This window comes from Terriglobia bacterium (genome assembly GCA_020072645.1).
Lineage (GTDB): Bacteria > Acidobacteriota > Terriglobia > Terriglobales > Acidobacteriaceae > Angelobacter.
The window spans coordinates 1-115,343 of sequence record JAIQGK010000009.1 but is presented as its reverse complement, the minus strand read 5'-3'; the positions used below and the strand labels follow the sequence as shown (position 1 = coordinate 115,343).

Here is a 115,343-nt window from a genome sequence, read left to right as displayed (position 1 = left end):
ATTCAACATCCCCAAATTCAACGAAGCCACCAAAAAAGTTTACAAGTGCACGCTCTGCTCTGACCGTGTTGGCGCTGGCCTGGAACCTGCATGCATTAAGTCATGTCCTACGGGCTGCCTGCATTTTGGCAGCAAAGAAGACATGAAGTTTGAAGCCGAAAAACGCGTCACGCAACTGAAACGCAACGGCCACGCGGATGCCGGCGTCTATGATCCTTCTGGCGTCCGCGGCACCCACGTAATTTACGTGCTGAACGATGCCAAACATCCGGAGAACTATGGCGGTTTGCCCGCCGATCCAAGAGTCCCTGTCTTTGTGAAATTGTGGAAGGGCCCGCTGAAATGGCTTGGCGGCATCGGCTTGGTGGCGGGTGTGTTCGGCGTGTTCATGCACTACATCCGTTTCGGCCCAAAAGAAGTTGACAAGATTGAGGAGGTGAAGCGATGAGCGGCGGAATTATTGCGCGTCCAACCACGGCAATACCGGAAGATGAGGTCCAGCGCTATACCTTTGCTGAGCGCGCTTATCACTGGATCAACGCCATTGCTTACACCTATCTCATGCTTACAGGCCTGGCCATTTTTACGCCGCTGGCTTACTGGCTTGCTTACGTGCTGGGCGGCCCGGCAACCATCCGCTACTGGCACCCATGGATCGGCCTGATCTATCTGGCTACCATTTTCTGGATGCATCGCATGTGGAAGCGCGACATGCAGAAGATCCCCGAGGACGAGCGTTGGAACAAAAATATCTGCGCCTATGCTGAGAACCGCGATGAGCTAATGCCTCCGCAGGGCCGCTTCAACGCCGGACAGAAACAGTTCTGGTGGGTGATGCTGTACTGCACCTTCATCCTTCTCATCACGGGAATCATTATGTGGATTCCGGAGAAAATGCCGCGCGAACTCCACTGGGTGCTTCCGATCACCGTCTTTATTCACTCAGCCACGGCGCTGATCACCATTGCTGCTTTCATCATCCACGTTTACATGAGCGTCTGGGTGACTCCGGGCAGCGTGAAGGCCATGGTTGAAGGGCACGTCTCCACCGGTTGGGCGCGAACGCATCATCGCCTCTGGTATGAGAAGATCACCGGCCGCAGGAATTAAAGGGATTTGATGTCTGGGTTTTCCTGGGACCGTCGTATTGCGCGGACGAGCGAGCTGTTACAAAGCCAGTCTTCAGTGACTGAGCTGCTTAAGTTTTATCAGCGCCTCGTCCGCTTTCAAAAAACCGTCTATGAATCGGTGGCTGCCTCCGCCAATCATGACGTCTCCCTGCTCGTCCCCCATTTTGCCGCATTGCTCGCGCTGGTGAAAGAAGCCGGCTCGGCGGACCTGAAGGCCGCCGCCGCGACGCTTGAACAAGCGTCTCCCCAAGATCGTTTGGAACTATTGCGTGCCGTCTGGCAGCATGAGGTGGAAAGCCATGAACTCTCCGCCGAGTCCATCTTCTTCGCTAATGCGCTGCTTCAGCCATTCGCTGAGCATTTGGCAGAGAAGAACACTTCCTCCACTGAGGCATCGCCGCCGCTGTGTCCTTTTTGCGGATCAAAGCCGCAATTAGCGGTGCTCCGTCCTGAAGGCGACGGCGCAAAGCGCTTTTTGTTGTGCTCTCTCTGTGGAACGGAATGGTTCTTCCGCCGTGTACTATGTCCCAACTGCGCCGAGGAAAATAAGGAGCACCTGCCGGTGTTCATCGCGCAGGAATTTGACTACGTGCGCGTGGACGCCTGTGATACCTGCCACACCTACATCAAGTCGATCGATCTTTCCAAAAACGGCAATGCGGTTCCTGTGGTGGATGAACTCGCGACAGTCTCGCTGAATCTTTGGGCTCAGGAGCACAATTACAAGAAGGCCCAGCCCAACCTGTTTGGTGTATAAATTCTTAGATCACTCTGGATTGACTAACGGCACGAGCCTCTGGTTTAGACCCGGCCAATGCATGAATTGAATTTCGCAAGCTTCGCAGACGCAATGCCAAGCCGATGATAGCCACGCCGGTGGCTAGCGCATAGATAGAGATCCACGTCAATGCTGCCTGCACCGTCCCAACGTTGGCCAACAACAGGCATGGCGCGAATGCAATCGAGATTACGCCGCCACTCACCAGCAGCCATTCATCGGTAACATGACGGCGCAGGTGGATTCCGGCGGTAAATTCCAGTACTCCAACCACCAAAGCGATAAGGGCGATTAACTGGATCACCCGCATCAGCGTGGAGCCTGGGGCGAGCAGAATAATGAGGCCGCCCGCTGTCACGGCAATGCCATCTGCCAGCATCAGCCATGACGAGCCGCCCTGACCTGCTCCGCGCACTGCGGCTGCAATGGTAAGAACGCCGGTGGCGAAAGCAAACAGCGCGAAAATCGCGGCCAGACCAGCAAATGCGAACTGGCGCAAAAAAGGTGCTGGCACAAATGGCAGAAAAGCAAAAATGAAAATGGCGAAAGCAATCGCCAGGACGCCGCGCAGAAATAGCAACCACCAATTCTGGATCATTAAGCGGATCATATTCCGCCTCCCTCGCTGTTATAAGTGTGCGCTGCGGATCAATTCATGGATGTGATTGTCCTCACACGTACCATTGGCCAGTCCCGCGAATCATCGCCAGAAATATAGCTTTGGCGCGGTTTTTGGGGCTATTTTAACTGCAATTCCGCCGTGGCCACTCCGTCTTCAGGAGGGGCGAAGCGGAAACCGGCCTTGATGAACATGTCTTTCATGTTGAAATTGTCGGAAAGCGTAGCTCCCTCCAGCGTTGCAATACCTTCCTTGCGCGCAATCTGGATCGTGGTATCCAGCATGTGCGTGCCCAGCCCGCGGTTCTGGAATTTGTCCGCGATCAGGAACGCCACCTCGGCGCTGTTGTCAGAGTGCTTGCGGATCAGCCGCGCGATACCGGCAATACGCCGCGCGCCTTCTTCGTCGGCGTATTCCGCCACCAACCCGATCTCGCGCTCGTAATCAATAAAGCACTTGGTGAAGAGCCGCTCATGGGAAACGCGGAAGTCGAGTTTCAACGGCAGGAAAAATCGCATGTAAACACTGTTCTCTGAAAGTTGGTGATGGAAATCCACCATCAGCGGTTCATCATCGGGGCGAATCGGCCGCAGCGTAAAGCTGGTGCCATCCTGCGATTCCCAGTTGGAAATGTACTGGCTGGGATAAGGACGGATCGCCGGGCGCGGCAGTTCCGCATCCCGCATTGTCGCCGGATGCAGGATCACTCTGGCATCCAGCGCTATGAATCCTTCGTCGCTGGCCAGTAGCGGATTGATTTCAATGTCAGCAATGCGGGGGTTCTCCACCACTAGTTCACTAAAGCGGACCAGCAGTTCCTCCAGCTTTTCCAGGTCAACGGGCTTGCGTCCGCGAACGCCTTTTAGCGCTTGCAGGATGCGGGTATTCTCCATCATGCGGCGCGCCAGAGTGGTGGTGAGTGGCGGCAGGGCGTGCGCATTGTCGCGCAATACTTCTACCAGTTGGCCGCCCAGGCCAAACACCAGCACCGGCCCAAACTGCGGATCAGTGGAGCTACCCAGAATCAATTCGTAGCCCGCTGTGCTGACCATCGGCTGGACCGTCACTCCCTGGAAGCTGCCCTCGCCAAAAGTGGCCTGAATCTGCGCGAAAGCCGACTGTACTGCGCTTGCGTCTTTCAAGTTCAAATGCACTCCGCCGCGATCGGATTTGTGTGTAACGATCTCAGAATTAAGCTTGAGCACCACGGGATAGCCGATCTTTTCCGCTGCTGCAACCGCTTCGTCTACCGAAAATGCCAGCCTGGAAGGCGTAACCGGCAACTCATAAGCCGCAAGCACCTGCTTGGATTCATGCTCGGTCAGTATCGTGCGATTCTTCGCCACCGCGCTGGCGATAATTTCCGCCACGCGTCGCGGACCATCTTCGGGAAGGTCACCGGCGAATACCGGCGTTTCATAGAGCGCCTGAAGGTACGAAGTGTAGCGCCACATGTAGGCAAAGCTTCGAGCGGCCGCGTCAGGATATTCAAACGTGGGAATTCTGGCCTCATTCAACACGTTGGCTGCAAGCTGCATGCGGCTGCCGCCCATCCAGCTTGCAATCAGCGGCTTCTTGATCGTTTCTGCGGCCTTGCGCACTAGACCCGCCGCCTGCTCCGGTTCGGTCATCCCCTGCGGAGCAAGAATTGAGAGCACAGCATCGCAGTTGGGATCATCTGCTACCGCTTGTAGTGCTTTGGCATACATTTCCGGAAGGCAGTCGCCCAGCGTGTCCACCGGATTGGAATGGCTCCACGCCGCCGGCAATAATTTATTGAGTGTTTCCTGCGTGTCTTGTGAAAGCGTTGCCAATTGTCCGCCGCTTGCCAGCAGCGCGTCCACTGCCAGCACACCAGCACCGCCCGCATTGGTAACTACTGCCAGCCGTGGGCCGTGGGGTCTTGGTTGCTTGCTTAGGACCTCGGCCATATCAAACAGCTCACCGATACTGGCCACCCGTAGAATCCCGGCGCGACGAAACGCAGCCTCAAATACTTCATCCGATCCAGTCATCGATCCCGTATGCGACGCCGCGGCTTTTCGTGCCGCTTCTGTGCGCCCGGGCTTGATCACGATAATTGGCTTGCGCAGTGAAACTTCGCGCGCCGCGGAGAGAAAGCTGCGCGCGTCGCGAATGGATTCCATGTAAATCAGAATGCTCGAGGTATAAGCGTCATCGCCGTAGTGATAGATCAGGTCGCCCCAACTCACGTCCAGCATCGACCCCACTGAAACCACGCCGCTAAATCCAACGTTCTCTCTGCGGCTCCAGTCCAGCACGGCGGTGCAAAGCGCGCCGCTCTGGCTCAAAAAAGCGATATTGCCGGGCAGGGCATTGGACTGCGCAAACGTCGCGTTCAGTCCCGTGCGCGGATTCATTACGCCAACGCAGTTCGGTCCAATCAGCCGCAGATGTCCTGACGCCAGCACCTGGCGAATCTTGCTCTCCAGCGCTCTACCGTCGGCACCCAGTTCGGCAAAGCCGGCTGAAATGACGATGGCGCTGCGCACTCCGGCAGCCACGCATTCCTGCAACACGTCAGGGACAGTTGCTGCCGGGGTAACCACAATGGCCAGGTCAACCTGCTCCCCGATTGATGCGATATTGGGATAGCAGCGAATTCCCAGCACGTTTGGGCGATGCGGGTTGATGGGAAAAATAGTCGCGCCGGAAGGTTGCTCCATCAGGTTGCGCAGTACAGTGCGGCCCACGCTGGCAGGCTTTTCCGTGGCGCCGATGACGGCTACGGTCCTGGGATGGAAGATTGGCGCCAGTGGGCTCGGCGGCCACGAAGGTATCGTGGATTCGTGCCCCCGCTGGTCTGTTCCCGGCAATGTTGGCATTAGGTCTACTAGATTACTACTCATTGGTCCCCAACTTCTGTTGAAGACCAGCCTACCAGCCGCAAAAAATAAAGGATGTGAGAAATCTCACATCCTGGAAAGGATAGCCTTCTACCGATGCCGGCGTTACGGATTGAATTTTTCAACCCTCAGAAATTTTATGCCCATGAATTTGCCTGCGTCATTAAAGTCAAAGCCAAAGATGGCTTGCGCCAGCGGAGCGCACCCAGCACAAGGATCCTGGAGTGAGTAGGGAACTGCGAACCTTTCTCCTTCGCTGGGCAGCCGTTCAATTTGGGGCGCTGTGGCCTCTTTGCGCTGTTCATCATTTATCGCCAATTGCATCTGGGGATGGCTCCTGAGCAGAGCGGCGTATTGAGCGTCTTTTTCCATTGCTGCTTTCGGCAGCGCGGTAACATCATCCAGATTGATCAGCGCGGGCATTCCGTTCAACAGCATCCATCCCTGGTGCAATTTCTGGGTTCCGGGATATACCACGTATCCAAGGTCCACGAGTCCGTATTCGCGCGAGCCGGTTAGATATCCCAGACGCGAGGACTTTTGTGATGCCAGCATCTGCGTGAACGCTACAGCGTTAGACGATGCGTACTCGCCCATCTGGTCAATAAAGCAATCGCCATATCGCGAGGCATCGGTCATTTTACAGGCTTGGCTGATCGCGCTCAGGTCTTCAGGGCTGGCTTTCCATATTGCTTCTTCGCCAATCTGGTCGTCGGTTTCGTGATTGGCTTCAACCTGGAGAAATGTAATCAGTGAAGCTACGCTGATTACCGCCAGTGCTCCCGCTATTCTTCGTTTCAACAGGGTCATGTCGAAACTCCAGTGATGTCCTTACGCCGGCCACGCGTTTCTGGTGCTGAAAACAGGAACACTGCTACCGTGGAAATGTTGCGGTAGGTAGCGGGTCCCGAATTGCCATTTCCCGTCGAAATGGCACATCTCACGCCAACGAGATCATCTTACGTCTGAACTGGTGTTGTGGTGCAACCTTTACGTTTCTTAGCCCAAAAAGAGTTAACGCGCCCGGGTTGCGAGCTCGGAGATCGGCACGTCCGGATCAGACCAAAGGTCATTGCCCTCTCAAATACGGTTTACAGTTTTTTACAATTTATATGTTTAAACTCCGCTGTGATCAGTTAAAAGTGCTTACCGGAATGAATTTTTACTCTATACAGGTATTCATTTCGGGCGCATGCGCTTTTCGACGGGAGCAAGACTTTCCATGCAAGCGATGATCGATTCGCAACAGGTAAGATAGGAGGGATGGCAGTATTTCTCCGGTGAAAGAACTCGCGTCCCAGCAGGATGAATCAGCAATCAATGTTCCTGCGGCTCAGCAGTTAACTCTGCGGCGGCATTATGAAATCGTGCTGCTCATTTTGGCCGCTGTTGTCTTTTTTGGTTGCATCATTTCTCCGCCCGCCTTAATGGACGATGTTGACGCCGTTCACGGCCAGATGGCGCGCAATATGGTCCAGTCAGGCGACTGGGTCATCGCTCATTTGGACGGCGTACCATACATGGAAAAAGCGCCGTTACCTTATTGGCTCATTGCCATTTGTTATCTCGTAATGGGCGTTCATGATTGGGTGGCGCGTATTCCCACCGCTCTGGCTGCGGTCCTTCTCTGCTTTGCCACGGCACGCTACGGAGCGTGGGCCTTCAGTCGCCGCGCCGGTTTCTATGCCGGACTGGCTTTGGCAACGTCGATCGGTCTCTTCCTTTTTACTCGTATTCTGATTCCCGATGTAATGCTCACGCTTGCGATCACCGTTTGTTTCATGGCATTCCAGCGCGCCATGAATGAAGACGGAATAGAACTCCATTCGCGCCGATGGACTGCTTTGATCGGCGTTGCACTGGGCGTGGGTGTTCTGTTGAAAGGGTTGCTCGCGCTGGTTGTTCCTGTAGGGGGAGTATTGGTCTACCTGGCGATTACGCGCCAGCTTTTTCGGCGCGAGACCTGGCGTCGCCTGCACCCGCTCACCACAATCCTGATTTTGCTGCTCATCGCCGCGCCGTGGCATGTCCTGGCCACATTGCGCATGCCGCCTTATTTCAACTTCAGCATGCACAGCGGTCCCGGCGAATATCACGGCTTCTTCTGGTTCTATTTTTTCAATGAACATCTATTACGGTTCTTAAACCTGCGCTATCCGCGCGACTACAACACCGTGCCCCGGCTGGCATTCTGGCTGCTGAATCTGCTCTGGCTCTTTCCCTGGAGCGCCTATTTGCCCGCGGCGGTCAGACTGAACTACAGGCCGCTAGATCGCGCCGGCCGCACGCGCCTGCTCGCGCTCTGCTGGGCCGGATTTCTGATGCTGTTTTTCACCTTCTCCACCACGCAGGAATACTATTCCATGCCGATCTATCCCGCGCTTGCGCTCCTGCTCGGTTGTGCAATGGATAGCGAAGTAAAACTCATCACGGCAGGCAGCAGGACAATAGCGTTGATTTCAACCGCGGCTGCGGCGGTGATTGGGGCAATCTTATTCGCCGTTCGCCATGTTCCCGTCACAGGCGACATCTCCAGCGCCCTGCAGCAGCATCCTGAGTCTTACACGCTTTCGCTTGGACACATGGGCGACCTGACGCTCCAGTCATTCGCTTATCTGCGGGCTCCACTCATACTCGCGGGCATGGCGTTTCTAGTCGGTGCTGCAGGCGGCTGGCTCCGTGGACGCCGCGCATTCATAGCGCTGGCCGCGATGATGGTTTTGTTCTTACACGCGAGCCGGATGGCGCTTGTAGTCTTCGATCCTTATCTCTCTTCCCGACCAATAGCCGAGGCGCTGCTCCATTCCCCCTCAGGACAATTGATTGTGGATGGCGCATATTATCCTTTTTCTTCAGTTATGTTTTATTCGAATAAGAGCGCTTTGCTGCTGAATGGGCGTGTCAATAACCTTGAATATGGCTCTTACGCGCCGGGTTCCCCCCCTGTTTTTATCGATGACGCTGCCTTTAAGAGGCTCTGGTCAGGTACAATTCGCTATTATCTGGTCACTGACAGCAGCGGGCTCGCTCATCTGAGCGCCCTGGCCGGCCCCGCGCAGTTCCACCAGATTGCTGAAAGTGGCGGCAAATTTCTTTTTACCAATGGCCTTTCCGGCGAAACTGCGGATGGCTCCCACATGGAGAACAAACCCGCGTTATGGTAATCCTTGCAACGGCATTGGCGGTTCTGCTTACCGGCTCACTCGTTTACTGCGTCCTAATTCTTGTTGCCACGCGGCGGTTTTTGTCGACTACTCTGCCTTCCCCCGGAAACAACCCGCCTATCAGTGTTCTTAAGCCCCTCTGCGGTCATGACGATGGCTTGGAAGAAAATCTGCGCAGCTTCATGGTGCAGGATTATCCCGAATACGAAGTTTTGTTTGGCGTCCATCGCCAGGACGACCCGGCCGTGGCCGTGGCGGAAAACATCATCGCCGAATTTAGCGGACGAATCAGCGCGCGGCTCATCATTACGGGAGAGTCTCCCATCCCCAATGCCAAGGCATTCAGTTTGAATCGCATGGTTCGTGAAGCGAATTACGACGTACTGGTAATGAGTGACAGTGATGTCCGCGTGACACCCAGCCTGCTCTCTCATCTAGCCCAGGAGCTTCAGGACAATCACATCGGACTGATCAGCTGCCCTTACCGCGCGGTTCCGGGAAAGAGTTTGTGGTCGCGTTTGGAAGCGATTGGAATGAATACGGAACTTCTGGGTGGAGTGTTGGTCGCGCGCATGATTGAGGGTATGCGTTTCGCGCTGGGCTGCACCGTAGCTGTCCGCCGCCGCGTGCTTGACGATATGGGTGGTTTTGGCTATCTGCAGGAGTTTCTGGCAGAAGATTTTGTGATTGGCCAGCGCGCTGCCCAACTGGGGCATGGTGTTTTATTCTCGTCATACGTGATTGAACACCGCATTGGAAGCCAGAGCATGATGGCTAACCTGGGACACCGTATGCGCTGGGCACGCAGCACGCGCCGCTCGCGTCCGCTGGGCTATTGGGGACAGATATTCACTTATCCGCTGCCTCTGGCGCTTTTGCTGTGCGCTGCCTACCCGCCCGCCTGGCCAGTGTTGTTTCTAACTATGATTCTGCGCGGGTCCGCGGCTTGGGCCACTGCCCGCAACATTGTTCACGATCCGGTCACGCAAAAACAATGGTGGTTGCTGCCGGTGCAAGATGTCATCGGTTTCTTTGTATGGATCAGCGGCTTTGTGGGTGACAAGATTGTCTGGCGTAACAGAAAATGCACTGTCTTACGCGATGGCCGTCTGCACGTGAATCCCTAGTTTGTATCCTCGACAAAAAGAAAACCCCCGCGCCTTGGCGCAGGGGCTGCTCGTTTCTTGCGATTCCCTAGTTACTTGCTGGTGGTCGAGCACGTGCTCGAAATCATTTTTACTTTCTGTACCGTAAACGTTGGTTGAGATCCGGAAGAGGAGCCTGCTCCGGTTGCACTGGAGCCGCTGCTGGAATTGGTTGAGCTGCCCATGCTGCCGCTGCTGGAGCTGGGCGAACTGCTGCCGCTGCTGGAAGCTGAACTGCTATTGTCCGTTCCCATAATGCGAATCTGATGACCAACGTGGTCGCTCAGTTTTGAAGTGTCGCCGGCAAGTTGCCATGTTTTACCAGTCTGATCTGTCAACGTCCAGTTGCCAGCCGAGCCACTCAGACAGCCCTCAATGGAATTGCTATTGTTTGAGGTCTGGGTGGTTTGCGTCGTGGTGGTCTGGGTCGTGGTTGAGCTGGTATCTGGAGTCGCCGGTTGTTGGCTGGGTGAGGTGGACGATGGAGACGTTTGCGAGCTTGTGTCTGGTGTTGTTGATGGAGACGAGCTGCTTGGCGAGGTTTGCGCCACAGCCCAAACCGCCGACAACAACAGAATTGCTGTAATCAAAGATATTTTTTTCATGTACGTTCCTCCTGGTTTTTGGCCTTTATCTCCAGGCCTTAAGAAGAGTTAAAGCAGCGCTAAAGACTTAGATCACCTGCGTTGCCACGGGTTTGCCTCGTTGGTATTAAGCAGTGCAAGAAACGAGAGCTGCGGAATTGAGATTTATTCCGTGTCTCTGATGAAAGAGATGACCTAATCCAGAAGAATTAAGTGGCGCCGCAAATGGTTCGCACGTCTCAGCGATGCAGTGCTTGAGGAACGTAGTTGCAGCAGGGATCTTCAGCAAACATATTTCCGGTCACCGCATAAGCACGGGCGCGCGAACCGCCGCAGATTTCCTTGAATTCGCAGACGCCGCACTTGCCCTGCAAATTGGAGGTGTCGCGCAATGCAGTCAGCACCGGAGAATTGCGATAGATTTCCGTCAGGCTGTCCACGCGCACGTTGCCCGCAGAGACTGGCAAGAAGCCGCTGGGACACACTTCACCGGTATGTGAGACAAAGACAAATCCCTTGCCATCATTGATCGGCAAGAGTCCCGGTACGGTCTTCTCCCATCCATTCTCTCCGGCTGCAAATGGATTTTGTCCCTTGCTTTTGAGCCGTTGCTGGATAATGTAACGGCGATAATGCTGCGCTTCAGTTGTCTTTACCTTAAAAGGCAATTCCTTAGAGAAACGATACAGCGTTGCGAATGTCTGCTCTACTTCGTCGGCAGAAAGCATGTCGGCCATCTGAGCGCGCCCGGTCGGAACCAGAAAGAAGGCGCTCCAGAGCACCAGCTTGAACTGTTTCAGCAGGTTCGCCATGTTCTCCAGGTCACCTATGTTCCGTTTGGAAATACTGGTGTTCACCTGGATGGGAAGACCGAACTCATTGGCCCAGTGGATTGCTTCCAGTGTCCGCGCAAATGAGCCGGAAACGCCGCGAAAGGCGTCGTGCAATTCCGGACTTGCGCCGTCAAGACTCACTGCCATTCTGGAGAGATGGGCGCGCTTCAAGTCGGCAATGGCTTCGCGCGTCAGCAGCGGTGTGGCGCTGGGCGTCATTGCCGGCTTCAGACCATGGGCGACGGCCCTGCGGACCAGATAAAAGATGTCAGAGCGTTTCAAAGGATCGCCGCCGGTCAGAATGAAGATTGGAGGCTTCAGGTCTGCGACATCGCGAATCAGCTTCTCCGCTTCCATGGTTGTCAATTCCAGAGGGTGACGTTTTGACTGCGCACAGGCACGGCAGTGACAACAAGCAAGATCGCAGGCCTGCGTGGTTTCCCAGATCACAATTAAAGGGCACCGGTTCAGATCAAAACTTGTATTCATTGCCACCCATCCTTAAAAAGGCTTTGACGCAAAAATGTATGAAAGCAATCTTAAGGGGTCGTTTCCACCGGTGATGTGATGGAAGTCACAGGTCCGATTAGGCGTTCTAATGGTCAATGTCTTGTGACATTTATCACATTCGCAAACTTGCAGACTTATATATACTGCTTTCGCAATCATCCGATGAAACATCGCAGCAGCGCAGCAGTTTTGGCGCAGAGGAGTTCCAGGCGGAATGAGAACATTTCGTGAATGGCTTTCACCCGTTGTTTTCTTCTCAAACAACTTGATCAGTCTGGCGGGCGTTGTGGTGGTCACCGCCGCTGGCGTCACCTGGCTGGTCTTTCTGCCCATTACGTTGCGCAGTGGCAGCGTGCATCCTTACGTGGGCATTGTTGTTTACCTTCTGTTGCCGGGAATTTTTGTTGGCGGTCTTCTTCTCATCCCTCTTGGTATCTATCTGCGCAGGCGCGGGATGCGCAAAAGAGGCGAGTTGCCGGCACACTTTGAGCCCATTGATCCCCGCAATCCAGAGCTGCGCAAGCTGTTTGGCTTTATCGCAGTAACTACCTTTCTTAATATCATTATCGCCAGCCAGCTTTCCTACAGCAGCGTGCGCTATATGGAAACGCCCAATTTTTGCGGCGCGACCTGCCACGTGATGAAGCCGGAATTCGCCGCCTATGAAGTGTCAGCGCATTCCAAAGTTGAATGTGTTGGCTGCCACGTTGGGCCGGGAGCCAGCGGATTCATGCGCGCCAAGGTGAATGGCATAAGGCAAGTGGTCCATATAGCTTTAAACACTTACCCGCGGCCAATCCCGGAGCCGCTGGAACGGCTTCGTCCGGCCACGGAGACGTGTGAATCCTGCCACGCTCGCCGCCGTTTTTTTGGCGACCGCATGCGCGATCTGGCCAGTTACGGCGCCGACGAGCAGAACACGCTCACGCACACTGTTCTAATGATGCATCTTGGAACTGGCGGGCCGCACAGTTCCGGCGTTCACGGCGCGCATCTGGGCGAAGGCGTTACCCTGCGCTACTACGCATCGGATGACGTCCGCCAAAACATTCCTTATGTCGAATACACTTCCGGCGGCAAGATGACGGTCTTTGCTGCGCCCGGAGCCAAGCCTGACCCGACGAAACTGCGGGCCATGCAGTGCATTGACTGCCACAATCGGCCAGCGCACACCTTCCAGCTTCCAGAGCGCGCGATTGATCGCGCCATGTCCTTTGGTGACATTTCTCCCACTCTGCCCTTTGCCAAGAAAGAAGGTTTGGAAATTGTGAAACAAACCTACGCAACCGGACAGGATGCGGCCGCCAAGATTCCTGTGGCTTTTGAGGACTATTACCGCAAAACATATCCTGAGATCTATGCGCAACGCCGGGCTGAGGTGGCCAGCAGCGCAAAGGCGTTGCTCAGTGTCTATCAGCACAACGTTTTTCCTGAAATGAAGATTACGTGGGGCACCTACCCCAACAATCTGGGACACACGGACTTTAACGGGTGCTTCCGCTGCCATGATGAGCAACATGCCAGCTCGGATGGAAAGACAATTACGCAGGACTGCAGTGTTTGCCACAACGTGGTTGCGTCCGATGAGAAAAATCCCAAAGCTCTGGTTGATCTGGGACTGTCGCCGGGTGCCGGGAAGTAGCTATTTTTTGCCTGGAGAATTGGCTATGCCGCCATTGTTCTCCGCAGAGACGGTGGAGTCACCCTTTTCCAACAACTGATAAGCCTCAGAGATGGTCATGCCGTCGCTGATCCGATGAAATCCAGTCATACGCTGAAGTTGCTTAACATTGATGGTCTTAAAAATCACCGCGTGGCCGGACATCTTCACATCAAGAGCAACGATTTCCCAGTGATCGTCCCCTACACGGCTTTGGGTTACGGAAAATGTTCCTCCCTTATTGAGTCGGCCCAACAGTCCCCAGCCAAAGGTCACATCTTCAAACAGGGAGCCGTCCAGCCGCGACATGCGAAGTGCAGCCCGGTCAATCCACATCGTCCCGCTCAGTGAACGGAACACCTGCAATTCCCGTGTTGGGGCATTGTAATGAGGATTGGGAAAGAATGAGAGCCTGACCTGGCCATTTTCGGCGCCCTCATACTTGAAAATAAACGCGTCAGGGATTGCCTTAAACATCTGCACTCCCTTGTCTTCATCGTCTTTGGCGCGTTTGTCGCGCTTTGCCCGCTCGGTAGGATCATCCACCAGTTTTTTCATGCGGGCTTCATCGGCGGCTCTCTGCTCAGCCGTTAATGGCTGTCCATTGATCAAGAGAGTGCGCGCGAGTTGTCCATCTTTAGTATCGATTACGTCGCGGTCCTGCGAACCTTTTTCGTCTTCTTTATGGATGTGATAGCGCCAGTGAGTGTGGTCGGCGGCATCCGCCTCCATCTGGTGCTTGATAGCTTCCCTGACAAGCTGGTTTGCGTCCTTCGGCAGAGGCGGCAGAGTGTCCGCTGTGGTCTGTCCGTGCAATGCCATGCCCAGACATGCACAAAGCAGGAGCATCGCAACGCGCCGCAGGGGAATGATGTAACTCATAGTATTCAAAAAGCGGGTACTTATTTAGAGCCGAAAAAGCAGCAGCTAGTTGCATTTTACCTTTTGGCGGCGACTGCTGGCGATTTTAGGAGTAAAGTAAAAAAAAGAGGCAGCTTTGCAGCCGCCCCTTTTATTGATCGACCCTCTCGGAAAGGCAGTCCCATTGGCTCAATAGCCGCGACTTGCGTTCAGAACCGCTGTTCCCCTGGTTTCGGTTCCGCCCGTGCGCCGCGACATTCCGTCCGGTCGACACATAACTTAAAAGCAAACAGACAGCCAAACTGGCCAGAGTTTCACCGGTTTCTTGGAAATATCTAAGAGACTGAAAAATATGGACTTGAACGAAATCTCCCGGGAGGTAGTGAAATAGTTACTGTTTACTTTATTGTAAACACGTAAAGTTGGGCAGCAGAATGCCGTGAATGAGCGCCAGATTGCCTTTCCGGCGCACACCTACGGTAACTATTTGATTTTGAAATACAGCAGTAAACTAGCGGTCAAACTCCTGATTGAAATCTGCGACAGGCGTTCCAAGACAAGAGAATAGGTCTCTCTGAAGAGAGCGATAACGAAAGAAAAGGTGCCAAAATGTGGAAACCGCGTCCTGAAGACAACAAGCCCATGAACATGAATCCGACCCAGCCTGCGCAGCCTGTACCCCCGCCAGCTGCTGTCGCTGCACCCAGTATTCCCACACCACATAAAGAAACGCCGAAGGCCAGCGATCCGCAACGCGCGGATGTTGGGCACATCGGCAAGTCAGTCCAGATCAAAGGCGAACTCACCGGCAGTGAGGACCTTTATCTGGACGGTTCAATCGAAGGGACGATTGATCTACGCGACCATAGCCTGATCATTGGCCCGAACGGAAAAATCAAGGCGGGCATTACCGCGCGCGATCTGGTCGTCCATGGCCGGGTTGAAGGAAACATCAACGCTACCGGACGTGTGGAGCTGCGCAAGTCCTGCACGCTGATCGGCGATGTGAGCACGCAACGGATCGTGATTGAAGATGGGGCATTCTTTAAGGGCGCCATCGATATCAAGGAAAAGAGCCAGCCAGTGGAAGCACGTAAGCCGCTGGCGGTCGCAGCCAGCGCAGGCATGAACGCCGGCAGCGGATCGTCATCGGGTTCGAGCGCGTCCAGCTACAGCGCCAGCTCGGATTCGCAGGGTTCCTTTTTAGATAGCAAATAAGGTAGAGTTAAAGGAGCGTGAGCTCCTCCGGTAACAATTTAATGCGATGGTTCCGTGGAGCAGGCAGCTCTCAGTCCAAGCCTCAAGAGGGTGGCAAATCTGCGCCACGGACCAGGCGCACCTGCATTGGACTGGGCGAATTCATGCGCAGCCTGAGCAGCAGCGGCGAACAGAAACCCTGTGTCCTTGATCTGGGACCAACCTCACCTACAAACATTGCCTTGCTTACAGAGATGGGTGTGCGCCTCTTTAATGAGGATATTTTGCGAGAATCGCAGGACGAAAGTTACTGCGTGAAGCAGGAAGACGGTACGCTTCAGTTTGATCCGACAAAATTCTTTGCGGAAAACCTTGATTATGGCGCTGACCAGTTTGACGCAATCCTGTTCTGGGACGTGGCTGACTACCTGCCTGAAAGCCTGGTAAAGCCCTTGGTTGAGCGCCTACAGGCCATCCTGAAGCCCAAGGGATACCTGCTCGCCTTTTTTCACACCAAGGACGCAGGTGTGGAATCTCTCTATTCCCGTCACCATATCGTCCAGAAAGATACGCTTGAGCTTGAGCCAGTTCAGGGCTTTAAGCTGCAACGGATCTTCAACAACCGGCACATTGAAAATCTCTTTAAGGACTTTGCCTCCCGTAAGTTCTTCCTTGGCCGGGACAATATCCGTGAAGTCCTGATGGTTCGCTGACCGGTTCAATCACGCCTGTTATTCGGTAAAATTTACCTTCCGGCATTCACTGCATTTGAACCCTCAATATCCAAAAGTGGTATCAAAATACCTATAAACTATATCCAGCTTGGATTGGGCCTTAATCCTCTAATCTGTGGAATTCTTCTACTCACCTGAGAAACGAGCTGTTCCGCATTAAGAATCAACAACTTAAATTACATTGCAAAACTTCACTGGCGTCTGCGTTCTTTGGGCATCTCGATTGCAGTAGTAACAGTGCCGAGAGAATGACGGTAATCAAAAAAGGGACCCTGCAGCGGGCCGAAGAAGAGGTAGGTTAAATGTCTAGCAGCGTAAGCATTATTAGTAATCTTGGAATTCTTGCCGCAAGAGAAAATCGCACAGCTAATTATGATGCGATCTATGGCGAGCACTGCCACCGAATTTACTCCCTGGCTTTTTGGATGACCGACAATGAGCTAACCGCTGAACAGCTCTCCGCCAACACATTCCTTCGCGCTTTTGCGTCATCGGCAGAGCCGAAGACGGAACAGATTGACCAAGCCTTCCTGGCTGAGATCCGCGAACTCACCACGATCGGCACCCTCACATTGAACGGCAGCATCTCCGCGGAAACCAAGAGCGTTTGCGGCAACGTGAAGCGGGTGCATCTTGAGCGCGCGGTTGTGGAACTGCCTGCGACAGAAAAAATGATCTTTCTCCTTCACGATGTTGAAGGCTACAGCCATGAAAAAATTGCTCGCCTGCTTGGCTTGGATGTAAAAGAATCGCAGTTTGGACTGCATCAGGCCCGTTTGCAGATGCGAGAACTGATTTCGCGCATGTCGTAAAAAGCCGTCGATTGTATCTCCTCTCTCTCCTTACTCTCCAACCCTTCGCCTAAAGCGAAGGGTTTTTTTCGCAATCAACATCGCAAGTCTCAGCTTTCTATTAACTTTGGGATATTTAGTTATGTTAATTTCAATTAAAGCTGAAACTTTTTTCCCGATCCTACGTCTATCTTAATAACAACATACGCAGTACCCCCACGTGGGCGTCGCCCCTATACCGGCGCCCACTTTCTTTTTTTGCCGCGCCGACTTTCAGTCTGAATTTTTCTTGAACAACCTGAGCTTTGAAGGTCACTGTTGGAATCCTTCTGGTTCTCCTTAATTTGTTGCGCCTCTTCATCGATCATTTCATGATTCGAGCCGCAACACTGGAAATCCCCAGCGTGGTATTTCAGAAAGGGCAACGGAATGACGAAATTGCGGTTCTAATGAACCGGGTAGATGAAGCGTGGTGGCTTCCATGAGCGACAAAAATAGATTAAAGTTTCAGCCAGAACACATAATTACGGAGGGCGGAGCAATGGATTGGAAGAAAACGCTGATGATCGGGTCTTTTGCGGCGGGGGCAATTCTGTTCCTGACGGGACGGAGGCCAGCGGGCCTGGCCGTTGCCGGAATCGGCGTAGCAACTTTTGCCGCCGAGCATCCGGAAAAGTTCGAAGAATTGTGGCACCGCATGCCTGAGTACATTGAAAAGGGCAGCAAGTTTGTCGATATGGCATCCACGTTCCTGGAGCGCATGGGCCAGGAAAAAGGCGGCTATCGCAATATGCCGGTCGCGGGAGGCAATCGCTACTAAGCGGCGCGTGCTTGCGAAAGATTGGCCGGGTTAATGCCCGGCCTTTTACTTTTTAGAGACAGTCGGAGCGGCAGCATCTTTCCGGCTTTCCAGTGAAATACGTTGACGTTCCGCTTCATCGATGCGCATTGCGAAGTTTGCGAACGCGCCATACTTGTCCGGCGCGATGACCTGCACCGGAATGCGGAAGTCGCGATGGATATCCACCTGGTGTGGCATCCGCACAAAGCTCAGCGCGTACTCGCCAAATTCGGTTTTCTCCGTGAAGTCGGCAGGCAGCGAATGTACTCCCATGGCATCCGGCAAATGCAGATGAAATATGGTGCTTTCAAAGAATAATGAGTCAATCAGGAGCGGGAACTTGCGCGTTGGGGTCTTGGCGTACAGAGTTGCCAGGCCCAGCGCAGGAGCCAGCTGATTGATTTCCGCTGTGCCGCTCTGCCGATTAACAAATTGCGGAACCGTACAGCGGACCGAAAGTTTCAGGGGCTGCTCGGGATCACTTTCATGCGCCGCGGTTCCAGTGATCGACGCGGCGCCCGGAAAGATACGCATTGCCAGTTGCTCGAAGAATGCCTGCTTCTCTGGTTCTCCCGCGCTACGGAGCAGGTTGCGTACCTCCTGTGCACGCATTGAGCCCAATCGCACACGGATGCTGGCTAAGAGGTCGCTATTAGAAAATGAAAGGTCGGCTTCCGCCATACTCTTCTCATCTGCGAGCCGCGGATTCAAAGCCACGATCTCTGGCTTTTTCTCTTCTCCTGCCAACAAAGGGATAAGGTGAGCTTCCCGCGCATCCAGTGATGGCGGAATTGCGCCGAAAGGCAAATCATCGGATTCAGCATCAACATCCACAGGTTCGCGGCTCTGCAGCCAGAACCGAACCAGCGGTTCGGTGTAGCAGGATAGTTCTTTGCCGCAGTCCTGCTCAATTTTCCGCACCAGCAGCAGTTCTGCGTTTAATCCAACGGCGCGCGCCAGGGCCAGCAGAGCCATGGTCCGGCTGCCCTGACCATTGTCCAGCGTGTCTTCGGCCGGGCTTGCGGCCCAGTCTGGACCGGTCGAATCGATCTTGCTGGTCACAAATCGATACAGACGCTTCGCTTTCTCAAAATCTCCACCGGCTTGCGAAAGATTAAATTCCGCCGCCGCTTCATTTACGTGAAGGCCGGCTCGCGATACGTCGATCAACTGATCGCGCAGTCCATCGCGGGTTTTTGCCGCTGAGGTAACCATGACGGTGGGGAGTAGGTTGATCGCAGGTAGAAACGATTCTGCGATCGTCTGGGCAATGTTATCGCGCTCCCATATCCGGATCACCGTTCCATTATTTTCTCCCACCAGCGGCAGCGGGGGACCGGCTTGTTCTCTCACACTGACCGTGCTTTCCGCAGGGCTCAGCAGCACCATGCGAGCATGAAGCAATGGCGCGGCGAAGGACCCGAAAGTATGGGTGCCGGCACTTTCCGGCATCTGGTCTAACTCCGCATAATGCAGCACGTACTCTTCCTCGATTGCGTCGCCCGCCTCCAGCGCTGGCATGGAGATAGTTGGTTTTTGCTGCGCCAGTTCAGGTTCAGTGATCTCTCCATCGGCTTTGATTGTGCGCAACTCCAGCAGATCAGCTCCGCGCGGCAGCGTTACTTCTCCGTACCGGCTGATGCCTTCTTTATTCAATGGGCGTGTAATGCGATGCACATACACGGAAACAGGACCGTTACGGCGAATGCGGACGACTTTGTCAGAGAGCAGGATTACCGCGTCGCCACCAGAAAAACTTCTTTGCGCCGATTTGCGGACCATCTCTATGCCATCGCGACGGTAGGGAACATAGAATTCTGCACCGTTGGCGAATGCCTCAGCGCGTTCACTCCTGCTATCCGGCGCCACTCCCGTGTCTCTGACCGCTGGCACATAGTCCCGGGCGTTTGCAGCCAGTTCACGCAGTTGTTTGGCTTGAAGTTTGGCCGCGCTGATTTGGTTATCCAGAAGCAGTTGCTCTACCAGCATTCGCCGGGCAGCGCGATGAAGAGGGTTTCTGGTAACTAACTGCTGAAGGTAGGCTGCCGCGGCGCTGTGGCGGCCTGATTCAGCCAGCAGCCGCGCATATTGCAAAGACTCTGGCGCGCACGAGGCCATTTGCTGTTCAACGGCGAGGGATTTGTCCTGCTGTGCGGCGGCGTTATAGAACTTAACGGCTTCCGCGAGCCGGGCACAGGAAGGATGTGACTCCAGCAAACGCGCGAGCAGCGCCGGCCCATCCACCTGATTGCGCCGTGAAAGATTAAAAGCCAATTGCAGCGCCATTTCTGATTGAGGACGCTCCGCCAAAATGCTCATTACATCTGTGCGTACGGATTCAGCCTGGCCTCGATCAGCAGCGTTTTGGTCCGATTTCAATCGTGCCAGCAAGGCCCCTGGTTGGGCCGTGGCAACCGCCTTCCATGCAGCGTCCGCGCGGGGTGAATGCTCTTCGGCCGCGGAATAGAGCAGCGCATGGAGATACTTGCCATAGCCGGTGTCACGAAGCGCGTCCGCGCGGAGCAGGGTTGCCATCTCGGCAAAATCGCCCCGGAAATATGCTGCCAGCGCTTGCGTGTATGGTGCCAGGGGCGTCGGCAGGGCAATCTTTTTCTGTGGCGACACTTCAAATTGTGGATGCAGAGCTACGCTCAACGGTGCCGCATCCGGTGAAAACTTGAGCAGGATGCGGTGGTGACCTGCCGCCATTGACAATGAAGTTGAATCCCGGGTTGGGGCGGCTGCATGACGTGCGTCGTGAAGCAATAGCGATTTACCGTCGATGAAAACTTCATAGGTGCCAGAACTCAATACGTCGAGCCGAGATGTGGTGGTCGCGACTGGCAGATCGACATCACTGGCTGCATAAAAAATGCCGGTAGAGGGGAAGTATTCTGGGAGAGCAATCATGCCGTCGCGGAACCAGAACCGTTCCGGCATAATTGTGCGCGAAGAGTCTTGCTTGGCAGTGGCACGCCCTCGACGTTCACTTTTTAAGATCTCGAAGTCCCGTTGGGACGAGTATCGGTCGCGGAAAGGCCGCTCGCTTTCCGGCGGCCACCGGCGCTCAAAGTCAACGTTGTTATATCTTCCAAACGGGCCGGCAACACTCCACCGCGTGAGCAGTCTGCTTGAATGAGCTGCGGTGTCCAGATCAATGTTTGCGCCGTCGGAAGCGGCTGCTACCAGCGCCAGCCGCAGGTTGAAAGCGCAGCCATTGTGGATTGTTGCTGTTGATTTTATCCGGCGAAGGACCACGTTGAAGGCCCAGCTATTGGCCGCGTGCTGCAGGACCCGGTTCGATGCCAGATCGTGGAGTTCTGGCGCGGCAGGCAGGGCGCAAAGCCGTAGAGCCGAGTCCAATGCAATCTCAGGACGTTCCTGCAGTTCGGCTGTTTCCATGCGAATGAAGAGCGCCACAGTGTCTTTTGGGGCTTGACGCAAACGCGCGCCGGATGTCTCGGCTGCCGAGGACAAATTGAAATCAGAAAAAAAACTCTGGAGCAGGGAATCGTCCGTTTTGCCCGAATGCGTGGTCTGGCCCCTCTGTGAGAATCCCACACTCGCGCTTAAGCAGAACAGCAGGATGGGAAGAGCGCGGGTGGCCAATCTCATTGCGGCAGACTCAATGTGATTTCATTGCGGAAGCTGTGTTCCGCCTGGACACAGAACTGGCGGAAGGCCGGATAATCCTGCGCGCTTACACGCGCTTTTTCAAACTGTATATGGCTCTGTACCATCACTTCACCCGCAGATTTCTTGTAATGCAGTCGAAGCGAGCCAAAAGTCCCGGTAATGTTCTGGTCGCGTGGCAGGGAAGTGACTTCTGCACCTTCCGGCAATGCGATGTGAATTTCCTCGTCCGTGGTCCATGGCGAAGGCAGGACCAGATCCTGTGTGCGTGTGCTGGCTCCAGCCAGGGCAGCTACGTACGAGCGCGGCATCCATGACGAACGGAGGGAAACCACACGCTTGTATTGCGGCGAATTTAGCGCGCCCTGGAACTCCACGCTCACGCTGCTGGAAAGTACTTCAGCGCCGTGGACCGCAACGCTATCTACCTGCACGCTGGGGAAGACTTCGGCAAGTTCGCGCCGAAACATATCCAACTGTTGTTCGCGCACGGCCAGGTCATGGCGCAATCCGGGCGCATCTTCACCCCTGGTTGTGGTCGAGCCGCTGAACTGGATCACGCCCTGCGCGGAGAGCTCGCCCCGGATGACGTGCCGTGTGTAGTTGTCCGCCGCGCGACTCATGGGGATGTGCCGTATCTCCGCCGCGCCGCTCAGGCTCACCGTCAGCGACAAGGCTCCCTGGTCTTCCAGAGGAAGCTCGCGGCCGGCGTATTCCGCTGTTCCATCGAGCCATAATTCATATTTCGGCACGTAGACAATGGCGTGATTGAAAACGGCGATGGAAGCCGGTTCCGTCGCCACGTCGCCCAGGGAGCGAGTGCGCACCAACGCGATCTCGGCTTCAATGCCTGCGGCCCGCAGCAGCGCGATCATCAAGCTGGCTTTGTCTTTGCAGTCACCAAAGCGTCGGGCATAAATCTGCGTGACTGGATAAGGCTTATAACTGTAAATGCCGAACTCCAGCGCCACGTAGTGCGTGCTGCGCAGGACAAATTCCTGGATGGCAGAAATCTTCTCCTTGTCCGTGTGAAGTCCGTTCGTCACTCGCGCCAGTTCATCCTGGAGCGATTGGTCCAGCGCAAATTGAGGACGAACAAGCTCCGCATACCAGGAGCCAAGTTGTTTCCAGTCGCCCATGGTGGAGACGTGCACGTAAGGAGAAACTTCCGTCACGCCGGGACTGCGCGGCTCGCGCGGCAATGCGGGAATTGAGCGTGATTCCCAAAGAAAAACCTGGGAGCCATCCCGGGCAGAAACGCTTGCGGGAGCGATCTTTTCCGCGTGAACAAAAATTTTCTCCGCTGCGGGAGCAATCAGCACGTATCTCTTCAACTGCTCCGGACCGCGGCCGGCAAACAAGACCAGCTCGCCAAAATATCCGCTGTAAGGTGCGGACCGGCGCTTGGGCACGAGCGAATACTCCAGCTCAACCACATCCCCTTTTTCCAGTCCGGCAAAGCGAAGCTGGTGCAGGCGCATGTCGTAATACATTGAAACCGGAGTGTCGGCATATTCATGATCGCCCAATTCCTGCGCGTCCAGTACCAAACCATTGGGCTTCCACGCGCGCGCGTGAATCACGAGCAATTCTTCAGTGGAAGGCGAATAGCGAATTGTGCTGACGCGATGGGAATCGAGTGCAGCATCCGATCCTACAAAATAAAGCTGCTGAACGTGCACGCGATCCAGGCCACTGGCGAGAAGCTCCTGCACGCGAATATCAGCCAGGGCTGTATCGGCTGGCGCCGGCGGCTTGGCAAATGCGTCCTTGACCACCATTGCCGGGTTGACCAGATATTGTGCGTCCTTCGCCAGCGTGTCCGGACGCGCGGCGGAGGACGCTTTTGCCAACTCCTGTTGCGCTTCGCGATCAAGATGCAGGTTTTCGTCCACCTGCGCCAGTCGGCGGTGGGCGTCAGCGTTTTCATCATCCAGTGCAACTAGCCGCAGCAGGGATTTCCTGCCGCCTTCAGCATCGCCGCAATCGATCTGCACTTGCGCCAGCCGCGACCATATATCTGGCTGGTTCGGCTCCAGTCGCGAAAGAGAGATGTAATCCGCCTGCAAGTCATATTTCATGTGCCGGCGTTCATGGAAGCGGGCCAGCAGCTCGAGTTGTTCGCGGTTGTCGGAAGTTTCTGCCACTACGGACGCAGCGAGCCGCGCGGCGTCGTCCAGAAGTCCCATCTGTTCGTAGTCCAGTGCAAGTCGAGAGCGCAGCCACAGCGGGGAAGGCCACTGCTTTTCCAGACGACGCAGTTCCGGCAGCGCCTGCGAACGAAGACCCAGATTCAAGAACAAGCTGGCGCGGCGTTCACGGATGACAAAATCATTCGGTGCAGCTTCCGCCGCCGAGTTGAGCACGTCACGAGCTTTTTCCAATTGCTGGCGGCCGATGTAATAGGTCGCCAATTCCACGTGCAGTCGCGCATTGGAAGGCTCCAGCGATAGGCCATTACGTAACGCGGCAAACTTGCGGAGAGGTTCATCCAGAAATTGAGCGGCCCGGAGCCAGCGCGTTGCTGTGGGATCCAGAGCGGCTGCCTGCAACATATGGTCAGCGGCTTCAGCGGAACCGGATAAATGCTCCAACTCAGCCAGAGTTTCGCAAGACGCGCCGGTTGTGGCGGCGTTGCGGGCTTCCGCCAGAATGCGCTGGCGGGATTCGGGAGCCGCATACCAGTGCTGCGCCTGATGTTGTGCCGGCACCTTGAAAGTGCGGAGATCGTCGATATAGGCAGCTGCTTCATTCCTGACGAGATCATTTTCCCCAGCCGATTGCCCGACATTCTCAAAGAAAAGCTGGACTTGACGCCGATCATCGGCAAAGTCACGCAAACGGCGGACATGGTCCAGGAGCGCCAGCTTTTCCAGCTTTCCGGCTGAAGGCCACTGCGAGCGCAGATTTTCCAGCTCTAGATCGTAAGGGTTGCGAGATTGCGCGCAAAGCGCCAGGGACGACACCAGCAGACAAACCAGCGGCATGTGACGCAGCAGGTTTCGCATAACATCTTCCGGGGAAAGAACCTTAAGCCTTTGTGGGGAGAATACGAGTGCCCCAGGCGGCTGTTTCACCGCCCGGGGAAAATCGCAAATCAGTTAAGTCGCCTTCCTCTTTCGGCTCCGTTTCCCCCAGGTTTTTAATCTGCCGTAGCCGGAGAGTCAGCTCAACTCTTCATGATTGGTTAAGGTGAGATAAGTATCCAGCTACATACGATTTCCAGCCATTCATCGAAAAACCTAGGGAGTAGGTAAATAGACCTTAGGGACGCCAGGGAAGCTGACATCCCGCGGTTACTTAGGTTCATCTGACTGAACGGAACCGGAGGTTTTTGGGCCCAATGGCGCGTCTGCTGCTAATACTGTTTCTTGCCGCAGGTGTTGCCGTTACCGCAAGGTCGCAGGATCTCCATTTGAGCGAGTCCGGTTCAGCCGTGGTGCTTTCGCACTCAGCGTTTGCTCACGGATACCGCCACGGTTATGAAGAGGGCTACCACATTGGCAATACAGATGCCAGCCTGGGTAGTTCACAACGCCACAAACTCAAGGATTTCCACGGACTGAAATCAGGCTATTCCGCACAATTTGGCCCACGCAATTTGTTTGAACACGGCTTTGCGTCCGGTTTGAAGGCCGGCTACGGCGATGGCTATTCCGGACGGCTCTTCCGGGCTGTCGATACGCTTCGGTCTGTCTCAGCCTCCCTGGAAGATACGAATTCGGCCGGCGGGTTCACCCACTTTGATGAAGGCTTTCTCTCTGGTTACAACGAAGGGTTCGATCGGGGAGGCTCAGACCAATCTTCCACCGCTCAGGTCGACTTTCATTTTGTCGGGTGTGCCAATTATCCGAAGCAGCACAATCTCTCCGGCGAAAATGGTTACTGTGAAGGATACCGTCGCGGCTTTGCCCTGGGCCATGCGGACGGGTTTTTGCTGCGTCCTGAGGGTGGTCGACTGGAAGCCAGCAAGTAACCCGAAGCAGCACTCCCCAATCCTTGCGCTTCAACTTCAGTACATGTACCCTGCTAAGTAATGGGCTTGGGCTGAGGTTCATGATACTTTCAGGTCGCGCGCTCTATTTTTTGCTTACAATACCCACATTCACGCCACGGTCTTGGAAGGAGTTTTGATGAAAGCAGGCGCATCGAAGAGAACGATTCGCATAGCTGTGGTAGAGAGTGATCCCCTTCGGTTTATTGGACTGAAGTCTCTGTTCGATACCGAGACGGACCTCGAACTGGTCTCCTGCAGTTTGGCGGAATTGGGTCCGCGCAAAGATATCGACCTCGTCCTTCTGGGAACAAGGGCGGGACAAAACCTGTTTGACGTAATGGCGGGCCTCAAAGCCGCGCGTCCTGATCTCCGCATCATTGTTACGGGAAGCGGCGCTGACGATGAAACGATTTTGAAAGCGCTGGCCGCCGGAGCTAAAGGCTACGTGGACGAAGCCGCATCCCCAGCGGAGTTCATACAGGCAATGCGGATCGTGCATGCTGGTTCGGTCTGGGCGCCGCGTCGCGTGCTTTCGATTTTTATCGAACGAGTAACGTCTTCCCCGGGACGAATTTTTCCCGCGGGCAGGGTTACATTTACCGATCGTGAAAAAGAAGTTCTTGAACTGCTGGTGGTAGGACGCTCAAACAAGGAAATTGGATCGGTGCTGGGGATCGAAGAGCGCACCGTAAAAGCGCATGTGGCCAAGTTGATGCGCAAAGTCGGCGTGCAAAACCGCATCGCACTCTCAGTGCACGCAATTACGCATTCGCTGGTGACCTCCTCCAAATAAATCGCCAGAAAAATCTTGAGGTCCGGCGGAACAGTCTGCTGGGCCTTTTGTTTTGGGCGAGAGACAAAGTTTTGGTGTTTACTAACTTGATATCTCCGTGAGTACATGTCCAAAGCGGCAGTGGGGAAGGAACCCCGGTTACTTGCCGCGAAAATGGTGTGGATGGATACTCTACTCACCTACCACAGAACCTGGGAGACGGGGTTGGACACGGTCACGAGGGTCACCGTATCCAACCCTTTATTATTTTTCCGCATCTTCTTACCTGCTCCCAGCGACTAAAATCATTTTTGAGGAGATTATGAAAACACTGCTTCGTGTTGTGTTGTGCGCAGTCACGCTTGCAAGCGGGGCCTTTGCTTCAGAAGCCGCGGCCAGCCGGCTGGAAACGGCAGCCACCGTATTAGACGAAATTATGGCAACTCCCGATAAGGGCATTCCTTCAGACATTCTTGGATCGGCAAAGTGCGTGGCAGTGGTGCCCAATCTGCTCAAGGGCGGATTTATAGTTGGCGGCGCGCATGGCCGCGGCATGGCAACCTGTCGCACAGCGACTGGCTGGAGCGCTCCAGCGCCATTGACCACAACAGGCGGAAGTGTGGGCTTGCAGATTGGCGGACAAGCCGTTGACCTGGTGATGGTGGTGATGAATGATCGCGGTATGCAAGCGCTGCTTACGAACAAGTTCAAGCTTGGCGCCGATGCATCCGTGGCCGCCGGTCCGGTTGGACGGCACACTGAAGGCTCCACCGACTGGAAGCTTCGAGCCGAAGTCCTAACCTACTCGCGGGCGCGCGGTCTTTTTGCCGGAATAAGTTTTAACGGCGCTGTGATCAAACAGGATGAAGACGCGACCGGCGAACTTTATGGCCGCCAGGTTGATTTCAAGACCATTCTGACGGGATCGGTTCAACCCCCGCAGTCGGCTGAAAAATTTCTTGCCGCGGTGAAACGGGCCGCAGGGACAGATGTGGCTCCTTCGAGCAGCCCGATGCCGTCGACTCCGCCTCCCAGTTCGCGACCATCGTCACCGGTAAATCCGCCAGCAGCCACGCCGACACCGATGCCAGAGCCGGCTCCGGCAGCTGAAACCGCTCCGGCCACGGAAACAACGCCGAGTCCCACTCCAACGCCAACACCGCCCGTGCGAATATAAATCCGGAAAGTCTTCAAAAAACAAAAGGGAGCCAAACCAAGGCTCCTTTTTTGCGTAATCACTTTGCAATTCAGCTGCTCAGTGCTTGTGCGTATGTGGCTTGGCGTTGTGATCGTCGTGAGCGGCCTCGCCTTTCATGTGCTCGTGTTCTTCCTCTTCTTCCTTAAAAATGGGAGGTGCGCCCAGGCTGCCCTTTGCGGGAAGATGGCGGATATAGTGGACAATGTTCCACATCTCTTCATCTTCCAGAATTCCTTTCCATCCCGGCATACCGGAAGGCTTGATGCCGTTTTCAATGATCCATTTCAGTTGGCCGTCGGTGTAATCCTGCACGTCTTTGACTGAGAGATCAGCCACTGGCGGATCCATCTTGCTGGCAAAAGGAACCCCCGTATTCTGTCCGTCCAGTCCATGGCAGATTTGGCAATGATGCTGGAAGTGTTCGCCGCCTTCCTTCGCAGCGTCTGGTGTATAGGCAATTGGATTCTTTACGTCTTTGCCGCCGATCGTCACTTCATGCTTGACTTCATTCGTTACGGCGCTTTCGGTCTTGCTGGGCGTACCGGCCTTGCAGCCACACATCGCAACAATGGCAAGAGCGGCTAGTGCGTGGGAAAACTTCATTGTCTTCTCCTTTTGGTGCGCAACCATCTTAATGGCTTGGGTGTTCTTCGGGAAATGTAAGTCCTGAGGTGGGGAACACACCTCCTAACATTGAGTCTGTATTGGCTCAGGGGGTTACGCGGGGTTTGAAATATTTTTCTCGCGATGTTACCGTCGCCAGTTGCCCACATTCCGCCACAAGCTTGAATATTTTCCCGTCTGGCTGCTGGCCGCAGCCATCGGCGTGCTGCCGCGGCCAATGGCGCGAGGTCTTTGCCAGGGCATTGGAATTTTTATTTATGCGGTTCACCGGCGGCTGCGCAAGGTCGGCTTGCGCAACCTGGACCTGGCATTCCCTGAGAACACGCGAAAAGAAAAACTTCAGATCCTGCGCACACTCTTTAGGGGCCTGGGCCGTCAGTTGGCTGAATTTGCGTTGTTCCCCCGGTACCGCAAAGAAACCGTTTCAGAGATCGCTGTTTACGATGGCTTCCAGAACTTTGCCGAGGCCCGCGCGCGTGGCAAAGGCGTATTGTTCCTGACCGCGCATTTCGGTGGATGGGAAATTGGCTCATTCGTACATTCCCTCAATGGCAATCCCATGAATATTGTGGTGCGCCCGCTCGACAATCCTTACGTGGACGCGTTTGTGGACCGTTATCGCACGCTGCATGGCAATCGCACATTCGGCAAGCAGGATTTCGCCCGCGGTCTGCTCACCTCAATGAAACGCGGCGAAGTGGTGGGCATCCTGATGGACACGAATATGACGCCCCCGCAAGGGGCTTTTGTGGATTTCTTTGGCGTTCCCGCATGCACGGCTACGGGGGTTGCGCGCGTGGCATTGCATACCGGTGCTGCCGTGTTGCCGGCTTTTACCATCTGGGACAAAGAGCTGGGCAAATATAAAATTCGCTTCGATCCGGCTCTGCAGCTCACGAAGACCGGTGATGATGACGCCGACGCAATCGCCAATACGGCCCTTTTTACCAAGGTGATCGAGGGATATGCGCGCAAATATCCCGAGCAGTGGTTGTGGGTCCACAGGCGGTGGAAGACGCGCCCGCCCGGCGAGCCCTCCATCTATTAGCAAGTCCCAATGTAAAAAAGCGCACAGCCGAAGCCGTGCGCCCAGGGAAGAGAAGAAGTTGCCGCGTCCTCTTCAGTCTCCAATTGCCTGTGTTGCAGCTCCTTCAGGCTTGTCTTTTTCGAAGAAATCACTAAAGTCGCCAACAAAAGCCATGATTGCCACTACCATTGACCCGGCGAGACCAATAAAGAATACTGCCTCCAGAAAAACTATAAGAAAGTGCATCATGATTGCCTCCCGCTAATTCCACGGTAATCGGCAATCGCATTAAGAACTTATAAAGAGTGCGGAAAGAAATCGTGGTGAGAATGAAATTGCGGAGTTTTTTCTTGCTGCTTCTGGGCGGGTTTTGATAGGAGTGTTGAGCGCACCGTTAGTCCTTCTGTCACTCCCCGCCACGATGGATTCGGTTCCTAGTTTTCACTCCGGGTCAAACCGGTAGCCTATCCATGGCTCGGTCTTGATGTATCTGGGAGAGCGCGGATCCAGCTCCAGCTTTTTACGGATGTTGGCAATGAAAACGCGCAGATATTCCGGCTGCTCCGTGCTGTTGCTGCCCCAGATCGCCGTAAGAATGGCGCGATGGGTGAGGACTTTTCCGCGATTCGCGAGAAAGTATCGAATCATGTCGTACTCTTTGGGCGTAAGGTGCACAGCCTTGCCATTGACTTCAATCAAACGTTGCTGCGGATCGATCTTGAAATCCCCGGCTTCATAGGCGGCATCGGATTGTGGGGGAGCCGTCGAGCGGCGAAGTAAAGCTCGCACACGCGCTGTAAGTTCCGCCATGCCAAACGGCTTGGAAACATAGTCGTCCGCGCCAAGGTCAAACGCTTTTACTTTAGTTGGCTCATCTTCCTTGACTGAGAGCACCAGCACAGGCACTTCTGACAACTGGCGTATGCGTTCACATAGCTCCAACCCCGTGTACCCGGGCATAGAGAGATCTGTGATCACCAGGTCAGGGAGCCATGTACGGAAACTTTCCAGGCCGGCACGACCATCATTCGCGACGCGGACCTGATATCCGGCTGATTCCAGGCCGCGCAATAATACGCGGGTGATCTGGGCTTCGTCATCCACGACTAGAATTTTCTTGGGATCATCCGTCATGAGCGTTCACCGGACGTTTCTATGCGTGAAGATCCTGGAGCCACGGCGACATCGCCATTGTCTGGACCGTTGTTTTCCGATGTCGGGCCGGGCGGCACATCATGCAATGGAATCATGAACTGCACGCTCGTTCCCTTTCTTTCTGGACCATCTTCAATCCATATTTTGCCGCCGTGCGCCTGCACAATTCCTCTTGCGATGGCCAATCCCATGCCTAACCCAGGCTGCACTCCAGCACGGAAGAATTTATCAAATACCTTCCCGCGCAGTTCTGACGGTATGCCTGGACCTTCATCATCAACAGCGAAGCAGATGTTGTTTTCTTTCTGCCGCACAGAGACGGTGATCTTGGCGGAAGGGCCAGAATATTTAGCCGCATTTTCCAGCAGAGTGAAAATTACCTGTGAAATCAAGCGTGGATCGACCTTCGGCGAAGGCAAGCCGCTGGCAATGGCGACTTCCACTGGGTGACCTTCGAGCAATCCCGCGGCGCGGAGAAACGCATCTTCCACCATTTCTTCCGGCGCAACGTTTCTGCTGGCCAGCGTGACCTCGCCCGCCTGCAGTTTGGCCAGGTCCATCATGCCTTGAATGAAATGGTTCAGGCGGTCAGATTCCTCTTCAATCACTTCAAAAAGTTCGCGCTGCACTTCCGGCGATACCGACTCCGCGCGGATAGTGGAAATGGCCGCCTTGATTGAGGTCAACGGCGTGCGCAGGTCGTGCGTCACGGCATCGAGCAGCGCGGTCTTGAGCTGTTCGCTCTTGCGCAGAGCATCGGCTTCAGCAGCCTGAGCGGCGGCGCGCTCAAATTTGCCGCGTACATGCACCAGTTCTTTGCTCTGCTTCTCTGTCAGCAGCACACGCTTTTCCAGGCGCGACGAAAGTTGGCCCACCAGAACAGCGGTGGTGACAAAAACAATAAAACCCACCACGTCTTCCGGGCGCGTAATCAGGAACGAATAGTAGGGGCCAATAAAGAAAAAATTGAATGACAAACCGACTAGGATGGAGGCGTAGAGCGCGGGGCCACGGCCCTGCGTTACCGCCACCAGAATCACCGGAAGGACCAGGATCAGGGCAATGCTGGTTTGGCTCAGTTCCGGACGCAGCTTTTCCAGCACGGCGATGGGCAGCGCCACGGTAATGGTCGCAATAAGGTAACGGACGGGCCAGCGCCCGCTCCAGGAAATCACAACTTAATTGTAGGCCATTGCGGCAAAAAGCCGTTTCTAGCCTATGCAAGCCATTTTGGGTGTTCTTAAACCGCATAAAACCTGCGAAAATAGCTGTATGGCAATCGTGGTAATTGGCGGGCATTCTCGGAGCGTGGGAAAGACCAGTGTGGTTGCCGGTTTGATTGCCGCGCTTCCGGAGTTCAACTGGACCGCCTTAAAGATCACGCAGTTCGGTCATGGCATCTGCTCGGCCGATGGCAAACCCTGCGACTGCGATACGGGCGACGACCATTTCCGCGCCTTGAGTGACGAGAAAGACCTGAGCGGTGAAAGCGATACGTCGCGTTTTCTTGTGGCCGGCGCGAAGCGATCACTTTGGGTCCGCACGCGGCAAGGCCGTTTGGGCGAGGCCATGCCGGATATCAAGCGCAAAATTGCCGGCGCGGAGAACGTGATCATGGAATCCAACAGCGTGATGCGCTTTCTGCGTCCTGACTTGTACCTCACTGTACTCGACGCTGACACGGAAGACTTCAAGGATTCAGCGCGCGAGTTTCTTGAGAGCGCTGATGGCGTGATCCTGCACCAATCTGAATCCAGGGCGAATTGGAAGACGGTATCGGTGGACGCGCTGGCAGGGAAGCCAATCTTCAAAATTCAGCCGCCGCCGTATGTTACGGAAGAGATTGCGGCGTTTGTGCGCGAAAAATTGGTGGCAGGAAATACCGCCAAGAGCCACGCTGCCGAAGGAATCGCCGAACGGCTTTAGGCCGCAGCACCATTCGGTTCAATCAAAAGTAGCTATTTGGGCCCCGTAACGGGCGGCATGGGCTGTTCGCGACGCGGAGCCTCGGTTCTTTTTTGCGAACTGCCGTCGCCATCGGGCTCGCGGATGAAGCTGCTGGTTGCTGGTGGCGCGCCGCGTACACCCTTCTTGAGGTTTTTGAGGACATCGTCTTTATCAACAGTGTAGTCGCGCGAGAGACGGGTCAAGGCCAGCGTCACAATGTCAGAGTGGTGAATGTCTTCAGTTCCTGGAAGTCTTTTGATATCCAGCCAGATCTTGTGGACCAGATGGACGTCTTCCGTCTTCATGGTGGGCGTGTGCGGGCCAATACGGTAGCTTTCCACCGTGGAGTCGGCGCGCACCACCTGGAACACGAACTGCCGCTTGGGCTCCGGCATGGCTTCCCATGCCTGGCCCAGACGGAAAGCCTGTTCTTCTCCGGTCATCTTGCTGGAAACCCCGGACACTACGGCGGAAGATTCCAGCGCGTTGGCCGTCTGAACAATGGCAGACCAGACATCGCGGGCGGGAACGACCAGCAGAGATATGGTCTTGCCGTAGCTTTCGGCAATTGAGACGGCTTTTGTGAAGAGCGTCTGTTCATAGTCGCTGAAGATCTGCTCCATGGCCAGATCGCGATCAGCGCTGCCATAGCCTGTGAGGCGTGCCTCCATGACCAGGATGTCAGTCTCGCCGGTGTCGGTGTTTTCCAGCGTCCAGCGCAGATGATTCAGTGTGTTGTAGTCGCGCACCGTGACCAGCACGTTTCCAGGACTTACCTGCACCGCTTCCCGATCAATAGTTTCCTGGTGGAGCAGATGGAAATGCTCCTTCATCTGCTGTTCCACGTGAGCGAACTTGCGCTTATTGATCTTCTCAGAGACGGTAAAGATAAAGAAAAAAGCGAATGAAAACGCAAGACCCGCGACGGTGGCGACCTGCTTGGTGAACAGATTCACAATCGCGGTGGAGAGCAGGACCAGGTGAACGGACGCGAGCCCAATAGGAATTTCAACCTTCCCGCCACGCCACGGTATCTTGATATTTGGCGGCACACGCCATCCGCGTTCGCCCTTGTACTTGAACCGCAGCACCAGCATGGCCAGGCTGTTGAAGGTAAAGCTCCAGATCACGCCGAAAGCGTAAGCTTCACCCAGGACGTAAACGTTACCGCGACTGAGAAGAATCGTGAATAACTGCAGCCCAACAATCAGATTGATGATGCGATAACTGGTGCCAAACCTCCGGTGCGGACGCCGGAACCAGTCTGTAAGCACGCCGTCTTCAGAAACCCGGTTTAACACGCCATTGGAGCCGATGATAGAGGTGTTAATGGCGCCGGAAAGAATCAGAAAACCGACCACTACCACGAATACCCGAAATACTAGCTTCAAAATATGTGGCCCGACCATGTACATGGCCATGCCGGAAATCAGGTTGTCTTTGTAAAGGGGTACCCGGACTTCATCGGGAATAATCATCACGGCCAGCAGGGAACCGATGCCGGTAAAGACAAAGCTGAAGATCGCGATGATCAATGCTGCCCGCTTCAGGTTGCGCAGCTTGGGGCTGGCAATTTCGCGGTTCACCTGGGCCAGCGATTCCTCACCGCTCATAGCTAGTACAGAGTGGCCGAACGCTATCAGGATCCCAAAAAGGCCGACAGATTTTCCCAAATCAGTATTTTTTAAGAAGCCTAGCGCTTCAGCGCTGAAGTGAAGATTCTGCGGTATGGGCAGCGGAGGCAGAGATGCGCCATTATGGAAAACGGTATAAAAGGCCCAGACCATCAGGATGACGACCATCACCGTGGTGATCTGCATCACCCGGAGCGCTTTGTCGCTGGATTCTTCTATGCCCTTGATGTTTTCCCACCAGTAGTAACAGGTCACCAGCAGAGCGAATGCTGCAGCCGCATGGTTCACGTCGATCTGCGGCGTGCCATGGAACATCACGTGCATGGCTTTTGGCACCCAGCCATGCTGATCCGCGGTAGCAAACAGCTCATTGATAAGGCTGGCGATATATTGCCCGGCGGCGACGCCGGAAATTGGGCCGGTGAGTATGTAGTCAAACATCAGCGCGGAAACGCTGAATTTGGCGAAGGCCCCGCCCAGAGCTTCTTTCACCACACGATAGACGCCGCCGCGGGTGAACATGGAACAGCTTTCCACGTAGACCGAGCGCACCGCGAAGGCGAAGAGCATAACGCCCAGAATGAACCATGGAGCTGACTTGCCGACAGCCTGCTCCGCGATGCCACCGGCATAAAAAGCGGACGAGCCCAGGTCATTCAATACGATGGCAGCGGCCCGCCAGTAAGAAATGAACGTGAGCATGACCGAGGTCGCAACGACGATGCGGACCCGGTTCGAAAGTGGTGGGACAGCTCCTGAGCCTGCTGACATTTTGAAAAATAAACAATCGCCACAACGAATCAAAGCGCCTGCCGGCGCTTATTCGCTGGGCCGATCCAAGTTCCTTAAGTCACCCGATTCGACGCCTAATCTTTAATCTTCTTCCAGCATGCTCTGGGCCGTTTTTATAGCCGTGACAATGATTACCGGCACAGCGCCGATCAGTCCCGCAAAAAACAGGTACTTGAAGACCGGCAAAATGTAGTGCACCAGGAAGCTCACTCTAGGCATTGTAGTCCTGTGGGTTCGAGGAATCAAAGTACGTCCCTCAGTTTGCTAAAATCTGCTCAGTGCGGAACATTCCTTCCAGAGCCTGGATACTCGCGTTGGTTTCAAGCGCGCTGCAGATCCTCGTTTTTCCCAACATAAATCTTTATTTCCTATGCTGGATTGCCATGGCGCCGCTGCTTTATGCGCTGCTGCGAGGCCGCGGCGGCGAGGGCGAGCTGTTCGATTCTGAAGGAAGGTCTCTGCGTCCGTTCACCGTGTGGCAGGGTTTTTTGATCGGCTGGGCCAGCGGCATTGTCTGGTACGCGGGAACGTGTTACTGGATATATCCCGTAATGCACGTTTATGGGCGGCTGCCCGGCGTTGCAGCCACGCTGATCACCATTGCGTTCTGTATTTACATGGGGCTGCACCACGGAGCTTTTGCTGCGCTGGTAGTGATGATGGCGAGGAGATCGACGACAGGGAACCGCCGTCCCTTGCTGCTTGCGCCCGTCTTCTGGACAGCGATCGAGCTTTTTCGCGATCGAGTGATTGGCGATCCATGGAACCCGCTGGGCGGTGCGCAAATTGACAATATCCCTTTTGCGCGGATGTCGCAGGTGGCCGGCGTTTACGGCCTGTCATTTGCGGTGATGCTGGTGAATTGCGCCCTGGTGGCTGCAATACTGCTTCGCGGGCAGCGCCGCAAGAACCTGCTGGTTGCGACAGTGGCGGCAGCAATCGCACTGCAAATAGGAATTTTTGCCAAGCCGGATCCTTTTAGGGCAACGCATCAAGCCGTACTGATGCAGGAAAATGTTCCGTTGCTGGACCAGAAAGATTGGACTCCGAGATACTTTGACCAGACGATTTCCGAGCTGGTGAAGCAAAGCGTGGAGGCGGCGCCCAAGGACAATAGTCCCGGGCTGATTGTCTGGCCGGAATCGCCTGCTCCGTTCTTCATCGACGATCCGCGTGTGCAACAATGGCTGGTCGCAATGGCGCAGGACAAAAATTCATACCTGGTGATCGGTACTGTGGGTGAAACTCATGAATCCGGCGGCAGGCAGCAGCTTTTAAACTCCGCGCTGGTGATGGATCCCCATGGGAACATGGTGGGCCAATATGACAAGATCCATCTGGTGCCGTTTGGTGAATACGTGCCGTTTCAAAGTCTGCTCTTCTTTGCCAACAAGCTCACGCGTGAGGTGGGCGACTTTGCCCGCGGCAGCCAGCGCAAGGTATTCGATCTAGGCGGCGTTCATGCGGGAGTTTTCATCTGTTATGAATCGGTTTTTCCCGATGAAGTCCGCGAGTTTACCGCGAACGGCGCGCAGGTACTCATCAATATTTCCGACGACCTCTGGTACGGAGAAACCGGCGCACCGGCGCAGCATCTGCAAATGGCAAGAATGCGCGCGGTGGAGAACCATCGCTGGATGCTGGTGGCTACCAACAACGGCACCACGGCCTCTATTGATCCGCTGGGCCGGGTGGTGAAGCACTCACCGCGCAACGTGCGCACCGCGCTGGTCGCGCCTTTTTCTCCGGAAACGGAAGTTACTTTTTACAGCCGCTATGGCGACGTGTTTGCCTGGGCTTGTGTGGTAATCTCATTATTAGCGGTGTTTGTGCGCTGGCGCTACCGCGCTGCCACCATGATTGAAGCCCGCCCCGCATAAAAGTTATGGTCGAAGAATTAGAACGCGAATACACCGCCGTGCGCGATAAAGTGCGCGATCTGCGGAGCTATCTTTGACGCCCCTTCACTCCGCCAACAATTAGCTGAGATCGAAAAGAAAGTCGGCGATCCCAATGTGTGGGCCGATCAGGAAAAGTCGCAGGTGCTGATGCGCCAGCGCCGGCGTCTGGAAGAATCGCTGGCCATGGATGCCGATCTGGGCCGCCGCGTAGAGGACATTCAAGCTTACTTTGACCTGGCCCGCGAAGGCGAAGCCGTGGTGGAAGAGCTGCGCAAGGAAATCGACCAGCTGCGCGAAGTGGCCGACAAGCTTGAAACACAAACGCTGATGTCCGGCGAGCATGACATGCGCAACGCCATTGTCACGATCCATCCCGGGGCCGGAGGGACGGAATCACAGGACTGGGCGGAAATGCTTTTGCGGCTTTATCTGCGCTGGGCAGAGCGCCAGGGCTTTAGCACCGAAGTAAACGAATATCAGCCCGCGGAAGAAGCCGGCATCAAGTCAGCGACGTTTACCGTGACCGGCGACTATGCCTATGGGCAGTTGCTGAGCGAAATCGGTGTGCACCGGCTGGTGCGCATTTCGCCATTTGATCAGGCCAAGCGCCGGCATACATCTTTTGCCAGCGTATTTGTCTCGCCGGAAATCGATGACTCCATCCAGGTGGACATCAAGCCGGAAGACCTGCGGATTGATACTTATCGATCAGGCGGCAAGGGCGGCCAGCACGTGAACACCACGGATTCCGCGGTGCGCATTACGCACATCCCGACAAACATTGTGGTGGCGTGCCAGAACGAGCGATCGCAGCATAAGAACCGCGAGCGTGCCATGAAGATGTTGCGGTCCAAGCTCTATGAATATGAGCTGGAGAAAAAGCGCGCCATCAGCAAGAAGCTGGAAGATTCCAAGCTGGACATTGATTTTGGCTCTCAGATACGCTCATATGTATTGCATCCGTACAGATTGATCAAGGACCATCGCACCAAGATGGAAGTAGGCGATGTGGACCGCGTGCTGGATGGCGACTTGAAACCGTTTATCCGGGCATTTCTTGTGGCGAGGAGAGATGGAACCAGCAGTACTTAGTATTTGGTAGTCAGCCGCAAGCTCGCTATTGTGTTGCCATTCAGGATCGGCATGGATCAGTCAGGCAAAGCTAAATACCAAGTACTAACTACTAGATACTGCCTATGGCCCCTATTCTTGAACTGATAAAAAAGAATGCAGTGCCTGTGAACGTGATGCGCTCTGCCGCCCGGGGCGCTCTGCCGCTGTCCGCCGATGAGACACTGGAAGTGCTCGTCTACATGGCGCAACATCCGCTGTTTGGGCAAGACGCCCGTATGACGCTGGCCGGATGGGACGCGCAGTCGGCGCTGGAAGTACTGAACAAAGATACGGCCACGCCGGAAGTCCTTCTGTATTACTGGCAGCCGGAAAACCGCCGCCCGGTGCTGATGCCGACGCTCATCGAAAATCCAGCGATCCCAGAAAATCTGTTGATGGAACTTGCCGACACCGCTTCCCGCGAGACGGTAAAGATGCTGCTGGCCAGCGCCCGTGCGCGAAGCATGCCCGGCGTGGTTGAGGCGCTACTGGGAAATGCGAATGTGACCCCGGAGGAAGCGCAGGAATTGCAGGGGGGTAGCCCTGAACCAGAGGCCGTTCCGCAGCAGACGGAACAAACACTGGAAGAATTTGAAGTTGTTCCGGACCCGGAATCCGCAGCTGCATTAGAGGCATTTCAGCGGGAACATGCCGCCGCAATTGCCTCGGAAGAAGACAAGCCTTTTGAACTGGTGAAGGATGAAGACCCTGCGGCAGAGGTCGTAACGACAGAGGCGGCGAGTGTTGGGGAGGAGGTAGGAGAGTCGGCAACCGCTGTCGCTTCAACAGGTGCTCAGGCGGGCGCGGTGCAAGGCGCTGTCGCGCGAGGCATTGCTCCAGAAAATATTGACGATTTTGATGCTGCTGAGCAGAAAAAACTCACAGTGTTGCAGCGGATTTCAAAGTTAAACGTAGGCCAGCGGATCAAGATGGGATTTATTGGCGGAAAAGAAGAGCGGGCGCTGCTGATTCGGGACACGGCGCGGCTTGTACAGAATGCGGTGCTGTCATCGCCCAAGCTGACGGACGCTGAAGCGGAGTCATTTGCGGGATCGAAAAACCTGCAGGAGAACGTTTTTCGCGAGATTGCGCGCCAGCGGCGCTTCCTGAAGCTTTATCCCGTAGTGCGCAATTTGGCCAATAATCCACGATGCCCATTGGATATTTCACTCACTCTGGTCAAGACACTTCACGTTTATGACCTGAAGAGCCTGCGCCATAACAAGAATGTTCCGGACACCATTCGCAAAGTGGCGGCTAAACTGTACACGGAGAAGGCGTCGCGAGGCGGAGCGAAAAAAGAGTAGCCGCCGCGCTATTGCGTATGTGATGGCCGTCAATGACAAACCTTTAGGCCGATGGCACGCTTCTGAATAGAATGCTGCTTTCCCGGAGAACGTACCTGTGGACACCATGAAAACAACCGCGACCGACGAGATTGGCGAACTACTCAAACGCACCAAGACGATTGCCGTGGTGGGACTTTCAGATAGCCCACTACGCCCGAGCTATGGCGTGAGTGCCTATATGCAGAGCCATGGCTACAAAATTATTCCGGTCAATCCATCCATCAAGGGCTCTCTGGGTGAAAAGGCGGTTGGCTCTCTCGCCGAGATCGAAGAGAAGATCGATATGGTGGACGTGTTTCGGCGGTCTGAGTACGTGCCCGATCTGGTGGATGAGGCGATCCGGCTGAAGGTTCCGGCGATCTGGCTGCAGGAGGACGTTATCCATGAAGAGGCGGCTGAGAAAGCGCGCAAGGCGGGAATTTTCGTGGTGATGGATAAGTGCATTTTGAAGGAGCACAAGAGAAGGTTTAGTTAGATCGATCGAGAACGAACCTCGCCAAAAAAGGCATCGGGATTGCACCGATGCCTTTGTTTATCTGCTGAAGTAATTTCGGTTTGTGCCGTCATAGCGACTGGAAGTCAGACAGCATTTCTTGAAATTTTCGTCCTGAGCCGCATGGGCAAAGGTCGTTTCTTCCAAGCTTTTCTCGTAGCTCTTTCATGCCGCCACGGAGCGCTCTGAAAGCCGCGTTTTACGTTGGTTTCAGAAGCGAAAGCCACGGCGGCGCTTGCTGCTACGGACGAACATTGGCTGATCTTCAAATTGGGATTTCACGGTAACTCTCCTTTGCTTGTGAATTGGCGCCCGCCACATCACGCAAAGGACTGGACAAGTATAACCCGGGAATTTTCACAGCCGAGAATGGCTGTGCCGCACAATTTTGCTTTCTGGAAGCTATTTAAAATTGTCCTCTTCCTCTTTTCTTCTGAGTTTTGAGGGTTTTGGTTTTGTCTCATCCGCCCGATGCAGTTCTTCTTTTCTCTGCTTGATCTCTTCCATCCGTTGCGCCAACAGTTTTTCCCGGCCTTCTGAGGTCGGGTGATAGTATTCGCGGCCGCGAAGGTTATCCGGCATGCACTCCATGTCGGCGACTTTTTCGTCGAGATCGTGCGCGTACTGGTAGCCCTTGCCGTAGCCGACCTGCTTCATGAGTTTTGTAACGGCGTTGCGGATGTGCAGCGGAACGGGCTCAGCGGCTGTCTTTTCTACGTCTTCCATGACCGCGCCATAGGCGGTGTAAAGCGCATTCGATTTCGGCGCCAGCGCAAGATAGACCACAGCTTGCGCCAGGGCCAAACCACCTTCCGGCATGCCAAGGAAATCGATAGCGTCTTTGGCTGAGAGGCATAGGTTCAGCGCTTCCGGGGCGGCCAGGCCGATATCTTCAGAAGCCATGCGCACTACGCGGCGCGCGATGTACAGAGGGTCCTCGCCGGACTCAAGCATGCGGACGAGCCAGTAGAGAGATGCGTCGGCGTCGCTGTTGCGGACAGACTTGTGCAGCGCGGATATCAGGTTGTAATGCTCTTCGCCTGATTTGTCATAAAGCAGGACGCGCTTCTGGAGCGTGTCTTTGATGATCTGTTCTGTGATCTCGCCGGTATCTCCGGCGGTGGAAGCGGCAACTTCAAGCACGTTATAAGCGGAGCGGGCATCACCGCTGGTGTAAGCCGCAATTTGTTGCAGGACTTCGTCGGCTGCGCGCAAATTCATTTTTCCCAGGCCACGTTCCTGGTCTTCCAAAGCGCGGCGGAGTAAGACGACAATCTGCTCTTCAGTGAGCTGGTTCAGGATGTAAACGCGGCAGCGCGAGAGTAGAGCGCCGTTGATCTCGAATGACGGATTTTCCGTGGTTGCGCCGATCAGCCGAATGTTGCCGCGTTCAACATGAGGCAGAAAAGCGTCTTGTTGGGCGCGATTAAAGCGATGGATTTCGTCGATGAAGAGGATGGTTCGCGTGCCGTAAGCGCGAGCCTTTTCCGCGTCGGCCATCACCTGCTTGATTTCCTTGATCCCGGAGAGCACGGCGGAAAACTCGATGAACTCCGCTTTGGTTACATGCGCGATGATCTGTGCCAGTGTGGTCTTGCCCGTTCCGGGCGGCCCCCAGAAGATGATGGAGCCGGGATCGTCACGTTCAATCTGGAGGCGCAACGGCTTGCCGGGGCCAACGATGTGCTCCTGGCCGACAAACTCATCCAGCGTTCGCGGGCGCATGCGGTCAGCAAGAGGACGCGCGCCCTTGCCTTGCTGGTCGGGAAGTGACTGGAACAAAGACATCAGAAAAACCTTACCACTGATGACACTGATTGCACTGATTTACACGGATCGAACACCAAAATAAGTGGTTACCGCAGATTCGCGCGGATCAACGCGGATCATCTAGATGATTTCAAATTGGCTAATTCCTTGTCTAACAGAGCTTTTGTCGATTCGTTGAGTTCTGTGGCTTGCTCAAGCGTCTCCACAGTGCCGATTTCAAGCTGTATGTACCGGCAGGTGTATCGATCGGGATTGTTCGCGGCTTCCGCGGGCCGAAAGCAAAGAATGTACTCGGTTTTAGTTCTGTTCAAGAACATCTCAGCCAAGAAACAAGCATGTTGTTTTCTTGCGTACTGATCGATCAGCTCAAAGGATCGTTTCGGTGTCATCTAAATCCGCGTTCATCTGCGGTAAGTTTCTGCCTTTGCCGAGCCGCTTCGTACAACAAGATAGATGCAGCGATTCCTGCATTCAGCGACTCAACGCGCGGCGAATGTGGGATCGTTACTAACTCGTCGGCCAACGACAAAATCTCTTGCGGCACGCCTGCGCCTTCATTCCCAACTACGATCATTGCTGCGCCGGTGAAGTCAGCTTCATGCAGAGGCTTGCCTTTATGCGACGAAGTAGCCAGAACGCGCACGCCGCGCTGCTTCAGGGCAGTGATGCTTTCGCCCAGTTTCACACGCAAGAGCGGTTCTCTGAATAACGACCCAGCGGAGCCGCGCACGACTTTGGAGTTGAATAGGCTGACGGTTTTTTCTCCCAGCAGAACTGCGCGCGCGCCAAACGCCTCGGCGGAGCGAATGATTGTCCCAAGATTTCCCGGATCTTGAATGCCGGCAACGCCGACGAGCAAGGAATCGGACGCTGACTCCAGCAGATCTTCAAACTTATGCGGCCGGAGTTTGACCAGAGCGGCCACGCCTTGCGGCGATTCAGTACTAACGGCGTTCACAAAGACTTCGTCGGGCAGCAGCAGGACTTCAACTTGGCTGCCGATTTGCGGCAGCAGGCGCGTGGCATGGCCCGAGCCGGCCTCGCTGAAGAACACAGCCTGAAAGCGCAGACCACTGCGGATGGCTTCTTCAAGCATGCGCAGGCCTTCAACGGCCAGATAGCCTTCTGCAGTGGGCTCGCCCTGGCTAAGCGCTTTGCGCAGGTCTTTGACCAGAGCGTTCTGGCGGCTGGAAACGCGGCGAAGGCGGGAATCGGCTTCATGTATCATCATCCCCGATCATAATCCACCTGACTGTATGTAACGTAAGATGCCACGAAAAGACAGCCTGCGCGCTCATGTAATCAAGGCAACGCTGATTGCGTTTGCATGCTTTGCCGCTTTCATCTTGAGCGAATTTGCTCAGTCTCCTGTTACATTCCTGTATGCCTTGCTCCTCCCGGTTTACTGGCTCGTGTTGTGTGGGATTGCGATTTATCGCTTCCGCTGGCGTGGCTTGTGGGCACTTTTGGGTACGCCGCTGGCGCTGGCGTTGCCTTATGAAATTTTGCACCATCTGATTGCCTGCCACCGCGGTCCATGTATGTAGCCAGAGAGGTCTAGGTTTTTCCCTGTAGCTGGTTTATTCTTAGTCGTTTGTCAGGGCGACGGGCGGCAATTTAACGGACGCAACCGTCACACAATTGTTCGAGCATACTCAGTTGGGGGATTCAGTATTGTCTGCGGAAATTCTAAAAATCAATCCTGATACGCCGGACGCGCGTCTGGTTTCTTATGTGGCTGACCGCATCAAGCAAGGCCAGGTCGTTGGAATGCCCACGGACACATTTTATGGGCTGGCCGCTGATCCATTTAACCTCCGCGCGGTTGACTTGATCTATGACGTAAAGACCCGCAGCCGTCACAAGCCGCTTTCACTGCTGATTGAAAGCGTGGAGCAGGCGGAATACCTGGCGCGTCCGCTGCCGGACGTGTTCTATGAAATCACGCGCAAATACTGGCCCGGCCCGCTGACGATCATCGTGAAAGCGTCATCGCGGCTGCCGCTGAAGGTTACGGCGAATACAGGCAACGTCGCGCTGCGCGTGCCCGCTTCGCGCATTGCGGTGGAAGTAATTCGCACGGCCGGCGTGCCTATTACGGCGACCTCCGCCAACATCAGTGGAGCCAGCGAATGCACCACCGCGGAAGGAGTGCGTCAGCAGCTGGGCAAAAGCATTAGCTTGATTGTGGACGGCGGCACGAGCCCGCGCGAGGTGGCTTCTACCATCATCAACATGAGCGATCCCGGGCACATTACCGTCCTGCGGCAAGGTGCGATTCCTGAAAGCGATCTGGCTGAGTTCCTCCGGTTTGGCTGAGGCTAATCCGCATGGCGACCAAGCGTTGGAAGAAATGGCTGTTGTGGCTTCTGGTGCTGCCGGTCTGCTATGCAGCGGTGATCTACTGGCGGATTGTGGACCAATCTGGCCACGACGAATCGCGCACGGCTGACGCTATCGTTGTTTTTGGCGCTGCTGAATATGACGGCCGCCCTTCACCGGTGTATAAAGCGCGCCTTGACCGCGCCGCACAGCTTTTCCATCATGGGCTGGCGCCAATCGTGATCACGACCGGCGGCTCCGGCGGCGATCCCCGCTACAGTGAGGGCGTGGTAGGACGCGAGTATCTGAAGACCCTGGGCATTCCCGATAGCCAGCTCATCGCGGAAACCCAGAGCGACGATACCGCTGAATCGGCTCGGCGCGTCAGCACCATTATGTATGTCAACAGCATGCATTCATGCCTGGCCGTGAGCGATGGCTATCACATTTTCCGCATCAAGCAGATGCTGGCGCGGGAAGGCGTGACTGCTTATGGCGCGCCGCGGCCCAATTCCAGACCGCTTAACTTTTGGAAACGGCAGGAATCGGCATGGCATGAGATTGGGAGTTATACGCTTTGGCTGTTTCATTTGACGTAGACGTCAAAGGCGGTGAAAAGATTGCTTGCGAGCGTAGAACTCGATGAAAACAAAAGTTATACTTGACTGAATGAATGTTCATTCAGTAAACTTAAAGGTGCTTGCAATTGACGAGATACGGCCTGCGTCTCCCTAGTACTGCTGGTCTGCCACTATCACTGGTTGGTGCTGGAAAACTGTTATGATTCTGAACGTCTCACGACTCGTCTTCTCGCCCGCGCCACCCAACTTCCAGGAGATGCCCAGATGAGTAATGTTGCAGTTCCCGCGGCACCGCAGTCCCGCAGCTCAAACGGAGCGCAAACCAGCCAGAATCCTCAAGGCCAAAAGACCGGGCACCAGCGGATCAATAAAGTTGCCGTGCTCGGCGCCGGGACCATGGGTGCGCGCATTGCGGCGCACTTTGCCAATGCCGGCGTGCCCTGCGTGCTGCTGGATATTGTGACGCCGGACGCAGCACAGAGCACGGACAAAGCTGCGCGCCGAAAGCTGGTTGCAGGCGGACTGGAAGCGGCGGTCAAATCCAAGCCCGCGGCATTCTTTGAAAAAGGGCTGGAGCGGCTCATCACTATCGGCACGTTTGACGACGACATAAAGCTGCTGGCCGATGCGGACTGGATCATTGAAGCGGTGGCCGAGAACCTGGAGATCAAGCGCGGGTTGCTTCGCAAGGTTGAAGGCATTCGCAAACCCGGAAGCATTGTTACTACCAACACCAGCGGGCTCCCAGTGGCCAGCATTGCGGAAGGATTCGTCCCGGATTTCCGCCGCCACTGGTTTGGCACGCACTTCTTCAATCCGCCGCGCTATATGCGCCTGCTGGAAATTATTCCCACGCCGGAAACCGACCCGGCGGCGATTGAGACCGTGGCGCATTTCTGTGACGTGCGCATGGGCAAGGGAATTGTCACGGCCAAGGACACGCCCAACTTTATCGCCAACCGCATCGGCACATTTGCCGGGTTGAATGTCTTCCGCATTATGCAGGAGATGGACCTGACCATTGAAGAGGTGGACGCGCTGACTTCAAGCGGCGGCTGGAGCAAAGCGCCTACGTTCCGCACTATCGATCTTGTCGGCCTTGACGTGCTGGGCAGCGTGGTCACCAACTTCAGCAAAAATGTTCAGGACGAGCGCTCTGACCTGAAGCTGCCGGATTTCTTTAAGCAGATGCTGGAGAAGAAGCTGCTGGGCGACAAGGTGAAGTCCGGTTTCTATAAGAAGATCAAAGGCCCACAGGGAGAAGAACGCCAGGCCATTGACTGGAAGACGCTTGAGTACCATCCCGTGCAGAAGGCGAAATTTCCCGCGCTGGAGCTGGCAAAAAACATTGAAGACATGGGCGAGCGGCTGCGCACGATTCTTGCCGGCGATCCTCGTGACAAAGCTACCCAGTTTATCTGGACCACGCTGAGCGATCTGTGGACATACTCGGCCAATCGCATTCCTGAAATTGCTGACACCGTGGTCGAGATCGACCAGGCGATGCGCATGGGGTTTAACTGGGAAGTCGGACCGTTTGAGGTCTGGGACCTGGCCGGCGTGGAGCCGACTGTCGCGCGCATGAAGAAGGAAGGCAAGCCGAGTGCGGCCAATGCGGAGAAACTTTTAGCCGCGGGCGCGAAGACCTGGTACAAAGACGATCCCTCATCGCCCAGCGGCCGCGCTTACTTTGATCTGCGCACAGGCACGTATCAGCCAGTGAAAGTGGCTGAAGGCGTATGGTCTGTCTCGACCGCAAAGAAATCGAACGGTGTGGTCAAGAAGAATGCCGGCGCATCGCTCATTGATTTAGGCGACGGTGTGGGCTGCATTGAATTTCATTCCAAGATGAACGCTTTGGGCGGCGATATTGTCCAGATGGTCACCCAGTCACTCAAGACCGGCGGCATTGGCGACCAGTTTGAAGAGTTTGTGATCACCGGCGACTCGGCGAACTTTTCCGTGGGCGCCAACCTGATGATGCTGATGCTGGCCGTGCAGGAAGAAGAGTGGGACGAAGTTGACATGGCCATCAAGCAGTTCCAGGGCATGACGCAGGCCATCAAGTTCTGCTCGCGCCCCGTGGTCACGGCGTCTTTTGGCATGACGCTCGGCGGCGGCTGCGAGATCAACCTGCATTCCGCAGCGCGCCAGCCACATTCTGAACTTTATATGGGACTGGTGGAAGTTGGCGTAGGTCTGCTGCCCGGAGGCGGCGGCTGCAAAGAGATGCTGCTGCGCGCGCTGGACAATGCGAAGGCCGTTCGGCCCGATGGTCGCGGTGAGTCAGTGGAAGTAATGGAAGGCATGAAGCGAATATTTGAGACCATTGCCATGGCGAAGGTCTCAACTTCCGCGTATGAAGCACGCGGTCTTGGCTTCCTTTCTGATGGCGATGTAATTTCGATGAACCGTGAGCGCATCCTGGCGGACGCAAAAGATCGCGCGCTGGAGCTGGCCCGCGCCGGATATCGACCACCGGTGCCGCGCATGGACATCCCTGCGCCGGGAGAAAACGCGCTTGCGACGTTGCGCCTGGGAATCCATCTAATGAAGCAGGCGGAATACATCAGTGATCACGATGTAAAGGTGGCGACCAAAGTGGCCGAGGTAATCTGCGGCGGCAACGTGACGCCGGGAACGCCGGTGAGCGAGCAGTACATTCTCGATCTGGAGCGCGAAGGGTTCAAGTCGCTCTGTGGCGAGAAGAAGACACAGGAACGCATACAGTTCACGCTGAAGACCGGCAAGCCGCTGAGGAACTAGTGAAAAAACGCGGACTCGTCATCCTAGGCGTAATCGTGTTGCTGGGAGCATGGCTGATGGTGGTGGGCTATGAGTTCCTGCAAAAAGAAAATGCGCGTTTTCAAAAGAACGTGAAGGTGGCCAAGGAAGAGCAGCAACGTTGTGTGGCGCGGAACTCGAAGTACAGGAACTACGACCAGTTTCGCACCAGCATCCGGTTGCCCTATGCGAGCGATTTACCTGCTGAGCGATGGATGCATCAATACGATACGCTGCGTGCGGGCATGAGCGAATCAGAAGTTGAGATCATTCTGGGCGCGCCGGATTACGCGCGGTGTGATGTAAGCAAGCAGGGCGATAAGTTTGTGGGATCAACGTGGGTGTATGCAGTGTCAGTGCCGAAGGATGTGGCGAGCGATAGCGAAAACAGCGTGTTGCAGATTGTCTTTGGCCCAGATGCCAGGCTAACTGACAAGAACGCGATGAACATGCAGGCCAAAGCGAGTCCGACGCCGAGTTCGGTAACAACGCCGGCTCCATCGGTGCCGGCATCGGCTGCGACTCCGCCGCAGGATGCAACTTCATCTCCGACTGCGACGCCGCAGCCGACGCCGAACGTGAATGCAACACCGGTGGCGGCTCCGAGCGCGACGCCAGCAGCCACGCCGCAACAGGTACCATCTCCGACAGAGACGCCGAGTCAGACGCCGCAATGAGGATCGTGCGCAGGCGAGGGCGCCTGCGGTCCACAGTTGTTTTGAAAAGAAATTGTTTGGAAAGGTATAAAGGATTGCCGAACGGATTCTACGGAAGACCGGATGAATGGGACGCGCTAGAAGCTCCGTTGCTGCGAATTGATCCGTTGTTTGTCAGTTTCTCTGAAGAGTGGCATATGAAGTTGTCCAAGAATTATCACAATTGGCCGGAGAGATCGATGGAGTGGTATCAAGGTTCAATTCGGAAATTGATTCAGATTTTCTTGGAGAGCGAGAAATACCCTACTTACACGCTGTGGGTTTGTGCCTCAGAGGATCGAGACGGCAGAAGGTACTGGAAGCACAAGACCCTCAAGAAGGCAGTCGAGTTCAAAGAAATTGAAGCGAATTTAAGTCATCTTCTGAATGAAGCCAAGTCGCATTTGAACGGTTGGTCCTCTGACGAACTTGGCTTTGCAACCACGTTAGGAGTTCATAATGCGTGAAGTCGTAATAGCAAGTTCGGTTCGTACCCCTGTAGGAAAATCAGGAAAAGGCACCTTGCGCGCCACGCGCCCGGACGATCTGGCCGCTGTCGCAATCAAGGGAGCGCTGGATCGTATCCCGCAGCTCGACAAAAAAGAAATCGAAGACGTGATCATTGGCTGCGCTACGCCGGAAGCGGAGCAGGGCATGAACGTGGCGCGCATCGCGTCACTCCGCGCGGGCTTGCCGGTGGAAGTCTCCGCCATGACCATCAATCGCTTCTGCTCGTCGGGATTGCAGGCGATTTCGCTGGCGGTGGATTCTGTGGCGTCGGGCCGCGCAGAAGTCGCCATCGGAGGCGGGACGGAATCAATGAGCATGATTCCCATGGGCGGGAACAAAGTCTCGATCAATCCGTGGCTGATGGACAACTATCCTGACAGCTATCTTTCCATGGGACTCACGGCGGAGCGGCTGGCCAAGAGATATGGCATTACGCGCCAGCAGGCCGACGAGTTCTCCCTGAACAGCCACAAGAAGGCCATCGCAGCGATTCAGGGCGGCAGGTTCGAAGATGAGATTGTGCCGGTGCCGGTGAGCTTTACCACGCCCAACGGTTCCAAGCCAAAGCGGATGGAGATTGTCTTTAAGGTCGATGAAGGCCCGAGAGCTGATTCGACCATAGAAGCTTTGGCGGCTTTGAAGCCGGCTTTCCATGCCCGGGGAAGCGTGACGGCAGGGAATTCATCGCAAACTTCTGACGGCGCGGCGGCAACTGTGGTAATGAGCAGTGACAAAGCCCGGCAACTCGGCATCAAACCTATGGCGCGATTTGTGGCGTTTGCCACGGCAGGCTATCTGCCGGAAGAAATGGGACTCGGGCCGGTGTATGCGATTCCCAAAGTCCTGAAGATGGCAGGGCTGAAGCTGGAAGATATCGACGTATTTGAGTTGAACGAAGCATTTGCCGCGCAGGCGCTCTCTGTGATCAAGGAAGCGGGGCTTGATATAAACAAGATCAATCCCAATGGCGGGGCGGTGGCGTTGGGACATCCCTTGGGATGCACCGGAGCCAAGCTCACGGCGACGATCTTGCGCGAACTGAAGCGACGCAATGGCAAGTACGGAATCGTGACCATGTGCATCGGCGGCGGCATGGGAGCGGCAGGGATATTCGAGAACATTGCATGAGTTCTTCACCACAGAGGGCACAGGGTCCTGAAGATCGGGTGATCGCCGTGATCGGGAGATCGGGTGATCTGAAAGCGGAAGTATTGAGTTCTAACCTAAGAGCCAAAGGCCAAGAGCTAATGGCTGGAAGCTAGCAGCTAGGAGCTATCTAAGGAGATTTATGGCTACAGTAGCAGTCCCAAACAAAATCAAACTGGCGGGCGGAAGTTTTCTTATCGACGAGCACGCAACTGACCAGGTTTTTACCCCTGAAGACCTGAGCGAAGAGCACCAGCAGATTGCGCAGACCACGCAGGACTTTGCCCGCAATGAGATCCTGCCCAACGCGGACAAGATTGAGCACAAGGAGTTCGCGGTCACGCGCGGGTTGATCCAGAAGGCGTGTGAAATCGGCATCGCCAACGTGGATATTCCAGAGCAGTACGGCGGATCGGACATGGACAAGATCGCGTCCGCGATCATCAATGAGCATATTTCCGTTTCCGGCAGCTTCAGCGTAGCGTTTGGCGGACACACCGGAATCGGCACGTTGCCGATTGTCTATTTCGGTACGCCGGAGCAGAAGGCGAAGTATCTGCCTAAGCTCGCGACGGGCGAATTGATTGCCGCGTATGCGCTGTCTGAATCCACGTCAGCTTCTGACGCGATGAACGCGCGCACGAAAGCCGTGCTATCGCCGGACGGAAAAGAATGGATCCTGAACGGCGAAAAGATGTGGATCACCAATGGCGGTTTTGCCGACGTGGTGATTATTTTTGCCAAGGTGGATGGCGAGAAGTTCTCGGCTTTCATTGTGGAGCGTGGCTTCCCGGGCTTCCAGTCGGGCGCGGAAGAAAAGAAGATGGGCATCCGCGGATCGTCGACAACGCCTATCATCCTGAACGATTGCCGCGTGCCCAAAGAAAACCTGCTGGGAGAGATTGGCAAGGGACATGTAATCGCTTTCAACACTCTTAATATCGGGCGCTACAAGCTGGGCGCGGGCGTGGTGGGCGGCGCGCGCAATGCGCTCAATAATTCCATTGGGTATGCCAAGCAGCGCAAGGCGTTCGGCAAGACGCTGGCGGATTTTGGGATCATCCAGGAAAAGCTGGCGAATATGGCCGCAGGAATTTACACGGGCGAATGCATGTCCTATCGCACGGTGGGGATGATTGATGCGGCGATGTCTGAGATCGACAAGAACTCGCCCGACGTTTACAAAGAAACGGCCAAGGGCATTGAAGAATATGCAGTCGAGTGCTCGATCCTGAAAGTGTTTGGCTCGGAGATGCTGGATTACGTTGTGGATGAGACTGTCCAGATTTATGGCGGCTATGGTTTTGTGGAAGAGTATCCGGCGGAGCGGGCGTATCGCGACTCGCGCGTGAACCGCATCTTTGAAGGCACCAACGAAATTAATCGCATGATCATCACCGGCTGGCTGCTAAAACGCGCCATGAAAGGCCAGTTGCCGCTCATGCCGGCAATCAAGAAGTTAACGGACGAAATCATGTCAGGCCCAAGTTCAGCGGAGCCGCTGGAAGGCCCGCTGGCTGCCGAGCGCACGCTGGTCAGCAACGCCAAGAAAGCCGCGCTGATGCTGGCCGGAGCGGCGGTGCAGAAATACATGGCGGCCATCGAACAGCAGCAGGAAATTCTTTCCGCGATTGCAGACATGGTGATTGAAGTCTTTGCCATGGATTCAGTGGTGCTGCGCACGCAGAAGCTGGTTGAGCGTCAGGGTGAAGCGAAGTGTGCTTTGGCTATCGCCATGGCCCAGGTCAGCCTGACACACTCCATGGATAAGCTTGAAGCAGCGGCGAAAAAAGTTGTCGCTGCGGTTTCAGAAGGCGACATGCTGCGCACACAGATGGTCATCCTGCGGCGGCTGTTCAAGCATGAGCCGTTCAATGTGATTGCCCTCACCCAGCAGATTGCAGCGCGGATGATTGAGGCAGGGAAGTACGTGCGGGCTTAAACAAAGAGCTTTAACCACAAAGGACACAAAGAAACACGAAGGTTTGTCACGCTGTGCAAAAAATCTTCGTGTTCCTTTGTGTCCTTTGTGGTTATCGGTTTCTGGTTTGTCCTTTGTGGTTTATTGTTTTTGTTATGAATACTGAATGCAATCGCATCGCTTATCAACTTGCCTCCACCATCAACGGGGAAGCGTGGTATGGAGACTCCGTACGCGAAATCCTGAACGGCGTTACCGCTGAGAAGGCTAAAGCCCGTCCCATTCCGAATGCACATTCAATCTGGGAGATCGTTGTCCATGTGAATGCATGGATCAAATTCTTTTCCGGCGCGATTCAGGGAACTCCGATCCCGGCCTGGTCGACAATGCCCAAAGAAATGGACTGGCCTCCGGTGAAGGACACGAACGAGCAAGCATGGAAGCAGGCCGTTACTACCTTTTTCGATGAGCATCTGGGGCTGATGGAAACCATCAAGAGTTTCGGTGATGAGCGTCTGGAAGCAACTGTCCCGGGCAGGACTTACAACTTCTACCGGCTTTTCCAGAGCGCGACGCAGCACGCGGTGTATCACTCGGGCCAGATCGTGCTGCTGAAGAAGATGGCCAAGTAATTCAGCCGCGAATTCACGCGAATGAACACGAATCAAAAAATTTGGCAATTGGTAAATGGGCAATTAAGTTCATTCGTGGCTTAACCGTTCTTGCTGAACACGGGGGCAGTCATTTCCTGCGGGGGATCACCTCCGGCAATCTGCTGGGCGACAATCATCTCTCGCGCGGCAGGACGCAGCGTCGGCAACTTTGATCCAAAGAAACCTGCTCCCACAATCGCTACAACACCGCCAAGTCCTACGGTCATCGGGGCACCTAGCGTGTGCGCAAGGCTGCCGGCGAGAAGAGAGCCCAAGGGAGCCATACCCATAAAAGTCATGGCGTAGACGGACATCACGCGTCCGCGCAGGCGATCGGGCACCATGCTCTGAATGAGCGTATTGGAGGAGGCCATCTGGATCATCATGCAGAAGCCGGCCGGGACCAGCAGAACCGCGGAAAGCCAAAGCGTCCGCGAAAAGGAAAACACCAGGAGGGCAAGGCCAAATCCGGCGCATGAAACTGCTACCCAGAGGCTCAGCCCCTTGAGACTCTTTCTCATGGCCAAGGTGAGTGCGCCGCAGAGCGCGCCGACTCCCGAGCAGCCCATGAGCAAACCCAGGGCCTGTGCGCCGCCATGGAGAATCTTATCGGCAAAGAGCGGCATGAGCACCGCGTAAGGCATGGCCGTAAAACTTACCAGTCCCAGCAGCATCATAAGAGCGCGAACCGGGCCGCTTTGCCCGACGAACTTGAAGCCTTCAATAATGTTTTCCAGCGGCGATCCTTCAATTGCCATCCGCGGACGGTCGATTGTCATCATCGCCAGGCCGGCGATGACGGCCAGAAAACTAACGCCATTGGCGAAGAAGCACCAGCCTTCACCGATGGCGGCAACTACGATTCCTGCGAGAGCTGGTCCGACTACGCGCGCGCCATTAAACATGGATGAATTAAGGGCTATGGCATTCACCAGATCGGCGCGCGAGACCATGTCTACTACAAAAGCCTGGCGGGCCGGCAGATCGACGGCATTGACCACGCCGGTAAGAGCTGCAAGGGTGACGACCTGCCAGATATGCACGCGATGGGAAAGCGTAAGCCAAGCCAGCATGAAGGTGAGCAGCATCATGGAGGATTGGGTACAGACCAGGATCTTGCGGCGGTCAACGCGGTCGGCCAGTGCGCCGCCTATAGGGGCCAGAAGGAAGACCGGGATCTGCGAGGCGAAGGCAACGGTACCCAGCAGCAGGGCCGAGCCGGTCAGGCGATAGACCAGCCATGCCTCGGCGACCTGGTCCATCCATGTGCCTATTAAGGATATGAGCTGGCCGGCAAAAAATAATTGATAGTTGCGATGGCGGAGGGCCCGCAGGGATTCAGGCCATTTGGAATTAAGGCTGCTGGCAGCGGTTTGAGAAGGATCGTCCGGCATCTCCCCATTAGATGCATTGCGACGGAAAAGCTATAACTTATTTGGAAATGCCTGATTAGCTCATCTTCAGCCCCATCATGCGTTGCCGAAATCAAGTTGATGGCTGAAGGCGAGAGTGACGAGTAAAGGAGTGTTAAGCAATGGACGGTTAAGCGAGCAGTCGAGAAAAGCCAATAAAAATCGTATGTTTGGCGGATTTGGCTATTTACAGGGGAATGCCTTACAGGATATCTTGAGTACACCCTCGCGAGTTGCTCGTATGTCTCCCACTTCCGGAATGAAGCGATCAACGCGCGGAATAAGCTGTCAACGTTTGTTTTTGCTTTTGCCCAACCCTCACTTCAGGAGATACACAAGATATGGTCAGGAAATCGATTTGTCTGAGCGCGCTGCTCGCGCTCGGCATGGTAGGAAGCTCGTTTGCCCAAAACCTTACAGATGCAGCCCAAGCCCAGGTAGGCACCAATCCGGATTCATCCGCTAGCGGAGCAGCCCAGGCAATCACACCGCAGTTGATTCACAGCGTGCCATCGGAACTGGTGGCCGACGATTCCACGAATGGTCCCAACGCAATTGCCGGCAATCCTGGCGGCGTCGCCAACGTTATCTCAGTACCGAACTTTACCCGGTCATTCACCGTCAACGGCGTGACATTCCCTTACACCATGGTTGGCAATGATCCGTCCCTTGGGCATATCACCACCATTCCCACCAAGATTGTGTCTGTGTCCCTGCAGTTGCTGAATGCGGACGGCACGGTTTTCGATACCGTGGATGCGACTCGATTTGTGCAGCCTGCGCTGAATTCTCCCAACTTCCAGAAATTCAAATATGAGCACGACGGCACCGCGGGAATCCCGGGCGAACCGACGCAGTTTTCCGATGCAGTTCAGCGCGCCGAGTTTGCCAGCTCCATGGACCCCAACTGGCACACCGAGCTGGCCCCGACAGTCGTTGACAACATTACCATTACGGTGCCGAAATTCGTGACCGTTCGCTTCCGTGGACAGAATGTCCAGGCGATCAATTACGTTTCCGGCATCGCCGCTGATGGCAACCGCTTTGTGCTGATGCTGAACCTGTTCTTCAACCAGCAGCTTGGCATCATCATGAACAATGAGATTGACGCCGGTAACTTTACCACTGACGCATTCAATCTTCCGCTGTTGCCCAACACTTTCCTGTACTCGTTTAATCCCAACAATCCCCAGCAGCGCGGAAGCTGCTGTGTGCTGGGTTTCCACACTTATTTCACTGATGGTGCAGTACCGGAACACCGCTGGACCACGCAGTTCGCAAGCTGGATTTCTCCCGGAATTTTCGGCGGCGGATTTAACGATGTGACCGCCATCAGCCACGAGATTGCTGAAACCTTTGATGATCCTTTCGTCAACAACATCACACCCCGTTGGCAGTTCCCGGGCGAGCCTGGCGCTTGCCAAGGTAACCTGGAAACCGGCGACCCAGTAGAAGTACTGGCGAATGCTACCTTCCCAGTAACCTTGAAAAACAAGGGCGTGGAAACCACCTACCATCCGCAGACTGAGGCTTTATTGCAATGGTTTGCAGAGACTGTACCTTCCGATGCTCTTCACGGTGCTTATAGCTACCCTGACCTCACAGCATTGACTGCACCTGCAACTCTTTGCCACTAGAAACCATTCTTCTTCTTCAATGGCACCGGGAAACCGGTGCCATTTTTTTATTGGGATACGAAAAGCGAACCGGCAAGGAAGCTTACTATCGCAACCTATTAGCTTAGTGATGTGGGACGAAATGCATGAAGTAATTTCTCTGTAAAAATTTGATTATTTCAGAAGCTTGGGATTGCAGAGCTGGCCAGAGTAGGCGTATTGTTTCAAGCGCTTCTGCAACTCTGAATTCCCCCTCTAGGAGAAGTGAAAAAATGAGACCCTCTCACCGCATTAGCATCCTTTTTCTGTTTTTAGCCTTCATGATCGCCTTCACTGCGGCTGGTTATGCGCAGTCAGCTGATAACGCAATCGCGCGCGCTGCCATTGCCAATGGCCAGGCGGGGCTTAGCAGCGATATTGGACCGGTCGACGTAAGTGCAGGTTACCCAGGGATGCTGAGCATCGGATCCAACGTAGTTCTAGACGCCAATACAGGCGCAGTCGTCAGCGGTTTGAGTGGAAACGCCGGCCTGAGCAACAAATCAGTGCCGATCGGCGGCGGCAATGACGATCACTTCGCCGCACCTGATAGACGCCCTAACCTGCCAACCATTGACGGTCTGAACACGATCGCCACCTTTGACGGTGCGTTTGTTGCCCAGGCAGGTCCCACCGCAGGCCGCGACTTCCGGTTCACCATGGTGGGCAACGATCCCAAACTCGGCGGCACGACTGTGTATCCGGCCAACATCGCCGAGACCGACCTGCAACTGCTTAATGCCGACGGCTCCGTTTTCAAGGTGGTCCCGTTCGCCCCGTTTGAAAAGGTGACGCTGGAATCTCCCAACTTCGAACCGCTCGACTATCGGTCAGGACGCAACATCGAGTTTGGTGACGCCGTTCATCGCGCCCAGTTTTTTAACGTGATGAAAAACAACTGGCACACGCTGCTCATCCCAAAGGTCTTGGATCGGGTGACCATTACGGTTCCATTCTTCGTGAATGTTCAACTAAGCGACGGCACGATTATTCAGGCTCGCTCGTATTTCACCGGTACCGCCGCCGACGGCAGCACCTTTGTGCTCATGCTGAGCCCACTCTTCAATTTTTTCTTTGACAACGAAGTGGTGAGCGAAATCAATCTGGGCAATTTCACCACCAACGGCATGAACATGACTTTGTTCCCGAACACGTTCCTGTTCAATCTGAACGTCAACAATCCCAACACCCCAGGCGGGTGTTGCGTTCTCGGCTTCCACACCTTCTTCCGGGATGGAGGATTCCCGCAAGACCGCTGGATTACCCAGTATGCAAGCTGGATCTCGCCCGGACTTTTCGGCGCCGGATTCGAGGACGTGACCGCGCTGAGCCATGAGCTGGCGGAATCATTCGGGAACCCATTCGTCAGCAACCCAGCGCCGAACTGGCAGTTCCCCGGCGTGCCGGCAACTGCGAAAGTCTGTCAGGCGAATCTTGAAGAAGGCGATCCGATTGAGGTTTTGGCCAATGCAACCATTCCTATAACCGTAAAGGAGAAAGATTTCACGTTCACCTATCACCCGCAGAACATTCCGTTGCTGCAATGGTTTGAGATGGGAACCACCTCCAGCGCCATCGATGGCGCATTCAGTTTCCCGGATGAAACCGTCCTGCCGCATTCCGCGTTGCCTTGCCCGCAGTAAACGGAGTTTGTTTTCTTACCGATGGCGTCGGTTTCTCCCGGCGCCATTTTCTTTGTGAGTTGCGGCTGGCTATCGGTGCAATGACCTAAGGAAATTTGCATCCCCAACAGCAGCCTGATAATCTAACTAAATGGTTAATTAATTCGGTTGGGGGTGCTCATTCTTTTGGGCGACAGCTTGGTACGTCAATCTGTGCACTGGCGGGAGACGCGCATCCCGTCCCGCACGACCGCATCTAAAATCCGATACCTCAAGCAGGTAAACATGCGGATGCAACGTGTCCTGGTAATTTTATTTACATTTCTAACTGCACTTTCTTGTGCTGCCCAGCTTCCGGGCGGAGCGACGCCGGCACCGTCTCAAGACCGCCAGACGCCTGTGGTGAATACCGCGCAGACGCCCGCTCTGGAGCAGTTCAGCGGCAGCGGCACGGTGGACAAACTGGTTCCCGGAACCATTCAATTGGGGCTGCTGGACGCAATTGATCGCGGGCTCAAGCACAATCTTGGTCTTCTGCTTTCCCAGCAGCAGACGGAACTGGCGCGAGCGCAATACCGCCGCCAGCTTAGCGCGTTGCTGCCGAATGTTTCCGGCGACGTGAGCGAGTCATTGAACCAGATCAACCTGGCGGCATTCGGCATTCCACTGCCGGCGGGATTGAAGTCGCCCGTGATTGGCCCGTTTGGACTTTTCGATGCCCATGCCACCATGAATGAAACGCTACTGGACTTCAACGCCATGAACAGAGTCCGCGCGGCTTCTGAAAACGAGCGGGCGGCAAAGTTCACGGTGCAGGATGCGCGCGAACTGGTGGTGCTGCTCGTGGGCAACCAATATCTGCTCACAGTGGCGAGCGCTGCCCGGCTCGACACGGCCAAAGCCCAGCTCAACACGGCGGAGACGATCTTCCAGCAGACCAAGGACCTGAAGAGCGCCGGTGTTGCGGCAGGCATTGATGTGTTGCGATCACAGGTGCAGATGCAGACGCAGCAACAGCGTGTGCTGGTGGCGCAGAACCAATTTGAACAGCAAAAGATGTCTCTGGCGCGAACCATTGGAATACCGGTGGCACAACAATTTCAACTGACGGATACGGTGCCTTACGCTCCGCTGGCTGCGATGAATCTGGATGAAGCGCTGGCGCATGCTTACCAGGTGCGTCCGGAATTTCGGGCGGCGGAGTCGCGCGTGCGATCGGCTGAGCTGGCGGTGAAAGCCGCCAAAGGCGAGGCGCTGCCGACCGTTGAACTGAATGGCCAGACAGGCTTTGTTGGTATAGCGCCGGGAAGCGCGGAGAACACATTTGCGATTTCCGCCGGTTTGCGCATTCCAATTTTTCAAGGCGGCAAAGTAAAGGCCGACGTTAACCAGGCGGCGACTTTGCTGCGGCAAGAGCGCCTGCAACTGGAAAACCTGCGTGCGCGAGTGGAATATGAAATCCGCTCGGCATTGCTGGACGTGAAGACATCTGAGGACCAAGTCGCGGTAACCAATCAGCAGATTGATCTTGCAGCCGAGCAGTTGAAAGAAGCGCAGGACCGCTACAAAGCCGGTGTTTCCGGAAGCCTTGAAGTAGTGCAGGCACAGGAAGCGGTTGCCGGTGCGAATGAAAACCATATTCAAGCCCTGTATCAGAACAATGTAGCCAAGCTCTCGCTGGTGCGCGCCCTGGGCGAGGCGGAGCAGCGGACGCGTGCATTCCTGGGAGGAAAATAAAGTGGCTGACCCGATTAAGATAGCGCCATACGAGGAAGAAGAAGTTGTGAAGGAGCCTGTCCGCAGGGAAGTGGATGTGCCGGAGAATAATGACGACCGGCGCTCCGGGAAAGAGCGCCGCTCGATCAGCGACACGCGCGCCGTGGGATTCTTCCGCGCGAATCCGCGGGCGAAGTGGATTATTGCCGCAGTGGTCGTTCTTCTTCTCATTGGCGGATTTTTCATCTGGCGTTATTACTCCGTGCGTGAATCGACGGACGACGCGCAGATTGACGGACACATTAATCCCATCAGCCCGCGCGTTACCGGCACGGTGCTGAACGTGCTGCATGACGATAACGAAGTTGTCCAGGCCGGAACGCTGCTGGTGGAACTTGATCCCAAGGATTACCAGGTTGCCGTGGACCGCGCGCGCGCTGACCTGGCGAACGCGCAGGCCAATGCGGTTGCCGCCAACGTGGGCGTGCCACTCACGCAAACCACCAGCTCCAGCCAGTTGCTTGCCGCCGACGCAGCCGTGAAAGGCGCGCAACGGGATATTGAATCGGCACGCGCCAAGCTGAATGATGCGCAGGCAATGTATGCGAAGACGTCCGCCGATCTGAAGCGCATGGAGCAGCTCATCGCGAAGGACGAAATTTCACACCAACAATATGACGCCGCCGTGGCGGCGAACGATTCAGCCAAAGCACAGGTTGAAGCTGCGACTTCCGCCATTTCAAGCGCGGAAAGCCGGGCAGCCCAATCGCAAGCGCAAGCTGAAGCGGCGCGGACGGTGCCGGAGCAACTGAAAGTCACGCGGGCGCGAGCGGGAGCGGCATCGGCGGAAGTGCAACGAGCTGTCTCTGCGCTGGCACAAGCGGAACTGAATCTGCAGTACACAAAAATCGTCGCGCCGGTAACCGGCGTGCTGAGCAAGCGCAGCGTTGAGCCGGGACAAACGGTGCAAGCCGGCCAGCCGCTGTTTTCAATCGTGAACCTGGATGACATCTGGACCACAGCCAACTTTAAAGAGACGCAACTGCGCGACATGAAAGTGGGACAGCCAGCCAAGATCAAGGTTGATGCTTACGGAAAAGAATTTAGTGGCACCGTTGAATCAATCGGTGGCGCAACAGGGGCGCGCTTTAGCCTGTTGCCGCCGGAAAATGCGACGGGCAATTACGTGAAAGTGGTGCAGCGCATTCCGGTACGCATCCGCTTTGATAAAGGCCAGGACCCGAATCATCAATTGCGTCCGGGCATGTCAGTAGAGCCGGTGGTGTACACGAAATAGCAAAGAGCAATTGGCAATTAGTATTTGGTATTTGGTACTTAGGGCACCGTACATAACTGCTGCCCCAATCGGCTTGCAACAAGGAAACAGGAGCAAATCGCAAACAAAAGCTGTAACAGCGGTCTGGAGCGAAAGCGACACAAATCATGGAATCTAAGCCGGCAATCAATCCGTGGATCATCGCTATTTCAGTGATGCTTGGCACCTTTATGGAGGTGCTGGACACCACGGTGGTGAACGTGTCGCTGCAGCATATTGCCGGCAGCCTTTCCGTGACTCCGGAAGAGGCAACCTGGGTCCTGACTTCTTATCTGGTCGCCAACGCGATTGTGCTGCCGCTTACGGGATGGCTCGGTAATTATTTTGGCCGCCGCAATATTCTTCTGGTATCGGTTGGCGGATTCACGGTTTTCTCTTTTCTATGCGGCATCGCGCCGAACCTACCGCTGCTGATCATTTTCCGCGTTTTCCAGGGCGCAACCGGCGGAGGCCTGCAACCGCTCTCGCAAGCCATCCTGATGGAAGCTTTCCCGCCGGAGAAGCGCGCCAAAGCCATGGCATTTTGGGCGCTGGGCATTGTTGTGGCACCCATGCTCGGGCCGGTGCTCGGCGGCTGGATTACTGAAAGCTATAGCTGGCGCTGGCTTTTCTATATCAACATTCCTATCGGGATCGCGGCCGTGATTATGGCCTTGCTGTTCATTCACGACCCGCCATACATCAAGCGCGGAGAAGGCGGCATTGATTACTGGGGCATCGGCTATCTTGCGCTGGGCATCGGCGCGCTGCAGATCATGCTCGATAAAGGCCAGGAAGAAGACTGGTTCGGCTCGCACTTCATCCTTATTCTGGTCATTCTCTGCGTCGTCGGGTTCGTGTTCTTCCTGGTCCGCGAACTTGTCGCCGACCATCCCGTAGTGCAGCTCAGGATCTTCAAAAATCGCACCTATGCCACCGGTGTCTTTCTTATGACCGTGCTGGGATTCGTTCTCTATGGCAGCACGGTCTTGCTTCCGCTGTGGCTGCAAACGCTCATGGGATATTCCGCCCTTGAAGCGGGCATGGCCATGCTTCCACGCGGCCTGGGGTCGTTCCTGTTTATGCCGATCGTCGGCATTCTCATGGGAAAAATCGAGGCGCGCAAATTACTGGCCGCCGGCTTGATCATCGCGTCATTCAGCATCTGGCAGCTCTCCAGGCTGAACCTGAACGCCGGTTACTGGGACATCTTCTGGCCGCAGCTTTTGCAGGGCTCGTCCATGGGACTGCTCTTTGTGCCGCTCACCACGCTCACCAACGGCCCGATTCCCAAAGAGCAAATGGGCAACGCCACCAGCCTGTTCAACCTGATGCGCAACATAGGCGCCAGTATTGGCATTGCCAGCGTGACCACAATTTCATCGCGCCATGCTCAGGTCCACGTCAATACTCTGGGCGCAAACATAACTCCTTACAATCCGCTGGCGCAAAACATGATGGCCCAGATGAAAGCCGCTTTCATGGCCCGCGGCATGGACGCCGCCACCGCCACCAAGCAAGCCGCTGCCGGACTCTTCGGCATGGTCCAGCAACAGGCCGCCATGATGGGCTATGTCGACGTCTTCTTTCTTCTGGCAATCATGTTCGCCGCCTGCCTGCCGCTGATTCTGATCATGAAGAAAGCCCCCAAAGGCGGAGGCGGGCCGGGCGCGATGGCGCACTAAACAAAGCTGCGCGATCTTGTGCACAGCCGCCTGACTGGCTCTTCCTCCGTGTTCCTTCGTGTCCTCTGTGGTAAAAGTTCTTGGTTTTCGATTTCCGATTTTGGCTGTTCTCCGCGTCTCCGCGCCTCCGTGGTAGATTTTGGTTTTTCGATTCCAGCGATCTCCCCCAGTCCTCTTTGTGATCCTTCGTGTCCTTTGTGGTGAAAAGTTTTTGATCTTCAATTCTGATCAGTGTTATCAGTGCAAATCAGTGGTAAGGTTTGCGTATTGCTTCACCAGCGACTTCAGCTCCAGCACCTCCAGCGGACATTCCGGCCAGTTATGTTCCCAGCACACAATCATGTCGCAGCCCTTAAGTCATGCATGTGTTTCAGAAAATTGCGGCTTTGGTATTCCAATTCAATTTTTACCGGCTGCAGCCGGTTTTCTGCCACCACGCGCATCGCCTCGCAGTCCGGAAATCCCGCCTGTACCATCAAGACCAGAAAGCCCAGCCGTTCAGACATGGCCCCAAAAAGGTAAAGCACCCCGGCCTCGTTCGTCGGCGCAAACACCAGCGGCCCTCCCTGTAACAACGGCCCATACATCGGCCGGTCCTCCATGATCTTCGGTACACACTGCGGTGCGCACGGTCTGGGTACGTTACTCTGGCGGCCGGTCCTCCGTTCAACTACATCCCAAACGTCTTTGTACTCCTCGGCCAGGCCATGCTCACCGGCATGCGACTTCATCGCGTCCGGCACGCTGTTCCATGTGCCACACCGTCTCAGCAGCGGGCTTACGCTGTACTTGCTCATCTGTTCGTAGTCAGCCAGGCTTGGCACCTTTTTTAGCCTGCGCGCAATTCCCGCCCAATCCTGGAACAGCTCTTCCATCCCCACTTTTTGCCCAACCCCATGTCTTGCTATGCCACACGTCTCCAGGGCGCGATGGTAGGTTCCAAAATGCTTTCTTATGTTTCGCTGTGACACGCCGGCCTGTTTCATCAATTCCGTGCGGCTCGGTGCGCGCCCCAGCTTCGCCGCGCTCGCCACAATCGCTGCTGTCAATTCGTCCTTCGTCAACATAATCACGTTTCCTCCAGGGTTCCCATTCACGCGCCGGTTTTGCGTGTGAATGGGCGAATGGGGCCCTGCCTCAGTGTTCCTCTGTGTCCTCTGTCGTTAAAGGTTTTGCTTTGCCGATCAGTATCATCAGCGTCAATCAGTGATAAAGGTTCCCCTGATTTCCTGATGTCCCGCTTTCCCGACCCGCATCCCTTTGTGTTCCTTTGTGTTCTTTGTGGTGAACGGGTTTGGGGTTTCCGGCTAATTGCCAATGGCTAATTGCTAAGTGCTCTTGCTTGGCATTTCTGGCAATCCGCCCGGTTCGTGTTGATTCGCGTTAATTCGCGGCCAAATTCTTTTTGCTTTTGATCTGCGCTCATCTGCGAAATCTGCGGCAAATGGTTTTTTGATTCGCGGCTAAGTCCCCCGCCTCGCGCTCTCGTAGGCTCGCCCGATCCCGCCAATCCCTTCGACCTCGTTAATCTCGCCCGCTTCTTTCATGCGTTTCAGTGTGTTGTGAATCGGAGGCATCACATGCTTGTACTTCCCCAGGTCATAGCCCATTTCAGCCATGCGATCTCTCACCTGGGTCGGCGTTAGCGGCAACAACAAAGGCTGACGGAAAACCCACCGGATCGCCTCCGTCAGCCCCATCTCCTGTCCCGCCCCTTGGGCTTGCTCTTCATCCAGCTTTAACTCATTGATTCTGCTGACAATATCGGGATCAATGGTTTCACCGGACAGCCGGGCTAACTGTTCTACAACCGGCCCCCAGTGTGAAATCTGGTCTTTTATTTCGGTTTCCTGCCGCAGCAGCTCTTTGAGCCGTTCTCTTGCGGATTCATACATTTTCGTCGCAGTTTCATCTGCCATGCGATACTTATACAAAACTGTTAACTTAATGTCAACATATATTTCACGTGTATTCACATTTTGGGTCGTTTCTAGGTCCTTTCCCTCTCGAGGGGCTGTCCCGAATCCCGCGCCTTCCGAGTCGACGAAATCCAGAGCTCCAGACACACTGGCGCGGGTGAGGGATCGGCTCCGCTGCAGTCACGCGTGGCCCACGAGGTGGTCAAAACGGCTGTTCCCCCATTGGGGATAGCCATCCCGAACCCAAAAAACCGAATGACTCTCAGGTGATTTTGATTCTGGTCCTCTGTGTCCCGCAGCCTGCCCTGAGCGAGCTTTGCGAGTCGAACGGGTGTCCTTTGTGGTTAAGGGTTTTGGGGTTCCCAGGCCCGAGGGCGAAACAGCCTGACCCGGGTGCGGAAGCCCCGGGTACAAAGGAAGAAAACCGATGAGCCCCCAAAGGGGGCGTAATTATTGAGGCCAGGCCGTCAGGCCTTGGGAACTGAAAGCAAACGCAACCTTCCGCTCTGCCGAAGGCCGTCGCGTAGCGCGAAGCGACATGGAAGGATTGTCAGCAGCGCAGCACCCTATCCCGTCCGCTTTCAAGTCTCGCAGCAGCAGCCTCGGTCATCGCCGCCGCACAAGTCTCCGTCGGATTGTTTAGCATGGTCCAGCAGCAGGCGTCCATGATGGGCTACGTCGACGTCTTCTTTCTTCTGGCGATCATGTTCGCCGCCTGCCTGCCCCTGATCCTGCTGATGAAAAAAGCCTCGAAGGGCGGAGGCGGGCCGGGGGCGATGACGCACTAAGGGATCAGGACATGTGAGAATCCCCATCGAAGCGAACGAGAGCTACGCAAATGGCCATATGCCCCCTGATGGAGTACTGCACCGGGCCGAGAAAAACGAGTTTCGGAGGCCTTCCCACCGGATATCACCTGATTGCCTAATGAGCACTTCGGCATGCAGTGTTTGGACTATCATGGCGAGGGAGATCGAAAACAAACCTAACAAGCGACTGGCTAAAGCGATATCGCTTCTTGGGTCGGACCCCAAGCGAATCGCCGCTGTTTCGCTCTCGAGCACATCGACGAGATCATGAAAGGCAATTGGCGTCTGCTGACGTAAATAGCGGATGCTATCAATTCCTTTATTTTTGATTACTTCCCGATAGCCGTACCCGGGACGGTAGTTGATCGCGTTTCTCAGCTTACTTGCCCAGTCAGCTCCCCACAAGTCCCCGATACGCTTCAAAGCTGACCAGAATCGATATTCAAACAGATTGACGTTTCCGTCGCAGTGTTCAACAATTTCAGTGATAAGCCTCATCGCAACTGTCCAAGATGCATCATGCAATTGAGATTTGCTTGGGCGCAATGACATTCTACGCACTGTTGCACTGACGTATGCATCCACCACCAGATAGAGCGCTCCTGCGCCCGGCTGCACTGCCGAACCTGCTAAGGTTTTGAATTGATTTAACGCCTTTTTGTCCAGAAACCAGGTTGAAGAGCCGCTAATGCGAGTAAGGGCCAGCGCAGAAAAAAATCCCCAATAATAAAGGGTCACGAGCATCCAAGCCGGACTATGCCAATTTTGCACAGCTACAGCATCGCGAAGAGAAGCCTGATGTTCAGCGGCATGATCCAGGAGATATTCCGTATCTGCCAGCAATGCACTCCCGATTTCAGATGCCGCAGCTTCTATGCTAACTTGATTCTTAGTGCAAGAAATGACCGTGAACGATCCTTTGTCGCGCCACAAATTAAGCGGCACGGCCCTGACATGGTAAACACGGGTGCCGCTGGGGACTGTATCCAGCGACATTGCTCTTAACCGCTGCCAACCTGTTGCTTGTGCAATCACAGCATGTCCGGTGAAACTGCTACACTCTTGCGAAAAGCACCTTGCATCAACTCTGTATAAGCCTTTTTCGTTAACTTCCCACGCCCGCCAAAATCCAAATGAGTGATGGGACGAATCATTTCTTGCAACGAATCCTGCTTGAGATTCTTTACACGTGCCATAGTTGCACGAGCAACTTCATCGAACATATCAAAAATGGCTTCAAAGTAGGCTGCTCTGATCAAGGTGGCTTTCTCTGGCAGTTCTGCATCAAACGCATTTACGTAGTTTCGAAGCAGGCGATAAATATCATCTTCCTTAAGAGACAGCAGCACCTCGCTGCTTAGAGCGGCGCCAACCGCACGATTGAACGTGACACGCGAAATTTTATTCGGCGTCGAGTGTGCCGGACTGAGTCGCCCGTGAAGCGAAGATGATGGGTCGGTCTGCAATTTGTCGAAGAATGATCTTAAAAGACTCTCTTTGGCTGTCTCCATATCGGCAAGTTGTTTAATGTCAAGCAAGAGAGCCGCAGGGACGCCCCGCTGATTGGTATTTATGTCTATGAAGAGTTTGGCTTCTTCGGAACGCCCCAGCGATTCGTAGATCGCAACAGGGACACGGTGTCGGACCGGACATTTGGAGTAGCCCCATAGGCGGTGTTGACCATCAAGAACAAGGAATGCGCGTGGCACCCGAACAAAGGACAGCGTTTTCGACCGTGGATTGTAACTGAGAAGAGATTCCGGCTGAGCTGACAGCACTACATTCGTAGGAATCGAGCCATTTCCTGACGAGAGATAACGGCTGATGTCATCCGCCCTTTCTTCCGACAGTGCGCGCTGAAATCCCTGCTGAGGATCTTCTTGCCGTCGAGCGACAAAACAACATGGATACAAGTCATCTACTGGGATTGTGGAAAAATAAAATCGATGTTTATTCTGAGCCAACAACAGTGCTGGGTAAGAAGGTGTTTTCTTCACGGCCATGCGCTCTTTGCTCCCGTTCGAAACCAGCATTTTAGCAGCCATCGCCATAGCTTCCCAAATAACATTCAAATGCGTGTAAAAGCGAGTCCTTCCATACCAGCGGTCTGTAGATTGTGATATTAGTCATCCGTTAGCTTGGAGGTGTGTTGTGGCATTAAGTCAGGAAACATCGGCGGGTTCAAAAATCTCAATTTCGGATCAGATCAAGGTGGCCTCTGAACTTTTGATCATCTATGCGGGGCTATGCTATGCAACAGGGCTCTTAATTCTGACGGCCCGCTTTGACCAACTTGGGCTCCCGGTGTCCGCCGTGGAGCTATTTCGGGTTCGAAATATACTCGCAGGCGGGTTGTTCTTCTTGACCCCTGCACTTCTAATAGCGCCAGCCACAGGATACTGGGCCGCAATGCGAACATCCCGTAGGCGCACCCAAATGTCGGGCGTCCTTGTGATGATTACTACCGGTTTCGTTTTCTGTCTAGTATTGATGTTTTTTCCTCTGCGTGTACTGGATAACAACGGAGTCTTATGGTCGCTCGCCGGCATTATTGTGGCAGTGAGTTGGATTGTTATTGAAGGCGCTTTGCGTCCCAGCCATCCTTGGCTATTTGTCCACAATCTCCTAGTACTTTGTTTTGTCATAACTCTCTGCTCAGTGACTTTGTGGAAAGCACCGGGCGCATATGACCATTTATCATCTGCAATCAGACTCCCTTTCTGCTTGTATCTAATGTCGTGGGGAATTATTTCTGTGATCACGTTCGGCGCCCAAAAAGCATCGCAAAAAGGCGGGCAGTTCAGTCGATGGCCATGGATCGCGGCGCTTTTACCTATCCTGTCCATATATATCTTTGCGGCTTATCAATTCGGATACGGTTTTTATTCCTTTATTCCAGAGGCACGCGGCGGCGGTTATTTGGGCGAAACGCGAGATGCGGTGCTAATTTTTACCTCCGACGCAGCTCAAGCGGGAGTTCCCATTGAGTTGCTGAAATTAGGTGAACCGCAGGCAATGGGGGGCTGTTCCGCGGTCTCAGTTGCCACGGCTCCAGCAGTGTTTCCAACCGCCAAGTCGCAAGAAAAATCTTCAGCGCTTCCGAGCCCAACCAATGGAAAGGTGTTTTGTTCAGAGCGATTGAAAATTGTGGAAGAGACCGCAGACACCGTCTATGTTGCAAACCTGAAAGGCAGAGCTCCCTCGCAGCTAGGCCGGACAGAGGGCGAAGGCATCGTTATTTATGGGATCCCACGAAAATTGGTAGCTGTTTTGGCACTTCAGTCCGTCGAGTCCGGCCGACAGGCTTTTATCGTCAAATCCGGAAAGCTTTAGGCTCGGGCTCCGACCGCTGGGGCGTGAGGACACGTGCGCAACGTGGCGGAGTGCGAAGCGGTAGCCATATCAGTATGTTGTGTTTTATTAGTGCTAGCCACCCACATTTATTCCCGCTTTCCGAAAAATATTCTTCTGCTTCACATCGGAATAAACGCCGTCCTATTCGGTTTGCATGGTGTACAACGCAAGGCCATCGCGCGATGCCTTCATACATAGCCAATTGAAAAGGAGAAACTCTCATGAAAACCGCACTGGTCCGCATACTTACTATCGCAACACTGGCGACATCAATCTCGGCCTTTGCCGCCACGGATGAACCAAAAACCGACAACGCAGCCAACGCCACTCAACAGCAGGCAGTATGCGCCGGCCCGTCGCACAAAGAAAAGAAGCAGAAGAATGCAAAACCGCAGCCTGATGATCGGCGTACCGAACAGGAAAAAGAATTCGACCGCGTGCTGATGGGATATTACGGATGCTGAGCGGTGACGCCCCAAAAGCGCCAGGCGTCGGCAGCAATGAAAGAAAACCAGCTTCCTGCTGCCGGCGCGATGCAAATCCCCGACCCCACTATCACCGATCGATCCGATCGCATGCGCCGTGCATTTGATCTTTCGCTATTGGCTGTTCTTCGCGTCTCCGCGCCTCCGTGGTGAGCATTTGCTTTTCCCGATCACGGCGATCACGCACGATCACGGCGATCACGCGCGATCTAGAGTTATAATTCTCCCGCCAGCCAATCTCAACTTCCGAGGTCTGACGCGATGAGAACTCTCTCTTCCGGATTCTTCTCTTTGGTTTTTTTGTTCTGCCTTTCCGCCACTCTGTTGGCCCAGACATTCCGCGGTGGCATCCAGGGAACGGTCACCGATACAACCGGCGCGGTTGTTGCGGGAGCAGACGTTACGGTCGCCAACCCTGAAACCGGGTTCTCACGCTCCACGCAGACGGACGCTACCGGCAATTACTTTGTTTCTGAATTGCCGATTGGAAACTATGACGTGACGGTGAAGGGCAAGGGGTTTCGTCCCGCGACCACCAAAGGCGTGCGAGTGGCGGTATCGTCCAGCCAGGAAGTCAACGTGCAGCTTTCGCTGGGCGGCGTTGGAGAAACCGTGGTTGTTACCCAGGAGTCGCCGCTGGTGAATACCGTGCAGGACACGCTGGGCGCAACGCTGGACGCGGAACAGTTTAACGAACTGCCGGTCAGCGGTCGCGACTTTACGAAACTGCTGGTCATGGTGCCCGGCTCTGGCGGCGATCCTTCAGGCGTGGCCGATTCGCCCGGTTCTTTTGGCCTATTCAGCATCAACGGCAACCGTGGACGCTCCAACAATTACCTGCTCGATGGCACAGACATGAATGACGGTTATCGCAACCTGCCGGCGATCAATCAGGGCGGAGTGTTCGGAACGCCCGCCACCATCCTGCCCATGGACGCGCTGCAGGAAGTTTCCGTGATTAACGCCACAGAGGCTGAGTTTGGACGCAGCTCCGGCGCCACGGTGAATATTGTTACCAAGTCCGGGACCAATTCGCTGCACGGCACGGCGTATGAATACTTCCGCAACAACGGGCTCGACGCGCGCAATTTCTTTAACCCCAAACCAGCGCCACAGAATGTGTTTCACAATAACCAGTTCGGCTTCTCACTGGGCGGACCGTTCAAGCAGGACAAGACATTCTGGTTCGTGTCGTATGAAGGTCAGCGCGAAGGCGTAGGCATTCCCACTGTCGCCACCGTGCCAACGCAGGCTGACTTGAACGCCGCAATCGCCGCCAACGGTGGAGTCGTGAACCCGGTAATCGCCAACCTGCTGGCGCGGAACCCATGGCCCACGACTACCAGTCCTGATGGAAGCCTGGTGACTTCAGATAAAGCCAACAATCGCGTGGACAGTATGATTGCCAAGATTGATCATCGCTTCAGTGAGAATGATCTGCTCACGGGCCGCTACTATTTTGGCGATAGCGACCAGAGTTTTCCGCTGGCGCTGGTTGGCGGAGGCATTCTGCCCGGCTTCAACACGGTGACTCCCACGCGCGTCAATATTGTTTCACTCTCGCACACGCATATTTTCAACCCGCATTTGCTCACGGAAATCCGCTTTGGCTACAACCGCTTCCATGAGACTTTTGGCCCGGAAGACAGCACGTTTGATCCGTCGAGCATCGGGCTCAACATGGGTACCACGAAGCAGGATTTCGGTCTTCCTTCCATCAACGTTTCCGGATTTGCGCCGCTGGGCGCAAACACTTCAGTCCCGCGCGGACGCACGGATTCCAATACGCAATTCAATGACAATTTCACCTGGGCCGCGGGCAAGCACAACTGGAAATTCGGTTATGAATTCCGCCGCACTTTTGTGGATGGCTTCTTTGACAGTGGTTATCGCGGCAAGCTTAGCTTCGATGACCTCAAATCTTTCATCGCTGGCACGCCTTCCAGCGGCAGGCAGGCACAGGGCAATTCTTCCCGCCAGACGTTTGAAAATAATCACTCGTTCTACCTTCAGGATACGTTCCGCTTCTCCCAGCGCATAACTCTGAGTTACGGCGTGCGCTGGGAATATTTTGGCGTGATCGGGGAAGAGAAGAACCGTTTCAGCCTGATTGACTCTTCCGGAAACGTGAATACCGTCAAGCAACTGTATCCCCGCGACCTGAACAATTTCGCGCCGCGCGCCAGCATTGCCTGGGACGCTCATGGCAACGGCAAGACCATCATCCGCGCCGGCTGGGGCATGTATTACGACGCTTTTTCGCAGGACTTCTTTGTTGGCCAGCTGCCTTTCAACACCTTCAATTCCGGCCCGGCTTATAACGGAGTCGGACCTGATCCCATCACGTTCAGCTTCTCTCCTGCCAGCACGATCCAGCCGGGCGTGCCGGTGTTCGATCCCACAAGTTTTGCGGCGACGGATGTTTTCACCGTGGATCAAAAATTGCGAACGCCTTACATTCATGTCATGAACTTAAATTTGCAGCAGGAATTGTCTCCCAAGGTCGCGCTGCAAGTGGGCTATGTGGGCTCGCAGGGGCGCAAGCTCTTCCGTTATATCGATATCAACCAGATCAATCCGGCTACCGGCACTTCGTTATTTCCGTCGTTGATCTACGTCAACCAGTTCCAGTCTTCGGCCAGCAGCAGTTATAACTCGCTGCAGATGTCGTTGCGCTTTCGCGACTGGCATCGTTTGTCTTCCAGCGTGAATTACACCTGGTCACATTCCATTGATAACGCCAGCGACGGCCAGGATTACGTTCCCAACGCAACGCAGCCGGACAACAGTTTTGCTCCCGACCGTGAACGCGCCAGTTCCAATTTTGATATGCGCCACCATCTCAGCTGGACCTTCACGTATCAATTGCCTTCATCGGATACCATGCACTGGCTCACCAACGGATGGGCGCTTGATGGCGTTCTCAGTCTCGCCGCCGGGCAGCCATTCAATGTGAGCTACCTTTTTGAAGGCGACTTCAACGGCAGCGGCGAGTTCTTCGGCCGGCCGGACATCGTCGGAAATCCATTCACCGGCACCAAACTGCCAAACCAAATTCTGAATCTGGCCGCGTTTCAGGTCCCCTGCAACATCAATGCAACGCTCGACGGTTGCAACGGCAACCAGCACTTTGGCAATCTTGGCCGCAACGCTTTTGTCGGACCGGACTTCAAGAACTTTGATTTCAGCCTGGCCAAAGACTCCAAGCTCACTGAGCGCATTGCCATGCAGTTGCGACTCAATATTTACAACCTCTTTAATCATCCCAACTTTGCCAACCCGCTGTGGCCGAATTTCGGCGTTGATTTTGCGCAGAACGGTCTCGATGCCACTGGACACGGAATCGGATTTCTTCCTGTAACGGCCACGCCGGACGTTGGTACCGGCAATCCATTCCTCGGCGGCGGCAGCTCGCGCAACGTGGAACTGGCGCTTCGTTTCAAGTTTTAAAAGTTGTTTCAAGGCTCGGCAGGTAAACAGCCAATAATGTGTAGACAGTCTATACAACATGTAGTAGTATGTCTACACAATGCCTCCAAAACCGCCATCACGAGTAGAACTTTTGCAAGGCACGCTCGACCTTCTCATCCTTCGCACACTGCTGGCCGGTCCCGCGCATGGCCACGCTATCGCTAAACACATCCAGCGAACCTCTGAAGAATTGCTCCAGGTCGAAACTGGCTCTTTGTATCCGGCTCTGCACCGGTTGGAAGCCAAAGGCTGGATCGCGTCCTCGTGGGAACTTTCTGACAAGGGAAAGCGGGCCAAGTTTTACAAACTAACGGCGCTCGGACGCAAACAGCTCGCCAGTGAGCATTCGAAATGGCGGGCCTTTGCCCGCGCCATGGGCTTGATCTTGAGCCCTGGAGATCAGGAGGCGTGATATGTCATTCGTCCGCAAATTCATCTGGCTGTCACAGCGTCGCCGCAAAGAAGCTGAAATTCAGGAGGAGCTGCAGTTCCATCTGGAAGAAGAAGCCGCGGAACGTGAACAGGAAGGCATTGCGCCGGAGCAGGCAAAATGGGACGCGCACCGCGAGATTGGCAATGTGACTCTCGTGCAGGAGCACGTCCGCGCGGTCTGGATCTGGACGCGGTTCGAGCAGTTCGTTCAGGACCTTCGCTACGCGCTACGCGTGATGTGGGCGAGCAAGATTTTCAGCACTCTGGCGATTCTGTCACTGGCGCTGGGAATCGGTGCCAACACTGCGATCTACAGCTTTATGGACGCCATCATGCTGCGCTCGCTTCCGGTCAGCGATCCCTCGTCTCTGGTGATCTTACAGTGGCACGGCCCGTCACGCTGGCAGGGAGGAGTGAGGCGCCCTTCTGTGCTCCACACCATGAGCGGCACCACATATGATGATGACAAGTTGGGTGTCGTCGCCGGAATCTTTCCGTACCCTGCTTTTGAACTTTTCCAGAAAAACGATTCGCTGTTCTCGAGCATCTTCGCCTACCATCCCGCGCATGAACTCGACGTGATGGCAAAAGGGCAGGCGGTCATCGTCATGGGTGAATATGTGTCCGGAGATTACTTCAGCGGTCTTGGAGTCCGGCCTGCTACTGGGCGCATGATTGTTTCCGGCGACGATCAAGTGGGATCACCTCTGGTCGCTGTGGTGAGTCTGAGGTTCAGTGAAAGACACTATGGCGGGCCGGCGAACGCTGCCGGGCAAACCATTCTCATCAACAATGTTCCTGCAATGGTGGTGGGGGTTACGCCGCCTGAATTTTTCGGCGTGGACCCCTCAACCGCGCCAGACGTTTATCTTCCCATGCGCTCGGGCGTATCCATTGAAGCTGCCGATCCGTACGGCACCAAGCCGAAGTGGTATCTCGATCAAAATTTCTATTGGATTGAGATCATGGCACGCCTGCGTCCTGGAGTAAGCCGCGAGCAAGCGCAGGCTGCTCTTGCACCGCAATTCCGCCAATGGGTGGAGAGCACGGTAACGAATGAGCGGGAACGGGAGATACTGCCCTCGCTCGTTGTGCAGGAAGGCGCGGGCGGCGTGGAAGCGTTGCGTCGCCGCTACTCGAAGCCGCTGTACGTTTTGATGGCGCTGGTGGGACTGATTCTGGCCATTGCCTGCTCCAATATCGCCAGCCTGTTGCTGGCTCGTGCCACCGCGCGAAGAGGCGAGATGGCTCTGCGGCTGAGCCTGGGCGCAGGCCGGCTTCGCTTGGTCCGGCAACTGCTAACGGAGAGTGTCTTGCTCGCCTCTCTCGGCGGAATCCTGGGAGTCTTCATCGCCGTTTGGGGCATCCGCTTTCTGACTGTGCTGCTGGCCAACGGCCAAACGGATTTTACTCTGCATGCGAATTTGAACTGGCATGTACTGAGTGTGACTGCGGCGCTCGCGCTTCTGACCGGGATACTGTTTGGTTTGGCTCCAGCGCTCCCGTTAACCCGTGTGGACGTGGTGCCCGCGCTCAAGAAGCTGCGGTCCACCGATGCACGTTCCCGAATGCGCTTCAGCCTGAGCCAGGCGCTGGTGGTGTCGCAGATCGCCTTGTCATTGCTGATGCTGGTTGCCGCCGGGCTTTTTGTCAGGACGCTCAAGAAACTGCAGTCGGTTGAGGTTGGCTTCAATCGCGAAAACGTGTTGTTGTTCGAGCTGGACGCCCGCAAGGCCGGCCACAAGGACCCGGAGATTTCAACCTTCTACGGCGACCTGCAAAAGAGATTCAGCACAGTCCCAGGTGTGCGAAATGTGAGCCTGTCGCAGGCTTCTCTGATCACGGCTGGCACTGGCTATAAGATCACCGTGAACGGCGCCCCGCCGGATCCAGCCACGCGTATTTTATTCATTGGCTACGACTTCTTAAAAACCATGCAGATTCCTATTCTGGCCGGGCGCGAAATCGAAGAGCGCGACCAATCCGGCTCCACGCCGGTTGCAGTCGTGAGCGAGTTATTTGCCAGGGTAAACTTCGGTGATCAGAATCCGCTGGGCCAGCACCTCCTCTTGGGAACCGGCCTTCGCGACATGGAGATCGTCGGCGTGGCCCGGAACGCACAATATGGCGAACTGAAAAGCAATGCTCCGCCGGTTGTATACATTCCGTACAATCAAGGTGCTCCGCCGCCTCGCCAGATGGTCTACGAACTGCGCACGGCAGGAAATCCGCTTGCGCTTGTAAATACGGTACGCGAAATTGTGCACCAGACAGACGCGCGTGTGCCGGTCACAGACATCAGGACCCAGGTGGAGGACATTAACCAGACAATTAACCAGGAGATTGTCTTCGCAAAGCTGTGCACCGCCTTCGCCGTTCTCGCACTGATCATCGCGTGCGTGGGTCTCTACGGTACGGTTTCTTACAATGTCGCTCGCCGTACCAGCGAGATTGGCATTCGCATGGCGCTCGGAGCCCCGCGTGGCGCAGTGATCTGGATGGTCTTGAGTGAAGTCTGCGTGCTTGCCGCCGTGGGCCTTGCGCTCAGCGTACCAACTGCTTTTGCGACATCACAATTTCTCAAGTCTTTTCTGTTCCGCATGAAGCCTAACGATCCATTAGCAATGGTCTTCGCAATTGGCACTCTGCTCATCTCAGCTTTGGTTGCCGGTTGCCTGCCCGCGCGGAAGGCCTCCCGAATCGATCCAATGATTGCCCTGCGGCATGAATGAGGTGAGTTGCGAGGACATCCAATTTTTCCTCCGTTTCCTCCGTTCCTCCGTGTTTCAAAGGTTTTTTGATTCCTTAGACAGTTTGTGGTGCGATTTCTTGATGAACATAAGTACTAGATTCTAATGTAGTTATATTGTTTTTTCGATCAGCCAAGACCTAAGTCAAAATTCTTCTTGACGCATATCGCAAATTGAAATATTATTATTGCGATTAGCGATATGAAGCTTGGCGAAAAATTACGTTACCTGAGGCTGATGGAAGGCAATCTTCGCGGCTTCGGTCGCGAGATGACGCAGCAGGAAGTGGTGAAAGCCGTCGCTCGCGACCTCAAAATGAAGATCAGCCAGAGCTATCTCTCGCAAATTGAGAATGGCGCGCGTCCGCACCTGACCAACAAGACGCGCCTGCTGCTGGCAAAATTCTTCAACGTCCATCCCGGATATCTGGTTGACGATCCTGAAGGCTTCCACAATGAACTCATATCGGACGTGAGCGCCGCGGAAGACACGCTCGATCTCTGGCTGATTCAGGGCGCGGAGCGTTTCCGCCGCGATCCGCCGGTAAGCCGCGCGCTGCTCAACCTGGCCAAGCACAAGGATTCGCGTAGCTGTCTGGTGTTGATGGAAGCGATTTTGGAAACGCCGGAACTGGCGGAAAAGCTGCTGCATGTGTTGCGTCCACAGCAGCAGAAGATCGCCCCGGTAATGAGCGAGGCATAAGTGAGCGGGATAACGCCGAGCGAGATGACGTTGAGTAACGTGAGGTTGAACGAGGTAAAACGATGAACTGGGAAACTTTCTATCTGATCTGTTTTGTCGTGGGTTTTGCCTATACCGCGTTCTCTTTTTTGAGCGGCACGCTGCATTTCCATCTTCATGTGCCGCATCATTTTCATGGCGGACACGGAGCGGGCCACGCCGGCAGCGGCTCGCATCACTCAAGCTTTGGCATTTTCAATCCCATGACGATCTCCGTTTTTCTGGCGTGGTTCGGTGGCACCGGATACCTGCTGGTCCATTTGCGCCACATATGGGTGTTCGCCGGCCTCGCGCTTTCCACTTTGTCCGGGGCGATTGGCGCGGGAATCGTATTTGTTTTCGCCGCCAAATATTTCATGGCGCATGAATCCAGCCTTGACCCTATGGACTTTGAAATGGTCGGCGTGCTGGGCAAGGTAAGCGGCAGGATTCGCGGCCGTGGCACCGGAGAAATCATTTTTGTGCAGGAAGGCGCGCGCAAGGCCTGCGCTGCCCGCAGTGAAGAAGGCGACGAGATCGCCCGAGGTGAAGAAGTTGTGGTCACGCGTTTTGACCAGGGTGTAGCGTATGTGCGCCGCTGGAGTGAGCTTGCAGAAAAGGCCGGAGTCATGCCGGCGGAAGAGGAGAAGAGTCTGTGAAAGGTTTAGGAGGATCTATGGAGTGGCAAACAGTTGCAATCTTTGCTGGCTTGGCCGTGCTGGCCATCATGCTGGTCATCAGCATGCTGGCCCGGTTGTATCGCAAAGTTGGTCCTAACGAAGCATTGCTTGTATATGGCCGCGGCAAAACGCCGCGCGTAGTCAAAGGCGCGGGCACCGTGATCTGGCCGCTCATTGAAAGCTGCCGACTGTTGTCCCTTGAATTGATGTCTTTCGATGTAGCGCCACAACAGGACCTTTATACCAACCAGGGCGTCGCCGTGACCGTGGAGGCCGTGGCGCAGATTAAAGTGAAGTCGGATGACATTTCCATCCGCACCGGCGCAGAGCAGTTTCTTACCAAGACGCCGCCACAGCGTGAAGGCCTGATTCGCCTTGTGATGGAAGGCCATTTGCGCGGCATCATCGGCCAGCTCACCGTTGAGCAGATCGTAAAAGAGCCTGAGATGGTGGGCGACCGCATGCGCGCCACTTGCGCTGGCGATATGAGCAAGATGGGATTGGAAGTTGTTTCATTCACCATCAAGGAAGTTCGCGACAAAAACGAATACATCTCCAACATGGGCCGTCCAGACGTTGCCCGCATCAAGCGCGACGCCGACGTTGCCGCCGCTGAAGCCGAGCGCGATACGGCCATCAAAAAAGCGGAAGCGCAACGGGCCGCCGCAATCGCCCGCGCGCAGGCTGACCAGGAGCGCGTGCTGGCGGAAACACTTTCACAGGCCAAACAGGCGGAAGCGCAACGCGACCTTGAAGTGAAGAAAGCCACTTATTCTGAGCTGATCAAGAAGCAGCAGGCGCAAGCTGACAAGGCCTATGAAATTCAGCAGAACATTCAGCAACAGCAGGTGATCGCGGAACAGGTCAAGGTCCAGCTGATCGAAAGAGAAGCGCAGACCAAGGTGCAGGAAGCTGAAATCGCGCGCCACCAGAATGAGCTGATCGCAACCGTGCTGAAACAGGCGGAGATTGAAAAGCAGCGCGTCCTGAATATTGCGGAAGGCGAAAAGCAACGCCTCATCGCGGAAGCGGAAGGCCGTGCCAATGCCATCCGGTTACAGGGCGAAGCCGAAGCCGACATCATCTTCAAAAAAGGTGAGGCAGAAGCCAAGGCCATGAACATCAAGGCTGAAGCCTATCAGGAATATAACCAGGCGGCGGTAGTGGACAAACTGATTACCGGGTTGCCGGAAGTGGTCCGCGCCATGGCGTCACCGCTGGCCAACGTGGACAAAATAACCATTGTCTCTACCGGCAACGGTCATTCGGCGGGCATGAGTAAAATCACCGGCGATATGGCGGAGATCGCCGCGCAAGTGCCGGCATTGTTTGAAGCACTCTCTGGCATGAGCATGGCGGAGCTGTTCTCCAAGGTGAAGCAGATTGGCGACAAAGGCCCAAAGCCCTCGCCTGAGCTTCCTGGTGGAGACGAGCCTCCCGCGGGCAAAGCCAGGGCTGCGGGCAAGGCATAACAGGTCGAGCGGTTGCTCTCTGAAGGTCCGGCAAGGTGGTACTGCAGCCAGCTTGCCGGCCGCATAAAAATAACTGCAGTTGCGTGATGGAGAAAGGCAATGAAGAAGGTCTCACTCATCGGATTGGTACTGGGCGCGGTGCTGGGAATCGTAGCTGGTCTCATGGCCGGTAGCTGGCTCTTCTGGCTGGGTATGGGACTTGTAGCTGGTGTATGGATTGGATCGGCTGGCGCGCGCCGCAGCCGTTTGCCACGCGCCAACAGCAGCCATATAAGCGCAGGGAATCTGAATTTGTAAGTCGGCCCTTGAAAGCAGTCGAAATATTTTGGAGGCATTATGGCATTACTAGAAAGAGTTTCAACCTTGATCCGGGCAAACTTAAATGAATTGATAGACAAAGCTGAGCACCCGGAAATCATGATCAAGCAGGTCATCCTGGACATGGAAAACCAGTTGCTTCAGGTGAAGACGCAGGTTGCCATTGCCATGGCGGACCAGCATCTGCTGGAAAAAAAGCAGAAAGAGAATGAAGACAAGATTGCCGACTGGGGTCGCAAAGCGGAAATGGCCGTAGGCAAGAAGCAGGACGACCTCGCTCGCGCCGCCATTGAACGCTCGCTCCATTACAAGCAGATGTCTGAAAATTTCCGCCAGCAGGTGGCCGACCAGACTGCGCAAGTGGAGACGCTGAAGAATGCGCTCAACAAGCTCACGCAGAAACTGGAAGAGGCCCGCGCCCGCAGCGAACTGCTGATTTCGCAGAACCGCCGCGCCCGCACGCTGAGCAAGGCCGCTGATGCGCATACCGGCATCTCCGGCCCGGACCACGGCGCGACGTTTGATCGCATGAAGCATAAAGTGATGCGGCAGGAAGCCATTGGCCAGGCCAAAACGGAGCTGTTGTCCTCTGACGCGGCCAGCGTGGAAGACCGTTTTGCCCAGATGGAAAAAGAAGATGAGATCAGCCGCATACTGAATGAGTTGAAGGCGAAGCGGGCTTAGTTTACAGGCCCGCTTTCGCTGTTACGCTCCAGTCGGCGTCGAATGGTAGGATTGTGTTTACCTGATCCGTTTACCTGATCCAATGACGAGACGAATACTCTTCGCCATTCTGTTCCTGAGTTTCTTTTTAGGAAGTTACAGCGCTCACGCTGGGCCGTCTCAGCGTGAGCAGCAGCTCTTTGACCTGGTGAATCATGAGCGCGAAAAGGCGAGCCTGAACAAGCTGGAATGGAATGACCAACTGGCTGAAGCCGCGCTGGCCCATTCCAAACTTCTGGCTGAAAACCTCGATCTCTCGCACCAGTTTTCCGGAGAGCCGATCTTGCAGGAACGGGTGGGATACACTCGCCTGCGCTTCAACGCCGTGGCGGAGAACGTTGCCGCCGCGCCCGACGTCGATACAGCTCACAACGCTCTGATGAAATCGCCCGGCCACCGCGCCAACATCCTTCATCAGGACTACAACGCCATCGGCATCTCTATCGTGGAGCGGGACCATGAACTGTTCATCACCCAGGATTTCGCACACACGCTGGCTTCATACACGGAAAAGCAATTTCGCGAGTCCCTGATTGCCACTTTCAACCAGGCAAGGCGCGCAAGAAAAATGTCTCCCGTGGACGTGATCAGCGATCAGCACCTGAGAAAGGCCGCCTGCTCCCAGGACATGCACACCGACAAGATGATCCAGAACATGCCCGGCGTATCGGGGCTGCTGGTCTTCTCCTTGTCAGAGCCTGGCTCTCTGCCCGAAGATATGCGGAAGTACGCTTCTGACAAAACCGTTCAGCGCATGAACATCGGCGTCTGCCTGCAAACAGGCGGCAGCACCGGATTCTCCAAGTTCTGGGTGGTAGCGGCTTTCTACAGGTCTGGCGGATAATCGCTTTCCAGTAAAATCTTCAGACCATCTGGATGAATCTCTTCTTTCAATGCGTTTTCATTTTCATGCTGACCGCCGCACAGGCGCCTCAAGCTGGTGCAACGATCTCCTCGGCTGAGAAACGCATCTTTGAAGAACTGAACCATGAACGCGCCAGCCAGGGTCTAAGCGTCCTGCAATGGGACGACCATGCCGCGAGCGCGGCGCGTGCGCACGCGCAACTGCTGGCGGAAAATGGCAAGCTCTCACACCAGTTTCCCGGGGAAACCTCTTTGCCTGAGCGTCTTGGCGCCACCGGTGCGCGCTTTACTGTTTCAGCGGAGAATGTGGCCCGCACAGAGTTTGTTGAAGACGTCCATCCGGCGCTCATGGGTTCCAGCGGGCATCGCGCCAACATTCTGAGCACCAGCTACAACGCGGTCAACTCCGCATTTGCTGAAGCATTCAATCTGGCCAGAAAAGCCAGAGGCATCAGGCCAATTTACGCCCGCGAAGATGTTGCGCTCCATCAACTGGCTTGCACAACGGATGGCGATGCCACGAAGCTGTCGGACAATCTTTCTGGCGTGTCAGCCGTTGTTGTATTCACTTCTTCTGATCCGCATCACCTGCCGCCGGAAATGAATCCTCGCGTCGCGAATGCTGATTTCCATCTCATGAAATACGGCGCGTGCTTCCGTCCCGACCAGGAGCATGGCTACGCCAACTTCTGGGTCGTGGCTACTTTCGCAAACTGATATTCATTCTCTAAAGAAAATCAATGTTGTGATTTCTGCAGCAACTGCGCCAGATAATCTCCCCATATCGCCGGGAATGAGTGCGTCCCGTGACCGCGCGTCTGGTCCGTGATCGGCAGCAGCACATACTGGCCGTTCTTCACGCGCTGAATATCGCGATCAAGAATCTTAAGTTCTGGCGGATTGATCTGGTCGTCGGCTGAATTCACGGCGATGAGCGGCGCGGTGATCTTTTCCAGTTGCGGCTCAGGATTGTAGTTTCGCGACGCGTCAAAGTAATAAATCATGTCATTCGCGTCCGTGGTCTTCATGCGGCTGGCGATGAAATCCTCCAGCACTTTGTCGGCCTGTTCGCGGGTGGGCTCGTCTTTTTGCATGCGCAAAGGCGCGCTGCCCATGATCAACAGCACATCAAGTGCGGCAGCAAGGCCGTGTGGTTGTTGCTTGTACTCGCCGTTGTTCCAGTCGGGCGAGGTGCGGATCGCGTCCATGATCATGCGGCGAAACATGCGATTCCTCCCGCCAATCTCCACGGGCAGGCTGGCCAGCGGCATGGCCGCGTCAATGAAGTCCGGGTGCTGCTCCGCCCACAGCCAGCTATGCATCCCGCCCATTGATGTTCCCATTACCAGCCGCAGATGATTCACGCCCAGTCCCTGCGTGAGCAGCCGGTATTGCAACTCGATCATGTCGTCATATTCATAGTGCGGAAAGCGCATGTGCAGGCCGTCGCTGGGCTTGCTGGATTCGCCGTGGCCCACATTGTCCGGCAGGATGATGAAGTACTTCGCCGCATCCAGCAGTTGGCCGGGGCCAAAGACCACGCCGCCAAAATTCGGCGTTAAGAACTGCCGTCCGCTGCCGCCGGTGCCGTGCAGGATCAGCACCGCATTGCGAATCTTGCCGCTCGAATCTTTCTGCGGCGTCCCCAGCGTGTAGTAGTGCAGCTTGACCTCCGGCAGCTTTTCTCCAGACTTGAACTGAAAGTCTTTCACTACGAACGTGCCGGATTGAGGCGCGGGATAGTCGGCGGCGCGAAGCGCCATCGCTATCAACACGGTGAACATCATTGAGATGGTGCGGCAGAGCTTCATCAAAAATCTCCTCAAGGCAGAAAAGCTTAAATCATCAGACAGAATTCAGAAAAGGAACATTTTGATTGGCACGTCTGATTATCACGAAAGAATATTTATTGCGAGCAGCACATTCCATTCTTCATAGATCGCTGCGAATGCTTTTTTGCATTTATGTGTAACCACTAATCTGCATGCGACTCCATACCAGCGTAACAGGGCCCCCAATCGTTCATAGCAGCTTTCTACTCCATAAAGAAACGAAAAGGTACAAAAATGAGAGAACATCGCGCTTTCCGACTGCTTGCGAACGCATCCGTGGTACTGCTGCTTACACTCGGTGGCTTTGCACAATCAAACAATGAGAATAATGCCAGACCCCTGGCCGTCAACCAAACCGAAGGGTTTGCTCAGGGTCAACTGCTGGTATTCACCTATTTCCAAAACTTCGATTGCATCCATGAGCCCTTTGATGACCTTGATCACAATGGACAAGTGGCTGCGGTAGACGCAAATGAATTTCAGCGTCCCATCTGCACCGTGGGTCACGGGTCAACGATCGATCCAAATTTCCGGCCAATTCAAAACACTCTTAAGCTGTATGTTATCGCTCCGTTCTTCGGTAATGACACGAACCCCAATGACGCCTTCACGCCGGCCTTAGGGCAGGCGCTGCTTAGCCTCTTCGGATTCATTCCGGAAGCGTTTAAGACGAACCCTACGGTTCCAGTGCAATGTCCAGAACCAGGTTTGCCGGTTACGCAGCACAAGGGCATGCCCAGCACTTGCACTATGCACACCACGCAGACTGATTTGGGTCCAGTATTGGCGAAGCTTGGCAAGGTTCCGCCGAATACCAGCGTGTTAGTGCCCACGCTGAATCACAGCCACATCATTGATGGAAAAAATTTCGGACCAGTGTGGTGGGAAGTGATCTCAGTGCTGGTAACGGATCCCAGCGCGTGGCCCAGCGCTGACGGAAAGACCGGCATCAACTCGCTGGACGCGTTGCGCGCCGCTCAAGCGGCGGGTCAGGCTGCACCGGACCAGCCAACCAACTTCTTCCTGTTCTTTGATTCCCAAACGGAAGCGCACAACTAGTCTTCTCCCTCATAACCCTCATGGGCGCCGATCAATGCGTCCATGAGGCTTTAAGATAGGTCCGTAATTCATTGACGAGGGAGCGAAGATGGCGGCCTCAACAACATTTACGAGCAAGCTCAAGGAGAAAGAAACTCTGGCGGAAGGAACCATGGGCTTTTATTTTGCCAAGCCCGCGGGTTTCCAGTTCAAGTCTGGCCAGTATCTCGACATAAAGCTCGTCGATCCGCCTGAGACGGATGCAGAAGGCAATATACGATCATTTTCGATTGCCAGCGCTCCTGAAGATGAACGATTGCTGGTTGCAACAAGAATGCGGGACACGGCTTTCAAGCGTGTTCTGCGAATGGCCCCGTCTGATACCGAGGTCAGGCTGGAAGGGCCGATGGGATCCTTCACCCTGCACAACAATTCAGCCAAGTCGGCAGTGTTCCTGGCGGGCGGGATCGGAATCACGCCATTTTCCAGCATCGTACGTTACGCAGCTCATGCCAAACTTCCTCACAAGCTATATCTCTTTTACTCCAACCGGCGGCCGGAAGATGCTGCATTCATGCCGATCTTGCAAGAGCTGGAAAAAGAAAATCCGAACTTTAAATTTATTCCCAGCATGAGCGAGATGTCCAAGTCCGCACAGGCGTGGAGCGGAGAAACAGGATTCATCAGCCGCGAGATGTTGGTCAGGCATCTTCCCAGTCTTCAAGGCCCCATCTATTACATTGCGGGGCCTCCCGCCATGGTGGCAGCCATGCGCCAGATGCTGAACGCAGCCGGCGTGGATGAAGACGATTTAAGAACAGAAGAATTTGCAGGTTACTGATCTGTACCGCTGCGAGAGAAAGCGGGGATTGCTCACTGCAAGTTTTCTCGCGGCCCGGCCCTTGTCTCTAAAGTTCCAAAGAAGAGAAGGAAAGAGGTGCTGGTATGAACAACACGAAGAAAGTTGTAACTCTCCTGACAGGCTGTGTGTTCCTGCTGCTGCTTGCCGCCTGGGCGCCAGGTACAAAGTCCAATAAAGCGTCTTCCAAGAATGCTGCGGCCGCTGCTGCCACAGCAAATGACCAACAGATCAACAACAACATGCAGGCGATGTTCAACCAGGGGCGGCAGATTTTCCGCTATGACACTTTTGGCGACGAAGCCTTCTGGGGCGACACTCTCCACCTGCACCAGGCAATCGCCGGCGAACATTTGGGCGGCGTAGGTCCGGGCGTGAGTCCCAAGACCGCGCTTTCTGTGGGACTAAAAGTCGATGCCGACGCGCTACCAGCCAGTCTTGTGGAACAGATTAAGGCCGGCAAAGTGGACCTTGACGATCCGGCTACAACGCTGGCATTGCTAAAACTGAATTCCGTGGTGGGCGTTACCGGCATTTTCGACAAACAAGGAAAATTGCAGTCGATGGGCATTCAGTGCGCGCTTTGCCATTCGACGGTTGATGATTCCTTTGCCCCGGGAATCGGGCACCGGCTGGATGGGTGGCCGAACCGGGACCTGAATGTAGGTGCGATCGTATCGCTGGCCCCTAATCTCCAACCCGTCGCCGACCTGCTTGGTGTTAATGTGCCGACCGTGAAAAAAGTGCTGGGTAGCTGGGGGCCGGGCAAATACGATGCCGAACTAAACCAGGACGGAAAGGCATTTCAGCCCAATGGCAAATCAGGAGCCACGCTGCTGCCGCCTGCTTTTGGCATGGCGGGCGTGAATAACGGCACCTATACAGGATGGGGATCGGTTACATATTGGAATGCGTACGTCGCCAATACCCAGATGCACGGCAAGGGAGCATTCTCCGAACCCAGACTGACAGCGGAACAGTTTCCAGTAGGCGCCCGCGCCCACTTTAACCAGGTACGCAACAGTGATGACCAAATTACTTCGAAGTTGGGTGCATTGCAGTTTTATCAACTAGCTATCCCTGCGCCAAAGCCACCGGAAGGCAGCTTTGATAAAGGGCAAGCTGCGCTGGGCCAGGCGCTGTTCTCAGGAAAAGCAAAGTGCGCCACCTGCCACGTGCCTGACCTTTACACTGAGCCCGGTTCAAGCCTGCACACTCCGGAAGAGATTGGAATTGACGATTTCCAGTCCTCCCGCTCTCCCACCAAAATGTACCGGACCACGCCCCTGCGCGGTCTCTGGAGCCACCAGAAGGGCGGCTTCTATCACGATGGAAGGTTCCAGACTCTGGACGAAGTGGTGTCTCATTACGATCAGCATTTGAAATTGCAACTGAGTGAAAAAGAACGAAAAGAATTAGTGGAATTTCTTAAGTCGCTTTGATCACACGGACAATACCATTCACGCGCAAAATGCGCGTGAATGGTGCGTTCGTCCCAAAAAACTCCGTGTGAGCAAAACCAATACTCTCTCCTACAGCCACTTGGTCATCAGATTCCGTTCGTCTTCTTTGAGCCCGGCAGCGCGATAGAGTGATTGCGCGCCCTGGTTTTCCCGTCCCACTTCAAGCCGTAGAGCCTTAACGCCCGCTTTTTTACAGAGGTCTTCCGCAAACGCGACCACGGCCTTGCCCAGCTTCTGCCGGCGGAATGGCTCACGAAGATAAATTTCGTCGAGCAAAGCAAAGCGCCCGTGAAATTCCAGGCTGAAACAAAACGTTAGTGCAAAATATCCGGCGAGTTCCGGGCCGCGAAAGATGAGGTAGATCTGCGCAAGGTCGGGATTGTCCAGCGTCGTGTGTACAGCACGTGATGCTGCCGCTTCATCGAATTGCATCTGCTGCTGCGAATAAAACTCGCGCATCATCTCCATCAATGTGGGAATTTCCTGGTCAGAGAGAAGCTGGAAGAGAGCATTCACATCGCGATTTTAACCGAACGGCATCGCCGGCGACCCTCTTTGGCTATAATGGCCAGCCGTCTTTTTATTATTGGAGAACGCATGCTTGATCGCAGATCGTTTCTTACCGTTTGCTCACGTTTTGGCTTGACCGCAACGTTGCTGCCCGGAGTGCTCTGGGCCATGGCTGACGAAAAAAGCAAAGTCACGCGGGAGATGATTGACAACGCCGCCGCCATTGCTGATGTCCGTATTGCCGATGAATACAAGGACATGATGCTGGAAGACCTCAACAGCTATACCGAGGGCTATGACGCTATCTACAAGCTGCACATCAAGAATGAAGTTGCTCCGGCGGTGATTTTTGATCCCGTGCTTCCGGGAATGAAGTTTGAGATGGAGCGGCGGCCGATTAAGATTTCCGCCGCGCCCGCCGTTGCAGGCGCCGCACCTAAAAATCTGGAAGATGTGGCGTTTTATTCCGTGCGCCAACTGGCGGAGCTGGTACGAACAAAGAAGGTTTCTTCCACTGCGCTTACAGAGATGTACATTGCGCGGCTCAAGCGTTATGACCCAACTCTGAAATTCGTAATCACCTTGACGGAAGAGCGCGCGCTGGCGCAGGCCAAAGATGCCGACCGCGAAATTGCGGCAGGGAAGTATCGTGGCCCGTTGCACGGCTTGCCCTGGGGCGCAAAAGACCTGCTGGCCGTAAAGGGATATCGCACAACCTGGGGCGCGGGCGGATTTGAAAACCAGAAGATTGATGAAGACGCAACCGTCGTCAAGCGTCTTGACGCCGCTGGAGCGGTGCTGGTGGCCAAGCTCACTCTTGGCGCGCTCGCGCAGGGCGACAAATGGTTTGGCGGCATGACGCGCAATCCCTGGAACACCAAACAAGGATCAAGCGGATCGTCGGCCGGATCGGCTTCAGCTACTGCCTCCGGCTGCGTGGCCTTTGCTATCGGATCGGAAACACTGGGTTCAATTTCCTCTCCATCAACCCGCTGCGGCACAACCGGCTTGCGTCCGACATTCGGATTCGTTCCGCGCACCGGCGCCATGGCGCTTTCCTGGACCATGGACAAACTTGGCCCGCTCTGCCGCGCTGTGGAAGATACGGCCATCGTGCTGAGCGCGATCCACGGGCCTGACGGCCATGACCGCACCGTCCACAACGCAGCATTTAACTGGGACGCGAACCTTGATTGGCGCAAGCTGCGCGTCGGCTATTTGAAGTCCGATTTCGAATTACAACCGCCGCCGCAGACCGCACCGCCAAAAGAAGAAAAAGAGCTCAGTGAAGATGAAAAGAAAAAACAGGCGGAAGAAAAGGCCAATCGGGCGGAGGCCACGGCGCGTCGCGAGTACGATCACAAATTCGATGAAGCCGCTCTGGCCAAGCTCCGCTCCATGGGCGTGAACCTGATGCCCGTGGAGTTCCCCAAGTATCCTTACGGTGCCATGCGCAGTATTTTGCTGGCGGAAGCCGCCGCAGCCTTTGACGACCTGACGCGCAGCGGCCGGGATAAACTGTTGACGCAACAGACCAAGGACGACTGGCCCAACACTTTTCGCGCAGCGCGCTTCATCCCCGCGGTGGAATACATTCAGGCCAACCGCGCCCGCACAATAGCCATGGAGCTGGCGGCAAAAGTATTCGATCAGGTGGATGTCATCGTCGCGCCCACGTTCAGCACGCAACTGCTGATCACAAATTTAACTGGGCATCCGGCACTCATCCTGCCTAACGGCTTTCGTGGTGACGATGCGCCCAAGGCTCGTGTCCGTGAAAACGGCGAAGTGGAAGGCGGAGGTCCGGGTACGCCGGTCAGCCTCACGTTCCTTGGGCAGCTTTTCGGTGAAGCCAAAATGCTTGCGCTCGCCAAGGCTTACCAGGATGCGACGGACTTTCATCGCAAGCACCCACAACTGGAAAGTGGAGATAAGAAATAGCAGCAAATGCCGTGCTCCGCGCCGGCATCGTGGTGTGCCGATGCAGTCAAAAAAGAGTGGGATGAAATGCCCTTGGGCATTCTAAAGATGTAATTTTTTTAATAAGCGCCCTGAAATGTGGGGGTCGCCAAAGGCGATTCTGGGCTCTCTGCCGACGAGCGGCAGCTTGGCTCAATCTCTCTAAATCCTTGAATCTGAATCATTTCCGCCAAAAGTTACTCGAAATGATCAACTTGTATGCAATTCATTGCTGTGGCCTATGTGAAGCATAGGCGAATTTGAAAAATAGCATGCAATGTTGATTGTTGTGGCGCGTTTACGGTTTTCATGTAGTCTATTCGCAACTTTCGGGGCACAAGATTCTGAAGAAAAGCAAATATTGGAGGAAATTAATCATGAAGACCGCAATCCGTATGTTGGTGGTTATGTTGATTTTGGCCGGAAGTACCTTGGCGGGCGCAGCGGGAAATAGCCTTAGTGGGCCTGGTCCTGAGCCGGCGCCTCCAGTGGTTAATTTTTAGTCAGGTGAGTGATCACCGGCAAGAGCGCCCACAGAATTGTTTGTGCTTTTCTGGCGGCTAGTTTAGGCTGGCCGTTAGAAATGCCACACTGGGCGAATATCTTAATTGATTGGCTTGGATTGCCAAGCTTGGCTTTGCTGGCTTGCATCTTGCTTTATCGGAAATTCTACCGGGAATTTCCGCTCTTCTTTTGTTATGTGGTTGTCACCGAGATTGTGGGGCTTACGCGGTTCGCAGCCTCCAAAGGCTCGCCTAGCTTTTACTCCTCTGTGTATTGGATTTCAGATCTTGTTGTGGGTTTGGTTGCCTTCATGGCGAGCTATGAGCTGTTCGTAAGACGGCTTTTTCCCCATTTTTATAAGGTGCGCTTTTTTCGCATCCTCTTTACCGTGGTAGCAATTTTAGTCAACGTACTGGTAGTGATTGCCGCTTTTTACGGAAATCACAAGAGATTGCTTCTTCTATCTGCCCGGATTGAGGAGTTCCTGCTTGCAGCACTCATTTTCTTTTTCGCAGCGCTTATGACATTCATGGGAAGAAAGTGGGAGATGAAGGAATTTGGCATTGCTTTTGGATTTGGCTTGGAAGTATCCGTATCACTGGCCTCAGTTGCATTGTGGACCCATGAGACGAGGAGGGGCCCATTCGTGAGTCGTATTCCCGTGATCGCTTACGACATAGCCTGCATCGTCTGGCTATACTGTTTCCTGACTGCATCCAAAGCTCAAACCACCACGCCTCCGGCGCTTTCAACTGAAGCACTGCTTGAAGCCAGAAAGTGGGAAGATTCGCTGAAGGATTTTATGTCCCAGGGCAAACGCTGATCTGGACAGCAAAATTTCTGTAGGAAGTATGTGGGTTTTTACAGGCTCTGGGCCAGCGAGTCATGCAGACTGGAGAACTTCAGGCATGTAAGATGGTCGGCTTTGTCCTTGAGCAGGGCATAGGAAGGCAGCAGACTTTGAGCAACAATGCCGCGAACATTTCCAATATTGACGGCTGAAAACAGCGGCAGCACTTGCAGGGAACTCCGGACCTGCAGAACAACCAATGCCATAAAGGTGTAGAGTCGGACATGGACGCCGGCATCCACCATCTCCTGCGCCAGCGAAGCAATCAACTGGTTGCCGCTATGCAATTGCGCATAACCAACCTGCTGCAGCAAGGCGGCATTGTGTGACATGCGGCGCATGCATTCCACCGTCAGGCTGACCTGTTCCCGGTAGATCCTCAGCAGTTCATCGCGGCCAAACGTCTCCTGCAAATACCGCTGCTGCGCCGGATTCATGATTTCTGAAAGCACTTCCAAGTTCACCGGGAGAAATGAATTCATCAAGTCACCCAGTTCCGCGTCCGGCGCCTGTCTCCGCCGCAGGTTCAAAAACGCTGCATACAGAAACAGCAGGAGAATGCCTGCTGATAATCCAATCCAGATCGCGAACATGGCGTTAGACATTGGTTTGCTCTCGTTGGTACACGCAAACTCTAACCCTGACCGCATCTGGGGTCAATGGAAATTGGGTATGGTAGCGGACACTTTGGTAATTCCGAAAATGTACCAAAATGGAACAGGCTGTAGCCGCCCTAAAACCCAGTATTTATGCTGTTTTTGGCCTTTTCAGTGACTGATCTAGCGGTCCGCCGGTTTGGCCAGGATGATCGCTGGAACCTCCTGTTTTTTTACGACTTCGTTAAATGCCGGTATGTCTGTGCCCAAAATCTGCTTCCATTTGGCCAATTGCTCATCCAGTTGTTTGCTGAGCATGTCAAATACTTCATAGGAAACCTGGGTTGGAGCCGAGTCCGCGCTTTCCACCACTCCTCCCAAAGCGACAAGATAATTGTTCAACCGGATGGGATAGTTCAGCACATCCTGCCCGCTTTTGGCCTTGGTCTGGATCAGCACTTCTTCCACTTCGGTCATCTTCTTGTCCAGCTGTTTTCCGGCGTCAGCCACGGCTTTTGCCTGCGGCTGTTTGTCCAGGCGCTTGTTTAGCTCCGTGATCTGGGCCCGGATATCGCGAATCTGGTTTACCGTTTCATGCGCCTGGGTAACCCGCTCGCGGATCTTGATGAGCAGATCGAACTGCTTTTCCAGGTCCTGCTGCGTGACCTTTAGCCGCGGATCGGGAACGATCTCCAGCGGGGCCGTGTATTGCTTGCCATTTACCGTTAGCCGTACCTGATATTTGCCGGGAACTGCTTCCGGGCCGTCCGTACTGCCGCTCCATAGCGGCGAATGCGGTACTTTGGTCGCGCCTTCATAACGCATGTCCCAGACAAAACGATTGAGCCCGGCTTCCGTGGGCAGTCCGCGCTCGGCCGGACGCCCGAAGCCCTCATCCTCGCCCGGTTCTGCTCCTGGCTGCTGCGGTTTGGGTGGATATTTGCGGATAACCTGGCCTTTTTGGTCCAGAATCTCAAGCGTGATGGGCGAGGCTTTCGTAGTCTCGATTGTTTCGCCAGCGGCTTCAGTCTTTGGCGGAACCGGAGCGTTTGCGGGATGCGTCTGTCCCGGCTCCTTGCCTTCTGTCGGCGACTCTTTGGCTGGAGTTGCAGCCGCAGTCCTAGCGCCGCTTTCAGCTTTCTTTTCTTCCGGCTTCTTGTCGCCCGGTTTCTTCAACGCCGTTTTCAGCGAATAGTAGATCACTGCACCATTGGGAGGATTCTGTCCGCGATCGCCACCGCCGCCAAAGAAGCCGCCGCCGAACGTTGTATGGTTGGCTGCGCTGGGCGTGTAGAGATGGACTTCTTCATTCGCCATGTCTGGCTTGTATTGCTGCAATGGAGAAAGATCGTCCAGCGCCCAGAATGCGCGTCCGTGGGTTGCCACTAGCAGATCATTACCGTGCACCAGCAGATCGTAAATGGGAGAGATCGGCAGATTGCCCTGGAACGTTTCCCAATGCGCCCCGTCATCCCAGGAGAAAAACACGCCGCGTTCGGTGCCGGCATACAGCAGATCTTTGCGTTTCTTGTCTTCACGCACCGCATGGACAAACGCGTCCGCGGGAAGGCCGCCGGTGATGCTCGCCCAGGTCTTACCGAAATCAGTCGTCTTGAAGATATACGGAGCAACGTCGTCCAATTTGTGGCGCTGCACGGAAACATACGCAGTGCCGGCGTTATATATGGAAGCTTCAATCATGCTCACGGTGCCCCATTCCGGCATCGCTTTGGGTGTTACGTTGGCCCAGTTCTTTCCGCCATCAGTCGTCACATGCACAAGGCCATCATCAGAGCCTGCCCAGATCAAATCTTTCTGCACCGGAGACTCGACGACAGAAAAAATTGTGTCATAGACTTCAACGCCGGTATTGTCTTTTGTGATCGGCCCGCCGGATGCCACCTGCTTGCTTTTGTCGTTGCGTGTGAGGTCCGGACTGATGATCTGCCAGTTCACGCCTTCGTCCGTCGATTTGAAAAGCACCTGTGCCGCAAAGTAGAGAGTCTTGGGATCGTGCGGAGAAAACACAATCGGTTCCGTCCACTGGAAGCGATATTTCTGGTCTGCGGCTGCGGCTCCAATGGGATTAATTGGCCATGGCGTCACGTTCTTTGTCTCTTCCGTGCGATGGTCATAGCGTGTAATCTCGCCGCCGTAAGAACCGGCGTAAACAATCTCAGGATCGCGCGGATCAGGCGCAATATAGCCGCTCTCTCCCCCACCCACGGAATACCAACTGGTGCGATCAATACCACCCGGCGCTGCGCTGGCAATCGCCACTGAAGAGTTGTCCTGCTGCGAGCCGTAGAGGTAATAAGGGAAACGATTGTCGGTGACCACGTGATAGAACTGCGCCGTCGGCTGGTTGGCCTGGTTGGTCCAGCTTGCTCCGCCGTTCGTGCTTACGTTGGCTCCGCCGTCATTTGATTCAATCATGCGGTTCGGATCGTTAGGATCGATCCACAAACCATGGTTGTCGCCGTGCGGCACGCGAATCGGACGGAAAGTTTTTCCGCCATCGTTGGAGCGATACATCCCAGTGTTCAGCACGTAAACGCCGTCAGCATTGCGTGGGTCGGCAAAAACGTGGGTGTAATAAAACGCGCGCTGCCGATATTGGCGATCACTGTTGGTCAGCGTCCATGAATCGCCGCCATCGTCAGAACGGAAGAGACCGCCTTTATCGGCTTCCACCAGCGCCCAAACGCGATTGCCGCTGTAAGCCACAGCCAGCCCAATGCGTCCGAGAATTCCATCCGGCAGCCCGTGGCCGGTAAGATGTTTCCACGTTGTGCCGCCATCAGTGCTGCGATATAGTCCGCTGCCCGGCCCGCCGCTGTCCATGCCCCACGGTGTGCGCCGCGCCTGCCACAGTGAAGCAAAAATCACGTTCGGGTTCGTGGGATCCATCGAGAGATCGATCCCGCCGGAGTTTTCGTCTTTAAAAAGGACTTTGGTCCAAGTCTTGCCGCCGTCGGTTGTGCGATAGATGCCGCGTTCCGGGTTCGCGCCAAACACATGTCCCAGCGCAGCTACATAAGCGATGTCAGGATTCTTCGGATTCACCGCGATACGGCCGATCGCGCGTGTTTCTTTGAGGCCAACATATGTCCAGGTTTTACCCGCGTCCATCGATTTATAAACGCCATTCCCGTTGATGATGTCGCCGCGAATGCACGCTTCGCCGGTACCGGCATAGATCACGTTTGCGTCGGAAGGCGCAACAGCAATCGCGCCGATAGAAGGCGCCATGTCTTTTACTTTGTCCGTCAAAGGACGCCACGTCAGTCCGCCGTCAGTGGTCTTCCATACACCGCCGCCCGTCGCGCCGAAATAATATGTGTGCTGGTCACCCACCACCCCGCTTACCGCCAGTACGCGTCCGCCGCGGTATGGCCCAATCAGCCGCCACGTTAGACCATGCCATGGACCTTTTGTTTCTTCCTGATCGGCATCGCTTGTGCCCGCCGGTTTCTCTGCGGCAGTGGGCTGCGTCTCAGCTTTTTTCTCCTCGCCCTTTCCGCCGGACTGCCTTTTGCTCTTGCCGGTTGCAGTCTTCTTGCTTCCTGCATTGCCTTGCGATGTATTGGCATCCGTCTGCGCAAACAAGCACAGAGAAAACAGGACCATGATGATCAGTATCGAGAGGAAGCTGTGGCGCGTGATTTTTTTCGCGGAAGCGGCGCAAGACATTTTCGATTTTCTCCAGGCGAACCGTAGTATTGCGAACCGCACATCCTAAATTCCCCAAACGGCAATAGCAATTCCCGCCGGCACAAACTGTTGCGTCCATTGCCTTCTGTGCCTTTCTAAGCAAAGTCTTCATTTTGCTTGACACCATTTCTGAGTTGCTGTATTTTTTCTCTGCCTTTGGCCTTGTTCATTTGCCATGGCAGCGTTTCAATAGCTCCACTTCAAGATTTCAAACCCGTCACCTATTGGCAGACCGCTTCCAATTGTCTGCAGTCACGGCAGGGTTCTCAAACAGTTTCAATTTTGGTTGCAATTGATTTCGAGGGAGGTACTCGGAATTGGCGCGAGCGCTTGGCCCACTTTGGGTCGTGGGTGAATCTCGTCTTCTGAAGGGATCTCGTTGACGGGAGGTTTCCCAAAATGGAACGCTTAGTCTCTTGTTTTCAAGGTTTTATAGAGAATTTTTATTGACTCCTAAATCGGAGTTGCTGTATGTTTGCCCGCGTTCCACTCGCTTGGCTTTGTGCCCGCAATGAGCAAGCAGAGGAACGCTTGAAATTTCCCACCCGTTCACCTTTGGCAGACAGGCCCTAATCGTCTGCAGTACGGCAGAGTTCTCGCTACAGAAAGTGCACTTCCACAAAATCTAGGAGGAACTCGCAATGACGAGGCGGAACATCTCTGTTGTAACACTTACAATCGCAGCGCTTTTCCTGGCAGGAGCAGCGTTTGCCCAGGTCACCGACCCGGGAGTTCGGAGCTCGACGGGAGTTAATGCCGGCCAGCCCCTGGCATCTATTTCGGCCAATGCCAGCGATCTGGCTTTGTTCAATAGCGGACTCGGGCAGTTCAACGAGCATCAAACGGTCACGGGAGACAACGTTGGTCTCGGACCCCGCTTTAACCTTGATTCATGCGGTGGATGCCATTCTCAGCCGGCACCCGGCGGGACTAGCCCCAGCGCCAATGTCTTTCCCAGTGTGGGACCTAACCCTCAGAGCCAGGTGATTGCCAACGGCACGGTAAGCAGCAGCACCAACGCCATCCCATCTTTTGTTACAGCCACCGGCCCGGTGCGTGAAGCCCGTTTCCCGTTTTTCTTTAACGCCAACGGCACGGTCAATGTTAATAACCCGAACGGCGGAGTTGAGGACCTGTTCACCGTGAGCGGACGCGCCGATGCGGCGGGTTGCAGCCTGACGCAGCCTGGCTTTGCCCAGGCAACTGCGGCCAACAACATCATCTTCCGTATTCCCACGCCGCTGTTTGGCTCGGGATTGATAGCGAACATTGACGATTCAACCCTGCTGAAGAATCAGGCGGCCCAGGCTGGCAATGCTTTTGGCGTCGCTGGGGCCTTCAACCGCAACGGCAACGATGGCACCATCACCCGCTTTGGCTGGAAGGCGCAGAATAAATCGCTCCTGATCTTTGCCGGTGAAGCTTACAACGTCGAAATGGGCGTCAGCAACGAACTCTTCCAGCAAGACCGTCCGCTGCCGGGCGAAGGTGGCGCTGGCGGATCCGGCCTAACCGGACTTCCGACGGGCTGCCTGAACCTTGCACATGTCGGCTACCCGGAGGACATCACTCACTCTGATGGAACCGACGCCTCGACCAGCTCCAGCGACGTAACGCTGTTCGCGGTCTTCATGGAAGACCTGGCTCCGCCTACGCCTTCCACCACCGTTCCCGGCGGCTCGACTTCGATCGCCCGCGGACGTACGCTCTTTACTTCCGTTGGCTGCGCCGTATGCCATACGATATCGCTCACTACTCAGGCTTCGCAAAAGACCGCGGGCTTGAGCAGCGCCACCGCCAACCTGTTCTCCGATCTTGAGGTCCACCACATGGGCACAGGGTTGGCGGACAACGTATCGCAAGGCGGAGCCGGTGGAGACCAGTTCCGCACAGCGCCATTGTGGGGTCTGGGACAGCGGATATTCTTCCTGCACGATGGCCGCACCAACAACCTGGTCACGGTCGTCAATGCCCACGGCAGCAACGGCTCGGAGGCGAACGCCTCGCTCAACGCCGCCGCCGCTCTGAGCTTGACAGACCAACAGAACCTGATCAATTTCCTACGTTCGCTGTAAGCGGGCAATTTTGATCACAAACTCTCCGGGCGGGGCCGAAACTGGTCTTGCCCGGTTTTAAGAACAGTATTGGGTCGTTACAGTAGTTCCAAGGATGGTGAAGTATGCAGTACAGACGTTCGGGTTTCCTGATCATTATTTGCCTATTGCTATCATTCGTAGGCTGGGGTCAAAGCATCCAACCAGCCCAGATCCAACCAGCCCAGGAATCCCCCGCTCAAAATGCCCCGACGCAGAATGCCCCGGCGCAAAATATCCCGATCCAGCCAGATTCCCCAATGATTGGCGGGTCGATGAATGGTGGAGATTTTTCCACTGTTACCCATCCTAAGCCTGAGGCAATCGTCCCCAAAGACACCATCATCGTCAAGGGCGCATGGTCGAGTGCCAGCGATTCCACAACTCCGTTGCCGGAAGCCGCTGCCCTGACGAACAATGTCTTCACCGACGAATATTTTGGTATCACCTATCCTCTGCCGTCGGGCTGGATGCAGAAGTTCACGCCACCGCCTCCGTCGGATTCCGGCAGGTATGTGCTGGCGCAGCTAGGCCGGAGCGGTAGCTTCCAACTGGGCCAGAGCGATAGCTCCAAAGGGGAGAACACGGGCAGTATCATGTTCACCGCCCAGGACATGTTTTTTACGCCGCTGCCCGTCGCCAATGCGCGGCAGTTTGTGAACTACTCCAAAAACCATTTGCCAGAATACTATCAAGTGGAACTCAAGCCCACGCAGACCACAATTGGCGGCCAATCCTTCACGTTCTTTGCTTATTGGTCTCCGGATGCGGAGCTGCACTGGTACGTATTGGCTACCCAGATTCGCTGCCACGCTTTGGAAATCGTATTGATGAGCCGTAATTCCAAGGCGCTGCAGGATCTGGTCCTGGATATGAGCAACAAAATGAAATTGCCGGCGGAAGCCAGCTCAACCGGAGGCACGGGCGGGGGCAATGTCCCCGTGTGCATTAAGGATTACGCAGCCGGTGAAAACGTACTTGAGCGGGTTGAGCCCGTGTTTCCACAGCAACGGCATAACCCAGTGCCTGTGCGCATCATTATTGATAAGGAAGGCAAGGTCACGCACATCCACTTTCTGAGCGCGTATCCTGAGCAGCAAAACGTCATCAGTGATGCCTTGAAGCATTGGAAGTTCAGACCTTTCGAACGGAACGGGCAGCGATTCGAGGTTGAAACCGGCATCATGTTTGGCGCAGCCCCTCCGGCTGTTCTGGCGACTGACCGGGCGATGGACTGATCTAGGCCAAAGACATGAGAGAGTTTTCGAATTAGTCTTCAGGTCCTCGGCGCTCGGGATTTTCTAAAGGATTGGGAAAGAAGAATTGTTGCGGGATGTGATCCCTGGGAAACATTGTTTTATGAAGATCGGTTCTGGAATCAAAAACGCTTTCTTGTTTGTTTGCTGCTTTTCCGCGCTCTCAGCGTACGCAGCCGATGTTATCAACGGCACGGTGCGCAACCAGACCTCCGGCAAAGCAGCCGCCGGCGATGAAGTCATCCTGCTGCGTTTGCAAAATGGCATGGAAGAGGAAGCCAAAACGAGAGTCAATGCCGCAGGTGCGTTTAGCTTGCCTGTCTCCTCCGCCGATGTTCCGCATATTGTCCGCGTAGTGCATCAAGGCGTCAACTACGATCAAACCGTGAGAGTCACCGGAGCGCTTGAGGTCGCTGTTTACGATTCCGTGCCGCGCATCCGCAACCTACAAGGGAACCTTGGCATCGCGGAGGTGGAATCAGACGGAGAAACGCTGAAGGTCACGGAGATGTACAGCATCGCGAATGAATCCGTTCCGCCGGTTACGCAAGCGGGGCCGCGCAACTTCGAGATTTCTATTGCGCCCAAAGCCACGCTGGATTCGCTGGTGGTGAAGAAGGGTAGCGGCGTCTGGGTAAATCTTGCGCCTGTTCCCATTAAAGGGCAGCAAGGGCGCTACGCCGTGGATTTCCCCATCAGGCCGGGAGATACGCTGTTCAAATTTGTTTACCACCTTCCTTACAGCGAACCGACCAGGTTGCAGGTAAAGCTTCCGTATCCGATCAGGAATTTCGCCATCATGCATCCGCCTTCTATGTCATTCAAGCCGTCGTCGGTCGCGGCTTTCACTAGTCCCGGTATGGCGCAGGGACTCCGTGTGGAACAGGCAGTTGGCAAGCCGGTGCGCGACGTGGCTGCGTTTGAGATCTCAGGGATTGGCTTGGCGGCAACGACCCAGCCAGCAAGAGCTTCATCGACCATGAGTTCTCCTGCTGCTGTTGGCTCCCTCAAGCCTGAGACGCCTGCTGCAGTCACCCTTCCTGTAGTTCCCGGCTGGCAAGAAAATCCAATGTGGATACTTTTTAGCGGGGTTGCCGTGCTTCTTACAGCACTCGCGTACGTGATCTGGAAAAAGCGAAAAAGAATGGTTTAGCTCAGAGTTGGGCGCCTTTGCCCGACAAAGGATCATCAAAGAAGTTCGCAACAAGTAGGAAGGTTTCTTGTTCTCTACCGGTGGCGTGTACGCATCGCATCCGAGCGAAGGATGAAGACTGTTCCCAAATTGGAAATTGAAAATTCAATTTCAGTTTGAGGTTTCTTGACCTTGCTCCTTCTCTCCGATATAACTTTTCTCCATCTGGTAATGGGAAGCGCGGTGAGAATCCGCCACTGCCCCGCAACTGTATGCGCTGAGAACCTGGGCAACATGCCACTGGATGGTCTCCATTTAACGCCTGATGTTGGCGTGAATGAGCGAGGACGATCCGGGAAGGCGCTTCAGGTTCATTGAGGCGTAAGTCAGGAGACCGGCCAGATGCCCGTCAAGGGCGTTCCGGCTGCGCAGGGAGAGCCGGAGAGCTTTCTTGCGATTTCTCGGGTTCGATTTTACTGTTGCAAGTTGTTACTGACCGCCAAGCCTCTTGCCGCTCAGTTTTTTGCAATCGTTCGACCGATCCTCAGTTCAACGTGCTGATCTCCGATTTGTTGCACGCGCAAGAATGCCCTCCACTCCATCGGGCCGCCTGCGTCCATTGACTACTTCCGCGGGAGGAGTCTTACTGATGAAATCGCTCTTTTATGCCAGTCTTGTGCTGGCGCTTGCACTCGCAGCTATCTCAGCCATCGCCGAGGGCGGCATCATTCACGGAACAGTCACGGATCCTCTTGGCGCCGTCGTTTCCGGCGCTCAAGTCGAGTTGCTTCGCCAAGGCAAACAAGTATCTGTAACCACGACGGATTCCGAAGGGAAGTATAGATTCCTGCCCCTTCCGGCCGGACGCTACCAGGTCAGAACCACCGCGCCATCCTTCGCGACGCAACAAAGTGACGCCATCTACATTGGAAGCAGCAGCAATGCTGCGCTTGATATCACCTTGAAGGTTGGCAGCGTGTCCCAGCAGGTAGTCGTTTCCGCCACGGGCACCAGCCTGCCGGAAACGCAGACAGGCGCTTCAGTGTCCGTGGTGAACTCAGATCAATTCCAGCACAAGCCGGAAGTGCTGGAGACGTTGCGGCCAGTTGCGGGCGTTCAGGTCCTGGAAAGTGGCCAGCGCGGGATCAGTGAATCTCTTTTCATACGCGGCGGAGAGAGCAAATTCAACAAAGTCTTGCTGGATGGCGTGCCCCTGAATGAAATCGGCGGGACGGTTGATTTTGGCGGAATCTTCACCACTGGGATCGACCAGGTTGAAATCCTTCGCGGCCCCAACAGCGTGCTTTATGGCGCTGACGCGCTTTCTGGCGTGGTGAACCTGACTACGTCACAAGGCTCAACCTTCACTCCGCAAGTCAGCTATGCGTTTGACGCAGGAAACTTCAACAGCCTGCATAACGATCTTTCTTTCGGCGGCATCTTCCGGCAGATCGATTACTTCTCAGAGTTTGCGCGATACGATGGCGGCAATATCTCCAGCAATCCTAACTTTCACAATGGAACCTATGCAGGCAACTTTGGCTGGTCTCCCGGCGCTTCCACCAGCTTGCGTCTGACGGTACGTCGAGTGGCCGCAAAGGTTGATGTTCCCAACGCAATCGATTTCTTCGGCATCCCTGACGATTCTTTTCAGACGGAAGACAATACCTACATCGGCGCGACGCTGCAGAACCAGACTACCTTGCACTGGCACAATCTGCTGCGTTACGGCGCCATGCGCCAGAACTCGGAGTTTGTGAATCCATCACCGACGGGAATACCTGATCCTTTTGGAAACTTTCTTGGGAATGTGCTGACGATTCGGGGGGCCAACGGATTCAGCACCACAGGCCAAGCCATTCTGGACTTTGCGGGCGACTATCCCCAGCATTTCTTTATCCTGAATAATAGTGACCTGCTTACGTTCCAGTCTGATTATTCGTTCGGCACTCGCCTGACCGCGCTCTTTGCTTTCCACTTTGAGAACGAACGCGGGCCCAAACCGGTGGAGCGGACCAACTATAGTTACACCGGAGAAGTGCACGGCAATTTGTGGAACCGGCTCTACGCTACGCTTGGCGTAGGGGTGGAGAAGAATGCGGTGTTCGGCGTGGCCGCCACACCTCGGGCTTCGCTAGCCTACTACCTTGTGCGGCCGAGTGCCAGCGGTGTACTTGCCGGCACCAAACTCAAATTCAATTACGGGCAGGGAATCCAGGAGCCGGACATTTTTTCCGCCAGCAATTCTTTGTTCGGGTTGCTATCGCAACTGCCAGACGGTCCGCAGCTGATATCACAGTTTCATGTAGGCCCAATTGGGGCGGTGCGGTCGCGCAGCTTTGACGGCGGCATTGAACAGCTCTTCTGGGATGGCCGCGCAAAGCTCGCTCTCACCTTTTTTGATAACCACTTCTCCGACGAGATCGAATTCGTCAGCCAAGACGGGCTTGCCTTGCTTGGTGTCCCTGCCGAGGTGATTGCGCAGGCGCCTTTCGGCGCCAGTGTCAATTCGCTGGCTACGCGTTCGCTCGGCGCGGAAAGCGAACTCGAACTCAGTCTCGGCCACGGCTTCACCGCGCGCGCTGCTTACACGTATCTCGATGGCATCGTCCGCCGGTCTTTCTCCAGTGATGAACTTTTTCCTTCGTTCAATCCTCTGTTTCCAACTATTCCAATCGGTGCCTTTTCCCCGCTGGTTGGGAACCGGCCTTTCAATCGCGCTCCCCATGTTGCCAGTGTTTATCTTGGGTATGCCCGGCGCAAGTTGGCGCTTGCTCTGAGCGGCAACTTTGTTAGCCGTCGAGACAGCAGCACGTTTCTCTTCGACTCTTCGTTTGGTTCGACTATGCTCCTTCCCAATCGAAACCTGGCCGAGGCCTACCAGAAGATTGACGTCAGCGGCAGCTACCGTCTGAACCGTTATATTCAGATTTACTCGGCCATCGAAAACCTCGCCAGCCAGCACTATGATCCGGCTCCGGGCTTTCCTGCGTTGCCGTTCAACTTCCGCAGCGGGATCAAAGTCACGATTGGTGGAGAAGGGCCCAAGTAGATCAGCGGAATCTTCGCGAAATCGGCGATGAATGCCGCGCCGGATTTTTTGCCGGAATTAGCAAAGTTCTACTTTTTAAAAGTTATCGTATTGCGATACAATGCCAGCTGCGAGATCCTCGCGGAGCGTACTTTCCTATCCCCCGGGTCTTGATTTTTCCATGTTGAGTTGTGCTCACAAGTGGGTCTTTGCGATTGGGCTCCTGGCGGTGCTCGTGGTATTTATTGCACCTTCTGTCGATTTGCCGGCGACGGCGTTGCGCGCCCAGCAGAATGCTCAATGCATCATGCTTGGGATAACTCTTCTCAGAGCAGCGATTCTTTTCGCAATGGTCCTGTTTTTTTACAGGCGCGACAATCTTTGTACGTCGTTGAGGCCCGTCGTTCGCCTGCACCCTTTGCTCTGCACGTTTCTTTGTTAGTTACCGCACCGGCCTTTTCGTCGCTACAAATTTGTTTGCACATGGCTTCTGAAAAAACCTCACTGGTGGGTCGCTAATGTTTACAGTTCTTTCTTTTGGTCACGATCGGTATCGCTTGCTTTCTCGCCATAAAGTCCTTGTTGCCGCAGGGTTTCGCGTGAATTCCAGGGACAATCGAGACGATGTCCTGCGACTGCTGAAATCACATCGGTTCCATGTTGTGGTGATTGGGCATCTTGTTCCCATGGAAGACCGCAATGAGGTCGCACGGCAAGGCAAGTTCCTGCAAAATGCGCGCGTCATCTTTCTCTACAGAGACAGAATCGCTGGAGCCGAACTGGCCGATGCCGTGCTCACCGTGGACGGATCGCCAGAGGACTTAAATTCAACGGTGTTGCGGCTGGCCCGTGGGAATATCGAGGATGCGGACTGGTCTACGAATGTGGTCTGACTGTGAAATTATTGGTCGCCAGCCGTGCCGTTTCTCTTGAGCTGCCTGGTGACCAAAGGCCATCTACCAACGACCTCATGCCAGCAAGCCATTGTTGACCCTATGATTGTGGGTGGAAGGGCCGTTCGGACCGTACTCCCCATGGAACTTGCAGCCGAGACTAAACTGAACACCGCACAACATTACTCGCCGACGTCCACGCCTGTGCTGGATGTCTTCCGCCCTTTGCCGCCACAGACGAAAGAAAGCCTGAGCGCGGGCGAATACTTTCTTGCCAGCAGCCTGGCGATTCTGATTCTGGTTGCGCTGCCCAGCCTTCGCTCCGTCATTCAAATTGCGCCGGGATATTGGGCCGCCCTGATTCCAGTGATTGCTGCTCTAAGCGCCGGTTTTGCCCACGAAATGGGCCACCTCCTGACTGGATGGCTTTTTGGCTTTAGCGTCAAGCAGATCAAAATTGGCGCGCTACATTTGGGCAGGCACGCGCGTTGCGGTGAACCCTATTGCGGAGACGTGATTACTCTGGGCGCTTCTGTACTTGAGCCGCGCGTGAGCAATCAAGATGACGCTACGTTGCGCCGCCGCTTATTGTTCTTGATGTTGGGAGGCCCAGTCGCCAGCATATTGCTGGCAGGAGCGCTGGAAGCCATTTACTACATCTTTGAGCCCGGCTTTCTTGTTGGTTTCAGTCTGCATGTAGGAGCGTCATTCTCCGGGCTGATTGCGATTGCTGCTTCTCTGCCTGACGTGAATCGACGCGGCATCTTTTCTGACGGCGCACGCCTTCTGATGCTGCTGCGCAAAGACGCCAAGGCTGAGCGCTGGCTTTCCAACATTCGCTGCCAGATGGCGCTGAATCAGGGCCGCCATCCGCGCGACTGGGACCAGGGCTGCGTCTCCCGCGCCGCGGCGGTCTCTGACGATTCGCGCGATGCTTATCTTTCACGCTGGTTGGCTTACTTGTGGGCCGCTGAACGCCAGGACATCACCTGTGCTACCAAATATCTGGAAGGCGCGCTGGAAGTTCTTTCCTACGCCACGCCCAAGATGCGCGATCATCTTTTTCTTGAGGCGGCAGTTTTTCAGGCATGGTTCCGCGACAATCCTTCCAAGGCTCTGTTCTGGGTTTACCGTATCCGCAACAATAAGCTCACGCGACTGCAAAAGCAGCGGCTGGATATAGCGTTGCTCTGGGCAGAGGGTCGCCTGTTCGATGCCTGGGAGAAGCTGGGTACGGGATATCTTGCTGAATTGCGCGCGTTGCCGGTTTCCCCGGGACGCACGCTAGTGGAAGAAAGCGCCGCGGAGTGGAAGCGCCAGATGGAGTCGCGCATGTTGACGCGCGCGTGGCGCAGCATGTTTTCGATCTCAAGCCAATTGGAGCCTTCTGCGTTGCAGGCGGCCTTTGAGTCGCCGGAAAAGCACAAAATGGCTTCGTGGTAAAATTTTCACGTGTCCCCTTTCCGCAAACTGCAAGGCGGACGTGTAAAATCGCGGCCACGCCAAAGCGCTACTCATCTCGTCATCATCACCGGCATGTCAGGTTCCGGAAAAGCTTCAGTGCTCAAGGCATTTGAAGACCTGGATTATTACTGTGTCGATAACCTTCCCATTGACCTGATTCCGCGTTTCGCCGATCTGGCAAAGCAGTCCGCGGAAATCGAAAAAGCCGCGCTGGTGGCCGATATTCGCGAAGGCGAGCAACTCAAGCGCCTGCCTAAGATCATCCAATCGCTGCGCAAACAGATCAAGACAACGGTGCTTTTTCTTGAGGCCTCTGACGAAGCGCTATTGCGCCGCTTCAGTGAGACGCGCCGCCCGCATCCACTGGGCAAGGATTCCACCGTGAAGAAAGCGCTCCAGCAGGAGCGCCGCCTGTTGCAGCCCATTCGCACGCTGGCGGATATTGTGGTGGACAGCTCAAAGTTTAACGTGCATGAACTGCGTTCACACATCACGGCCAAGTTCACCGCCGGCAGCACGGACAAAGACATTATGGTTTCGGTCGTCAGCTTTGGCTACAAGGCTGGCGTGCCCAATGATGCTGATCTGCTCTTTGACGTGCGCTTTTTGCCGAACCCCCACTTCATTCCCGCGTTCCGGCCTTATACCGGACGCCATCCGCAGGTGGCCAAGTATATTCGGTCTTTCCCACAGACACAGGAGTTTATCGATCGCATCTCCGCGTTGCTGGTTTACCTGATGCCGCATTATGTGCGCGAAGGCAAGAGCTATCTGACCATCGGCTTTGGCTGCACCGGAGGCCAGCACCGCTCTGTCTTTATTGCGGAAGAAGTAAAGAAGCTGCTGGCTAGGGCTGGATATCCGGTGAAGGTTATCCATCGCGATTCACCCCGGTAACTGACAATACTTTACATTCATTCAGTTGGCCGCATTTCAGCCGCACTCCTTTAGAATGGGAGCAATGTTTTCTGCCGCCAAGGGTGTCGTATGCGACAACTGACAAGATTGCTCGCGTACCTGCGTCCTTACGCGCCGCATTTCATCGGCTCTGTGCTGTTGATGGCCGTTGTCGGCGCCATGGAAAGCTTCCGCATCATTTTGATGGGGCCGATCATTGATAAGGTCCTGAACCCCAAGAGCCCAGGGCGTTCACTCACACTGTTGCCCAACCTTCCCGGCACGCACCACGTGGTTTATCTACAGGATTTTGTTCCCCAGCATTTCCGCAATCCTCTTACGGTGGTCGCCGTGGCTCTGGTGGGGACGGCCCTGATCAAGGGCGTTTGTGACTACATTGGCACTTATCTGGTGAATCACGCAGGCTTTGGCTTGATCACGGACCTGCGCAACCGCCTGTATGACACGATTCTCCGGCGGTCGATTTCATTTTTCTCCCGTCATTCCACTGGCATGTTGGTTTCAACCGTCGTAAATGACGTTGAAAAAGTGCAGGTGACGCTCACCATTGCGCTGGCCGAGTTCCTGCAGCAGTTGTTTACCCTGCTCTTTCTTGTTGGCGCGGTGATTGTACTGGGACACAAGCTGGCGTGGGTACTGCTGATCTTTGTTCCGTTTGTGATTGTTTCCGCCGGCAAGATCGGACGGCGTGTACGCAGCACGACGCGCAAAGGCCAGGACAAACTGGCCGATATCCAGAACATTCTGCATGAGAGCATTGCCGGCAACCGAATCGTGAAAGCCTTTGGCATGGAAAATTGGGAGAGCAGCCGCTTTCATACCGCTGCCAGAAAGCTTTTCCGCGCTAATTTGAAATCGGTTGCGGCGCAGGCCGTCAGTTCGCCGCTGATGGATATAGTCGGCGTGCTGGCCATCGCGCTGCTGCTTTGGGTGGGCCGCAACCAGATCAACAGCGGCGCCATGACGCCCGGCGTTTTTATCGCGTTTATTATCGCGGTCTTCCGTCTTTACGATCCCGTGCGCAAAATGGCGTTTTTCAATAACAGCTTTCAGCAGGCGCTGGGGGCGTCACAGGAAATCTTCCGTTTTATCGACGAGGAAGATGACATCCAGGAGCGGCCTGACGCGATTGCGCTACCCGCTTTTCGCGAGCGCGTGCGTTTTGAAAACGTCTGCTTCTCTTACGGCGGCGCGAATGGTCCGGAAACGGAAATTCTGCACAATGTGAACCTAGAAACACGCGCCGGAGAAGTTGTGGCCATCGTGGGTTCCAGCGGCGCGGGCAAGACCACGCTGGTCAATCTGATTCCGCGCTTTTTTGACGTAACTTCAGGCGCGGTCAAGATTGATGGACATGATATCCGTGACGTGACGCTGGCCTCATTGCGCGCGCAGATTGGCGTAGTGACACAGGAAACCATCCTTTTTAATGACACGGTGCGCAACAATGTGGCTTATGGTCAGCCGCACGTTACCGGAGAAGCTGTGATTGAAGCCGCCAAAGCGGCGCTGGCGCATGATTTTATTCTTCGCTTGCCCGAAGGATACGACACCATGATCGGCGAGCGAGGATTGCGGCTTTCCGGCGGAGAGCGCCAACGCATCGCGATCGCCCGCGCGCTTCTGAAGAACGCGCCAATCCTGATTCTGGACGAAGCCACCTCGTCGCTTGATACGGAGTCTGAAGCGCTGGTGCAGGGCGCATTGCAAAACCTGATTTCCGGCCGAACAGTGTTTGTGATTGCGCACCGGCTGACTACGGTACGCCATGCTGACCGTATTGTGGTACTGGAGGGCGGACGTATTGCCGACTCCGGCACACATGAGGACCTGCTGACCCGTCTGGGAACCTACCGCAAATTATATGAATTGCAGTTTATGGAAATAGACCCCAAAATGGTTGACGAACCCGGCATTGCCGTCCGTGAAGCCCAGATCAAAAATTAGGTCCTAAAAACTAAAAAGGTCCAAGAAAATAACTATGTCCATCCGATCCATGACCGGATTTGCGCAGGTAAAGTCTCAGGCAGGCGAAGGCACTTCATTTACCCTGTCGTTGAAGTCCGTGAATCATCGCTTTCTTGATCCCCAGCTACGCATGCCGCTGGAGATGGACGAACTGGAGATGAAGATCCGCCGCGTGCTAAAAGAACGGCTGGCCCGCGGGCACATTGACGTAACGCTGGGCGTGGAGCGCCGGGGCGGAGCGGGCTATGAATTCAATCGCGAACTGGTAGGCGGTTACGTTGAGGCGTTCCGCAAGGCGTCGCGCGAATTCGGCACCACCGGCGAGCCCGATTTGAACAATGTGTTCCGCATGCCCGGCGCACTGGGCGCGATGACTCCGGTGGACGGCAATTTTGAAACGTCAGTCCTGGCGGCGCTGGAACAGGCAATCCAGAAGCTGAATGCTATGCGCGAGCAGGAAGGCCGTGGCATGGAAGCCGAACTGCGCCGCCGGCTGGATTCGCTGGAGAAGGCCACGAATGAAGTGGACAAGCTCCGCGCTGCCGTTTCAAAAGCCTACATGGAAAAAGTCCGGTCGCGCATGCTGGAACTGATTGAAAACGCCGACGAGGACCGTGTGCTGCAAGAGGCCGCCATCCTGGCCGAGCGCAGTGACATCCAGGAGGAGCTGGTCCGCCTGAACACTCACATTGATCACTTCCGCAAGCTGCTGAACCAGGGCGGCGAAGTGGGCAAAAAGCTGGATTTTCTGTTGCAAGAGCTGAACCGCGAAGCCAACACGCTGCTTTCAAAAACTTCTGGCGTGGCAGGCGAGGGGCTGCGCATTACCGAGCTGGGATTGCTGATGAAATCGGAGATTGAGAAATGCCGCGAGCAGGTACAAAACCTGGAATGAGCAGCATCCGATACATCATCTCCGCGCCTTCCGGTTCCGGCAAAACCACGCTGGTGAATGAACTGCGCCAGTACGTGCCGAACCTGGAATTTTCTATCTCTTACACCACGCGCCTACCGCGCGGCAGCGAGCAGGATGGCCGCGAGTATCACTTCATTACGCGCGAAGAATTTGAAGCGATGATTGCGCGCGATGCCTTCCTTGAATACGCGCAGGTGTTTGACAAATACTATGGGACCGCCCGCTCAGTCTTGCAGCACGCGGAAGAGCACGGCCATGATTTGCTGCTCGATATCGATGTGCAGGGCGAGCGCCAGGTGAAAAGCAAAATGCCGGATGCAGTGAGCATTTTTGTCCTGCCGCCCAGCCGGGCAGAATTGGAATCGCGCCTGAGAAAACGCAGCCAGAGCGAGAATGTTCTTGCCGAAGACGTCATCCGTCGCCGCCTGGACGAAGCCCGCCGCGAGATTGAGAACTATCCCAACTATGACTACATTCTGATCAATGATCGCCTGGAGCAGTCGGTAGACCAATTGCAGGCGATTGTCCTGGGTGAGCGCATCCGGAGGTCTGGGAAACCGCCTTCCGCGGCGGAAAAACAATATCTGGCGACGGCCGAAAAATGCCTGAAGGCCAACATGGAAGATAAAATCAGGGGAATTCTGGCCACGTTTTGAAGGCCGTGGTTTTGCCTGGAAGGCTGTAATGTCCCTGTATTCTGTAGTGAGCTAGTCATCTCAAACCCAAGCTCGATTGTTACTATAGGGTTCCCTCGCCTCGCTCGGGATACACAAAAAGAAAAAGCGTCCCAATCCTGCCACTATGACTCTATTTCCAAGCAGGCTACAATTTTTGCTATGAAGGTCGCTCTGGGAGTTACGGGGGGAATAGCCGCGTATAAGGCGGCTGAACTGGTCCGTCTATTGCAGGATCGCGGCATCCGCGTACAGGTGGTGATGACACGCGCAGCGCAGGAGTTTGTCCGTCCGCTGACCTTTGCTGCGCTGAGCGGCGAAAAAGTGATTACCGATCTGTTTGGCGCAGGCGCTGAAGAACCTAATATCGATTCTGCGGTCGAACACATCGCGGTGGCCCAGGCGATTGATGCATTGGTTGTTGCGCCTGCTACTGCCGACGTGATCGCCAAATTCGCCCACGGCGAAGCCAACGATTTTTTAACGACATTGTTTCTTGCCACCACTGCACCGGTCGTTGTGGCACCCGCCATGAACGTAAACATGTGGGAAAACGCCGCCACGCAGGCCAATATTCAAACGCTGAAGGCCCGTGGAGTTGCGGTTGTAGAACCGGACAGCGGTTACCTGGCTTGCGGCATGGTGGGAGCAGGGCGGCTGGCTGCGAATGAGACGATTGTCTTGGCAGTGCTCAAGGCCTTGAAGGCGGAGCAGGACCTTGCTGGGGAGACTGTATTAGTCACGGCGGGGCCCACGCGCGAGCCGATTGATCCGGTGCGTTACATCGGCAATCGATCCAGCGGGAAGATGGGCTATGCGCTGGCGGAAGCGGCGTTGCGCCGGGGCGCAAAAGTCATTCTGATCTCTGGGCCAACGGCGCTCAAGCCCCCGTCATCGGCGGAAGTTGTTCAGGTGCAGACGGCGCAGCAGATGCGTGATGCCGTGACGGCGCATTTTGAGCGCGCGACAATCGTGATCAAAGCTGCCGCGGTGGCGGATTTCACCGTGCGAGCGGCCGCCGACGAAAAAATCAAGCGCAAAGGCCCCATGACGCTGGAACTCGAGCCCACCATCGACATCCTGGCCGAACTGGGCGCGAAAAAAGGCAGCCGCATCGTTGTGGGCTTTGCCGCCGAAACTACTGATGTGCTAGCGAACGCGCGCAAGAAGCTGGAAAGCAAATCGCTGGACGCCATCGTGCTCAATGACGTCTCGCAGCCCGGGATAGGATTCGACTCAGAACGCAACGCCGTCACGATCCTTACACATGCTGGAGCAGAGACCGTGCCGGAAACGAGCAAATGGGAAGTCGCGCATCGGGTGCTGGATGCGGTTGTGAAGGTCAAACTGGAACGTACACGGCTCGGCTTTGAACAAAAAACCAAACCTCACCACAGATAACACTGATAGCACTGATTTACACGGATCAAAAAGTTCAAATAGGACCACTTCCAATTTGTAAATCCTTGTCATCCGTGGTGAGATTTGTTTTTATGTGAAAAGCAACACGACTCCAGCAATCCAGATAAAAAGTCGCTAGTGCTTATGCCCGCCTTGGCTTGCCAGCCGGTCTACGGCTTTGCAGGTTCCATCACCACCAGCTTGCGAAATAAAATCAGGATCAACAGGAGCATTGGACCGGCCAGGATATGGAGCGACTGAAATGCAGCGGCAGCCGGCCTCGCCTAATGACACATTCTTGAGAATGTATTCTGATGACTCGGACTTCACCAGCACCTGCTGCGAACTCATTGGCTGTTTGTCAATCGAATAAGAGTCTTTCACCGAATATCCCATTCCGCTAAATGCGGGATATATCCCGTAATTATTTTTCAGCCAATCGGCCAGCGGCTTGAGCTTGGGATCATCGTAGAGCTTGGCTGCATAGTTGAAGGTTTGCGCGAGTGCGGAAGGAACTTCCCTCACTGGAGGATCGCTGAACGCCTTTGCAAAGCACGCCATCTGCGTGGCAGGATCACTGGGGGCGTTCTCACAAGCGCCGGGAGGCAGGGGAACATCACGCTGGACTGCCAGAAACACATTGGGCCATGTAGCTAGAACGGCATCCACCGCTTCCGGATGCGGCGGACGGCAGCGCATGGCTACCAGCACCTTTCCATCATCGTTCACCAGTCCTGAATAGTAGGGCATTTCTGCAAGCTTGAGCGGCGGCGAGTAGAGTACGGTAGCCGTGGTGAAAGCACGCAAAGCTCCAGGAGCGGAAAGCTTTGTAATCTGTGTAATAACTGTGCCTTTGCTGGGAAAGATCAAGCGCAAGTAATCGCCCGGCAGAGACTCGCGTACTGAGCCGGAAACCACGACCGGAGCCGGTGGCCGCGCTTGAATGGAATCCGGCGTCGCAGCACGATGATGAGCCGCGCAGCCAGTAGCGAAAAAGCCTAGGCAGGAGCAGACAAGAACAAATAAAGAGCGCATAAGATACTTCCTTAGAAAAGCTTGCATTGGGAAATAGAACGCTATTTATGCTGTGATTCCTTCGTTATGATCCGCGCCCGCATCAGGATCGTCAACCGAAAAGGGCCAAGACTCAGCCTTTACACCATTCATCGAGCGGCGGCTAGAAACAAACACGGAGAAAAACAAAAAGGTCCTGACGCCGTTTACTTCTTTTGCCTAACCATTTATTTTTGCTTGCAGCCATGCCCAAGTCCCTCGATCCGCAAACTAGGAAACATCTTGCCGCCCGCGTGAAATATTACAAAGAGATGGGCATCCATGATTTCTATCGCCAGCCCATCGACCAGAGCGCTGAACTGGCATTGCAGCCGGTAGCTGAGAGTACTCCTGAGAGCGCACCGATGAAGACCCAGATTTCGCCGTCGTTACCGCCCGTGGTCGGCGACAAGCCTTCGGCACTGAAACTAATTCGTGAAGACATAGGCGACTGCACGCGTTGCCGACTGCACAAAGGACGTACCAACCTGGTATTTGGCGTGGGCAATGTGAATGCCGACCTGATGTTTGTTGGCGAAGGCCCTGGCGCTGATGAAGACGCGAAAGGCGAACCGTTCGTCGGGCGCGCAGGACAGCTCTTGAACAACATGATTTCCGCCATGGGAATCAAGCGCGAAGACGTTTACATTGCGAACGTAGTGAAGTGCCGGCCGCCCAGTAATCGCACGCCGGAAAAAGATGAGTGCGATACCTGCTCACCTTTTCTCATGCGGCAAATTGACGTGATCAAGCCCAAAGTCATCGTTGCGCTGGGCGCCGTGGCGGCCAAGAACCTGCTGGCTGTGAATGATTCCATGGCCAACCTTCGCGGACGCTGGTATGACTTTCGAGATTCCAAGCTCCTGGTGACGTACCATCCGGCGTATCTGCTGCGCGATCCGCGGCAGAAAAAGGAAGCGTGGAAGGATCTGCAGATGGTGATGAAGTATCTGGGATTGAACCCGCCTTCGGCCAAGAGCACGCCTGAGTAGTATCGGGCGATAGCCAAACTCCGGAAGGGCAGTCGCCGCCACGCCGCTCAGCTCTTCCCGTACAATCTTCTCTTAGCTCATGCCCACCTTTTGCGACGTAGCATTGCCAGTCCCGCTGGACATGGCATTCACCTACAAAATTGCCGAGCAGCAGCCGGTAGTAGGTGGACGTGTGCTCGTGCCGTTTCGCAACCAGCGCATCTCCGGCGTGGTGACGGCGATTCATGATCACGCACCTTCCATGCAAGCCAAGACCGTGATCCAGGTGCTGGATACCGAGCCCGTCTTGGATGAAGGGTTGATGAAGCTGGGGCAATGGATCGCGCAGTATTACCTGGCTCCGATTGGCGATGTGTTTCGTGGCATGTTGCCGCTTGCCGCCGAGATCAAGAAGGCTAAGCTCTATCGGATCACTGAAGTTGGTTACGAGGCGCTGCATGCTTCAGCCACCGCGGGCTCGTCGCGCCGATCGAAACAGGACATTGACACGCAGATGATTGAGTACGCGGTGCTCGATTATCTGTCTATGTCTGACGAGGCGCTGGAAGGAACGATCCGTTCCGCCACGGGCGCGAACCGGCAAGTGCTCGATCTCTTGCTGCGCAAGAAATGGATTGCGCGGGAAGACGTTTCTTCTGTCCGCGACGCGCAACGGACAGTGCAGGTGGCTGTTCTCAAAGAGCTTTTTCCTGGAAAACCAGGCGGCAAGCTGAATGAGAATCAGCAGAAGATCGTCGCGTTGCTTCAGCAGCAGGCAGGCAGGGTATTGGTGGAGCAAATTCGCGAGCTTGCTGTGCCGCGCACGACGCTGCAAACGCTGGTCAAGCGCGGCATCGTGGAACTGGTGGAGGAGCAGGCTGATTTCAGCGTCAGCAGCATGAAGAAGCGCGGGCCCTCACACCTGGACTTTATCTTTAACGCGGAACAGAAAGCCGCGCTGACGGCGATTCAAAGGTCGGTGGCAGAACAGAAATTTTCAGTCTCGCTGCTGCACGGGGTCACCGGCTCGGGCAAGACGGCGGTTTATCTGGCGGCGATGCAGGCAGTGCTGGAGCAAGGGCGTGCGGCGATCTTGTTGGTGCCGGAGATTGGGCTCACGCCAGCCGCTGCGGCGAATCTGCATCAGGTGTTTGGGGATGAAGTCGCCATACTGCATTCGGCGCTTTCTGCCGATGAGCGCGCGGAGCAGTGGCACCGCATAAGGCGTGGCGATGCGCGGATAGTAGTCGGCACGCGCTCAGCGGTTTTTGCGCCGGTGGAGAATCTGGCGCTCATCGTGGTGGACGAAGAACACGACAGCTCATACAAGCAGGAAGAAACGCCGCGCTATAACGGACGGGATGTTGCGGTAATGCGCGGCAAGCTCACGAACGCAGCGGTGGTGCTGGCTTCGGCCACGCCCGCGATTGAGTCCTACCACAATGCAGAGGCAGGGAAGTATCGGCTGATTGAACTGAAAGAGCGCGTGGAGAGGCGGCCGCTGCCTGAAGTCGAGCTGGTGGACATGCGATCTGAGTTTCAGCAGACCGGCGAAGACCAGATTTTTTCCCGCCAACTCATTCAGGAAGTGACCGACCGGCTGGATCGCGGCGAGCAGGCGATGGTGTTGCTGAACCGTCGAGGGTATTCATCGGTTGTTCTATGCCGCGCTTGCGGTGAGACGCTGCAATGCAAGAACTGCACGATTGCCATGACCTATCACAAGGCCGCGCACCGCATGGAGTGCCATTATTGCGGCTATCGGCAGGCGGTTCCCAAGCGCTGCATGGCGTGCAACAGCGAGCACATTTTCTTTCTGGGAACGGGGTCAGAGAAAGTTGAAGAGCGGCTGCACGCGGCATTTCCGCAGGCGCGCATTGGCCGCCTTGACCGCGACACCGTGCGCAATCGGCATGACTTTGAGCGGGTGCTCAACCAGTTTCATGCGGGAGAAATCAATCTTCTGGTCGGCACGCAGATGATTGCCAAAGGGCACGACGTTCACGGCGTCACGCTGGTGGGCGTAGTTGGAGCGGATTACGCGCTGGGATTTCCCGACTTTCGCGCCGCCGAACGCACGTTTCAATTACTGACACAGGTCGCTGGACGAGCGGGCCGCGGTGAAATTCCAGGGAAGGTAGTGTTGCAGACATATCATCCCGATCACTACGCGATCCAGTTCGCGCAGCAGCACGATTACGCCGGCTTTTATGAGAAGGAAGTGCGCTTCCGCAAGTGGATGCACTATCCTCCGTTTTCTGCGCTGGCCAATGTGCTGGTACGAAGTGACAAGCTGGAGCAGGCGTTGCGCTGGACCGGACAGCTAGGCAAATGGTTTGAGGGGACACGCAATGAAGGTGTGCGCGTGCTGGGGCCTTCAGCAGCGCCGATTATGCGGCTGAAGCGCGATTATCGCTATCACTTCATCCTGAAAGCGGCGAGCAGGGAAAAGCTGAATGCATCGTTGCGAAGAATGCTGGGCTTTGCCGATGGAGAAAAAATTCCGCGAACGAATGTCATTGTGGATGTGGACGCGATCTCTCTTTTGTGAGAAAAGCGCAAACTACTTGGACGGCTGTTGCTGGCGCTGTGCCCGATAGTCATTCAACACCTTGCCCAGTCCCTGATCGCCGAACGGCGCAGGAATAAGCGTTAGCGCCAACATCAGCAAAGCAAAAAATGCCAGCACGCGGCGCTTGGCATCGAGCGGCGGCATCAGAGGTACGTCTGGATGGCGGCCGCCGGTAAAGCGCAACACCACGGCCCAGAGAAGCCATCCTGCCCAGTAATACCAGCTCAGCAAAAGCAATACCAAAATGCTCAGCATGGATACAGGCCGATGCAGCCGCGGATTCACCGCAAAAATAATGTGTCCGCCATCCAGCTGGCCCCCCGGCAATAAATTCAGTGAGGTCGCCAGCATTCCCACCCAGGCTGCCATCGCCATAGGATGCAGATACAGTGCGCTCACAGGAGCCTGAGCCACCGCTGCGTGGCTTCCCATCGCAGCCATGATCCAGTGCCCGAGCTTAAAGATCAGTGGAAAGCCCAGCAGCATGCTGGCCTTGGCCGGATCGGAAGAAGCGGCAGCCGCAGCGGCATCGCCGGTGAGCAGTTTGGAGGCCAGCAAGCCATAGAACATTACTGGCACCGCAACAATAAAACCGGCGATCGGACCGGCAATGCCAATGTCGAACAAATCAGCGCGGCTCTTAATGGGCGACTTGATGCGGATAAAAGCTCCCAGCGTCCCAATCAACGTGGGCGCAGGGATAAAAAATGGCAGCGTGGCAAAAACTTTTCGTCGAATGCAATAAACGTAATGTCCCAGCTCATGCGCCGTGAGAATTCCCAAAAGAGACAGAGAGAACGGAAGTCCCATCAACAGCCGATGCCAATCCTGCAGCGCCCATTGCCATGGCCAGTAATCCAGATCGTCTGTAAAGAGGCCAAGGTTGCGGTTAAACGTGTCCTGCATGTGCGCGCCGATGCAGAGCGTGGTAAAGATCGTTGCAAGAAATAGCAGCGCGTGCAGCCAATAACGCCGTTTCGGCGGATGAACTACAACGACAGTAATTTCCCGTCGTTCAGGATCAAAAACGTGGTATTCCTGCGAAAGCGGCTGGATGTCCGACATGAAACGAATAGCCCTGGAAACTCAAAAGCTGCCGCGTGGGAAAGCGGGTCAACTGCTTAGTCGATGGACTGCAACTCCTTTCCCGGCTTAAAGCGCACGGCCTTTCCGGGAGGAATGTTCACCTCCGCGCCTGTGCGCGGGTTGCGGCCGATTCCGGTTTTGCGCGGGCGCACGTTAAACACGCCAAATCCGCGCAGCTCAATGCGTTCGCCCCCGGCCAGGGCCTTCTTCATGCTTTCAAAAACGGTTTCCACGGCCAGCTCGGCCTTGGTTTTGGTGATGCCGGTTTTGTTGACCACTTCGTTAATGATATCGAGCTTAATCACAGGTCAGCTCTCCTCAATTTTACAGAAAGGGCGTAACTTGCAGATATTATTGGACTTTTACGCATGTTGTCAATGGAACAGTTTCGCCTATAAGATGGCTTGTTTGGCTCTGCACCAAATCCCCGCAAAACCAAGGAACCTTCTAAGAAAATGGCAATCAAAAGCGACCGCTGGATCCGCCGCATGGCGCAAGAGCATGGAATGATCAACCCTTTCAACGATCGCCAGGTGCGTGAAGGCGTGATTTCTTATGGCGTTTCGTCTTACGGGTACGATCTGCGCGTGGCCGACGAATTCAAGATCTTCACCAACGTCAACTCCGCCATTGTCGATCCCAAGAATTTCGACGAACGGTCCTTCGTCAGCGTGCAGGCGTCGTCCGTGCTGGTCCCGCCCAACTCTTTTGCCCTGGCGCGCTCGGTGGAATACTTCAAGATTCCCCGCGACGTGCTGACCATCTGCGTCGGCAAGTCCACTTATGCCCGCTGCGGCATCATCGTCAACGTGACGCCCTTTGAGCCCGAGTGGGAAGGTTTTGTCACGCTTGAGATTTCCAACAGCACACCCTTGCCGGCCAAAATCTATTCCAATGAGGGCCTTTGCCAAATCCTCTTCTTCCAGGGCGACGAGCCTTGCGAAACGAGCTACAAAGACAAAGCCGGGAAATACCAGAAACAGACGGGGATTGTGCTGCCGAAGCTCTAACGTGCTCGTGGAGCGTGGGCGCCCTCGCCCGCGGACGCGATGGCTCATGTGGCACCGCCGCCCTCGGCGGTGTCCGGTCTTTCCGATGTCGCCCGATGTTTCCGATTTTCCGGCCTCGGGCCGTTCCCCGCGGTTAGGTTTGTTTTCCGATCCCGTGCGATGTCGGCGATGACGCGCGATTCAAATAAGCCGCGCGGCGCAAAATCGCCGCGCCTCAACTTGTCATCGTGAGCGAGCGGCGCAGCCGGGAGTCGAACGATCTAAGTCGGCGAAGCCCACTTTGCAGCCCTCTGCCTGCGTCCTTCAGCCTGAACAGCCGGGCAGATCCCTGACACTTTAGACCGGGCACATACCTGACACTTTCTCTTCCACTAGGTTGAGGGGATGGGGTGCAGGGGAAGGGGACGCTTCCCCTTTCCCTGCATTAGTCTTTGTAGTCAACCCCTG

Annotated in this window: 94 protein-coding genes, 1 pseudogene and 1 riboswitch (1 of these 96 running past the window's edge); of the genes and pseudogenes, 66 read left to right on the top strand and 29 right to left on the bottom strand. The window is 55.1% G+C overall.

Translation table 11 applies throughout. The features are described 5' to 3' along the window. The 3 genes in view from fdxH to LAO76_13945 are tightly spaced (at most 9 nt apart) and all read left to right on the top strand, a layout consistent with a single transcriptional unit that may run on beyond the window. A protein-coding gene (fdxH, locus tag LAO76_13955) for a formate dehydrogenase subunit beta (protein MBZ5492031.1) crosses the window boundary here: on the top strand, nt 1-448 show its 3' portion. The gene continues 464 nt to the left of window position 1, outside the view; only the last 448 of its 912 coding nucleotides appear in the window; its start codon lies off the left edge, out of view; it ends in the stop codon at nt 446-448. Then, entirely contained in the window at nt 445-1,110 is a 666-nt protein-coding gene (locus tag LAO76_13950) for a formate dehydrogenase subunit gamma (GenBank protein ID MBZ5492030.1), read from the top strand. Before fdxH ends, LAO76_13950 begins: the two co-directional genes overlap by 4 nt. A gap of 9 nt (nt 1,111-1,119) precedes the next feature. Further along, nucleotides 1,120-1,887: a formate dehydrogenase accessory protein FdhE gene (locus LAO76_13945; protein ID MBZ5492029.1), complete on the top strand. Its 768-nt coding sequence runs from the start codon at nt 1,120-1,122 to the stop codon at nt 1,885-1,887. A gap of 4 nt (nt 1,888-1,891) precedes the next feature. Here LAO76_13945 and LAO76_13940 read toward each other — a convergent pair whose 3' ends face one another. The 3 genes from LAO76_13940 to LAO76_13930 all read right to left on the bottom strand — a co-directional run bounded on the left by LAO76_13940 (nt 1,892) and on the right by LAO76_13930 (nt 6,204). Beyond that, nucleotides 1,892-2,518, bottom strand: a complete 627-nt coding sequence (locus LAO76_13940) for a DUF308 domain-containing protein (GenBank protein ID MBZ5492028.1) — start codon at nt 2,516-2,518, stop codon at nt 1,892-1,894. A 128-nt stretch (nt 2,519-2,646) separates the two neighbouring features. Next, nucleotides 2,647-5,373 carry a bifunctional acetate--CoA ligase family protein/GNAT family N-acetyltransferase gene (locus tag LAO76_13935; protein ID MBZ5492027.1) on the bottom strand — a complete coding sequence of 909 codons (2,727 nt, stop codon included), beginning with the start codon at nt 5,371-5,373 and terminating at the stop codon, nt 2,647-2,649. 126 nt (nt 5,374-5,499) lie between these two features. Further along, on the bottom strand, nt 5,500-6,204 hold the full coding sequence (locus LAO76_13930) for a hypothetical protein (GenBank protein ID MBZ5492026.1): 705 nt from the start codon (nt 6,202-6,204) through the stop codon (nt 5,500-5,502). Between the two features lie 617 nt (nt 6,205-6,821). Here LAO76_13930 and LAO76_13925 point away from each other — a divergent pair. Both LAO76_13925 and hpnI read left to right on the top strand, forming a co-directional pair. After that, nucleotides 6,822-8,558 (top strand): glycosyltransferase family 39 protein, encoded by a 1,737-nt coding sequence (locus LAO76_13925; protein MBZ5492025.1) that lies wholly within the window; start codon nt 6,822-6,824, stop codon nt 8,556-8,558. Continuing rightward, nucleotides 8,552-9,685: a bacteriohopanetetrol glucosamine biosynthesis glycosyltransferase HpnI gene (gene hpnI / locus LAO76_13920; GenBank protein ID MBZ5492024.1), complete on the top strand. Its 1,134-nt coding sequence runs from the start codon at nt 8,552-8,554 to the stop codon at nt 9,683-9,685. The genes LAO76_13925 and hpnI overlap by 7 nt, the downstream gene beginning before the upstream one ends. 71 nt (nt 9,686-9,756) lie before the next feature. On the opposite strand, the gene LAO76_13915 is transcribed toward hpnI, so the two are convergent. Next, nucleotides 9,757-10,308, bottom strand: coding sequence for a hypothetical protein (locus LAO76_13915; GenBank protein ID MBZ5492023.1), 552 nt, complete (start codon nt 10,306-10,308; stop codon nt 9,757-9,759). Nucleotides 10,309-10,526: 218 nt separating this feature from the next. Beyond that, entirely contained in the window at nt 10,527-11,609 is a 1,083-nt protein-coding gene (locus tag LAO76_13910) for a TIGR04053 family radical SAM/SPASM domain-containing protein (protein MBZ5492022.1), read from the bottom strand. Between the two features lie 235 nt (nt 11,610-11,844). On the opposite strand from LAO76_13910, the gene LAO76_13905 reads away from it, so the two are divergent. Then, entirely contained in the window at nt 11,845-13,272 is a 1,428-nt protein-coding gene (locus LAO76_13905) for a NapC/NirT family cytochrome c (GenBank protein MBZ5492021.1), read from the top strand. On the opposite strand, the gene LAO76_13900 is transcribed toward LAO76_13905, so the two are convergent. Beyond that, a complete protein-coding gene (locus LAO76_13900) occupies nt 13,273-14,181 on the bottom strand; it encodes a hypothetical protein (protein ID MBZ5492020.1) in 909 nt (302 codons plus the stop codon). It abuts the gene before it with no gap. Nucleotides 14,182-14,760: 579 nt separating this feature from the next. Between LAO76_13900 and LAO76_13895 the strand changes: the two genes are divergently transcribed. The 4 genes from LAO76_13895 to LAO76_13880 all read left to right on the top strand — a co-directional run bounded on the left by LAO76_13895 (nt 14,761) and on the right by LAO76_13880 (nt 17,693). Then, complete coding sequence (locus LAO76_13895; GenBank protein MBZ5492019.1) at nt 14,761-15,369, top strand: polymer-forming cytoskeletal protein; 609 nt, start codon at nt 14,761-14,763, stop codon at nt 15,367-15,369. A gap of 41 nt (nt 15,370-15,410) precedes the next feature. After that, a complete protein-coding gene (locus tag LAO76_13890; GenBank protein MBZ5492018.1) occupies nt 15,411-16,061 on the top strand; it encodes a class I SAM-dependent methyltransferase in 651 nt (216 codons plus the stop codon). A 323-nt stretch (nt 16,062-16,384) separates the two neighbouring features. Next, entirely contained in the window at nt 16,385-16,894 is a 510-nt protein-coding gene (locus LAO76_13885; GenBank protein ID MBZ5492017.1) for an RNA polymerase sigma factor, read from the top strand. 520 nt (nt 16,895-17,414) lie between these two features. Next, nucleotides 17,415-17,693 (top strand): hypothetical protein, encoded by a 279-nt coding sequence (locus LAO76_13880; GenBank protein ID MBZ5492016.1) that lies wholly within the window; start codon nt 17,415-17,417, stop codon nt 17,691-17,693. Nucleotides 17,694-17,738: 45 nt separating this feature from the next. Here LAO76_13880 and LAO76_13875 read toward each other — a convergent pair whose 3' ends face one another. Then, nucleotides 17,739-21,329: a hypothetical protein gene (locus LAO76_13875; protein ID MBZ5492015.1), complete on the bottom strand. Its 3,591-nt coding sequence runs from the start codon at nt 21,327-21,329 to the stop codon at nt 17,739-17,741. Next, nucleotides 21,326-24,355, bottom strand: coding sequence for a DUF3857 domain-containing protein (locus LAO76_13870; GenBank protein ID MBZ5492014.1), 3,030 nt, complete (start codon nt 24,353-24,355; stop codon nt 21,326-21,328). Before LAO76_13870 ends, LAO76_13875 begins: the two co-directional genes overlap by 4 nt. Nucleotides 24,356-24,690: 335 nt before the next feature. On the opposite strand from LAO76_13870, the gene LAO76_13865 reads away from it, so the two are divergent. The 3 genes from LAO76_13865 (at nt 24,691) to LAO76_13855 (ending at nt 27,293) form a co-directional block, all read left to right on the top strand. Further along, a complete protein-coding gene (locus tag LAO76_13865; GenBank protein ID MBZ5492013.1) occupies nt 24,691-25,323 on the top strand; it encodes a hypothetical protein in 633 nt (210 codons plus the stop codon). Between the two features lie 157 nt (nt 25,324-25,480). Then, on the top strand, nt 25,481-26,137 hold the full coding sequence (locus LAO76_13860; protein ID MBZ5492012.1) for a response regulator transcription factor: 657 nt from the start codon (nt 25,481-25,483) through the stop codon (nt 26,135-26,137). Between the two features lie 301 nt (nt 26,138-26,438). After that, a complete protein-coding gene (locus LAO76_13855) occupies nt 26,439-27,293 on the top strand; it encodes a lipid-binding SYLF domain-containing protein (protein ID MBZ5492011.1) in 855 nt (284 codons plus the stop codon). Between the two features lie 78 nt (nt 27,294-27,371). On the opposite strand, the gene LAO76_13850 is transcribed toward LAO76_13855, so the two are convergent. Then, nucleotides 27,372-27,917, bottom strand: coding sequence for a cytochrome c (locus tag LAO76_13850; GenBank protein MBZ5492010.1), 546 nt, complete (start codon nt 27,915-27,917; stop codon nt 27,372-27,374). Between the two features lie 160 nt (nt 27,918-28,077). Between LAO76_13850 and LAO76_13845 the strand changes: the two genes are divergently transcribed. Next, entirely contained in the window at nt 28,078-28,986 is a 909-nt protein-coding gene (locus LAO76_13845; protein MBZ5492009.1) for a lysophospholipid acyltransferase family protein, read from the top strand. 72 nt (nt 28,987-29,058) lie between these two features. Here LAO76_13845 and LAO76_13840 read toward each other — a convergent pair whose 3' ends face one another. The 3 genes from LAO76_13840 to LAO76_13830 form a co-directional block, all read right to left on the bottom strand. Beyond that, on the bottom strand, nt 29,059-29,214 hold the full coding sequence (locus tag LAO76_13840) for a hypothetical protein (GenBank protein MBZ5492008.1): 156 nt from the start codon (nt 29,212-29,214) through the stop codon (nt 29,059-29,061). A 192-nt stretch (nt 29,215-29,406) separates the two neighbouring features. Then, entirely contained in the window at nt 29,407-30,099 is a 693-nt protein-coding gene (locus LAO76_13835) for a response regulator transcription factor (protein MBZ5492007.1), read from the bottom strand. Continuing rightward, a complete protein-coding gene (locus LAO76_13830) occupies nt 30,096-31,295 on the bottom strand; it encodes a DUF4118 domain-containing protein (protein MBZ5492006.1) in 1,200 nt (399 codons plus the stop codon). The genes LAO76_13835 and LAO76_13830 overlap by 4 nt, the downstream gene beginning before the upstream one ends. 97 nt (nt 31,296-31,392) lie before the next feature. Between LAO76_13830 and LAO76_13825 the strand changes: the two genes are divergently transcribed. Further along, nucleotides 31,393-32,046 carry a hypothetical protein gene (locus tag LAO76_13825; protein MBZ5492005.1) on the top strand — a complete coding sequence of 218 codons (654 nt, stop codon included), beginning with the start codon at nt 31,393-31,395 and terminating at the stop codon, nt 32,044-32,046. 32 nt (nt 32,047-32,078) lie between these two features. Here LAO76_13825 and LAO76_13820 read toward each other — a convergent pair whose 3' ends face one another. After that, nucleotides 32,079-34,403, bottom strand: a complete 2,325-nt coding sequence (locus LAO76_13820; GenBank protein ID MBZ5492004.1) for an APC family permease — start codon at nt 34,401-34,403, stop codon at nt 32,079-32,081. Between the two features lie 171 nt (nt 34,404-34,574). After that, nucleotides 34,575-34,712, bottom strand: coding sequence for a hypothetical protein (locus LAO76_13815; GenBank protein MBZ5492003.1), 138 nt, complete (start codon nt 34,710-34,712; stop codon nt 34,575-34,577). A gap of 164 nt (nt 34,713-34,876) precedes the next feature. Here LAO76_13815 and lnt point away from each other — a divergent pair, with 164 nt between their 5' ends. The 4 genes from lnt to LAO76_13795 all read left to right on the top strand — a co-directional run bounded on the left by lnt (nt 34,877) and on the right by LAO76_13795 (nt 39,331). Then, nucleotides 34,877-36,373, top strand: a complete 1,497-nt coding sequence (lnt, locus tag LAO76_13810) for an apolipoprotein N-acyltransferase (protein MBZ5492002.1) — start codon at nt 34,877-34,879, stop codon at nt 36,371-36,373. Between the two features lie 5 nt (nt 36,374-36,378). After that, a protein-coding gene (gene prfB / locus LAO76_13805) for a peptide chain release factor 2 (protein ID MBZ5492001.1) occupies nt 36,379-37,486 on the top strand; the annotation gives its coding sequence in 2 pieces (ribosomal slippage) (nt 36,379-36,447 and nt 36,449-37,486; 1,107 coding nt in all). Between the two features lie 104 nt (nt 37,487-37,590). Continuing rightward, nucleotides 37,591-38,814 carry a hypothetical protein gene (locus LAO76_13800; GenBank protein ID MBZ5492000.1) on the top strand — a complete coding sequence of 408 codons (1,224 nt, stop codon included), beginning with the start codon at nt 37,591-37,593 and terminating at the stop codon, nt 38,812-38,814. A gap of 106 nt (nt 38,815-38,920) precedes the next feature. Further along, the gene (locus tag LAO76_13795; GenBank protein ID MBZ5491999.1) at nt 38,921-39,331 is read left to right on the top strand and encodes a CoA-binding protein; all 411 of its coding nucleotides are present in this window, start codon (nt 38,921-38,923) and stop codon (nt 39,329-39,331) included. Nucleotides 39,332-39,388: 57 nt separating this feature from the next. Here the strand turns inward: LAO76_13795 and LAO76_13790 are convergent. From LAO76_13790 to LAO76_13780, 3 genes and pseudogenes are all read right to left on the bottom strand, one after another. Then, nucleotides 39,389-39,670: pseudogene (locus tag LAO76_13790) on the bottom strand (SEC-C domain-containing protein). 81 nt (nt 39,671-39,751) lie between these two features. Then, complete coding sequence (locus LAO76_13785) at nt 39,752-41,137, bottom strand: replication-associated recombination protein A (GenBank protein ID MBZ5491998.1); 1,386 nt, start codon at nt 41,135-41,137, stop codon at nt 39,752-39,754. Nucleotides 41,138-41,504: 367 nt separating this feature from the next. Then, entirely contained in the window at nt 41,505-42,347 is an 843-nt protein-coding gene (locus LAO76_13780; GenBank protein MBZ5491997.1) for an RNA methyltransferase, read from the bottom strand. A gap of 40 nt (nt 42,348-42,387) precedes the next feature. Between LAO76_13780 and LAO76_13775 the strand changes: the two genes are divergently transcribed. The 9 genes from LAO76_13775 (at nt 42,388) to LAO76_13735 (ending at nt 51,710) form a co-directional block, all read left to right on the top strand. After that, the gene (locus tag LAO76_13775) at nt 42,388-42,666 is read left to right on the top strand and encodes a hypothetical protein (protein MBZ5491996.1); all 279 of its coding nucleotides are present in this window, start codon (nt 42,388-42,390) and stop codon (nt 42,664-42,666) included. Between the two features lie 127 nt (nt 42,667-42,793). After that, complete coding sequence (locus tag LAO76_13770) at nt 42,794-43,438, top strand: threonylcarbamoyl-AMP synthase (protein MBZ5491995.1); 645 nt, start codon at nt 42,794-42,796, stop codon at nt 43,436-43,438. A gap of 11 nt (nt 43,439-43,449) precedes the next feature. After that, nucleotides 43,450-44,040 carry a YdcF family protein gene (locus LAO76_13765; protein ID MBZ5491994.1) on the top strand — a complete coding sequence of 197 codons (591 nt, stop codon included), beginning with the start codon at nt 43,450-43,452 and terminating at the stop codon, nt 44,038-44,040. 246 nt (nt 44,041-44,286) lie between these two features. Next, a complete protein-coding gene (locus tag LAO76_13760; protein MBZ5491993.1) occupies nt 44,287-46,788 on the top strand; it encodes an enoyl-CoA hydratase/isomerase family protein in 2,502 nt (833 codons plus the stop codon). After that, a complete protein-coding gene (locus tag LAO76_13755) occupies nt 46,788-47,483 on the top strand; it encodes a hypothetical protein (GenBank protein ID MBZ5491992.1) in 696 nt (231 codons plus the stop codon). Before LAO76_13760 ends, LAO76_13755 begins: the two co-directional genes overlap by 1 nt. Nucleotides 47,484-47,539: 56 nt before the next feature. After that, a complete protein-coding gene (locus tag LAO76_13750) occupies nt 47,540-47,968 on the top strand; it encodes a hypothetical protein (GenBank protein MBZ5491991.1) in 429 nt (142 codons plus the stop codon). Further along, the gene (locus LAO76_13745) at nt 47,961-49,139 is read left to right on the top strand and encodes an acetyl-CoA C-acyltransferase (GenBank protein ID MBZ5491990.1); all 1,179 of its coding nucleotides are present in this window, start codon (nt 47,961-47,963) and stop codon (nt 49,137-49,139) included. The genes LAO76_13750 and LAO76_13745 overlap by 8 nt, the downstream gene beginning before the upstream one ends. Nucleotides 49,140-49,299: 160 nt before the next feature. Beyond that, nucleotides 49,300-51,099, top strand: coding sequence for an acyl-CoA dehydrogenase family protein (locus LAO76_13740; GenBank protein MBZ5491989.1), 1,800 nt, complete (start codon nt 49,300-49,302; stop codon nt 51,097-51,099). 134 nt (nt 51,100-51,233) lie between these two features. Next, nucleotides 51,234-51,710, top strand: coding sequence for a DinB family protein (locus LAO76_13735; GenBank protein ID MBZ5491988.1), 477 nt, complete (start codon nt 51,234-51,236; stop codon nt 51,708-51,710). Nucleotides 51,711-51,790: 80 nt separating this feature from the next. On the opposite strand, the gene LAO76_13730 is transcribed toward LAO76_13735, so the two are convergent. Beyond that, nucleotides 51,791-53,125, bottom strand: coding sequence for an MFS transporter (locus LAO76_13730; protein MBZ5491987.1), 1,335 nt, complete (start codon nt 53,123-53,125; stop codon nt 51,791-51,793). A 359-nt stretch (nt 53,126-53,484) separates the two neighbouring features. Between LAO76_13730 and LAO76_13725 the strand changes: the two genes are divergently transcribed. From LAO76_13725 to LAO76_13705, 5 genes are all read left to right on the top strand, one after another. Continuing rightward, on the top strand, nt 53,485-54,780 hold the full coding sequence (locus LAO76_13725; protein ID MBZ5491986.1) for a hypothetical protein: 1,296 nt from the start codon (nt 53,485-53,487) through the stop codon (nt 54,778-54,780). Nucleotides 54,781-55,031: 251 nt separating this feature from the next. Next, the gene (locus tag LAO76_13720; GenBank protein ID MBZ5491985.1) at nt 55,032-56,441 is read left to right on the top strand and encodes a hypothetical protein; all 1,410 of its coding nucleotides are present in this window, start codon (nt 55,032-55,034) and stop codon (nt 56,439-56,441) included. 264 nt (nt 56,442-56,705) lie between these two features. Beyond that, nucleotides 56,706-58,157 carry a TolC family protein gene (locus tag LAO76_13715; GenBank protein ID MBZ5491984.1) on the top strand — a complete coding sequence of 484 codons (1,452 nt, stop codon included), beginning with the start codon at nt 56,706-56,708 and terminating at the stop codon, nt 58,155-58,157. A 1-nt stretch (nt 58,158) separates the two neighbouring features. Beyond that, nucleotides 58,159-59,433 (top strand): HlyD family secretion protein, encoded by a 1,275-nt coding sequence (locus tag LAO76_13710; GenBank protein MBZ5491983.1) that lies wholly within the window; start codon nt 58,159-58,161, stop codon nt 59,431-59,433. A 146-nt stretch (nt 59,434-59,579) separates the two neighbouring features. Beyond that, complete coding sequence (locus LAO76_13705) at nt 59,580-61,136, top strand: DHA2 family efflux MFS transporter permease subunit (GenBank protein ID MBZ5491982.1); 1,557 nt, start codon at nt 59,580-59,582, stop codon at nt 61,134-61,136. Nucleotides 61,137-61,474: 338 nt separating this feature from the next. Here LAO76_13705 and LAO76_13700 read toward each other — a convergent pair whose 3' ends face one another. After that, on the bottom strand, nt 61,475-62,203 hold the full coding sequence (locus LAO76_13700; protein MBZ5491981.1) for a hypothetical protein: 729 nt from the start codon (nt 62,201-62,203) through the stop codon (nt 61,475-61,477). A 396-nt stretch (nt 62,204-62,599) separates the two neighbouring features. Continuing rightward, nucleotides 62,600-63,055 (bottom strand): hypothetical protein, encoded by a 456-nt coding sequence (locus LAO76_13695; protein ID MBZ5491980.1) that lies wholly within the window; start codon nt 63,053-63,055, stop codon nt 62,600-62,602. A gap of 644 nt (nt 63,056-63,699) precedes the next feature. On the opposite strand from LAO76_13695, the gene LAO76_13690 reads away from it, so the two are divergent. Continuing rightward, nucleotides 63,700-63,843: a hypothetical protein gene (locus tag LAO76_13690; protein ID MBZ5491979.1), complete on the top strand. Its 144-nt coding sequence runs from the start codon at nt 63,700-63,702 to the stop codon at nt 63,841-63,843. A 42-nt stretch (nt 63,844-63,885) separates the two neighbouring features. On the opposite strand, the gene LAO76_13685 is transcribed toward LAO76_13690, so the two are convergent. Both LAO76_13685 and LAO76_13680 read right to left on the bottom strand, forming a co-directional pair. Continuing rightward, the gene (locus LAO76_13685; GenBank protein MBZ5491978.1) at nt 63,886-64,899 is read right to left on the bottom strand and encodes a hypothetical protein; all 1,014 of its coding nucleotides are present in this window, start codon (nt 64,897-64,899) and stop codon (nt 63,886-63,888) included. Further along, nucleotides 64,896-65,909, bottom strand: coding sequence for a DGQHR domain-containing protein (locus LAO76_13680; GenBank protein MBZ5491977.1), 1,014 nt, complete (start codon nt 65,907-65,909; stop codon nt 64,896-64,898). Before LAO76_13680 ends, LAO76_13685 begins: the two co-directional genes overlap by 4 nt. A gap of 106 nt (nt 65,910-66,015) precedes the next feature. Between LAO76_13680 and LAO76_13675 the strand changes: the two genes are divergently transcribed. The 12 genes from LAO76_13675 (at nt 66,016) to LAO76_13620 (ending at nt 79,850) form a co-directional block, all read left to right on the top strand. Next, nucleotides 66,016-67,197 carry a hypothetical protein gene (locus tag LAO76_13675; GenBank protein MBZ5491976.1) on the top strand — a complete coding sequence of 394 codons (1,182 nt, stop codon included), beginning with the start codon at nt 66,016-66,018 and terminating at the stop codon, nt 67,195-67,197. A gap of 242 nt (nt 67,198-67,439) precedes the next feature. Next, on the top strand, nt 67,440-67,682 hold the full coding sequence (locus tag LAO76_13670; GenBank protein MBZ5491975.1) for a hypothetical protein: 243 nt from the start codon (nt 67,440-67,442) through the stop codon (nt 67,680-67,682). A gap of 282 nt (nt 67,683-67,964) precedes the next feature. Next, nucleotides 67,965-71,153 (top strand): TonB-dependent receptor, encoded by a 3,189-nt coding sequence (locus LAO76_13665; GenBank protein ID MBZ5491974.1) that lies wholly within the window; start codon nt 67,965-67,967, stop codon nt 71,151-71,153. A 79-nt stretch (nt 71,154-71,232) separates the two neighbouring features. Continuing rightward, nucleotides 71,233-71,586, top strand: coding sequence for a PadR family transcriptional regulator (locus LAO76_13660; GenBank protein ID MBZ5491973.1), 354 nt, complete (start codon nt 71,233-71,235; stop codon nt 71,584-71,586). Nucleotide 71,587: 1 nt separating this feature from the next. Further along, the gene (locus LAO76_13655; protein MBZ5491972.1) at nt 71,588-74,338 is read left to right on the top strand and encodes an ABC transporter permease; all 2,751 of its coding nucleotides are present in this window, start codon (nt 71,588-71,590) and stop codon (nt 74,336-74,338) included. 219 nt (nt 74,339-74,557) lie between these two features. Beyond that, nucleotides 74,558-75,058 (top strand): helix-turn-helix domain-containing protein, encoded by a 501-nt coding sequence (locus LAO76_13650; protein MBZ5491971.1) that lies wholly within the window; start codon nt 74,558-74,560, stop codon nt 75,056-75,058. 62 nt (nt 75,059-75,120) lie between these two features. Beyond that, nucleotides 75,121-75,735, top strand: a complete 615-nt coding sequence (locus LAO76_13645; protein ID MBZ5491970.1) for a hypothetical protein — start codon at nt 75,121-75,123, stop codon at nt 75,733-75,735. Between the two features lie 17 nt (nt 75,736-75,752). Then, complete coding sequence (locus LAO76_13640; protein ID MBZ5491969.1) at nt 75,753-77,228, top strand: flotillin family protein; 1,476 nt, start codon at nt 75,753-75,755, stop codon at nt 77,226-77,228. Between the two features lie 99 nt (nt 77,229-77,327). Continuing rightward, complete coding sequence (locus tag LAO76_13635; protein MBZ5491968.1) at nt 77,328-77,525, top strand: hypothetical protein; 198 nt, start codon at nt 77,328-77,330, stop codon at nt 77,523-77,525. A 39-nt stretch (nt 77,526-77,564) separates the two neighbouring features. After that, nucleotides 77,565-78,230 (top strand): PspA/IM30 family protein, encoded by a 666-nt coding sequence (locus LAO76_13630; protein MBZ5491967.1) that lies wholly within the window; start codon nt 77,565-77,567, stop codon nt 78,228-78,230. 82 nt (nt 78,231-78,312) lie between these two features. Continuing rightward, a complete protein-coding gene (locus LAO76_13625) occupies nt 78,313-79,113 on the top strand; it encodes a CAP domain-containing protein (GenBank protein ID MBZ5491966.1) in 801 nt (266 codons plus the stop codon). 32 nt (nt 79,114-79,145) lie between these two features. Beyond that, complete coding sequence (locus LAO76_13620; protein ID MBZ5491965.1) at nt 79,146-79,850, top strand: hypothetical protein; 705 nt, start codon at nt 79,146-79,148, stop codon at nt 79,848-79,850. Nucleotides 79,851-79,870: 20 nt separating this feature from the next. On the opposite strand, the gene LAO76_13615 is transcribed toward LAO76_13620, so the two are convergent. Next, entirely contained in the window at nt 79,871-80,944 is a 1,074-nt protein-coding gene (locus LAO76_13615; protein MBZ5491964.1) for an alpha/beta fold hydrolase, read from the bottom strand. A 255-nt stretch (nt 80,945-81,199) separates the two neighbouring features. Here LAO76_13615 and LAO76_13610 point away from each other — a divergent pair, with 255 nt between their 5' ends. From LAO76_13610 to LAO76_13600, 3 genes are all read left to right on the top strand, one after another. After that, entirely contained in the window at nt 81,200-82,024 is an 825-nt protein-coding gene (locus LAO76_13610; protein MBZ5491963.1) for a hypothetical protein, read from the top strand. A gap of 88 nt (nt 82,025-82,112) precedes the next feature. Continuing rightward, nucleotides 82,113-82,844 carry an FAD-dependent oxidoreductase gene (locus LAO76_13605; GenBank protein MBZ5491962.1) on the top strand — a complete coding sequence of 244 codons (732 nt, stop codon included), beginning with the start codon at nt 82,113-82,115 and terminating at the stop codon, nt 82,842-82,844. Between the two features lie 104 nt (nt 82,845-82,948). Further along, on the top strand, nt 82,949-84,304 hold the full coding sequence (locus tag LAO76_13600; GenBank protein ID MBZ5491961.1) for a hypothetical protein: 1,356 nt from the start codon (nt 82,949-82,951) through the stop codon (nt 84,302-84,304). Between the two features lie 90 nt (nt 84,305-84,394). Here the strand turns inward: LAO76_13600 and LAO76_13595 are convergent, their stop codons facing one another. Continuing rightward, nucleotides 84,395-84,841 (bottom strand): GNAT family N-acetyltransferase, encoded by a 447-nt coding sequence (locus LAO76_13595; protein MBZ5491960.1) that lies wholly within the window; start codon nt 84,839-84,841, stop codon nt 84,395-84,397. Between the two features lie 81 nt (nt 84,842-84,922). Between LAO76_13595 and LAO76_13590 the strand changes: the two genes are divergently transcribed. From LAO76_13590 to LAO76_13580, 3 genes are all read left to right on the top strand, one after another. Then, complete coding sequence (locus LAO76_13590) at nt 84,923-86,776, top strand: amidase (GenBank protein ID MBZ5491959.1); 1,854 nt, start codon at nt 84,923-84,925, stop codon at nt 86,774-86,776. Between the two features lie 295 nt (nt 86,777-87,071). Next, the gene (locus LAO76_13585) at nt 87,072-87,248 is read left to right on the top strand and encodes a hypothetical protein (GenBank protein MBZ5491958.1); all 177 of its coding nucleotides are present in this window, start codon (nt 87,072-87,074) and stop codon (nt 87,246-87,248) included. Between the two features lie 57 nt (nt 87,249-87,305). Further along, entirely contained in the window at nt 87,306-88,121 is an 816-nt protein-coding gene (locus LAO76_13580) for a hypothetical protein (GenBank protein ID MBZ5491957.1), read from the top strand. 38 nt (nt 88,122-88,159) lie between these two features. On the opposite strand, the gene LAO76_13575 is transcribed toward LAO76_13580, so the two are convergent. After that, on the bottom strand, nt 88,160-88,753 hold the full coding sequence (locus LAO76_13575; protein MBZ5491956.1) for a hypothetical protein: 594 nt from the start codon (nt 88,751-88,753) through the stop codon (nt 88,160-88,162). Between the two features lie 174 nt (nt 88,754-88,927). After that, nucleotides 88,928-92,374, bottom strand: coding sequence for a glycosyl hydrolase (locus tag LAO76_13570; GenBank protein ID MBZ5491955.1), 3,447 nt, complete (start codon nt 92,372-92,374; stop codon nt 88,928-88,930). Between the two features lie 725 nt (nt 92,375-93,099). Here LAO76_13570 and LAO76_13565 point away from each other — a divergent pair. The 11 genes from LAO76_13565 (at nt 93,100) to coaBC (ending at nt 108,204) form a co-directional block, all read left to right on the top strand. Further along, nucleotides 93,100-94,533, top strand: a complete 1,434-nt coding sequence (locus tag LAO76_13565) for a thiol oxidoreductase (protein ID MBZ5491954.1) — start codon at nt 93,100-93,102, stop codon at nt 94,531-94,533. Between the two features lie 104 nt (nt 94,534-94,637). Further along, nucleotides 94,638-95,789 carry an energy transducer TonB gene (locus LAO76_13560; protein MBZ5491953.1) on the top strand — a complete coding sequence of 384 codons (1,152 nt, stop codon included), beginning with the start codon at nt 94,638-94,640 and terminating at the stop codon, nt 95,787-95,789. Between the two features lie 121 nt (nt 95,790-95,910). Then, on the top strand, nt 95,911-96,960 hold the full coding sequence (locus LAO76_13555) for a hypothetical protein (protein MBZ5491952.1): 1,050 nt from the start codon (nt 95,911-95,913) through the stop codon (nt 96,958-96,960). A gap of 188 nt (nt 96,961-97,148) precedes the next feature. Next, nucleotides 97,149-97,357: riboswitch (cobalamin riboswitch) on the top strand. A 231-nt stretch (nt 97,358-97,588) separates the two neighbouring features. Beyond that, nucleotides 97,589-99,991, top strand: a complete 2,403-nt coding sequence (locus LAO76_13550) for a TonB-dependent receptor (protein MBZ5491951.1) — start codon at nt 97,589-97,591, stop codon at nt 99,989-99,991. Between the two features lie 497 nt (nt 99,992-100,488). Further along, entirely contained in the window at nt 100,489-100,863 is a 375-nt protein-coding gene (locus LAO76_13545; GenBank protein MBZ5491950.1) for a hypothetical protein, read from the top strand. A 141-nt stretch (nt 100,864-101,004) separates the two neighbouring features. After that, nucleotides 101,005-102,306: a hypothetical protein gene (locus LAO76_13540; GenBank protein MBZ5491949.1), complete on the top strand. Its 1,302-nt coding sequence runs from the start codon at nt 101,005-101,007 to the stop codon at nt 102,304-102,306. 93 nt (nt 102,307-102,399) lie between these two features. Then, nucleotides 102,400-103,224 carry an RNase adapter RapZ gene (gene rapZ, locus LAO76_13535; protein MBZ5491948.1) on the top strand — a complete coding sequence of 275 codons (825 nt, stop codon included), beginning with the start codon at nt 102,400-102,402 and terminating at the stop codon, nt 103,222-103,224. A gap of 90 nt (nt 103,225-103,314) precedes the next feature. Continuing rightward, the gene (locus LAO76_13530; protein ID MBZ5491947.1) at nt 103,315-105,192 is read left to right on the top strand and encodes an ABC transporter ATP-binding protein/permease; all 1,878 of its coding nucleotides are present in this window, start codon (nt 103,315-103,317) and stop codon (nt 105,190-105,192) included. Nucleotides 105,193-105,226: 34 nt separating this feature from the next. Further along, nucleotides 105,227-106,108, top strand: coding sequence for a YicC family protein (locus LAO76_13525; protein ID MBZ5491946.1), 882 nt, complete (start codon nt 105,227-105,229; stop codon nt 106,106-106,108). Then, the gene (gene gmk / locus LAO76_13520) at nt 106,105-106,785 is read left to right on the top strand and encodes a guanylate kinase (GenBank protein ID MBZ5491945.1); all 681 of its coding nucleotides are present in this window, start codon (nt 106,105-106,107) and stop codon (nt 106,783-106,785) included. Before LAO76_13525 ends, gmk begins: the two co-directional genes overlap by 4 nt. A gap of 180 nt (nt 106,786-106,965) precedes the next feature. Next, complete coding sequence (coaBC, locus tag LAO76_13515; protein MBZ5491944.1) at nt 106,966-108,204, top strand: bifunctional phosphopantothenoylcysteine decarboxylase/phosphopantothenate--cysteine ligase CoaBC; 1,239 nt, start codon at nt 106,966-106,968, stop codon at nt 108,202-108,204. Between the two features lie 135 nt (nt 108,205-108,339). Here coaBC and LAO76_13510 read toward each other — a convergent pair whose 3' ends face one another. Then, nucleotides 108,340-109,239, bottom strand: coding sequence for a hypothetical protein (locus tag LAO76_13510; GenBank protein MBZ5491943.1), 900 nt, complete (start codon nt 109,237-109,239; stop codon nt 108,340-108,342). Between the two features lie 290 nt (nt 109,240-109,529). On the opposite strand from LAO76_13510, the gene LAO76_13505 reads away from it, so the two are divergent. Further along, a complete protein-coding gene (locus LAO76_13505) occupies nt 109,530-110,249 on the top strand; it encodes a uracil-DNA glycosylase (GenBank protein ID MBZ5491942.1) in 720 nt (239 codons plus the stop codon). A 79-nt stretch (nt 110,250-110,328) separates the two neighbouring features. Beyond that, nucleotides 110,329-112,779, top strand: coding sequence for a primosomal protein N' (gene priA, locus LAO76_13500; GenBank protein MBZ5491941.1), 2,451 nt, complete (start codon nt 110,329-110,331; stop codon nt 112,777-112,779). Between the two features lie 12 nt (nt 112,780-112,791). Here the strand turns inward: priA and LAO76_13495 are convergent, their stop codons facing one another. Further along, nucleotides 112,792-113,865 carry a site-2 protease family protein gene (locus tag LAO76_13495; GenBank protein MBZ5491940.1) on the bottom strand — a complete coding sequence of 358 codons (1,074 nt, stop codon included), beginning with the start codon at nt 113,863-113,865 and terminating at the stop codon, nt 112,792-112,794. Between the two features lie 56 nt (nt 113,866-113,921). Further along, nucleotides 113,922-114,191 (bottom strand): integration host factor subunit beta, encoded by a 270-nt coding sequence (locus LAO76_13490; protein MBZ5491939.1) that lies wholly within the window; start codon nt 114,189-114,191, stop codon nt 113,922-113,924. Between the two features lie 150 nt (nt 114,192-114,341). On the opposite strand from LAO76_13490, the gene dcd reads away from it, so the two are divergent. Continuing rightward, nucleotides 114,342-114,896: a dCTP deaminase gene (gene dcd / locus LAO76_13485; protein MBZ5491938.1), complete on the top strand. Its 555-nt coding sequence runs from the start codon at nt 114,342-114,344 to the stop codon at nt 114,894-114,896. Nucleotides 114,897-115,343: the final 447 nt, after the last annotated feature.

What these genes read in the sequence shown, in the direction of transcription:
- LAO76_13950 (MBZ5492030.1), top strand. Translation starts at nt 445, where the DNA reads ATGAGCGGCGGAATTATTGCGCGTCCAACCACGGCAATACCGGAAGAT.
- LAO76_13945 (MBZ5492029.1), top strand. Translation starts at nt 1,120, where the DNA reads ATGTCTGGGTTTTCCTGGGACCGTCGTATTGCGCGGACGAGCGAGCTG.
- LAO76_13940 (MBZ5492028.1), bottom strand. Translation starts at nt 2,518, where the DNA reads ATGATCCGCTTAATGATCCAGAATTGGTGGTTGCTATTTCTGCGCGGC.
- LAO76_13935 (MBZ5492027.1), bottom strand. Translation starts at nt 5,373, where the DNA reads ATGCCAACATTGCCGGGAACAGACCAGCGGGGGCACGAATCCACGATA.
- LAO76_13930 (MBZ5492026.1), bottom strand. Translation starts at nt 6,204, where the DNA reads ATGACCCTGTTGAAACGAAGAATAGCGGGAGCACTGGCGGTAATCAGC.
- LAO76_13925 (MBZ5492025.1), top strand. Translation starts at nt 6,822, where the DNA reads ATGGACGATGTTGACGCCGTTCACGGCCAGATGGCGCGCAATATGGTC.
- hpnI (MBZ5492024.1), top strand. Translation starts at nt 8,552, where the DNA reads ATGGTAATCCTTGCAACGGCATTGGCGGTTCTGCTTACCGGCTCACTC.
- LAO76_13915 (MBZ5492023.1), bottom strand. Translation starts at nt 10,308, where the DNA reads ATGAAAAAAATATCTTTGATTACAGCAATTCTGTTGTTGTCGGCGGTT.
- LAO76_13910 (MBZ5492022.1), bottom strand. Translation starts at nt 11,609, where the DNA reads ATGAATACAAGTTTTGATCTGAACCGGTGCCCTTTAATTGTGATCTGG.
- LAO76_13905 (MBZ5492021.1), top strand. Translation starts at nt 11,845, where the DNA reads ATGAGAACATTTCGTGAATGGCTTTCACCCGTTGTTTTCTTCTCAAAC.
- LAO76_13895 (MBZ5492019.1), top strand. Translation starts at nt 14,761, where the DNA reads ATGTGGAAACCGCGTCCTGAAGACAACAAGCCCATGAACATGAATCCG.
- LAO76_13890 (MBZ5492018.1), top strand. Translation starts at nt 15,411, where the DNA reads ATGCGATGGTTCCGTGGAGCAGGCAGCTCTCAGTCCAAGCCTCAAGAG.
- LAO76_13885 (MBZ5492017.1), top strand. Translation starts at nt 16,385, where the DNA reads ATGTCTAGCAGCGTAAGCATTATTAGTAATCTTGGAATTCTTGCCGCA.
- LAO76_13880 (MBZ5492016.1), top strand. Translation starts at nt 17,415, where the DNA reads ATGGATTGGAAGAAAACGCTGATGATCGGGTCTTTTGCGGCGGGGGCA.
- LAO76_13875 (MBZ5492015.1), bottom strand. Translation starts at nt 21,329, where the DNA reads ATGAGATTGGCCACCCGCGCTCTTCCCATCCTGCTGTTCTGCTTAAGC.
- LAO76_13870 (MBZ5492014.1), bottom strand. Translation starts at nt 24,355, where the DNA reads ATGCGAAACCTGCTGCGTCACATGCCGCTGGTTTGTCTGCTGGTGTCG.
- LAO76_13865 (MBZ5492013.1), top strand. Translation starts at nt 24,691, where the DNA reads ATGGCGCGTCTGCTGCTAATACTGTTTCTTGCCGCAGGTGTTGCCGTT.
- LAO76_13860 (MBZ5492012.1), top strand. Translation starts at nt 25,481, where the DNA reads ATGAAAGCAGGCGCATCGAAGAGAACGATTCGCATAGCTGTGGTAGAG.
- LAO76_13855 (MBZ5492011.1), top strand. Translation starts at nt 26,439, where the DNA reads ATGAAAACACTGCTTCGTGTTGTGTTGTGCGCAGTCACGCTTGCAAGC.
- LAO76_13850 (MBZ5492010.1), bottom strand. Translation starts at nt 27,917, where the DNA reads ATGAAGTTTTCCCACGCACTAGCCGCTCTTGCCATTGTTGCGATGTGT.
- LAO76_13840 (MBZ5492008.1), bottom strand. Translation starts at nt 29,214, where the DNA reads ATGATGCACTTTCTTATAGTTTTTCTGGAGGCAGTATTCTTTATTGGT.
- LAO76_13835 (MBZ5492007.1), bottom strand. Translation starts at nt 30,099, where the DNA reads ATGACGGATGATCCCAAGAAAATTCTAGTCGTGGATGACGAAGCCCAG.
- LAO76_13825 (MBZ5492005.1), top strand. Translation starts at nt 31,393, where the DNA reads ATGGCAATCGTGGTAATTGGCGGGCATTCTCGGAGCGTGGGAAAGACC.
- LAO76_13820 (MBZ5492004.1), bottom strand. Translation starts at nt 34,403, where the DNA reads ATGCTCACGTTCATTTCTTACTGGCGGGCCGCTGCCATCGTATTGAAT.
- LAO76_13815 (MBZ5492003.1), bottom strand. Translation starts at nt 34,712, where the DNA reads ATGCCTAGAGTGAGCTTCCTGGTGCACTACATTTTGCCGGTCTTCAAG.
- lnt (MBZ5492002.1), top strand. Translation starts at nt 34,877, where the DNA reads ATGGCGCCGCTGCTTTATGCGCTGCTGCGAGGCCGCGGCGGCGAGGGC.
- LAO76_13800 (MBZ5492000.1), top strand. Translation starts at nt 37,591, where the DNA reads ATGGCCCCTATTCTTGAACTGATAAAAAAGAATGCAGTGCCTGTGAAC.
- LAO76_13795 (MBZ5491999.1), top strand. Translation starts at nt 38,921, where the DNA reads ATGAAAACAACCGCGACCGACGAGATTGGCGAACTACTCAAACGCACC.
- LAO76_13785 (MBZ5491998.1), bottom strand. Translation starts at nt 41,137, where the DNA reads ATGTCTTTGTTCCAGTCACTTCCCGACCAGCAAGGCAAGGGCGCGCGT.
- LAO76_13780 (MBZ5491997.1), bottom strand. Translation starts at nt 42,347, where the DNA reads ATGATACATGAAGCCGATTCCCGCCTTCGCCGCGTTTCCAGCCGCCAG.
- LAO76_13775 (MBZ5491996.1), top strand. Translation starts at nt 42,388, where the DNA reads ATGCCACGAAAAGACAGCCTGCGCGCTCATGTAATCAAGGCAACGCTG.
- LAO76_13765 (MBZ5491994.1), top strand. Translation starts at nt 43,450, where the DNA reads ATGGCGACCAAGCGTTGGAAGAAATGGCTGTTGTGGCTTCTGGTGCTG.
- LAO76_13760 (MBZ5491993.1), top strand. Translation starts at nt 44,287, where the DNA reads ATGAGTAATGTTGCAGTTCCCGCGGCACCGCAGTCCCGCAGCTCAAAC.
- LAO76_13745 (MBZ5491990.1), top strand. Translation starts at nt 47,961, where the DNA reads ATGCGTGAAGTCGTAATAGCAAGTTCGGTTCGTACCCCTGTAGGAAAA.
- LAO76_13740 (MBZ5491989.1), top strand. Translation starts at nt 49,300, where the DNA reads ATGGCTACAGTAGCAGTCCCAAACAAAATCAAACTGGCGGGCGGAAGT.
- LAO76_13735 (MBZ5491988.1), top strand. Translation starts at nt 51,234, where the DNA reads ATGAATACTGAATGCAATCGCATCGCTTATCAACTTGCCTCCACCATC.
- LAO76_13730 (MBZ5491987.1), bottom strand. Translation starts at nt 53,125, where the DNA reads ATGCCGGACGATCCTTCTCAAACCGCTGCCAGCAGCCTTAATTCCAAA.
- LAO76_13725 (MBZ5491986.1), top strand. Translation starts at nt 53,485, where the DNA reads ATGGTCAGGAAATCGATTTGTCTGAGCGCGCTGCTCGCGCTCGGCATG.
- LAO76_13720 (MBZ5491985.1), top strand. Translation starts at nt 55,032, where the DNA reads ATGAGACCCTCTCACCGCATTAGCATCCTTTTTCTGTTTTTAGCCTTC.
- LAO76_13715 (MBZ5491984.1), top strand. Translation starts at nt 56,706, where the DNA reads ATGCGGATGCAACGTGTCCTGGTAATTTTATTTACATTTCTAACTGCA.
- LAO76_13705 (MBZ5491982.1), top strand. Translation starts at nt 59,580, where the DNA reads ATGGAATCTAAGCCGGCAATCAATCCGTGGATCATCGCTATTTCAGTG.
- LAO76_13700 (MBZ5491981.1), bottom strand. Translation starts at nt 62,203, where the DNA reads ATGTTGACGAAGGACGAATTGACAGCAGCGATTGTGGCGAGCGCGGCG.
- LAO76_13695 (MBZ5491980.1), bottom strand. Translation starts at nt 63,055, where the DNA reads ATGGCAGATGAAACTGCGACGAAAATGTATGAATCCGCAAGAGAACGG.
- LAO76_13690 (MBZ5491979.1), top strand. Translation starts at nt 63,700, where the DNA reads ATGGTCCAGCAGCAGGCGTCCATGATGGGCTACGTCGACGTCTTCTTT.
- LAO76_13680 (MBZ5491977.1), bottom strand. Translation starts at nt 65,909, where the DNA reads ATGGCTGCTAAAATGCTGGTTTCGAACGGGAGCAAAGAGCGCATGGCC.
- LAO76_13670 (MBZ5491975.1), top strand. Translation starts at nt 67,440, where the DNA reads ATGAAAACCGCACTGGTCCGCATACTTACTATCGCAACACTGGCGACA.
- LAO76_13665 (MBZ5491974.1), top strand. Translation starts at nt 67,965, where the DNA reads ATGAGAACTCTCTCTTCCGGATTCTTCTCTTTGGTTTTTTTGTTCTGC.
- LAO76_13660 (MBZ5491973.1), top strand. Translation starts at nt 71,233, where the DNA reads ATGCCTCCAAAACCGCCATCACGAGTAGAACTTTTGCAAGGCACGCTC.
- LAO76_13655 (MBZ5491972.1), top strand. Translation starts at nt 71,588, where the DNA reads ATGTCATTCGTCCGCAAATTCATCTGGCTGTCACAGCGTCGCCGCAAA.
- LAO76_13650 (MBZ5491971.1), top strand. Translation starts at nt 74,558, where the DNA reads ATGAAGCTTGGCGAAAAATTACGTTACCTGAGGCTGATGGAAGGCAAT.
- LAO76_13645 (MBZ5491970.1), top strand. Translation starts at nt 75,121, where the DNA reads ATGAACTGGGAAACTTTCTATCTGATCTGTTTTGTCGTGGGTTTTGCC.
- LAO76_13640 (MBZ5491969.1), top strand. Translation starts at nt 75,753, where the DNA reads ATGGAGTGGCAAACAGTTGCAATCTTTGCTGGCTTGGCCGTGCTGGCC.
- LAO76_13635 (MBZ5491968.1), top strand. Translation starts at nt 77,328, where the DNA reads ATGAAGAAGGTCTCACTCATCGGATTGGTACTGGGCGCGGTGCTGGGA.
- LAO76_13630 (MBZ5491967.1), top strand. Translation starts at nt 77,565, where the DNA reads ATGGCATTACTAGAAAGAGTTTCAACCTTGATCCGGGCAAACTTAAAT.
- LAO76_13625 (MBZ5491966.1), top strand. Translation starts at nt 78,313, where the DNA reads ATGACGAGACGAATACTCTTCGCCATTCTGTTCCTGAGTTTCTTTTTA.
- LAO76_13620 (MBZ5491965.1), top strand. Translation starts at nt 79,146, where the DNA reads ATGAATCTCTTCTTTCAATGCGTTTTCATTTTCATGCTGACCGCCGCA.
- LAO76_13615 (MBZ5491964.1), bottom strand. Translation starts at nt 80,944, where the DNA reads ATGAAGCTCTGCCGCACCATCTCAATGATGTTCACCGTGTTGATAGCG.
- LAO76_13610 (MBZ5491963.1), top strand. Translation starts at nt 81,200, where the DNA reads ATGAGAGAACATCGCGCTTTCCGACTGCTTGCGAACGCATCCGTGGTA.
- LAO76_13605 (MBZ5491962.1), top strand. Translation starts at nt 82,113, where the DNA reads ATGGCGGCCTCAACAACATTTACGAGCAAGCTCAAGGAGAAAGAAACT.
- LAO76_13600 (MBZ5491961.1), top strand. Translation starts at nt 82,949, where the DNA reads ATGAACAACACGAAGAAAGTTGTAACTCTCCTGACAGGCTGTGTGTTC.
- LAO76_13590 (MBZ5491959.1), top strand. Translation starts at nt 84,923, where the DNA reads ATGCTTGATCGCAGATCGTTTCTTACCGTTTGCTCACGTTTTGGCTTG.
- LAO76_13585 (MBZ5491958.1), top strand. Translation starts at nt 87,072, where the DNA reads ATGTTGATTGTTGTGGCGCGTTTACGGTTTTCATGTAGTCTATTCGCA.
- LAO76_13575 (MBZ5491956.1), bottom strand. Translation starts at nt 88,753, where the DNA reads ATGTCTAACGCCATGTTCGCGATCTGGATTGGATTATCAGCAGGCATT.
- LAO76_13570 (MBZ5491955.1), bottom strand. Translation starts at nt 92,374, where the DNA reads ATGGTCCTGTTTTCTCTGTGCTTGTTTGCGCAGACGGATGCCAATACA.
- LAO76_13565 (MBZ5491954.1), top strand. Translation starts at nt 93,100, where the DNA reads ATGACGAGGCGGAACATCTCTGTTGTAACACTTACAATCGCAGCGCTT.
- LAO76_13560 (MBZ5491953.1), top strand. Translation starts at nt 94,638, where the DNA reads ATGCAGTACAGACGTTCGGGTTTCCTGATCATTATTTGCCTATTGCTA.
- LAO76_13555 (MBZ5491952.1), top strand. Translation starts at nt 95,911, where the DNA reads ATGAAGATCGGTTCTGGAATCAAAAACGCTTTCTTGTTTGTTTGCTGC.
- LAO76_13550 (MBZ5491951.1), top strand. Translation starts at nt 97,589, where the DNA reads ATGAAATCGCTCTTTTATGCCAGTCTTGTGCTGGCGCTTGCACTCGCA.
- LAO76_13545 (MBZ5491950.1), top strand. Translation starts at nt 100,489, where the DNA reads ATGTTTACAGTTCTTTCTTTTGGTCACGATCGGTATCGCTTGCTTTCT.
- LAO76_13540 (MBZ5491949.1), top strand. Translation starts at nt 101,005, where the DNA reads ATGGAACTTGCAGCCGAGACTAAACTGAACACCGCACAACATTACTCG.
- rapZ (MBZ5491948.1), top strand. Translation starts at nt 102,400, where the DNA reads ATGTCAGGTTCCGGAAAAGCTTCAGTGCTCAAGGCATTTGAAGACCTG.
- LAO76_13530 (MBZ5491947.1), top strand. Translation starts at nt 103,315, where the DNA reads ATGCGACAACTGACAAGATTGCTCGCGTACCTGCGTCCTTACGCGCCG.
- LAO76_13525 (MBZ5491946.1), top strand. Translation starts at nt 105,227, where the DNA reads ATGTCCATCCGATCCATGACCGGATTTGCGCAGGTAAAGTCTCAGGCA.
- gmk (MBZ5491945.1), top strand. Translation starts at nt 106,105, where the DNA reads ATGAGCAGCATCCGATACATCATCTCCGCGCCTTCCGGTTCCGGCAAA.
- coaBC (MBZ5491944.1), top strand. Translation starts at nt 106,966, where the DNA reads ATGAAGGTCGCTCTGGGAGTTACGGGGGGAATAGCCGCGTATAAGGCG.
- LAO76_13510 (MBZ5491943.1), bottom strand. Translation starts at nt 109,239, where the DNA reads ATGCGCTCTTTATTTGTTCTTGTCTGCTCCTGCCTAGGCTTTTTCGCT.
- LAO76_13505 (MBZ5491942.1), top strand. Translation starts at nt 109,530, where the DNA reads ATGGGCATCCATGATTTCTATCGCCAGCCCATCGACCAGAGCGCTGAA.
- priA (MBZ5491941.1), top strand. Translation starts at nt 110,329, where the DNA reads ATGCCCACCTTTTGCGACGTAGCATTGCCAGTCCCGCTGGACATGGCA.
- LAO76_13495 (MBZ5491940.1), bottom strand. Translation starts at nt 113,865, where the DNA reads ATGTCGGACATCCAGCCGCTTTCGCAGGAATACCACGTTTTTGATCCT.
- dcd (MBZ5491938.1), top strand. Translation starts at nt 114,342, where the DNA reads ATGGCAATCAAAAGCGACCGCTGGATCCGCCGCATGGCGCAAGAGCAT.